Raw genomic sequence first — 114,531 nt, 5'->3', positions numbered from 1 at the left:
TTTCAGCGCCGCCAGTTCTGGCTGTCTGAGAATGCCCAGCGACAACAGGGACACCGCGATCAGCAGCAACAGGGTGATGACAAAACCGATGACCGTGGCACGACCGACGTTGGCCCGTTCTGCGGCTCGGGCGGAAAACACGTTGGCGCCCTCGATCCCGATGAACACCCACACGGTGACCAGCATGGTGCTTTTGACTTGATCAAGCGTGCTGCCCAGTGCCGACGAACCCCAGAAGTCGACCGAGAAGGTTTCTTTCTGAAAGGCCGCGATCACCAAACCGATAAACAGCAGCAACGGCACAATTTTGGCGATCGTCGTCAACGCGTTGGCCCGCGCCGCGGTGCGCATGCCCCTGAGGATCATCCAGTGCAACGACCACAGCACCACGGACGCTCCGGCAATGGCCGCTTTGTTATTGCCTTCACCAAACAGCGGGAAGAAGTAGCTCAGCGCCGCGAACAGAATCACCAGGTAACTGACGTTGCCGATCCAGGCGCTGATCCAGTAGCCCCAGGCGGAATTGAAGCCGAGGAATTCGCCGCCCAGGGCGCGGGCATAGGCAAACACGCCGTTGTCCAAGGCCGGCTGGCGGTTGGACAAGGTCTGGTAGACCAGGGCCAGGGACAACATGCCGACGCCGGTAATCAGCCAGCCAATCAGAATCGCCCCGGCTCCGGCACTGGCCGCCATGTTCTGCGGCAGACTGAAAATACCGCTGCCGATCATCGAACCGACCACCAGCGCGATCAGCAAACTCAGGGAAAGTCGTTTGGGCTCGACCTTTCGCAAGCTGCCCGCCAACGGATGGGGGACCGTCGGTGGGATGATCGGTTGAGTGCCTTGCAGTTGGGTAGCCATGTCAGCCTCCACGAGACGAGACGAAAGTCCTCTGCACTCACCGCGAATGCGCTGGTGCGAATGCTGGCTCTAAATGTCGGCGTGAATGGGCTGCCCGTCTTTGATTTAAGTCAGAGACAGGGGAAACAGTTTTGCCGGCGTCGGCGAGTTATTAACGAAGGCCCCTGGGGGGATGAATCGCCCCATCGCGGCGATCACCCCTGGATTCAATGTTCGGTTAAAAATCTGTCGATTTCTTCCACGGTGCTGCGTGCTGTGCGCGTGACGCCAATCAGTGTCGCGGAAGCGGCGCCGGTCCAGTCGCCATAGCCCACCAGCCACAAGCGCGGCTCTTGAATGGAATGCGTGCCTTCGACGGCCACGCGCCCATCGGCGGTGCACACGCCCAGTGATCCCAGATAGCCGAGGGCAGGGCGGAAACCGGTGCACCAGATCACCGCGTCGACCGGCGTTTGCGAGCCGTCCGCCCACTCCACGCCAGTGTCGGTAAAGCGCAGGAACGGCCGAACCGCGTGCAATACACCGCGCTCCCGGGCTTCGGCGACTGGCGGCACCATTACGATATCGCCCAAGCCACCGACCGGTTGTGCAATGACGGTGCCGGCGAGTTGGGCTTTCCAGCGTTCGGTGGCGCGTTCGAACAGCACTCGGCCATCGACGTCATCGGCGAGAAACTGTGGCGGCTGCGGCGTGACCCAGGTGGCGTCGGCCACTTGCGAGACTTCAGCGAGGATCTGGGCACCGGAGTTGCCGCCGCCCACCACCAGGACTTTTTTGCCGGCAAACGGCTTGGCGTCGACGTAGTGGGCCGAATGCACTTGTTGGCCGGTAAAGGTTTCACTGCCGGGGTAGTGAGGCAGGAAGGGATGGCGCCAGGTGCCCGTCGCGCTAACCACCGTGCGGGCCAGCCAGCTAAGGCTATCGGTCTTGACGAGCAGCCGATTATCCCTGCGTTCAATAGCGTTCACCCAATAGGGCCGCGCGGTAGGGAATTGGTAGCGTTGCTCATACTCGCGCAGGTAATCGAGGACGTTGTCGCGGCTTGGGTAGCCGTCCGTGACCGGCGGCATCATCCAGCCGGCGATGGAGCTCCAGGTCGAGGGTGAAAACAGGCGCAGGGAATGCCAACCGTGCCGCCAGGCGCCGCCCGGCCCGGCTTCGGCATCAATAATCACAAACGAACGCCCTGTTCGGCGCAGAAAGTAAGCCACGGCGAGTGCGGACTGGCCACCGCCGATAATTGCGACGTCCACTTCGGTGGGGGTAGAAGGCATGGCGAATCCTCAGGGCGCAAAGTCACGCCAAGATACCCGATGCAGATCGGCTATTTGTTGATGTTGCTCAAGCGTTTAATGCAGCGGCTGATTAAGGGCATGCTGCACAACGCACTCAACCGGTTATCGTCACCTATCATTTCGGTGCATTCGCGTTCGTTACGCTATCAATGGATCAACGGCGCACGCTCCGTTGTAAAAGGGGATCAAATGAATCGCGCAGTTGAGAGTGGTAAACACCGTATCGTTTCTCCCCACCTCGAAGACGTCGAAACGCTTGTCCGCGAGCTGGACGCTGATCTGCGCGTGGGTTTGTCCAGCGCGCAAGCCCAGGCCCGCCTGAGTCGTGACGGACCCAATGAGTTACGGACTCAACCGGTCAAGCCCGCCTGGCATTATCTTCTGCGGCAGTTTCAAGATCCGCTGGTGTACCTGCTGCTTGTCGCGGTGGGCATCACCCTGGCCATCTGGTTGCTGATGGACCGTCAGGAATGGCCGGTCGATGCGTTGGTGATCACGCTGATTGTGCTGGCTAATGCGTTGCTGGGGTTTTTCCAGGAAACCCGCTCACAGTGAGCTGTTGCGGCGTTGGCCAACCTGACCCAGACCTCTTCTTCCGTCATCCGCGACGGGGCCCTGACGCGAATCCCCAGTCAGCAACTGGTGGTCGGTGACCTGCTGGTGTTATCCGAGGGCGATTCGGTGGGCGCCGATGCTCGCCTCATCCAGGCCAATGAATTGCGTGTACTGGAAGCGTCACTGACCGGAGAGAGTGAAGCGGTGTCGAAAAATACCGCGTGTTCAAGCACCGAGGTGCCTTTGGCAGAGCGCGCCAATATGATTTTCAAGGGCACAGCCATCGCCCAGGGGACGGGAGTCGGCATGGTCACGGCGGTCGGTATGGCGACTGAAGTCGGGGCCATCGCTCATCTGCTGGATGTCACGCCCGAAGAGGTCACACCTCTGCAAAAGGAAGTGCGCGCCATAGGGCGGATGCTCGGCATTGCGGTTCTGGTGATCGCTACGGTGGTCGTCGTGGCCGTGCTGATGCTCACTGACATTCAGACGGTCGACGATGTGCTGCGGGTTTTGCTGCTGGGTGTGTCCCAGGCGGTGGCGGCGGTGCCAGAGGGGCTGCCTGCCGTTCTGTCACTGGTGCTCGCCTTCGGCATGCTGCGCATGGCGCGCAGCAAAGCCATCATCAAGCGACTGTCTTCAGTGGAGACCCTGGGGTCTGCATCGGTCATCTGTACCGACAAGACCGGCACGCTGACCCGTTCCGAAATGACCATCCAACAAACCATGACTGCGTCGGGTAAAGGAGTGGTCAGCGGTGTCGGCTACGCCCCGCAAGGGCAGATTCATCACCAGGACCTGCCCTTGAGTGAGGGGCCGGTGCACAGCGAAAACGTGCTGTTATTGCGCGGCGGCAGCCTGGCTGGCAATGCCGTGCTGGCGCAGCAGGAAGACGGCACCTGGGTGGTTCAAGGCGATCCGACCGAGGGTGCCTTTCTGGTGGCGGAGCGCAAGCTCGATGCGCCGGCACGCAGCGTGAACCGCTTCGAGCGTGTGGCTGAAATACCCTTTACCTCTGATCGAAAAATGATGTCGGCCCTGGTCATCGATCATGAGCACAACGACGAGCGACTGCTGATCAGCAAGGGCGCGCCCGATGTGCTCCTCCAGCATTGCACACAAGTCCAGGTCGGCATGGATGTCGTGCCACTCACCGACGACCTGCGTGCAAAAGCCGTGGCTGATGTGAATGAGTTGTCGGGCGTGGGATTGCGCACGCTTTCCGTGGCGTACCGTCCCTTGGCCGCTGGCGAGGAGGTCACGAGCGGTGAACCCCTTGAGGCCGGCCTTGTTTTCATCGGTACGGTCGGCATCAGTGACCCGCCGCGTGAAGAAGTCGCGCCGGCCATTGCCGAAGCCCATCGGGCAGGCATCCGCATCATTATGATCACCGGTGACCATCCGCGAACGGCCGCGCGCATCGCCGAGGATCTGGGCATCATCCAGGCTGGTGCCGGGGCGTTGACCGGGGCCGATCTGGATAAGCTGGACGATGCGGCCCTGGCCGAGGCGGTCCGGTCGACCTCGGTCTATGCCCGTGTGGCGCCCTCGCATAAGTTGCGGATTGTCGATGCGCTGCAAGCGCAGGGGCATGTGGTGGCGATGACCGGCGATGGTGTGAATGACGCTCCGGCACTGAAGTCAGCCGACATCGGCATTGCCATGGGCATCACCGGAACGGAGGTGACCAAGCAGGCGGGAAAAATGATCCTGGCCGATGATAACTTCGCGACCATCGTATTGGCCGTACGTGAAGGCCGCGGGATTCTGGACAATATCCGCAAGTTTCTTCGTTACTTGCTGTCTTCCAATATGGGCGAGGTGCTGACGGTGTTTCTCGCCGTTGTGGGGGCCAGCGTCATCGGCCTGGTGGATGAGAACGGCGGGATCATCCTGCCGCTGCTGGCCACGCAGATTCTGTGGATCAACCTGATCACGGATGCGGCACCGGCCATCGCCATGGGCCTTGATCCGCATAGCGAGGATGTCATGACACGCAGCCCGCGCAAGCCTTCGGACCGAATCATCGACACACGCATGTGGGTGGGGGTGTTCGAGGTGGGGCTGGTCATGGCATTGGCGAGTTTGTTAACGGTCGACTGGATGCTGCCGGGAGGGTTGATACCGGGGGATGCGTCGCTGGAGGAAGCACGCACGGGCGCTTTTACCGTCCTTGTTTTGGCGCAGCTGTTTAACGCGTTGAACGCGCGCTCTGAATCAACCAGTGCGTTTATCGGTCTGTTCGCCAATCGATGGCTCTGGGGCGCCATCGTCCTGGCCATGGTCTTGCAGATTGCAGTGGTGCACTGGGCGCCACTCAACAAGGCGTTCGGCACGAGTGCATTGACGCTCAGCCAGTGGGGTCTTTGTCTGGCAATGGCGAGCCTGGTCTTCTGGTTCAGCGAGCTGCGCAAGCTGTGCAGGCATTGGCACCGTGCAAGACGAGAAGACAGGACACAACTGCACTCAAGTTGATCAAGATCAAACGGCATTTGCTGATCGGCGTCATTGTTTTGATAAACATGGGCGAGAGATACGGTCATGACAGACAACAAACTCGTCAGCAGCGGGGTTCACGTGACCCAAGGCAGAGGGACGGCACTCGGGCAGTTGCGCTGGCCGGGTCCCCGTTCCTGGAAACGTGAGGCAACCTTCCTGGTGGCGATCCTGATGGGGCTGACGGCGGGATACTTTACGGTGTCTCACTTCGCCTCCCAGGCGGCGCAAGACTTGGCAGACAGGTGCACAGCGCGTTTTGAGATCGAGCTTGAGAATGCCGACATCGATTCCCTCACAAGAGCCCTGCCTCAGTCCTTGTGTGAATGTCTGGCGAATTCGCTCCTCGACAAAAACGGTATTGCGCGGATGGCGATGGTCAACTGGCGCCTGCTTGATCCGTTGGCCCTTGAGCCGGTGACGGAAAAGGATGAGGACAGTTGCATCAACGCGCTGTGGGTGCCCAGTGTTGAATTGGCCAAGCGCCTGAGCATTTGAAGAAGGGGCACCTCGCACGGGAGCCGCTTTCATCGACCTTGTTGCGCCTCACAAACCAAACGGAAAGGTCTCGTCCTCCGGTTCGATCGCCTGGCCTTTCGGCAGCGCCAGTGCGGTCACGGGGCGGGTCTGTTCGATCCAGATCATTGCGTCAAACTGGTCGGCCAGCGCCGCCTCGAAGTAATGGCTGCGACGCTCGGTTTCAGGACGATAAATCACGCCGATGGCCCGCTCCAGCAATGGCTTGCTCAGGACGCGACGCAGTTCTTTGCGGCGCGGGTCTCGCCAGTCGGTCAACGACGCTGGAATGCCGGCTTTGAAAAACTGATGCTCCCAGCTGTCCGGGTGCGAGGGCCTGATGTCCTTGATGAGCAGGTCGCCGTCCCAGTCATCGGCCGCCGCCACCTGGCCCCGGTCGGTGCTCATGCCAATCAGCACGACCTCGCGACCATAGGCACTGCGGCATAGATGACCGATATTGAACTGGCCCTTCCAGCCCATTTCGGTGGCGGCCGCATTGCCGATATGGGAGTTGTGCGCCCAGACCACGGCTTTGGCGTGGGGCCCCCGATGCTCAAGCAGGCGCTGCAGGGTGTCGAACATATGCCGGTCGCGCAGATTCCACGAGGCCGTCGAGCCTCGATAAATCGCGCGGTAGTATTGCTCCGCTGCCTGCACCACCCGGGCGTTTTGCGCCGCATTGAAGAACCCTTCATCATCCCGGACGAGCCCGGCCAGTTGTTTGGCCAGCATGGCGTTGAGTTGCTCGACCACCGGCTGTTCGCAGGGCATCAGGCCGCCGCGTTCGACGAAGTGACCGTACAGCGCCGGATCATCCTGCCACGGCGTCAGGCAGCCATAACGCCGCCGCGCTTCGTGTGCCAACTGCGGGTCGACCTGGTCCAGGTAGCGCAGCACTTCATGAATGGAGTTGCGCAAGCTGTAAATGTCGAGGCCCCGGAATTCGACACGACGTTCAGGGGCGAGTGAGTGATTGAATTGATGCAGCCAGTGGACGAATGACCTCACCTCGGCATTGCGCCACATCCAGGTCGGAAAACGGCTGAAAATGTGACGCTTCCACGCCGAACGGGCCAGGCCCCGGACGTAATGGTCGACATGGCCGGCGTCCGGCCAGTCGGCTTCCACCGCCACAATGTTGAACCCGTGGTGTTCAATCAGCCTTTGGGTGATCGCTGCCCGGGTTTCATAGAAGTCGCGGGTGCCATGGCTGGCCTCACCGATCATGACGACACGGGCATCGGCGTAGCGATCGAACATTTCACCAAAGGTCGATGAGTCCCGCGTCGGCAGGGGTTCTGCGTATTGACGCAGGAGCGGTGCGATGGTGGCCACGTCGATGTGTCGAGGAGAGCCATCCCTGTCCGGCGAGTCGTGGGAGGGGGTGTTCATGACGGTTATCCCCTTGAGTCAGGTCACTGCCACAGGCCTGGCGTGCGTCTTCCATCAGATGCTTTATCGTCTGGTGGGTATTCCAACATCTCGATTCAGACAAATGATTGAGTTTGATCAACAAAGGGGGCAATGCCTTGAGCGATGGTGTTTGAGACAGCGTTCCCGGCACCCGGGATATAAGGCGAAGCGATGGCCTTTAGTTCGAATCAGGCTGAACGGTTCGTTGTCATTGACCTGTAACGGGCGGCCTCTGGCTAAGCTCAATTCAGAGGGTCACTCCGACAGCCTTCAAGGTGTGACGGACGTGTATTGATCGTCGAATCGAGGGTGAGACCATGGAAGCCTGTGACATGAAGCGTACTCCCCGCCAATCACATCGTTTACTTGCCATGTGCATCGTGACGCTGATGGGCTGCACGAGTAGCAACGAGCAGACCTCGCAAGACGCGTCAGCCATGTCCGGTGTCGCCATGGTGGATCAGATCTGCTCCTTGTGTCATGGCTTGACGGGGGAGTCCGTCTCACCGATGTTTCCCAAGCTGGCCGGGCAGCAAAAAGAGTACCTGAAGCTGCAACTGGGCGACTTCAAGCGGCATCTGCGCAGCGATACATCCGGGGCTCAGTACATGCGCGGGTTTGATCATTTGACCGAGACCCAGATCACCGAACTGGCCGATTATTTTTCACATCAAAGTCCAATGAAGTCGGATGCCGACAGCGCCGATGCCCGGGGTGAATCCATCTTTGGCAACGGCATTCCCGAGTCAGGCGTCGCTCGGTGCGGTTCGTGTCACGGTGCTGGCGGGGAGGGCAATGGCCGGATTCCCCGGGTGGCAGGTCAACATGCGGAGTATGCGATTCGCCAGATCAAGGTGCTGCAGCAGACGGAGCAGCGCCCCCGTGACGACTCGATGAAGTCGTCGAATCATTCACTGTCTGAGGCGGACACCGAATCTGTCGCTCGTTACATGGCGACACTCGGCGCCCAGCCACAATGACCTTTGAGTCTCAATACAGCGGCCCGGAGAGATTGCACACTCCCCGGTGCCGTGACTCAGGCCAGCAGTATGTGATCGATAACCTCTTTTACACCGGGTACTGACCAGGCCGCCCGTTCTGCAACCTGACGCTGGCGCCATAAATGGACCCGGCCTTCGAGTATCACCACATCGCCCTGGACCTTGACGTGTATCCCCTCGGCTTCTACTTCGGCATTGCGCTTGAGTGCCGCTTCGATGCTGCGCTGAATATTGCCAGCGTCGACCCGGGGACGAAGGGCGAGCTGATTGTCGATGCCCAGCACGCCGGACAATTTGCGCACGGCCCGTTCCGCGGTTTCTTTTTGGTATTGCCAGTCCACTTGGCCTTCCAGGGTGACCCACCCATGTTGCACGACGACTTTGATGTCGCCTTCGGGCACGTCGGAACTCCAATTAATGATTTTCAATGCGCGACTGGCAATGGTGTCATCTGCCGTGCCGGCGCCTTTCTCGGGGCGGATCTGAATTTCTTCGGCGACCGCGCGTACCCCTTTGAGGTTTTTGACCGCGCGTTCTGCGTCGATTTTCTGGGCGTAGGTGGAAACGTGACCGGTGAGGGTCACCACACCATCGTCCACGGCCACGCCAATGTTCGCAGCATTGATTTCAGGCTGGAATTCCAGTTCATCCAGAATGGCATTACGCAGACTCAAGTCGTTCATGATGAAGTCCTCTGTGAAGGGCGTGAGACAGGACGGACCGTGAGCGCCCGATAAGTCTTTTCTACGCCTGAACGACGAAAAATCCTTGAGGTATATCAATAATGCGGCCGACAGGCCCGCGGTGTTCAAAACGCCAACTTCGGTCCCGGGCAGGCATTGGCGCTGGCGATGTCGTCATCGTCCAGCGCGTCCATATCCGCCGCCAGCCGCAGGTTGGCCAGCAGGCGCAACAGGGCGAAGAAGCCGATGAACCGAGCGCGGCTGCTCAAGTCATTGCTCCTTGAACGCACTGTTGACCCGGTCCAGCAGCGGCTTCAACAGATAGCTGAGCATGTTGCGTTCACCGGTCTTGATGGTGACTGATGCGGGCATGCCCGCGCGGATGTGATTGCTGCCGAGCATGGCCATGCCGGCGGGCGTCACTTCGATCTGCGCCAGGTAGTAGGGTTGTTTGTTGTCGTCGCTGACCAGGCGATCGGCGGAAATGGTCAGCACCTGGCCCGGAATGTTCGGTGTCTGCACGTGATTGAACGCGGGGAACGAGATGGTCACCGGCAGGCCTGGCGTCATCCGGTCGATGGCTTGCACCGGCACCATCGCGTCGATTTGCAACGGTTCGTGGGCCGGCACGATTTCCATGATCTTGAAACCGGGCGCGATCACGCCGCCGATGGTCGAGACGTTCAGGCCCTGGACCACACCGTCGATGGGCGAACGGATCACCGTGTGCCGGACCTGATAATCCAGGGCCTGCAACCGGTCGGTCAGGGCGCTATTTTCCTTCTGCACATCGGCCAGCAGCGACTGCACTTCCTTGCGGTAGTCGAACCCCCGCTGAAGGATGCGCAACTTGATTTCGGCGACCTGGCCCCGCGCCCTGGCAATGTTGTTGAGGTTGTCGGCCTGGGAGGCATTGAGATCAGAACCGGTGCGTTCCAGTTCGAGCATACGGTTGCGCGGCACATAGCCTTCGGCGGCCAGTTGCCGTATCCCGACCAGTTCCTGATTGAGAAACCCGAGCTGTGTCGAGCGGGCACTGTAGACGTGTTGCAACCCTTTGATCTGTGCTTCGGCGGAGTTTTGCGATTCGCGCAGGATGCCAATCTCGCCCTCAAGGGCGGCGCGGCGCGTGGTGAACAAATGCCGTTGCAGGAGGATCGCATTGTTCAGGTGCTCGCTGCCGGCGTAGCGCTGCAACATGGCGGGGTCGAAGATGACCTCGGGTACGCCGTCACGCTCGGCTTGCAAACGGTTTTCCATGGTTTTGGTGGCGATGAACTGAGCGTTGACCACCCCTTGTTCCGAGAGCGCCTGGGTGGCGTCGAGCCGCACCAGCTCCTGATCCTTGCTGACGCTGTCGCCTTCGCGCACCAGAATCGCTTCGACACTACCACCGGTAAGGTGCTGGATGGCTTTGCGGTTGCTGGTGACCTTGACCGTGGCGGTGGCGACGATGCCGGCGTCCAGCGGGGCCAGCCATGACCAAAGCAGAAATCCGCCAAAGCCGAGGATCACTAGCAGCACGCCCCAACGAGCCAGGCGGTGGTCGTTGATATCGATATTGGCCGCCGCGCGGACCAATTCCTGGCTACGAGGATCAAGACTCAAGGCGCCCATTTATTCTCTCCCGCGAACAGCTGACAGGGTGGGTGCGCCGACGGGCAGCACGCTGGTTTGACGCAGTGCAGCAAACACTTCGTCCCTGGGGCCGAACAATTGCGTGCTGCCTTCGCGCAGCATCAGGATTTTGTCGACGGTGCCGAGGATGCTCGGACGGTGGCTGATCAGCACCGTGGTGCATCCCCGGGACTTGAGGTCTTCCAGCACCTCGATCAGGGCTTTTTCCCCGGCGTCGTCAAGGTTGGCGTTCGGCTCATCGAGCACGATGATCGACGGTTCACCATAAAGTGCACGGGCCAGGCCGATACGCTGGCGCTGTCCACCGGACAGCGGGTTACCGTCTACATCCAGGGTCGTGTCATAACCGTGGGCAAAGCGCAAAATCATGTCGTGCACACCGGCCCGCTTGGCCGCCACGATCACGGCATCACTGTCGACTGCGCCGAAACGGGCGATGTTGTCGGCAATCGTGCCTTCGAACAACTCCACGTCCTGGGGCAGGTAACCGACCCAGGGGCCGAGCTCTTCCTTGTTCCACAGGTAGACGTCCACGCCGTCGAGCCGCACTTTGCCGCTTTGCGCCGGCCAGATGCCCACCAGCAGCCGTGCCAGGGTTGACTTGCCCGAGGCGGACGGGCCGATGATGCCTAGGGATTCACCCGGCGACAGGTTGAAGTGCGGTCCGCGAAGGATCGATTGGCTCATGCCCGGCGCCCCGGCGTGCAGGTGTTCAACCGAGAGCATGCCCAAGGGCCGTTGCAGCTTCATCGCATCGGCCCGGGGCGGAAAATCTTGCAGCAGTTGCTTGAGCCGCGACCAGGCGCGACGGCTGGTCAGCAATTGCTTCCAGGCGCCGATCAGTTGCTCCACGGGGGCCAGGGCGCGGCCGCTGAGGATCGAGCTGGCGATCATCATGCCGGGGGTGATCGAGCCTTCGATCGCCAGCAGGGCACCGGTGCCGAGAATCAGCGATTGCAGGGTGATCCGTACGAAACGCGCAAGGCCGCTGATGTAGGCAGCCCGATCGGAAGCCAGGGTTTGCATTTCGAGAATCCGCAGGTGGCTGCCAAACCAGCGCTGGGTGATGGCAGGCAACATGCCCATGGCTTCAATGACTTCGGCGTTGCGCAAATTGTTGTTGGCGAAAGTACCTGAGATTTGTGACGCCAGGTTCGCCTCGTTCAACGGCTTTTTGGTGGCGATTTCGGTGAGCCAGGTCAGGGACACCAGAATCAGCGAACCGCACAGGGTGACGATCCCGAGCAAGGGGTGGATCAGGTAGGCGACGAACAGGTAAATGGGCGTCCACGGCGCATCGAAGAACGCAAACAGCCCGTTGCCGGTAAGAAACTGGCGTACTTGCGCGAGGTCTTGCAGGGCTTGCGCCGGGTTACCGCCGGTGCGTTGCAGATTGCGCTCGAAAGCGGCGGTGAACACGCGACGGTTCAGGGCCATGTCCAGTCGATTGCCGACTCGGATCAGCACCCGCGTGCGCACCACTTCCAGTATGGCCATCAAGGTGTACAAACCGATCATCAGAAGGGTCAGCATCAGCAGCGTGGTGACATTGCTGCTGACCAGCGCCCGGTCATACACCTGCAGCATATAAATGGCCGGCGCCAGCATCAGCACGTTGATGACACCACTGAATCCCGCCAGCGAATAGAACGTATGGCGCAACCGAAAAAGCAACTCGGCAAACTCGGATCGCTGCTGGTTTTTCTTGTTCATCGGAAGGGTCCAATGCCGTGGTTTTATGTACCTCAGCGTAGGAGAACGACTGTTGGTCGGATGACGTCCCGATCCGGTTTTTACGCGTCAATATTTTATTGACGCTTTTGACAGTGTTTAAAAACAATGGGTTGGGCGCTGTACTGTCTGGCGCTTGTAATGAAGTTGGCTTGTTGGCGATCAAATTTCGTGCGACTTAAGTCTAGTTATCGTCCTCGAAGCCTGCGGCGCTTGCGACCAGTGCCCTGCATCCGCCGGGGTTAGCTGCTATTAATCAATAGTGTTCGAGTAATTGACCCTGTCAGGAGCGCGTCATGAACCCTTTCATCCGGATTGGCATTGTCGATGACCACCCTATGTTGCGTGAAGGCGTGGCCAATACGCTGAGGAAGAGGACGGACTTACAAGTCGTGGAGCAGGGGGGCAGCGCGGACGAAGCCCGGGACATCGCTCTGCGATTGAGACCGGACGTGATGCTGATGGACGTCAATATGCCGGGCGATGTGTTTGCTGCCGTGCGGTACATTTCGACCCAACTGCCGGACGTGAAGGTGCTGATGCTGACAGTTTCCGAATCCGAAGATGACGCTTATTCAGCGCTCGAAGCGGGTGCTCGTGGTTATGTGTTGAAAGGGATCAGCGGACCGGATCTGGTGCTGGCAATTCGCTCGATCTCCAGGGGTGAAACGTACATCACCCCTGAATTTGCCAAAAAGCTGCTGAGCAACTTCAGAAAGCATGAAGCCGAAGTCCGCAAGATAGACCTCACCCATCGGGAGGAGCAGATCATTCGTGAAGTCTCAATGGGCTTGACCAATAAGGAAGTCGCTTCAAAACTCTTGATCAGCGAAAAAACCGTCAAGTACTACATGACTTGCGTGATGCAAAAGCTGCATGCCCGCAACCGTGTCGAGGCTGTCACCGCCCTGCGCCGCTATTGGGAGCGCGAGGCTATGGATCGCCTGCGCATCGGGACAGTAAATTCTCACTTGGATGTATAGGGTGGCCCCTGACTAAAGCTTGAACTGTGCATTTACCGAAGTGCCGGCAGCGGATGAGTCGATGCTGAACAGTCCTCCCAGGGATTCAACGCGATAACGCAAACCGGCCAGCCCCAGTCGGATTCTGCCCGCTGTGTCGACCACCATGGCGTCAGCCGCCATGCCCGGTCCATTGTCCTTGACGCTGATGTGTAGCAACCCGTCCATGTAATCCGCGCTGATGGCCTGGCCGTGGCCATGGGCATGACGGTAGGCATTGTTGAGGGTTTCCTGCACGAACCGGTAAAGACACAATTTGAGTGGCAGTGAAGCCTCCTCGGGCAGCACCCCCAGGGTTAATTTGACCTTGGTGCCGGTGCGTTGCTCGTGTCGTTGAGCCACCAGTTGAAGCTCCTCCTGCAAGCTAAGGTCGTTGATTTCCGGAAGCGCCAGACCCCGTGATAATTCCCGCACCTCACGCAATGCATCGGTGGCTGCACCTCGGATGGTTTCCAGGGATTCCTGATCGACTGCCGTGCAGTTCTCGGCCAGGTCATCGAGCCGGATCAGTATCAAGGTCAACAGCTGTGCCGGCCCATCATGCAGGTCTGCACCGATGCGGCGCAGGGTCAGTTCGTTGATCCGCGAGAACTCCTCAGTCGCCGTGGTCATCTTGCGCTGGAGCGCGGCATTACTGATGCGCAACCGTGTTTGCTCCAGTAGCCGCAGCCTCAAGGCCACTTGCTGGCGCTGGATGATCGTGTCACCGCGCCTCACGAGGAAGAACAGTAGCGTCAGCATCGCCAGTGTCGCGGCGCCCACGACCATCCACACCTGCTGGCGGATGCGCCTGATCTCCTGTTCCAGGCTGTCGGCCTTTTCATAGAACTCGCCCACGGCAATGATTTTTCCGGTATTGAACTCGCGCAGCGGTGCATAAATTTCATAGAGCGGCACATTCATATTGCGCTCGAACTGGTTCTCTTCCTGTTTAAGGTCCTCGAGGTCGGTCACCACGTTGCCTTTGAGCGCATCGGCAATCTCTTCCATCGGGAACTTGCGATTAGTAATGGATTTATCTGTGCTGTAAACCACCGTGCCGTCGGGTCGCCAGATCTTGATCGAGACGATGTGCCGTTTCAGTGAGTGGGTCTCCATCAAGCGGTCCAAGGATTTGACGCTTTCGGTCGAGAGGACATTTTCGCGACTCAGCTCCTGCACATAGGGCTCCAGAAACGCTTCCATGTAGTGTGCGCCGGCCTCTGCGGCGCTTTGTACGGCGGCTCTCTCTATTCGTTCACTGACCAGTTCGCCGACGAAAAACATCGTCAGCCCCAGAATCAGTGCGGCGGCAATCACGAACTGCGTAGAGCGGCTTAGCTTGCGTGCCTGAACTATCAGTCGGCTGCGCATCGGATTACGGCGACGATCAGGTCCAGGTATCGTCCCGTCCGGGATCTCACTCGGTTCAGCGACAAACGTCTCGGTTTCCGGGTGGGCTTTTGAGTCATTTGCCATCGCTTCAATTCCCTGGTCATAGCTTGACGTTGATTGAACAGCCTGCGCGTCACCGGATATCCGCAGCGTGTCATGTTCAAGCTGCCTGTACGAACAGGCTCACTATAGATGGACAATCAGTACAGCACGCGACGGCTTGTTGTGTGGCCTGGAACGGCCTGCCAAACCAGGGGGATTCGTACTTCAGTGGCCGACCAAGGTCAGGTTTGCACCTGCGACTTAGGTCCCGATTCTTGATTGGACCTTCGCATCTATCGCTGTTCGTTCACCTCCCCGATGCTTTAGATGACGAATTAACGATTTGGAATCCAGCTGACAGGCTGCCCGAAAGGTTGGGATCAAGGCCAGGTCAGTCATGACGGATCTGAGGTTTGAAACCCAATTTGACAGGTGAAATATCATGGCCACGCGCTATATTTTGAAACCTTTTCGATTCAATCTTTCCGATCTGGACTTCATGCGGGATCAGATTGATTTTCGTCCGCTCTACGATGCGGATGGCAACGCGATTGTCGATTGGAGCGGGTCGAGTGCGATATACGATGCGCAACACCGGTTAATCTACGATCCAGGCAGCACACCCCTGAGCCAGGCCCAGATTGACAGTAACCTTGCGATGTATGGTCACTCCTACGCGTCGGTGACGGCCTCTCAAGGCCTGCGCGATCCGTCGGGGCTGAACAACAACCTGTACCTGGTCAATGCCACTTGGGGATCAGCCGATCAACCCTTCCTGCAACGCATGGCGGTGTCGTTCGATCATTACGTCAAGCCCATGGCGGGACTTGGCAGCGACCCCAACGCGTTCTACGCCAATACGTTTACAACCAGCCCCGACCCTGCGGCGGCGGACTACACCAAGCGAGGCGACAACCTCGCGACGCCGATCAATGAGGCGTCTCCTGCTCACGACGTTGTGGATTACACGCCGCGCATGATTAGCCGGTTAGTCACCACCGCAGACGTTACCTTCCAGACGGAGCCCGGTAGCACTCACCTCGTCAAGGACGTCAACGGTTTCACCCAAGTGACTGACTACGGCATGCTGGAAGCGCTCGGCCAGCAAGACGCCCAGCGCGGCTATGACTTGCAGTTCGATGCCAACGGCAATCCGGTCTGGCAGCTGGATGGCAATGGCAATCCGGTCACTGACCCGCTGACCGGCGCCAACGTACAAGCGTATTCGTCTGTGCCAAATGATGAGTTCTTCATCGGCGCACAGAACCCTGGTGTGTCACCGGTCAATGGCTGGTTTGTCCTGTTCGGCCAGTTTTTCGATCACGGCCTCGATTTCATCGGCAAGGGCGCAGACGGCACCAAAATCACGATCAACCTGTCCCCGGACGATCCGCTCTATGGCGTGATCAACCCCACCACCGGCCAGCCTGCCACCAAGATCGTGATTTCCCGCGCTGATGTGAGCGGCTTCACCGCCGACGGTACACCGCAATGGAACAACCACACATCGCCCTATATTGATCAGAGCCAGACCTATGGCTCCGACCAGGAAGTCACCGATCTGCTGCGAGCGTGGGTGTCCACCGATGGCGGTATCACCTTCCATGCCGGCGCCCAAATGCTGGACGGCAACACGTCGGTCGCCTGGAAGAATGCGTTTGGCGAAACGACGCACGCCACGCTGCCTACGCTGAACGAACTGCGTGCGCACCTGATGCTCACCCAACGTGCTGACTTGACCTGGGAAGACGTGCTCGATCTGCGCAATCGCGACGCGGCTGGCAACGTGGAAACCGGGGCCGAGGCCGGCAACTCTGGCCAGGCGCTGATTCTTGATATGAACCCGCGCTTCGACGAGGCGCACTTCAAGAACCCGTTGAACCCTGAGGCTGCGACTGATTTCCAGGCCAATATTGCGACCCTCCAGGCTGCGGCGCTGGCGTTGGGCGCCGGTTATGAGTTCGCCTATGTCGACGGTGCTGGCCCCAATGATGGTTACCTGGAACTGAAACTGCCGGCCGGCGCCATGGGCCCGGGATCACCGGCGGTGACGCTGACGGGAGCCAGCACATTGGCGCTGTGGGTGAATTTCAGCGACTTCAGCATCAAGACATCGATGCAGGCGGGACCCACCGTGATCGCACTCACTCCAGAAGTGCACGCCGCCGTCGGCGAGCTGTTGATGGCGGCGGTGGGCGATCACTACATTGCCGGTGACGGCCGAGTGAACGAGAACATCGGTCTGACTGCGGTACACCATGTGTGGCACGAAGAGCACAACTTCCAGGTGCGCAACATTCAGGAAGCCGTTGCGGTCGAGGACTTGCGTCAGGAGCGGCTCGATCAGGCGGGTACTTACAACCATGACCTGCTGCATGAGTGGCAAGTATCGGTGGCCACCCAGGCGACAGATGTCGTGGCGGCCGGGGTGAGCGTGGTCGGCAATCACTACGAAGATGCACAAGGCAATTACGTTTACGCCGGTGGTGCCATCGCCTGGGACGATAACAAACTGTTCAATGCAGCCAAAATCACGGTCGAGATGGAGTATCAGCATACGGCGGTGGACCAGTTTGCCCGAACCATCACACCCAACATCGCCGAGTTCGTGGGCTACAACAGCGGCGAACAAGCCGATGTGAGCCTGGACTTCTCGCAAGTGGCCTACCGCTTCGGCCACAGCACCCTGCGCGAATCAATCGACCTGATTGATCCGTCGGGAGGCATCACCAGCGGTGTGATGCGCGTTGCACTCGAGCGAGCTTTCCTCACCCCTGAGCTGTTTGCGCAAAAGGGCGCGGCCGCTATCGCCCTGGGCATGACCCACCAACAGGCGAACGAGGTTGACGAATATGTCACGCCAGCGCTGAACCAGGGTCTGCTCGGCCAGCCGCTGGACCTGGCTGCGATCAACATCGCCCGTGGCCGCGACGTCGGCATCCCCACACTCAATGAGTTCCGCGCGGCCATCGGCCTGAGCGAATACAGCAGTTGGGCCGACTTTGGCGCCAACATGATCCACCCGGACAACCTGGTGAATTTCATTGCGGCTTATTCGTTCGACGGCAACGTCGCACGCGCCGCCGCGCTGATCGGTCTGGAGAACGGCACGATCTCCGAAGGCAGCACCGAAGCCCAAGGGTATACGTACAACCAAGCACTGGATTTCCTCAACAACACCTTCAACAGCCCCGCTGACGCGGGTAGCTATGGCGTCGACGGCTTTCAACACATCGACACTTGGTTGGGCGGCCTGGCGGAGGTGCACGTCACCGGGGGCATTCTGGGTGAAACCTTCGACACGGTGTTTGTCGACCAGATCAGCCGACTGATGAACGGCGACCGCTTTTACTACCTCTATCGCCTGGACCAGTTGCAGATGGGCGAGGGCATCGTCAATGAACAGTTCAAGGACATCGTCGAGCGCAACACTGGCGCCGAGCACCTCAATGGCAGCGTTTTCGCCTATGCCGACAAGTACTACGACCTGGCGCAGAACGAGGTCGCCAATGCCAAGACCGAGCACAAATACGCCGATGCGATCAAGGCTTACGAGGATGCTCATCCTCTCTACGCCGCCGATGGCATTACGGTGATTGGTCACCAGTCGCTGGGCGTTTATTCAACCCGGGGCAATGCCACCACCAACAACGGCGACATCGTGACCGTCAATGGTGTGCAGTACATCCGTGACTTCCGTGTCGAAGACAGCGCCGCGACCTCTGGCACCACGGCGATCAACGGAGGGGGAAATCTCGACGGCACGCTGAACAGCGGTGCCGAGTCCCACGAGGTGATAGTGGCCAGCGACAGTAACGACCTGATTTACGCCTGGGGCGGTGACGATACGGTCTATGGCGAAGGCGGCAACGACATAATCTACGGCGGCAACGGTATCGACCGCCTGTACGGCGGTGACGGCAACGACCGCATCTACGGCGGCGATGGCGGCGATCTGCTGGACGGTGGCGCCGGTGACGACTACGTGAGCGGCGAACAATCCGCCACGGCAGCGGCGGGCATCGACCAGATCATTGGCGGCGAAGGCAACGACATCCTGCACAGCGGTGTCGGCATCGACAAGCTGTCGGGCGAATCGGGTGACGACTTCCTGTTCGGCGAAGGCGATACCGATGCCTTCACCCACGGTGGCGATGGCAACGACATCCTTGACGGCGGTGCCGGTGGTGATCTGCTGTGGGGTGACGGCGGTGACGACCTGATCATCGCCGGCGACGACCAGGATATTTCGGGCGGCCTCGATGGCGACGATATCTTGCGCCCGGGGGCCTTCTCCCAAGCCATGGGCGGTGGGCCGGACGAAGTACTGGGTGGCGACGGCAAGACCGACCTGGGCAACGATGGCAAGGGCATTGGATTCGACTTGATCGACTTCAGCGACCATGCCAAGGCCCCCCAAGGTCTCACGATCGATTTCTCGACCCAACAAAACCCGGCGGTGGCCATCGACTTGACCACTCCGTTCCCTGCGTGGGTCGGTATTGAAGGGGTCATTGCCAGCCAGAACAACGACACCATCCTGGGTGATGCGAGCGGCAACTGGCTGATCGGCGGCAGCGGCAATGACAAGCTGGTCGGCGGCATTGGCAACGACGTGATCGTCGGTGACGGCATCCGTCTGGACAGCCTGATCGGCACCTACGCCGGTGGTTACGACAATTATCAGGATGGCGCCAATTACCGTGCTGCCGGATTTATCGGCACCAACGGCCTGCTGGACGCGGTGGGGCCTGGCTACGACAAGCACTTCACCGAGATGCTGAAGTCGGCCACTTTCGAGAATCTGGAATTAGGCGGTAGCCAGGTCACCCGTTTGTGGCGCAATGGAGTTGCGAGTACCAATCCTGCCGATCTCGCCGATAGCGTCACGGTCGGTGACGGTGGCACGGCAGGCGTGTCGGACATGGCAATGTTTACGGGCAACCGGTCGGAATACACGATTCAGAGGATCAACTTTCTGACCCAGCATCAGGGGCTCATCACCGCCTTCAAGATCACCGACAGCGTGGCGGGCCGCGATGGCAGCGACATTGTGGTTGGCGTGGAGAAACTGGGCTTCGCCGACCGCACGGTCAACCTGAGCATCACCAATCATCTTCCGACCGGTAATGTGGTGCTGTCGGGCTATGCCACTTCGCCGACCACGCCAAGTCGTCCGGTGCCGGCCCAATACCGGCTGACCGCGAACACCTCGGCCATCCAGGACGCCGACGGCTTGCCTGGGCCAAGCGGGTTCTCCTATCAGTGGCAAGCGCTGGTGGGAGCGACCTGGTTGAGTATCACCGGGGCGAATGCGTCAACCTTTGCGCCCACCTCGGCACAGTTCGGCCAGCAACTGCGGGTGATCACCACGTACACCGATGACAGCGGCTCGGTGGAACAGCTGACGTCGGCCCCGTCGGAGGCAGTCGGGCGCTTGATCGAGGGCACCAACTTCTTCAACAACACGCTCAATGGCACCAACTTTCAGGACATCCTGATGGGCTACTCGGGCAATGACATCCTCAACGGTGGCTTGGGCTCCGACGTGCTGGACGGCGGCACGGGCAACGACACAATGCGTGGCAATACCGGCAATGATGTCTATATGCTCGATGCCAATGGCGATGTGGTTCAGGAGAATCTGAACGAGGGCACCGATACTGTCATGTCGTCGGTCAGCTACACCCTGGGCGCCAACGTTGAAAACCTGACCTTGCTGGGGGCGAACAACATCAACGGCACCGGTAACGCACTGGACAACGTTATCAATGGCAACAGCGGCAACAACCAGCTCACTGGCTTGACGGGTAATGACACAGTGTTCGGGGGCGCGGGCAACGATGCGCTTCTGGCCTCCTTGAACGATGGCAACGACCACTATGACGGCGGTGCGGATGTCGACACCTATGATTTGTCGGCCACGTCGGCGGCGGCCACGGTGGACTTGCTGGCCGGCACCTCAACCAGCGCCCAGACTGGCAGCGACAGTCTGACCGGCATCGAGAACGTCACCGGCAGTTCGGGCAACGATCACATTCAGGGCGACGGGGTCAGCAACCTGTTGCAAGGCCAGGGCGGCAATGACTGGATGGACGGTGGCAGCGGCGCCGATACGTTGATTGGCGGGCAAGGCACGGACAACCTGTTCGGTGGGCTTGGCAACGACACCTTCCAAGCGTCGGTCAATGACGGCAACGACAGTTACGACGGCGGTGGCGACACCGATACCTACGACCTGTCGGGGACCTCGGCCAACGCATCGGTCAACCTGCTCACCGGCCTTGCCAGCAGTTCGCAAACCGGCAATGACACCTTGACCGGTATCGAGAATGTGATCGGCGGCAGTGGCGCCAACACCCTGACCGGTGACGGTGGCGCTAACGTGCTGACAGGCCTGGGAGGCAATGACACGCTCGGCGGTGGTGGTGGCAACGATACTCTGGTCGGTGGCGCGAACCGGGACTCCCTGACTGGTGGAGCGGGCGATGACCTGTTTGTCTTCTCGGCCATTGGAGATTCAGGTACGTCAACCCTTACCCGAGATGCAATTACTGACTTTACCCAAGGGCAAGACCGCATCGATTTGTCCCTGATCGATGCCCGGACCTCCGGCGCGGGTTCCGCCGGTAATCAGGACTTCACCTTCCTCGGCGAGTGGAACGGCGCCGGCAATGAGTTCAACAACCAGGCGCAATTGAAGTACCACTTCGTTAATGTCGGCGGGGTCGATCACACCTATGTGGAGGGCAATGTGAACAGCGGCAATGGCGCCGACTTCCAGATTGATCTGGTCGGGCATGTGGCCCTTACTGCGAGCGATTTCGTCGGCGTGGTTTAGGTTGGCAGCGTAAAAAGGGCGCCCCTTTTCACTAAGGGGGCGCCCTTTGTTTTTTGCAGGAGGGACGCGCGCTAGACCACAGCGCCAAACAAGTGCCCCACCAGTGCCGTAACCGCCATGGCCAACGCGCCCCAAAAGGTCACCCGCCAGGCACCGGTGATGACCTTGGCGCCGCCGGCCCTGGCGGCAATGGCGCCCAGCGTCCCGAGAAACACCAATGACATGCCCGATATCCAGGGCACCACGCTGTGCTCCGGCGCGACAAACGTCACCGCCAGGGGCAGGGCGGCACCCACCACAAAGCTGGCGGCGGAAGCCAGGGCGGCCTGCAAGGGTTTGGCGGTAAGGGTGGCGCTGATACCCAGTTCGTCCCGGGCGTGCGAACCCAACGCATCATGGGCCATCAATTGATCGGCCACCTGATGCGCCAGTTCGGGTGATACGCCACGGTGCATGTAGATGTTGGCGAGCTCGATGTGTTCGGCTTTCGGGTCACTGGCCAGCTCGGCCCGTTCGCGGGACAAATCGGCACGCTCGGTATCCGCCTGGGAGTGTACGGAGATGTACTCGCCTGCCGCCATAGACATAGCGCCGGCCATCAGCCCCGCCATGCCCGTGACCAGCAACGTGGCGTGGCTGGCGTTGGCGGCGGCCACGCCGATCAGCAGGCTGGCGGTGGAGACAATCCCGTCGTTGGCCCCCAGGACGGCGGCGCGCAGCCAGCCGATACGATCACTGCGGTGGGACTCGGTGTGTCTGTGCATGAATTTCATGGTTGAGCGCGACTCACTGTCATTGGGCGGTTCACATCGGGCGGGTTTCAATCTGCGCCTGCAACTGGCCGCCGACAATGGATATTTCCTTGAATTGTTGCCCGTCGCGCAGCACGAACAGCGCGTCCATCCCGCGTTCCTGTGCCAGACGTGGCCCTTCGGTTTCACCCAGCACCATCAGCGCCGTGGCCCAGGCATCGGCGAGCATGCACGAAGCAGCCACCACGGTGACGGCGGCGAGCGGGTTGCACAGCGGCGCGCCGGTGGCCGGGTTCATGGTATGAGCATAGGCTTGACCGGCCACGTCGACCCACTGTCGGTAGTCCCCGGAGGTCGCGATCGCGGCGTCGCCAAGTTCCATCACACCCATGACTTCACGCACGCCCCGGTCAGGCTTTTCCACCGCTACGGTCCAGCACTGGCCATCGGGTTTGACGCCCCGGGCGCGCATCTCGCCATCGATGCCGACCAGGTAGCGGGTGATGCCAAAACCTTCCAGGCAACGGGCCAACTCATCGACGCCAAACCCCTTGGCGATGCCATTCAAATCAAGGTGCAGCGGCGCGCGTTTGCGCACCTGATTGCGTAACGGGTCGACCACCAACGCGGCGCTGGCTGACAGCCGGGTGCGCGGCGGCATCGTCGCGAGCGCCTGTTCTGTAACGGTCGGCTCTGCGGGGCCGAACCCCCAGGCATTCACCAGATCACCGACGGCAATGTCGAAGGCGCCGCCGGATTGCTGACTGACACGCAGTGCCGCTGACAGCACCGTTGCCAGTTCCTGGGGCACCGAAATCCATTGCTGCTCGGGGGCGGCATTGAGGCGGTTGAGGTCCGAGTCGGGTTTCCAGGTGGACATTTGCTGATCCACCCGGGCCACGGCGCACGCCAGGCGCTGACCCACTTCGTCGGTATCGATCCCGGCTCCGGCATAGAACAGGGCGGTGTAGCGGCTGCCCATGGTTTCGCCGTTCAGGCTGTAGCGCTGCAACTCAGTAGACGTCTTCACGGTAGCGTCCTTGTGCCTTGAGGGTCAGCACCGTCAGGTTGAGAGGTGCCAACACCTCATCGAGGGCGTGCATCACGCCTTTGGCCATTTCGCGACTGCCACACACCAGCACCTGGGCGCCTTTTTCAATCAGTCGACGCAGGGCCTGGGCATCGCCGATCAGCCGGTCTTGCACGTAGCAGCGGTCTTGAACCTGAGAAAAGGCGGCGCGCAATGCCGTCAGGCGCCGGTCGGCCAGGTACTGCTTGAGTTGCGGCTCGTAGAGGAAGTCCGAGGCCGGGTTGCGCCCGCCCCAATACAAGTGCATCGGGTGGTGGGCCGTGTTGTTGCGGATAAAACCGGCCAATGGACCGATACCGGTACCGGCACCGATCAGGATCACCGGGTGCGTGCCCGACGCCGGGCGGAATTGCGGGTTGGGCTGGATAAACGCTTCGATCGATGCTCCGATGTCCAGGCCATGAAGGAATTCCGAGCACACGCCACCGTTGTGTTTGCGCACGCAGATTTCCAGCACGCCGTCCTTCGAGCCGCTGGCCAGCGAGTAGAAACGGGGGATCGGACTGCCCGGAGGCACAATCCCGACCAGGTCACCGGCCAGGAAGTCCGGCAGCGCACCGGGTGCCTTGAAGCGCAAGACGTGGGTCGGTGCGTTCACCTGTTCGCCATAGACGATGCGCTCTGTCAGCAGCAATGGATGGGTCTGTGGCCGCTGCGGGGCATGGACCAGTGTCAGGTCATGTTTGAGCACGTCGCCCAGCGCGTGGCCCCAACGTGCAAATTCCTGAGAGGATTGGCGGTTGACGGTTTCCAGCCCCAGTAACGGCGAGCCACCGGCTTGCAACATCGCGTCCTGCACCTGATGGGCGAACTGACAGAACTGCGCAAACTGGCGGTCACCAAAGCCCAGCACGGCAAAGGGCAGGCCGGGCTTGAGGCCGGTTTTGGCCAGCCGCGCCATGAACTGCGAAGCCGAGGCTGGCGCGTCGCCGTCACCGTGGGTCGCGGTGAGGATGATCACGCGTTGGGCGCTGCGGTAGTCGTTGGCGTATTGATTCATCGCCGCGCTATGCACTCGGTGTCCGGCCAGGTGCAAGGCGTCATGCAAGGTCTTGGCAAAGCCCCAGGTGCTGTTGTTTTCACTGCCCACCAGAATCACGCTGTCGGCAGAGTGGGCAGGGCTGTTGTGGCGGATGTTCGGGCTCGCCTTGCGCCGGCGCAACCACAACAGAAGGCCGGTGACGCTCATCAACGGCACACAGAGGGCGCAGAGCCCAAGCGGCAGGCCCAGCCACCACAGGCCTTCACCGGTGTGCAGCTGATAGATCAATTCGTAGAGGTTGTGCATCGAGTCGTGGGCCTGGTAGGACAACAAGGCGCCGCTGGCCTGATCCACGTAGCCGTCGCCCTGGGCCGTGCGCAGGGAAAACACGTCCTTCGGGTTGCCGGGACTGGGGTAGACCAGCTCGCGCAGGTCATTCAGGTCGGTGGCCTGCAAGGCTTGCAGGCTCGCCACCGGCAAGGCCGGCCCGGCACTGACGTGGGCGGGGAAGGCGGGTTCATTCTGACTGCCGTCGGCGATAAAGCCGAAAGTGGTGGCGGACATATACAGCCCGCTCAAGGCCGACAGCAGCAGCCCGAGCAAAGCCAGTCGCCCGACTTCAGCATGCCAGCGCTGGTTGAACGTGCCGCGCAGTGGCCGCAGCAGGTTGCGCCAGCCACCCAGGCGTCGGGCCAGCAACAGCGCGCCGGACACTGACAGCATCAGCATGAACAACGCGCCGACACCCGACACCCCATGGCCCGGTGTGCCAAGGAACATCGAGCGGTGCAGCTCTTTCACCCAACGCGTGAACGCGGAGGGCGCATAAGGCGCGAGGCCTTCGCCAGTCAGTGGGTCGACCGTTTCAGCCCCGGCCTGACCGTTCTGGTTGTAGTAGACGATGACCGTCCCGGACGCTGTGCGCTGGATCTGCTCCACGCCCGGAAAGTGATTGGCCACACGCCCGGCCAATTGACCGACGGTGAGTTGCCCGGCCGCGGTGGGGGTGCTGTGCAAGCGTTCCAGCGCCGGGTCGACCGACAGGATCGCGCCGCTGATGGCCAACAGCATGACCAACAGGGCGGCGATCAGGCCGGACAGGGAATGGGACTGGCGAAGCATGTTCAGCCTCCAGAAAGGGCAGGTGCTACAAATCGTAAGTAAAGGACTCGACATAGGTGCTGCCGGTCGCCGGCTGGCCTGCGCCCTTGGACGTCAGGGGCACGCTGACATCGGCGCGGGCGTCACGTTTGTCCTCGACGGCACTGTCGATGCGGATCTGATACCCGGCATCGATCAGGGTGTCTGCCAGTTCGACGCTGACTTTGAGCGTGCGCCCACTGCCGACACTGGCGCCGCTGACGCCGTCAAACTCGCTCGGGTTCATCCCGCTGCCACGGGCCCAGTCGCCCAGGTGTTTGTAGTACTTGGCCTTCTTGCCGGCCACCCACAGGGTTTTCTGGTATTGGCCGTTGGCGTCGGTCACGTAGATCGCCAGGTAGGCATCATTGCCGCTGTAGTCCTTGAGCTGGGTGGTCAGGGTTACTTCCCGGGCCTGGGCCAACCCCGGCAGGGCAATGGCGCCGGCGAGACAGGTGGCTGCGATGATCTTTTTCATGAGGGTGTCCTTGTGATCGTTAGGTCGAGAGCCTGGACCTGCTTGCTGACAGCAACCTGAATCGCAGGAAAAACTCATCGACGGGTGAGGCGTCATTCGGTGAGCGGGCTGCCGAGATAATCCCTGGCATCGCCGTCGTCGCGGAAATGGATCTCGAGCATGCGCAGGCGCAGCGAGGCCGGTGAGTAGCTGGCTTCGATGGCGTTGCCCTTGCGGTCCAACCCCTTGAGTTCGTAACAACCGTCGTCGACCTTGATGCGTTGCACGCTCCAGCCGTATTGCCGCTCGACCTGCTGTCGCAAAGTCTCGCGGGGTTGCCAGTCGCTCACCGGGTCGCTGCAGTCGTCGTCGGCCATGGCGAAACCGCTAAGCAGCAGGCTCAACAGCGCGGCATGGGCAATAAAACCTGATTTCATGATCTGTCTCCTGCCGAGGTCGGCGTCTGTGGCATACCCTAAGGTGCATTCCTGACAACCAGCTGAATCTTCAGATTCACGTCAGGTAAGGCGATTAAGGTGCGGCACGACAACCACCACAGGAGGTGCCAGATGCGGGTTTTATTGGTCGAGGACGCCCCAGGGCTGGGGGAAGCGGTGCGCGAACAGATCGCCGATGACGGTCACGCCGTCGATTGGGTGCAGCGCCTGGACCATGCGCGCAACAGCGTGCGCACCACGCCTTACGACCTGATCCTGCTGGACTTGATGCTGCCGGACGGTCGCGGGCTGGATTTTTTGCGTCAGCAGCGCTCGGCGGGGGACGTGACCCCGGTGATTATCCTGACGGCCCAGGATCAGATTTCCGATCGCATCGCCGGCCTCAATGCCGGGGCCGACGATTACCTGGTCAAACCGTTCGACCTGTTTGAACTCTCGGCCCGTGTGGCGGCGGTGGCCCGCCGTTACAGCGGCAACCCCAATCCGCAGATCAGACTTGGTGATGTGCAGGTCGACATGAGCGCCCGCACCGTGCAGCGTGCCGGCACCACCGTGGACCTGACGGCCCGGGAATGGGCGCTGTTCGAAGCGTTCGTGCAGCGCCCCAGCGCGTTGTTGTCCAAGTCGCAGCTCGAAGAGCGGCTGTATGCCTTCGGTGCCGAAATCGAGAGCAATACCATCGAGGTGTACATCAGCCGTCTGCGTAAAAAACTGGGGCGCGATCTGATTGAAACCGTGCGCGGCATGGGCTACCGGTTGGCGGCCGCATGAAGTCTTCTTCGAGCCTGCAAAAACGCCTCGGCCTGGGGCTGACCCTGGGCATGACCTTACTGTGGCTGGGCGCGACTGTCGGCGCCTGGCTGGTGGTGCAACATGAGTTGAACGAAGCGTTCGACAGTGCGCTGGAAGAGACCGCGCAACGGATCTTGCCGCTGGCCGTGCTGGAAATCAGCAACCGGGAGGAACCCCGTGAAGCGCAGCACGTTGCGACGTTGAAAATGCACAACGAATATCTGACGTACCTGGTGCGCGATGCCAGCGGCAAAATCCTGATGCAGTCCCACGACGCCAACCCGAAGATCTTCAGTAAGCGGCCGACCGAGGGATTTTCCACTTCTGAAAAGTACCGCTTGTATGGCGCCAGTGCGTTACGCGAGACGCTGTTCATTGAGATCGCCGAGCCGCTGGGTCATCGCCGTGAAGCCGCGCGGGAGGCTTTGTTTGCCTTGTTGTTGCCGCTGTTGGCGCTGATTCCCGTCAGCCTGTTGGGCACCTGGTTGTTCGTGCGGATCAGCCTGCGCAGTGTGTTGGCGTATCGTCGGGCGGTCGAGGCGCGTGGGGTGGGGGATCTGTCGCCGATCAAGGTGGCCCGCCTGCCCGCAGAAATCGATCCGTTGGCCGAGGCGGTCAACCACCTGCTGGAGCGCTTGCGCAAGGCTCTGGAGGCCGAGCGCAGTTTTACCGCCAACAGCGCCCATGAACTGCGCACGCCACTGGCCGCGACCCTGGCGCAGATCCAGCGCTTGCACCACGAGGCGCCCGAAGGTCCGTTGCGGGTGCGGGCGGCGAAGATCGAAAACGCCTTGCGTGAGCTGGCGCGGCTTTCGGAAAAGCTCATGCAATTGGCCAAGGCCGAGGGCGGGGGGCTGTTGTCCGAAACGCCTCAGGACCTGATTCCGTTGCTGGCCCATGGCGTTGATGAGTGGAACCAGCGCAGCGGTCAGCGCATTGAATTGCATTTGCCAGGGCAGGCCAGCGTGTACTCGAACATCGACCCGGATGCCTTTGGCATCTTGTTGCGCAACCTGATCGAGAACGCGCTGAAGTACGGCGCCACCGATCAACCGATCGAAGTCAGCCTCACCGAGCAGGCCCAACTGCGGGTAGTCAATGGCGGCCCGGCGGTGCCGGACTCGGTGTTGCGGCACCTGACCGAGCGTTTTGTGCGTGGTCACAGTGAAATAAGCGGTTCTGGATTAGGGCTGGCGATCGCCAAAACCATTGTCCAAGGGGTCAACGCGAGTATGAAATTGGTCTCTCCTGCAACCGGTCGACAAGAGGGTTTTGAAGTGTGCGTCTGGTTACCGCTCGCGACGGTGATCGGAGACTGACAACGGCCGGGTCATTGTCGTAAATCCGCTTGCGTTAAAAAGTCCGACTGTTTCAGCAGTGAGGACAGTAAATGAGCGCGGGTCTCTCAGGCACTTATCGTAAGTAATGCAACAACTAATGGATCCAATGGAAGTATCTGGCGCTCATCTAATTTACGCGGGCCAGTTATCATGCGGCTTTCCGGGAAGTTGCCGATTTACCGTCGGGGTGAGTTGCTTTGACTGAAATAACCGTTTGTCGGTAGTCTGCTCAAAAAATGAACATTCTAGCCTCTTCGCCCTCTGATACTTCAGCATGTCACCATGACGTGCTAATGCTGTCGTAAAAAAGAAGTGGAAAAAAACCTCATGTGCAGTGAATGCAAATGGGGATTTTTTTATCTGAAATTCAGGAGGTAATAACTAAGCCGGTCATTGAATTGCCAGGTAATTCAATGGGCTAAGCAGTGTCAGGTCGACGATTTGGCATATCTTATAAAAAGTAAGATCGCACAGGGTTTGAAGAGCGAAATGCCCTGTTGAAGAACCGATCTGTACTATCGAATAAGGTGGGGAACTTACCGTGGCGATAAATACAATTATGAGCCTGTTGGAAAACAAAGAATGTATGGAATTTTTGCGGCTGGGCGTTATTTACGTTCATTTATTGTCGTGTTGCGTGGCTATTGGTCTGGTGTTGACCAGTGATATTGCAATGGTTAAAGATTTATTGAAACGGAAAACGTCCACTGGGCATGATCATGCTCACATGGAAAGTCTGCAGAAGTCGGTGGTGGTTGCGTTAATCGCGTTATGGGTAACCGGTATCGCTGTCATGGGAATTGATTACCTGGATAAAGGTATGAACTACTTCATGAACCCAAAACTTCAAGCCAAAGTCATTATTGTCATGTTGCTGACCTACAACGGCATGTTGTTGCATCGCCTGGTATTGCCCGCTTTGCAAAAGGCCGGCTCCTTGCTCGATCTCGGATTCAGCGCACGGATGCTGGCGCTGTTTTGCGGCTCGCTGTCGGCGGTGTCGTGGATGTACGCGGCCATGCTGGGCGTCGGTCGCCCGTTGGCCTGGAAATACTCGCTTTCCGAACTGTTGATGGCGTATCCGGTGCTGATCGCATTGGGTTTCCTGACCATGCTGGTGTTGACTCAGCGAGTCAAACAACAGGACTACGCCGTTTTCTCTGCGCGGACCGTTGCGAGCCAGTGCTAGGCCCGTTCAGCGCGTAAGTCTGGCGGGCTTGTTTTAAAGCCTGGCAGTGGCGACTTTCTTAGTGCAAGGCAATATAGGCCTGCACTGAGAAGGTCGCTTTTTTTTTGCCGCCATCTTGGCGCGTAACTGTAAGCGGGCACGGTGAATGGATGCTCGCTTATGGCTAGCGGTGCTTCGCGGCTTGCCTGTCCGTTCGATATCAGTAAAGCTTTGCCGCGCCCGGTCCCGGGCGGGTTGGCTACATGATCCAATGGTTAAGGAAAGCGTTGAATGACACTCAGGGTGATGGTGGTCGGTGGCTACGGAAATTTCGGCAGCATCGTTTGCAGGCATTTAATTGCGATGCCAGACGTGGAGCTGGTGGTCTCCGGTCGTAACTCACACAAGTTGCAGCGCCAGGTCAATGAACTGAAAACCCAGTCCGGCCGTGTCTGTGAAAGTTGGTGCGGTGATGCCATGGGCAGTGCGTTCGGCTCCGCGCTGCGCGCGATGGGCATCCAGTGGGTCGTGCACACCGGGGGCCCGTTTCAGGGGCAATCCTATGCCGTCGCGCAAAGCTGCATCGACGCGGGCGTGAACTACTGCGATCTGGCTGACTGCCGCACCTTCGTCAATGGCATTGATGTGCTCGACGCGAGCGCAAAACAGGCCGGCGTGGCCGTTCTCAGTGGGTGCAGTTCGGTGCCGACGCTGTCGTCGGCGCTCATCGACCACTATCGATATCGCTTCAAACGTATCGACTCGATCGCGCATGGCATTTCTTCCTCGGCCAAGATGCCCGGCCTCTCGACCGTCGAAGGGGTGCTGGCCTATGCGGGCAAACCAATCAAGCAGCTCAAGAACGGCCAGGTGCACGAAGTGTCGGGCTGGCAGGATTTGACCCTGCGCAAGATGCCGCAATTGGGGGCTCGTGTCCTGTCCAATGTCGATGTGCCGGACATGGATATCTTCGCGGCCCGTTACGGCGCCCATACCTTGAGTTTCAAGGCAGGTTCGGGCCTGAAACTCGGTGGCGTGGTCAACTACGTGCTCGCCGAGGCGTTGAGAATCGGGCTGGTGCGAGACTCTGCGGCGTGGGCGGCAAGGCTGCATCGTTGGGGGACGTGGTTTGAGCGATTCGGTGATGGCTTGAGTGCGATGTACATCGACGTCGAAGGGCAGGGCGTTGACGGGCAACCGCTGTCCATGACCGTGCAATTGACGGCGCACAATGACAAGGGCCCTGAAATCCCGAGCTGCGCGGCTGTCGCCCTGGTAGCAAAACGGGGCGCGGGTTACGTGCCGGCACCCGGCGCCCGTCCCTGCGTGGGCGAGATCAGCGTCGACGAGTACATGGCCGCGATCAACGACCCCGCCAATCTGCAGCTGTCCGTGCGCTTTTCTGACGAGCAGGGCTGAGCATGCTCTATCTGTGCCTGAAATACCTGCACGTCATTGCCGCGATTTTCCTGTTCGGGTTCGGTATGGGCTCCTACCTCTATCTGATCGCGGCCAGTCGCACAGCCAACCCGCAAGTGATCGCGCACGTCGCCAGAATGGTGGTGCGCTTCGACACCTGGATTACCACCCCGGCAGGCTTCATTCAGATCGTCTCCGGCTACCTGCTGATGAAAGTGTCCGGGCTGCCCATGAGCACTGAATGGATTCTGACCTCGTTGATCATTTTCCTGTGCGTGGGGTCGTTGTGGCTGCCGGTGTTGGTGCTGCAGAAGCGGCTGCACGGGATGGCGTTGAGCGCGGTGGAGACGGGCGAGGGGCTCGACGCGCAATACCGGTCGGTCTACCAGAAGTGGTTCTGGATGGGCGTGATGGGTTTTGCGGGGATGTTTGTGATCGTGATGATGATGGTCACGAAGATGACGCCGATGCAGTTGATCGAGGCGGTGGCCTAGCGCAACGGCCACGCCTCATATTTGATCTGGCGTTGTCGCCTAGTGGGTCTCAAGCCACTCCTGAAACCGGGTCGCGCCGACAATGGGATTGGCACCTGGTGTCAGCGACTGGTCATTGATCGGCGCACCGAAGTAAGGGACCGTGTCGTCCGCGACGGTCTGGCGCGGGTCCCGGGTGTGCTTCAAATAGTCGCTCGCGAACTCGATGAGGGGGCGGTTTTCAGGGCCGGCCACTTCGACCGTCTGATTGATCGGTGCTTTCAACGCGATGTCCGTCAGTGCCGCCGCCACATCGGCCGAGGCTACCGGTTGCAGCGCGGCGGACGTCAAGTGAATGGTGTCGCCTTCCTCGCGCCCGGAGTGAGCAATGGCATGGATAAATTCGAAGAACTGCGTGGCCCGCACAATGGTGTAGGGAATGCCCGACTTCTTGATGAGTTTTTCCTGGGCCATTTTCGCCCGGAAGTAACCGCTATCGAGCATCCGCTCGGTGCCGACCACCGACAGCGCAACATGGTGTTTGACGCCGTCGATTTTCTCCGCCGCGATCAGGTTGTGCCCGGCGGTTTCGAAGAAGTGCAACGCCGCGTGGTCCTCGAACGAAGGCGAGTTCGACACGTCGACCACCACATCCGCACCTTTCAACGCCTGCGTCAGCCCCTCGCCACTGATGACATTGACGCCGGTGCTTGGCGACGCCGCCAAGGCTTCATGCCCCAGATCCTGCAGGTTCTGGCAGAGCTTGCTGCCGATCAGCCCGGTGCCACCGATGACGACGATTTTCATGTCCTGTCTCCCGAAGCGGTGAGTGCTTGAATCATTAAACACCTGTGCAGGTGGCCGTATCGGGCGCTGGTGCACGTTGCCGACAGGAGGTCGGAAGTCTCAATGCCTGGTGGAATAAACGGTGGTTCTTTGCTTTAGTCCACCTGTCTGGCCAGCGTGTGCCACGACTGGAGCGCCCCATGAACACTCGATTCCCGTCGTTTTCCGTACTGGCTGCTGCGCTTGCCTTCGGCTTTTCTCCAGGTGCCGAAGCGGCCGAATACACGCAAGTGAATGAAACCGCCAGCACGATCTCCTTTACGTACAACCAGTTCAGCTCGCGGGTGTACGGCACGTTTGACACGTTCAAGGCCACACTCGACTTCGACACGGACAACCCCGAGGAGGGCCGTGCCGCGCTGACCATCCAGCTCGGCAGCATCGATGCCGGTAGCGAAGACGCCAACACCGAACTGCAAAGGCCCGCCTGGTTCGACACGCAGAAGTATCCCGAGGCGACGTTTGAATCGACCGCCGTGAACGCGCTGGGTGACCACCGCTATTCGATCACCGGCAAACTGACGCTGAGGGGCGTCACCCGTGAGGTGACTGTTCCGGTCCTCCTGAAAGAGGAGGAGGCCATCGGGATCTTCGATGGCCAGCTAACGCTCAAGCGTAGCGACTTCAAGGTCGGCGAGGGTGAATGGGGCGACACGGTTGTTTCCGACGACATCATTATCCGGTTTCGGATGGTTGCGCCGCAGCGGTAGCGGTCAGTGGGGTCTAACGGCAAGCATCCGCCACGGCCTTCTCGGCCCGTTCAATTTCCTGCTTGATGTCCGTGGTGATCCGCTGTTCCTTGAACTTCTGTTCGAGGAATTGCTGGCTCCCCTGGTTTTTCAGCTCCGCGTCGGTGGCGGCGTCCTGCGCCTGCAACTCGGCAGCGTGTGCGTCTATGACAGCTTCAACCTCGGCATCATTCTTCGCGGTATCCAGGGAGCTGACCAATTTGCCGACTTCGGCTTTCTCGGCTTCGGCGTAAGCATCGACAGACAGCCCGGCAGCCATCGCTCGTGCTCGAATTTCCACCTCTTCCTTGTGCTGTCGAGCTGCCTTGCACACTGCATCCCGGCGCGCGCGTTCGCCAGTGTTCCATTCTATAAACCCATACGTCGTCACTCCGATCATGGTCAGGGTAATGACGGCGCTGATAAGTTGGGCTCTCACATTGCGCAACCTCAACAGTCAAGTGGATCCGTATGAGTCACTATCGCCCGATTCCATTGGAGGCTTCAAAAGCGTAGCAGGACGAACGCGTTGTACGTTGCTGGCGCAATGTCATTTGGCTCGATGCCTAGGGATAGCTCACTTTGTGCTATTACTTTTCTGACGATTGTCACAGAGGCTTTAAGGGCGCATTGCCGTGAATGTGCGGGTACCCACGAGTCGTAATTGTTTGTTTGCCTAGGTGGCAGGATGCCACAATCGCTTTTTTTGTCGCAGCATCATGATCAGGCGGATCAAATGGGTGGCCCAGGATTTCGGCACGACCAGGATGCTTTCATCGCAGCGCAGGTGCGCAGTGATCGATTGCATCAGCTTTTCCACCAGTCATTCCCTGCGATTTTCGGCAGTTTTCTAGCCGCGATCATGCTGTGCGGGCTGTGCTGGGAGCGTTTTGATCACTCCGTCCTTTTCACCTGGATAGGGCTGCTGACAGCGTCGTCGTTGCTGCGCCTCCTGATGTTCGTGGCCTGGTTTCGCTGCCCGGACAGTGAGCGCACCCCGCAACGCTGGGAGAGGAAATACGGGTTCACGCTGGTGTTGTCCGCCGGTATCTGGGGGGCGGGTGCATTTGCGGTCATGCCGGCAAACGACCTGTTGGCCCAGGCACTGGTCATGCTTTTTGCCGTCGGCATGTCGGTCAGCGCGGTGTCGTGTTATTCGGCGTATCGATACATGACGCTGGCGTCGATTGGCCTTGTGTTGTTGCCGTGTACGCTCTGGCTGCTGTTTCAATCGTCAGCGATTCAGGTCGGCATGGCGCTGGCCGTGATTGTGTTCGCCTCATTCGTGGCCAGCGCGACACGCAAACTGGCCGAAGCCCTGGAAACCGCCTTCCTGCTAACCCGCGAAATGGAACGCGCCCATCGCATTGCCACTTACGCCGCACAGACCGATGAACTCACCGGCCTGAAAAATCGCCGCGCTTTTTTCGAGCATGCCCAGCAACTGTTCCATGACTGCCAACACAACCGGTTACCGTTGTGCGCGGTGATGCTGGACATGGATCACTTCAAGCACATCAATGACACCTACGGTCATCAGGTCGGGGATCAGGTGTTGCGGCAAATGGGCGTGATCATCAACCGGTCCTTCCGCGACACGGATGTCTTCGGCAGGCTCGGCGGTGAAGAGTTCGCGATCCTGCTCCCGGATACTTCCATTGAAGTCGCCCTTAACATCGCCGAGCAACTTATCCAGTCGATCGGTGGATTGATGACCGGACCGGTTCACCGTATATCGGCCAGCCTCGGTGTGGCAGCGATGGACATCGGCGACAACGATTTTCAAAGTTTGCTGAATAACGCGGATAAAGCGCTGTATCGAGCCAAGGCGCGTGGGCGTAATCAGGTAGCTGTTTCGGAGTAGGGAGGTAGAAAGGTTTTTCGGCCCTGCTTGAAAGCATTCACGCGATTGGCGGGTTGCGCAATTGTTGTAGCAGCCGGACGCTGGCTGCTACAGGCAGGTGGGCGTTTAAGCGAGCTTCACATTCATGGTGATGCGCGCCGTGAACACCTTCTTGCCTTCGGCATCATGAATATCCACCGGCACGATCTTGTCGCCCTCCGTCTGCCAATCCACCGCCTCGCCATCGGCCACCGCCGTCACATCGCTCTTGGCCTTGGCCAGGTACTCGACCGTCATCCCTTTCGGAATCCAGCGCGCACCGGCGGGAATGGACACGTCGGTCATCGTCCCTGCCGCCAGTTCGGCGGCGTTGCACATCGCAATCGCATGAACCGAGCCCAAGTGGTTGGTGATCTCCTTGCTGAACGGCACCTGCACCGTGGCATGACCCGGGCGCAACGCCGAGATCAGCGGCTTGATGGTGCTGAAGTAGGGGGCCACCTGGCAGGCCATTTTGCTGAATGCTTCCGGGCCGGCGCTGTTGAACATGCTGAGAAACTGACTCATTTTGAAGCCTCGCTGAGGGATGGTTTTACAGAATACTGTTCTGTAACAGAACAATATTCTGTGACGGAACAGTATTCTGTTGCGATTAAATCTGTCAACCTAGCGCAGCTTTCTCACCGGCAGCCGCCTGCCTTGTCATGAATTTTCTGGCCTGTATCCCGCATGGAAACCGCAGATCTACTCGAGCGCAGCTACCCCGGCAGAAGAGCCGAACTCAAGCGCGACATCTTCAGAAAAGCCTTGGCCCTGTTCAACGAACAAGGGCTCGAAGCCACGACCATCGAAATGATCCGCGCCGAATGCGATACCAGCGTCGGCGCGATCTACCATCATTTCGGCAACAAGGAAGGCCTGGTGGCCGCGTTGTTTTTTACGGCGCTGGATGACCAGGCACTGCTTCGCGACAGCTACCTCGCCGAGGCACAGACGACCGAAGAGGGCGTGCACGCGCTGGTCCACAGTTACGTCGATTGGGTCGACAGCCAACCCGACTGGGCGCGTTTCCAGTACCACGCGCGATTTGCCGTCACCAAAGGGCCGTTCAAGGAAGAACTGGCCACTCGCAACAAAATCCGTAACCAGACACTCGGCCAATGGCTGGCAGAGCCCGGCCGACGCGATGAATTGCGCGCGTTTCCGGCCGAATTGCTGCCGTCGCTGATCATCGGCCAGGCGGACAGTTACTGCCGGGCATGGTTGTCGGGGAGGGTGGTCGCCAGTCCGAAGGCCTACCGGGAATTGCTGGCAGAAGCGGCGTGGCGATCAATCTGTGACAATAGCCCCGCCGAAACCCAGTAAAGCGATCCCGGAGTCAGAATTTCAATGTCCGAACTCACCCACTTCGACGCCCCGTGCCCGGAGCACATCAACAGCCAGATCCTGCAGATGGTCGTCGACAACCTGACCGACATCAGCATGGTCGGCATCGCGCCGAGCAACCCGCTGTACAACGTGTATCAGTACGCGGTCGGTTACGAAGTGCATCTGTACCTGGAAGCCCTCGGCGGGTCCAAGGGCATTGCGGTCGAGTTGATCGTCGCCACCGACGATGAAGACCCTGAAAAGGTCATCGGCTTTCTGCTGTACCTGCCGGTCAAGGACGATCCCGAAGCCTGCGGCGTGGCCTACATGGCCGTTGACTCGGGTCATCGCCGCCGAGGCGTCGCGCGGACCATGTTGCAAGACATGATCAGCCGCTACCCCCACGCCGAACTGACCTGCACCGTGGCCAAGGTGCCGTGGTTCGAGTCGATGGGTTTTCAGGTGCTGGGCGTGCGCGGCACGCAGGTGCTGATGAACACCCGCGACCACAGCAGCGAAGGCTTGATGGGACTGTTGGATGTCACATTTATCTACAGTTCTCTAGAGGTTCGGCAGATACATAACTACTTGCTGCAAAAACACGGAAAGCGCGCGATGGTCGATGCCGAAAAGCAACGCGACCGGCATCTGGACCAAATGACCCACAACGCCAAGGTGTTTGTGCTGAATCGTTTGGGCCGGGACGCGGCGAACGAGCCCCGTCTGGACTAGACTCATAAGTCCTTTTGGGAGCGCGTGGTCGTCCTGCCATGATATTCTGCGCGCCAACTTGGTTTGACCTATTCAGTTGGCCCGTCCTTGAGACGTGCCGACAGGATCAATGTCGCTCAAGTAGCTGAAGCCAATAATGATAAAAAGTCAGTTCAGTAGGGACATATAAATTGAGGTCGATGCAGACAGTCGGCCTTGTGTGCCCACCCTTCGATTCTTGTGTACGAGCACCCACGACGTCCTGCCTGAATGTCGTGAACCAAGGGGCCGTGAGCGGGAATGGAAGGGCGGATGGCGTTTTATCATAGGTGCTACAGATGTTTAAGAAAATGAACACGGCCCTGCTGGGGCTGGCTTTGTCGATGGGGATCACGTCCGTTCACGCGGCAGAGGCAAAGAAAGTCGATGTACTGCTGATCGGCGGCGGCATCATGAGCGCGACCCTGGGTGTCTGGCTCAACGAGCTGGAACCTGGCACTTCGATGGAAATGATCGAGCGCCTCGACGGCGTCGCCCTGGAGAGCTCCAACGGCTGGAACAACGCCGGTACCGGTCACTCCGCCCTGGCCGAGTTGAACTACACCCCGGAAGACGACAAGGGCAACGTACAGATCCCGAAAGCCGTTGAAATCAACGAAGCGTTCCAGATCTCCCGTCAGTTCTGGGCCTGGCAGGTTCAGCAAGGCGTGCTGAAAAACCCGCGTTCGTTCATCAACTCCACGCCGCACATGAGCTTTGTGTGGGGCGATGACAACATCAAGTTCCTGAAGAAGCGCTACGAAGCCCTGCAAGCGAGCCCGCTGTTCGCCGGCATGCAGTACTCCGAAGACCCGGCTGTGATCAAGAAGTGGGTTCCGCTGATGATGGAAGGGCGCGACCCGAACCAGAAAATCGCGGCCACCTGGAGCCCGATCGGCACCGACGTCAACTTTGGCGAAATCACCCGCCAGTTCGTCGCGCACCTGCAAACCACACCGAAGTTCGACTTGAAACTGTCTAGCGAAGTGCAAGACATCACCAAGAACGACGACGGCACCTGGCGCGTCAGCTACAAAAACCTGAAAGACGGCACCCAGTCCGAAACCGACGCCAAGTTCGTGTTCATCGGCGCGGGCGGCGGTGCACTGCACCTGCTGCAGAAGTCCGGTATTCCTGAAGCCAAGGAATACGCAGGCTTCCCGGTAGGCGGCTCGTTCCTCGTCACCGAAAACCCGACCCTGGCCGAACAACACCTGGCCAAGGCCTACGGCAAAGCCTCCGTTGGCGCACCGCCAATGTCGGTTCCGCACCTGGACACCCGTGTCCTGGACGGCAAGCGCGTCATTCTGTTTGGCCCATTCGCGACCTTCAGCACCAAGTTCCTGAAGGAAGGCTCGTACCTGGACCTGCTGACCACCACCACCACGCACAACGTGTGGCCAATGACCAAAGTCGGCATCAAGGAATACCCGCTGGTCGAGTACCTCGCCGGCCAACTGATGCTGTCTGACGAAGACCGCCTCAACGCCCTGAAAGAATACTTCCCGAACGCCAAAGCCGAAGACTGGCGCCTGTGGCAAGCCGGCCAACGCGTGCAAATCATCAAGCGTGATGAAGCAGCGGGTGGCGTGCTGAAGCTGGGCACCGAGATCGTTGCATCGCAAGACGGCACCATTGCCGGCCTGCTGGGCGCATCGCCGGGCGCCTCGACGGCTGCACCGATCATGCTGACCGTGCTGCAGAAAGTGTTCAAGGACAAGGTCGCTTCGCCTGCCTGGCAGGAAAAGCTGCATCAGATCGTGCCGAGCTATGGCACTCAGCTGAACGGCAGCCCTGAGAAGGTTGCGCAGGAGTGGGCTTACACTGCCAAGGTGCTGCAACTGACTCCGCCACCGGCGATTGGTCAGGTAGCGGCTCCGGCTGCTGCTCCGGCTGATGCTGATAAGGCGAAAGCGCCGAAGGCTAATGCTGCCAGTGATATGGCTTTGTAAGTAGAAGCGTAATCAGAGAAAGCCCACTGACCGGAGACGGTCAGTGGGCTTTTTTGTGCTTCAAACTCAGCACTTGCTGGCCCGTAATATCCAAGACTGACACCGCCTCTGTGGCGAGGGAGCTTGCTCCCGGTGGGCTGCGGAGCAGACCCGTTCAGGCCATGCTCATTCAGAGCGGTACATCAATTCCAAGCGTTCTATCCACTCGTTTGTAGCGCCAAATCTTGCGTAATACTTCATTCTTTCCAGGTCACTCAATTGAGTGAGGAAGGGAATGAAGTAATTGTCGTTGTAGTACCCTTGAGCACCTTGCATCTCTCCACCCCACCAGGAAGGGTTGTACCCTTCAAACGCTATCCATGGGGGAGGAGGGGCAAAATTCTCGCGCAAAATAACATTCATGAAATCGATGCTGTTCGTAACCATTCGAACAGTTGTTGAGTTGAACTCCCTTGTGGAAGTAAAAAATACTAATTGCTCGTTTTTTTCATCGTTAACATAGTGCTTTGCAGGTAGCTCATTAAATGTTTTTTCAGATGTGTATTTAAAATTTGCTTCGACGAACGCCAGAAATTTATGAGTGTCTGCGTGCTCAATTAAAAATGAAGAATAAAAGGCTGGAATACCCAGTCCTTCTAAAGATGATGTTTTGGGGTAGTAGGGCAGCCGACTAATTTCGCTTGTTGAAGGATCAGCGAAAATGGTTCTTAGCTCTGAAATGGAATATCCAGCAATTTGCTCTTCTGGTTCTTGCTTCATGAAGGATTTGAAACGACTAAAAAAACTCATCACCAGACCTCAGTCTTGTACGTAATCAGTAAGCCAGGTTGCACCCAAATAACCCGCCGTACCGAAGATAATTCCACCAACAGCAGCACTGACAATTGCTCCTGGGCCCGTTTCTATACCAACAGCAGCACCTACCGCCAGGCCAATCCGTCCTCCCGCGATTGCGGCCCCCCAACCTCCAGCTTGCTTGACTACTTCGACCGAGATCGGTTTGACGCTATTTTGCTTGATTGACTCATCTGTAGCCAACTTCAAGTCATAGGCGGTAAAACCGATGGCAAAAACCCTTACAACTCTCGCTCCCTTAATCAACATGTTTGTTGCTTTGTAGGAACTTGGGGTAAAGACTGCTTTGGCCGGTACTTTTTCAGCCTGAACCAGTACTTCTTTGTCTATATTCTTAACCCAATCTGCGATTTGGTCTATCTGGACGACTTTCTTTGGGGCGACTTTTTTGTATTCGTCGAGTGACTTTAATATCTCTTCGGTGGATACAAGCTTTGCACCTGCTGCTTTTGCTTTTTCTATATCAATGTAAACGGTCTTGCCCTCGAATCGCGGCGACCCGTTTGGAAATTCAGAGCTGGTAGATAGATAGCTGGACGGATATTTTCTGCTGCTAAATACGTGCTCCGCTACCGTGGCGTTGGATTTCGGGTCTATAGGTATCATGCCAAATTTTTCCGGCCATACCTCGTGCTTGATTTGAAACGCGGGGAGGTTCTTTGCGACAAGGTGAGGATTATCTGGTGAGGAGTAGATTTTGCGAACTAGAAAGCCATCTTTACCTATTTCATCGACGACAACGAACAAGTGAATGTTGGCAGGCATTGAATAGCCAGGCACATTGCTAACCGACCCGGCCTGTTGATTTGTAGGGACTTTACAAGAAAACTCAGTCATGCATCGCCCCACTTTTCGAGCGCGGCAACACCTGTGGTGATTTCCAGCGTTTCCTGTTTTTTGGTTGTGATTCGTGGCGTATGTCCTGACTCGTCAGAAAAGCCGGTGTAAACCCGGCCTGCTTCATCTTTGATGTGATACGGCACATAGGCAAGAGGCTGGCCGTCGCTCCCGAGAATACGAAACTGCTCATTGAATGGCTGCAACCACAACGGCATAGGTAAGGGCGGGACGAAGTCCGCAGGCGAGTGGACGTTGCCAATGATCACCGTTCCGGAGCCACTCACCACGTTATTGCCGTGGGCACCAACACTGCCGACCGTTGCGGCGGGTTTACCGTTTATAAGAACGGTAGAAGCGACCTCTCCTACAATGGGGCTGCCGCACGTACTTTTGTCGTCTTGGCGAGCAGCAGCCAACCCGTCAAAGAATACGTCGGGAGATCCCGCGGCGATGGGGTTTACTCCGTGGCCGGGTAGCGGACAGCTTGTAGGATCCGTAACTCGGGCAGCAGGTTTTCCAGCCATTTTGAACGTCCTTGTAAAATATGAAGTGGAGGATTGTCACACAAAGAATCCGCTGACAACCATGGCCATCCTTTTTAGCCCATTCACGACCAATACTTCCCGAACGCCAAAGCCGAAGACTGGCACCTACAGAAAGTGTTCAAGGACAAGGTGGCTTCGCCTGCCTGGCAGGAAAAGCTGCATCAGATCGTGCCGAGCTATGGCACTCAGCTGAACGGCAGCCCTGAGAAGGTTGCGCAGGAGTGGGCTTACACCGCCAAGGTGCTGCAACTGACGCCGCCGCCAGCGATTGGTCAGGTAGCGGCTCCGGCTGCTGCTCCGGCTGATGCTGATAAGGCGAAAGCGCCGAAGGCTAATGCTGCCAGTGATATGGCTTTGTAAGTAGAAGCGTAATCAGAGAAAGCCCACTGATCGGAGACGGTCAGTGGGCTTTTTTGTGGGGAGTGGTTTTCGAGGGGGTAGATTCATCTGGGCTCACATCTCGGTGCTTCATCCAAAGCCTGTCTCAACGCATCAAAAATTTTGAACCGCCTTTGGACGCGCTCGCCTAATGATTAGCTTGTGAACGAATCGCAAAGGCAATGTGCCAATACCGGCATTTTCCGAGAGGTGGTCAACGTGGCTAAAGACGAGAAGAAAAGCAAAGGTGATGCTTCGAACGCCAGCAAGGATTTGAAAGACAAAAAGTCATCGAAGGCAAAGAAATCAGCTGCGGCCTCGGCTCTTTCGAAATCTTCCGAAAAGAAAGACAAGAAAAAAGATGCCGAACCGAAGAAATCTGCAAAAAAAGCTGATAGCAAGCCAGACAAGGCTAAGAAATCAGACAAGGCAGAAAAGCCGGCGAAAAAGAAAAAGTGACCTCTGCGATCTGCTAGGGCGTTACGCCCTAGCTTCCTCAGGCCAAATTGCGAGCAAGCCTGGCCCACCTCAATACCCGGTTATCGCAGTGCTTCGCGTCGATATTGTCCGGGCGATTTTCCGTGAACACGGCGGAACGCGACTCCAAAGGCAGCATCCGACAGATAACCCAGCGAAGCGGCAACGGTAGCGACGTTGTCCGTGCCATCGCGCAACCTCGACGCCGCCACTTGCATGCGCCATCGCGTGACATATTCGCCGGGCGACTGCCCCACGCGCGTCTTGAATAATGCAGTAAAGCCAGAGCGGGACATGCAAGCCATATCCGCCATTTCAGCCAGCCTCAAAGATTTTTCGGGTGCGCCATGAATGGCACGCAACACCTTGGCGATGACCGGATCTCGAAGTCCTCCCAGCCAATTCAAATCAGTAGCGTCGGCGGCGGTGATGCGATGGCGAAGCACGTGAATGAAGATCAGCCGCAGTAGATCGTTGCACATTGCATGCGCGCCAGCTTGATTCGATTGCCACTCACGATCCAGTTCATCCAGCAGCCAGCCAAACGACGATGCGCCTCCGGACCCGGCGCGGATGATGAGTGCAGGCGGCAATGCATCGAGCAACTCCATCGCCGCAGGACCGACAAGTGAAACGCTGCCGCCCAGCAACTCGACATCGTCACCCACGCCGAACATTGCCGACGCCCCCGCATGGGAAAACACATCGGAGGCATTTATCGCCTCCACATCCGGCCCGCTGGCCAGAACGAACGGCGTACGAGCAACGACAAAACAGTCGCCAGCCCTCAGATGACAAGGCGCCATGCCGTCCATGCGCAACCAGCACTCGCCTCGTCGCACGACATTGAATTTCAATTCGATGGGCCGGAACTGTAATGCCCAAGTGCCGCCTGCCTGCAATCGCACGGAGCAGGCGGCACGCAGTCCTGACAGCGCCAGGACTTCGGACAAGGGATCAGAAACTGAATTTTGGATGATCACGATAGAAAACCGGGTTTCTTGAGCTGTTTCGTCCAGCGAGCTTAGTGAAGAATCGAGCACTTCGATACCTGCGAGGGAGATTTCTCATGCCGACGCTTCAAAACCCTATTCACTCCGACTTCAATGCCGCCAGTACCGCCGCCGAGGTCATGGCAGGTGTTGACCTGACCGGCAAAATTGCGATCGTCACCGGCGGTTATTCGGGAATCGGACTGGTCACCACGAAATGCCTAACCGCGGCGGGCGCACACGTTATCGTTCCCGCCCGAGATCCGGTCCGGGCCCTGGCCGCCCTGGCAGAGGTCAAGCGGGTCGAAGTACTGGAGATGGACTTGATGCAACCCGCATCGGTTGAAGCCTTCAGCCGACGCATGCTCAACAGTGGCCGTCCGATCTCGCTGCTGATCAACTGCGCCGGGGTCATGGCCTCGCCACTGACGCGAGACGGCGATGGGCACGAAAGTCAGTTCGCTACGAACCATCTCGGTCATTACCGCCTGACTTGCGGGCTGTGGCCGGCACTGATTGCCGCGGGCGCGGCGCGCGTGGTTTCGGTCTCGTCACGAGGGCATCAGATCGCCGGGGTGGATTTTGACGACATCGATTTTTTGCGCCGGCCATACGACAAGTGGGTGGCGTACGGTCAGTCGAAAACCGCCAACGCACTGTTTGCGTTGGCGCTCGACAAACGCGGACGTCATCGCGGCGTGCGGGCATTCTCGCTGCACCCGGGGCAAGTCCTGACCAGCCTCGGACGCCATCTGAGCAGCGCCGAAATAGCCGCATTCGACGTGCTGGATGAGCACGGTCGGCAGCGCCTGAACCCGGAGATCGGACTCAAGACACTGGAACAGGGCGCTGCAACCGGCTTGTGGTGTGCGACCAGCGCCACGCTTGCAACCTTGGGCGGTGTTTACTGCGAAGATTGCAATATCGCCTCTATCAACGAATCGGAGACGGGACGCAAGGGCGTGGCCAGATGGGCAGTCGATCTTGAGTATGCCGAGCGTCTTTGGGCCGCATCGGAGCAATGGACAGAGATGACAGTTTCATAAATCTGATACTGTTTTTTATGTTGGATCTGAGTCTTTTTTTAGTGCGTCGGTGCTCTATAGAGTGCGCGTCCGACGCACTAGTGGACAGTGATCGGCCGCCTACTATTTCTGGCTCTCTGAAGACCGGACGACCTCGAGAGTCTTCAGGAACCACCATGAATACTCGTCCTGGTTTTCGCAGCAAGACACTCCCCGAATCGCAACGTGACATTCTCGGTATGATCGCGACCGATCATCATCTGGGCGACATACTCTGCGCCATCTGCCAGATGCACGACGCACAGGCCCCCGAAACCTTCTGTTCGATACTGCTCACTGATGCCGAGGGCAAACGCTTGCTGAGCGGCGCGGCGCCCAGCCTTCCGGTCGAATACAGTGACGCGATTCATGGAATGGCCATTGGTCCACAGGAAGGAACCTGCGGCACCGCTGCGTTCCGGCGCGAGCTTGTAGTCACCGAAGACATCGCCCGGGACCCCAACTGGGAGCGTTTCCGCAGCCTGGCGCTGGGGCATAACCTGCGTTCCTGCTGGTCGGTGCCTTTGCTCTCCCATCAGGGACGCGTGTTGGGTACATTTGCCCTGTACCAGAACCGCGTCCATGCGCCGGACGAGGCGCAGATTCAACGACTGGACCGCGCGGCCCAACTGGCAGTCATTGCGATTCGTCATGAGCGTGATGGCCAACGACTGGAGGAAAGCGAACAACGTTTTCGTTCATTGTTCACCTACAACCCCCACCCCGTGTTCTCCCTCGATCTGTTCGGCAATATCCAAAGTGTGAACGCAGCAGGCCTGAAGCTGAAACCGTACACCGCAACCGATTTCATTGGTCATCACTTTTCCCATCTGGTACTCGAAGAGGACCTGGAGCGGGTCAGTCAGCATTTTTCCGCAGCCCGCGCCGGAGAACCTCAGCGCTTCGAGGCACGGGTTCTCGACGAGAGTGACAATCTGCTGACCATGGACATCTCTAACCTGCCGATCATGGTCAACGGAGAAATCGTCGGGGTATTCGGCATTGCCCGGGACATCAGCGAGCAGAAGCATTACGAGCGCCAGTTGAGCTTCAACGCCAGCCATGACCGGCTGACCGGCTTGCTCAACCGTGTTTCGCTTGAAGAACGGCTTGTTCTGGATTGTCACATCAGTCGTCGGCGCAAGCGTCGTCTGGCGGTGATGTGCATTGATCTGGATGGATTCAAATCCATCAACGATTCGATCGGACACTACTTCGGCGATCAGGTGCTGATTGAGGTGGCGCAGCGTATGACCCAGCAGATTCGTCCCGGCGATACCATCGTGCGCATGGGCGGTGATGAATTTATCGTTCTGCTGCCGGACTTGCTTCGTGATGAGGACGTTGTACCGGTAGCCGAGCGATTGATGGCCAGCATTGCCAGGCCCTACTGCATCCAGGGCATTGACCTGCACCTGAGCGCAAGTGTCGGCATCACCCTGAACGATGGTCACATCGAGCAGCCGATGCAGCTGATTCAGCAGGCTGACATGGCCATGTACAAAGCCAAGCAGCAAGGGCGCAACAACTTTCAGTGGTACACCAGCGATCTAAATCAGCGCGTTTGCGAGCACGCGAGCCTGCGCAATGACCTGCAAAAGGCTATCGAGACCCAGTCGCTCAAGCTGCATTATCAACCGCAGATAGAAGCGCGCACGGGTCGGGTGGTCGGGATCGAAGCGTTGCTGCGCTGGGAGCATCCGGAAAAAGGATTTATCTCCCCCGCGGTGTTTGTGCCGGTGGCAGAGGACAGTGGTCAGATCATCCCGCTAAGCCTTTGGGTACTCGATACGGCCTGCGCGCAACTGCGCCAGCTAGGCGAGCAGGGCATTACGAGCATCTCAATGGCCGTGAATATTTCGCCGATGCATTTTCAGCGTGGCCAGTTCGTCCAGTGTGTCCAGGCCACCCTGGAGAAACATGGTCTGCGTGGTGAGCAGTTGGAGCTGGAGATCACCGAGTCGCTGCTGTTGCATAACGCGGAACAGGCAATCGACACGTTGCACCGGCTCAAGGCGCTGGGGGTGCGCATTGCGCTCGATGATTTCGGCACCGGTTTTTCCAGCCTCAGCTATCTCAAGCGTTTGCCCATCGACAAGATCAAGATTGACCGCTCGTTCATTCAGGAAATCGCTACCGACCCTCACGATGCAGCGATCACCCAAGGCATTATTTCCATGGCCCATCACCTCAGTCTGACGGTGGTCGCCGAGGGCGTGGAAACGGCGTCCCAGGTGGATTTCCTGAAGGGCAGTCGTTGCGATATTTTTCAGGGGTATTACTTCGCCAAACCGATGCCTTGTGCAGAAATCGAAGCTTTCCTGAGCCATCCCGCGTCCCATCCCTGACCGGCCATTATGTCGGGTCTCAGTCCTGAAAATCAGACGCTAAGGCAAATTTTCAGACTCCAGCGCAGAACTCCCTCTCCTCAGGCAAGGCGCTCCCCGCGCCTTTCTCACACACTCGGCTCTAACGCTATCGCGCTGCACAACAACAAGAGCCGCGAAAAAAATGACTACTTTCCAGCCTGCTACCGAAAGCCCGACCAGCCACATCGGCGCCCGTCAGACCCGTGTCGAGGACGCCGCATTGTTGCGCGGCCTCGGCTGCTATGCCGATGACGCTGCGATCCCTCCGGGAACGCTACACGCGGCGATCATCCGCTCACCCCACGCTCATGCACGTATCACCTCGGTGGACTTTTCCCGTGCGCTGCTGATGAAAGGCGTGCATGGCGTGCTGGTCGGCGAAGACGTCAAACGCTGGGCGCTGCCGTTCCCGGTGGGTGTGCGTCAGCCGATGGAGCACTGGTGCGTCGCCGTCGACAAGGTGCGTTACGTCGGGGAGCCGGTGGCCGTGGTGATCGCCGAGAGCCGCTATCTGGCCGAGGACGCCATCGAAGGGGTGCGCGTTGAATACGAGCCGCTGCCACCGATCATCGATCCTGAACTGGCCACTGCCGAACAGGCGCCGGTCCTGCACGAAGCAGTCGGCAGCAACGTGGTCAATGAGCGGCACTTTCGTTATGGCGAGCCGGAGCAGGCCTTCGAGCAGGCGCCGCACAAGGTCTCGCTCAAAGTGAAGTTTCCGCGCAGTTCCTGCACACCCATTGAATGCTATGTGGTGCTGGCTCAGTACGAGCGCGCCACCGGCATTTATGACGTGCTGGCCAATTTTCAGGGCCCTTATGCGTTGCACACGGTCATGGCCAGGGCACTGAACGTGCCCGGTAACCGCTTGCGTTTACGCACACCGAAAGATTCCGGCGGCAGCTTTGGCATCAAGCAAGGGGTTTTCCCTTACGTGGTGATGATGGGCCTGGCGTCACGCAAGGTCGGTGCACCGGTGAAGTGGGTCGAGGACCGTCTGGAACATCTTCAGGGGGCTTCTTCGGCGACCAATCGGGTGACCGAAATTGAAGCGGCGGTAGAAGCCGATGGCCGCATCACCGCGTTGCGTTATGACCAGATCGACGATTGTGGCGCCTACCTGAGAGCGCCCGAACCGGCGACTTTTTACCGCATGCACGGCAACCTGACGGGTGCCTACGCGATCCGCAATTTGCAAGTGCGCAACCGAGTGGTGCTGACCAACAAAACCCCTTCCGGCCTGAACCGTGGTTTCGGTGGCCCACAGGTGTATTTCGCCCTTGAACGGTTGCTGCAACACATCGCCGTGCAGTTGAAGCTTGATCCGTTGGATGTGATCCGCCGCAACCTGGTGCCGGCCGATGCCTTCCCTTATCGCGCGGCTGCCGGTGCGTTGCTCGATTCCGGCAACTACCAGGCTGGCATTGCCTTGGCGGCGGCTGATGGCGGTCTCGACGAGTTGCTCAAACGTCGTGATCAGGCGCGTGCCGAAGGCCGGATCTATGGCATTGGTTATGCCGCTGTCATCGAACCGTCGATTTCCAACATGGGTTACATCACCACTGCGATGACACCCGAAGAGCGGCGCAAGGCCGGTCCGAAAAACGGCGCTGTCGCCACCGCAACCATCAACGTCGGCCCGTTGGGTGACGTCAGTGTGCATGTGTCCTCGGCACCGCAAGGGCAGGGCCATCAAACCACCGTCGCTCAAGTCGTCGCCGAAGTGCTTGGGGTTGCGCTGGAATCCATCGTGGTCAACGTCGAGCTGGACACCCAGAAGGACGCCTGGTCGATTGCCTCGGGCAACTATTCCAGCCGCTTCGCCGGCGCTGTGGCCGGTGCCGTTTACAAAGCCGCGCTGAAGATCCGCGATCGCCTCGCCGCGATTGCCGCCGAGCAATTGCAGGCCAGTCCCGAAGATATTCGTTTCGCCGGCGGCAAGATATTCGTGGTCAATGGCGGGGCGGTAGCGCCATTTCATCGGATTGCCGGTGCGACCCACTGGTCGCCGGGCCTGCTGCCGGAAGGGGAAAACGGCGGTCTGCGTGAAACCGCCTTCTGGAGCCCGCCGCAATTGGAGGCACCGGACGACAAGGATCAGGTCAACAGCTCGCTGTGCTACGGCTTTGTCTTCGACATCTGCGGTCTGGAAATCGACCGCATGACCGGCGAGATCCACATCGATCGCTACGTCACCTGCCATGACGCCGGCCGCCTGCTCAACCCGGCACTGGTCGATGGCCAGATTCGTGGCGGCTTCACCCAAGGCCTCGGCGCGGCGCTGATGGAAGAGTTCGCCTATGGCGAGGACGGCAGCTTCCTCTCCGGGACCTTCGCTGATTATCTGGTGCCGACCGCACCGGAAGTGATCGAACCGATGATCCTGCACATGGAAACGCCATCGCCCTTCACCCCACTGGGCGCCAAGGGTGTGGGCGAGGGCAACAATATGAGCACGCCGGTGTGCGTCGCCAACGCGGTGGCCGACGCCCTCGGCCGCTCGGACATCCGTCTGCCACTGACGCCATCGAAAGTACGCACGCTGATCGGGATCGACGAGCCGCCACGGCCCGCCGGTATGGAGCCCGATGAAAACCTCGACGCAGTACCTGCCGGTGGACCGGCACTGCGGGCCAACGACTCTGTGGTGATTCCTGCTTCGCCGCAACAGGTCTTCGATACCTTGCTCGACCCGCAGACGCTGGCTGCGATCATTCCCGGTTGTCACGACCTCGTGCTTGAAGGCGAAAACCGTTACCGCGCAGACGTCACTGTCGGCGTCGGCATGATCCGCGCGCGCTTCGAGGCCAAGGTTGCCCTGAGTGATCTGGACCCGCCGCATTCATTGCGTCTGTCCGGTTCCGGCAGCAGCTCGATGGGGTCGGCCCAGGGGCAGGCCAAGGTGCGTTTCGTTGAACTGGAAAACGGCCACACACGCCTGGAATACCAATACCAGGTGGCGGTCAGCGGCAAAGTCGCCGCGGTCGGCGGCCGAATGCTGCAAGGGGCCTCGAAAGTGATCATCGGACAAATATTTACTCGCCTGTCACAACGGGTCAGCGGCCAAGCCATCTCCACCGGCTGGTGGGCGCGATTGCGGGCCTCGCTTGGCGCGCTGTTTGGCAAGGGAGGTGCGCAATGAAACCGGCTGCTTTCGATTACGTTCGGGCTGACAACCGTCGTCAGGTGGTTGAGTTGCTCGCCGAGTACGGCCAGGAAGCTCGCATCATCGCCGGTGGCCAATCGCTGATGGCGGTGCTGAACATGCGCCTGGCTCAGCCCAAGTTGCTGATCGATATCAATCATGTGGCTGACCTGGCCTATATCGAACTGCGCAAGGATTGTCTGGCGGTAGGTGCCGGGGTACGACAGGCGCAGTTGCTGGCGCGTTCGACCCTGATGGACGAGGTGCCTTTATTGGCGCTGGCAATGCCTTGGATCGGTCACTTCCAGACGCGTAATCGCGGCACAGTCTGCGGTTCGGTGGCTCATGCCGACCCGAGCGCCGAGTTGCCGCTGTGCCTGGTGACGCTGGGCGGCGAGATCGTTCTCGAGTCGAAAAAAGGCAAGCGCACCGTCAAGGCTGCCGACTTCTTCCAAGGCATTCTCACCACCGACAAGCGTGCAGACGAACTGGTCGTCGAGGTGCGTTTTCCGCTCAAACGTGAAGGCATCACCTATCGCTTCCGCGAAATCGCCATGCGCCACGGCGACTTCGCAATTGTCTCCCTGGCCGCGGCCATCGGCGCGGACCAGGTCGAACTCGGCATCGGCGGGGTCGCTGACCGTCCGCAACGTCGCAGTCTGCCTCGCGGTGCGGGGCTGCCGGACGCGCTCAATCAAACCGCCTGGTCGCTCGACGCACAAGACGATGTGCAGGCCAGCGCTGCCTATCGCCGCCAACTGATTCGCGAGCTGGGTCATCAGCTGATCGAAGGAGTCTGAATATGCGTGTAACTGCCGACCAAACCTTTCCGATTCGCCTGGAACTCAATGGCCGCGCCCGCGAAGCGCTGGCTGAACCGCGGACCCAACTCTGTGACTTCCTGCGCCACGACCTCGGTGCCACCGGTGTCCATGTCGGATGCGAACACGGTGTCTGCGGTGCCTGCACGGTGCTGGTGGACGGAGTCGCCATGCGTTCCTGCCTGATGCTCGCGGTACAGGGGCACGAGCGGCGAATCGAGACCGTCGAGTCCCTGGCTGACGACGACACTCTGAGCGACCTGCAACAAGCCTTTCGCCGTCATCACGCCTTGCAGTGCGGCTTTTGCACTGCGGGCATTCTCATGTCCTGCGTGGATTTTCTCGAGCGGGTACCCAACCCGGACGAGACCCAGGTACGCGACATGCTTTCGGGGCACCTATGTCGCTGCACGGGGTACACCGGCATCGTCCAGGCCGTGCTTGAAGTCGCTGCCCAGCGCCAAACGAACAAAGGGGTAAAACAATAATGTTCGATCTCGGACGCAGTTTCCTCGCTGCCGTTGAACGCCGACCGCATGCCGTGGCGGTCAGTGACGGTGCGTTGAAGAAAACCTATGAAGACTGGTTCGTCGATATCCAGAGCGCCGCCTGGGGCTTGCAATGCCTTGGGCTGCAACGCGGTGACCGACTGCTGGTAGTGATGCAAAACCGCTGGCAGATGGCAACCCTGCATTGGGCCTGTCAGTTTGCGGGCATCGTCATGACCCCGTTGAACTGGCGTTCGACTGCCGAGGAACTGGGCTACTGCATCGAAGACGCGCAAATCCGTGCAGTGGCTTACGACGACGCGACCGTGACCGCCGTGGCCGGTTGCAGCGCCGCCACAAGGCTGCCACGGATCGCCACCGGTCTGCGTGCCGCCAACACCGACATGAGTTTCGAGGAACTGTGTTCGCAGACCCCCTCCGGCATCATTTTGCGTGCCGACGCCGAAGACTTTTCACTGCTGCTGTACACCTCCGGAACCACCAGCAAGCCCAAGGGCGTGCCCCGTCGGCACCGTAGCGAACGCGCCGCGGCGGTTGCCCACGTAGCGCAAAACCTTTACCGCCAGGGCGAGTGCACGCTGGGCGTCATGCCGCTTTACCACACCATGGGCGTTCGTTCGTTGTTGTCCATGGCGCTGATCGACGGACATTTCGTCTGTGTGCCGAAGTTTGACGTGGAAGCCACGCTGCAAGCCATCGAGCGGGAAAAGGTCAGCAACCTGTACCTGGTGCCGACGCTCTACCACATGCTCATCGAACACCCGGCCTTTGCCCGAGAGCGTGTAGCCAGTGTGGAGAAAATCGGCTTTGCCGGTGCACCGATGAGCGACGGTTTGATGCGTCGCGTCGAGCAGGCGTTCCAGCCGCAATTGTTCGTCAATCATTACGGCAGCTCGGAGATCTACACCTTCACCATCGACCAGCAAGCCAGCCGCAAACCCGGTTCGTCAGGGCGCAGTGCAATGAACCAGCGCGTGCGCGTGGTGCCGATCGATGCCGAAACGGTGGACGTACAGGTCAACCCATTGGAGGAGGGCCAGATCATCGCCGACCTGGCGAGTGACGAGGCGTTCGAAGGCTACCTGAACCGCCCCGAAGCGACCGCCAAGGCGTTGCGTGATGGATGGTATTTCACGGGTGACATCGGCTACTTCGATCTGGAGGGCGATCTGTTCGTCACCGGTCGTGTCGATGACTTGATCATCACCGGCGGCGAAAACGTCAGCCCGGCAGAAATCGAAAACATGCTCTCTCTGCACCCAGCAGTGGAAGAAGTGGTGGTGGTCGGTCTGCCCGACGAGCAGTGGGGCAAGATCATTGCCGCGTTTATCAAGCTGCGCGCCGAGGTATCGGAAAGCGACCTCGATGCCCATTGCATTGCTTCGGGCCTGGCCAAATTCAAGCGGCCACGGCGTTATCAGTTCATCGATCAGATTCCCAAATCTCCAGTGGGCAAGGTGCTGCGGCGCGTGCTGCTGGCTCAATTTCAGGAACAGGCCTTGAAGGCCATCAGCTAATCATCCAGAGGACACTCTCATGCAACAGCAAGCGATCCAGCAATTTCTCGACACTCAGTTCGATGGCTTCCAGGTTGAAGTCGATGTGTCCCGCGAGCGCGCCGACATCATCCTCAACCGCGCACCGTTGAACGTCATTTCCATGGGGCAGCGTGATGAACTGCGCCAGGTCTTCGAAGCCCTCGATGCACACAAAGGCGTGCGCGTCATCGTGCTGCGCTCGGTGGGCGAACACTTCTCCAGCGGTGGCGACATCAAGGGCTTCCTCGAAGCGTCGCCAGAGCACGTTTCGAAACTGGCCTGGAACGTCGCGGCACCGGCACGTTGCGAAAAACCGGTGATCGTGGCCAACCGGGGTTACACCTTCGGCGTCGGTTTCGAACTGTCCCTGGCCTGCGATTTCCGCATTGCTTCGCAAACCACTCGCTACGCCTTGCCTGAGCAGAACCTCGGTCAGATCCCGGGCTCGGGTGGCTCTGCGCGCCTGCAGAAAATCATCGGCATCACCCGCACCAAACACATGGTAATGCGCGCCAAACGCATCACCGGCGACCAGGCCTACGCCTGGGGTATCGCAACCGAGGTCGTGCCGGATACCGAACTGGAAAGCACCGTCGACGCGTTGGTCGATGAACTGCGGCGCTTCTCGCCGTTGGCTCAGCGCACGGCGAAAAAACTGATCAACGACAACGAAGATGCGCCGCTGACCGTCGCGATCGAAATGGAAGGTCACTGCTATAGCCGTCTGCGTAGCTCCAAGGACTTCAAGGAAGGCGTTGAAGCGTTTCACAGCAAGCGTACGGCCGTGTTTATCGGCGAGTAAATCGTACTGGCGAGCGGGCCCGGGAGTATGTTGGTAACAGCGTACGCCTTACGGAGCAGGGCCTGCCGCCCCTTCAATGCAACTGAAAGGGCACATCAAGCTTTCACCGCTGACCTGCTGATTACTCGCAACCCGTGCACCGGGATGCAGAACGTTCGATCACCGTTTGTGTGAGGCAACCATGACTACGACAACAACAATAACTGCATCACCCTCCAGCGCCGCTAGCGATACACCACAGATTCCACCGGGCAAGGCCTTGCTCGCGGCATTTGCCTCGACATTCGGCTGGGCGCTGGATTTGTTTGACCTGTTCATTCTGCTTTATGTGGCACCGATTATCGGCCGCCTGTTCTTCCCCTCGGACACCCCGACATTGTCGCTGGCCGCGGTATATGCCTCGTTCGCCGTGGCGTTGCTGGTGCGTCCGCTGGGCTCGGCGATCTTCGGCGCGTATGCCGACAAACACGGCCGCAAGCGTGCGTTGATGGTGTCGATGGTCGGCGTCGGTATTTCAACGGCACTGTTTGGCGCGTTGCCGACCATTCATCAGGTCGGCATATTGGCCCCGATACTGTTTTTGGTCTTGCGGGTGATTCAGGGCATTTTCGTGGGCGGCATCGTTGCCTCCACTCACACCATCGGCACCGAATCCATCTCGCCGCGCTATCGCGGCTTGATGTCCGGGTTGATCGGTGGCGCTGGTGCCGGCATGGGCGCGCTGTTGGCGTCATTCACTTATCTGGTGTTGTCTGAGATCTTTCCCGGGGAGGAATTTGACGTCTGGGGCTGGCGCTTCATGTTCTTCTGCGGCCTGCTCAGCACATTTTTCGGACTGGTGATGTTCCGTTACCTGGATGAAAGCCCGGTCTGGCGGCAACTGCAACAAGCCCGCAAAACCAAGGGGCCGGCGGTAGTGGTCGTGTCGCCACTCAAGCGTCTGTTCGGTCGCGAGTACCGCGCCGTGATGCTGGTCAATCTGCTGATTACATTCGGCGGCGGTGCCACGTATTACCTGGCCTGCGGGTATCTGCCGACATTGCTCAATGTGGTCGCCAAAGTGCCTCATACGCAGACTTCGCAGCTACTCATGTATGGGTCGGTGGCAACCATTGTCGGAGCACTGGCCTTCGGTTACCTGAGTGACCTGATCGGTCGCAAGAAGACCTTCATGCTGCTGGGTGTGATCAACCTGGTGGGCCTGCCGATGATGTTCCTTGGGGTAGCCGACCCGGGTTCGCTGACCCGCACTGCGCTGTATTGCATGGGCATAGGCTTCATGGGCGGGGCGATCATCGCGCCGATTCTGATCTTTCTCAACGAACGCTTTGCCACCGAGCTGCGAGCCAGCGGCACCGGATTGTCCTGGAACATCGGTTTCGCCCTCGGCGGAACCATGCCGACCTTTGTGTCCCTGGTCAGCGGCAGCCCGGCGCAGATCCCCATGGTGCTGGCGATGTTCGCCGTCGGTCTGTCGGTGATCTACCTGATCGGCAGCGTGGTGATTCCAGAAACCCAAGGCAAATTCAAATAACGGCGGGGAGGTGCTCCAGGAATTCGCCGATCAGCTGCAAAGTCCGCTCGGGCGCTTCGGTCTGGGGAAAGTGCCGACAGTTATCCAGCAGCACACAGCGGCACGGTCCAGCGACCTGTCGCTGGATGACCACCAGTTGCTCGGGCGTGGCGTAGTGGTCGTCGCGACCCTGAATGACCAGCAGCGGCCTTTCGATACAAGCCAACTGCGCTTCGAGATCGTCCAGGGAAAAGTCGGGGTGTAGCCAGCTGTCGCTCCAGCCGTGGAAAGCGCCGTCGACATTGGTCCCATGATGGCGTGCCAGGCGCTCGCGCAATTCGCCCTGATGCCAGGCCTCGGTGGTATGGCGAATGCCATCGAGGCTCTCGACCTCGACAATCACGTGAGGCGCCAGTGCGATGCTGCCCAACACGCGTGGATCGTTGGTGGCGGCATAGGCAAGGACGATGGATGCGCCGTCACTGTGACCGAGCAAGACCACTTGCGGCAGTTGCAAGGCATCAAGCAATTGCCGCAGTTCCCGAGGGCCGTCGCTGCTCAGGTAGTTCAGCGGACGCGGCAGGGTTACCGGGCTCGATTGCCCATAACCCTGACGGCTGTAAGTGACTACACCGTAACCGCTGGCCTGGGCTAGGCGCTGGGGGAAGTCTTTCCATTGATCGGCGCTGCCGAGGCCTTCGTGCAACAGCACAAGCGTCGGTCGCGATGGGTCAGCCGCAGGAATTTGGCGATATTCCAGGCGCAGCGGCCCAAGTTGCAGAAATTGTTGTGGCGACATGTTGAATCAACGATTGAACAAGGTTGCTCGCAGGTTACCGTAAACGTAACCCTGCATGCAGCACCACGCTTTGCTTGAGGTACAGAAAACATGCGTCATCTCGATGTTCAGGTGATCGACCAGGCACTGCAATGGGCTCGCGAAGGGCAGGCCCAGTGGCTGTGCACAGTGCTCTCCACCTATGGCTCGGCGCCGCGTGCGCCGGGTGCGATGCTGGTGACCAATGGCACAGGCGAACACGTCGGCTCGCTGTCGGGTGGCTGCGTCGAGGAGGAGTTTCTCGAAAGCCTGACGCGCGGTGAATTACGCGAACCGGCGCAGATCGTCAGTTATGGCGACAGCGTCGAGCAACGCCACCGTCTACGATTGCCCTGTGGCGGCGTGCTGATCGTGCTGGTCGAGCACCGCGCTGCCAGTCTCGAATGGATCGCCCACCTGGAGAGTCTGCAAGCAGCGCTGCTGGGTCAGCGTCGTCTGCTGCGTCACGTCGACCTGAGCAGTGGTGCCTTGCGCCTGGACCCGGACATCGGACACGGCAGCGAGCGGGTGCAAGTCGTCGACGAAAAGGTGCGTATCAGCGTTGGCCCGGCGTTACGACTGATTCTGGCGGGGCTCTCGCCGGTCGCCGAATTTTGCGCCAGTTTTGCCCGCGCCATCGGCTGCGAAGTCATCGCCTGCGACCCCCGGGAAGAGATGCTGCATGTACATCTCGAAGGCGTGGAGATGCAACGCGTGTTGCCCTCGATGTTCATTGCCGCCCGAGGTTGCCACGCAGCGACCGCGGTGGTGGCGTTGACTCACGATCCGCGAATCGATGATCTGGCGCTGATGGAAGCGGTGCACACCCCGGCGTTTTACATCGGCGCCATGGGCTCTCAGGCAACGTCGGCCAAGCGTGCCGAGCGGCTGAAACGCATCGGTGGTCTGACGGATGAACAGATCGCCCGTTTACACATGCCCATCGGCCTCGATCTGGGCAGCAAGGCCCCGGCGGAAATCGCTCTGGCGGTGGTGGCCGATATCCTGCGCGTTTATCACGGGAAAGAGCGCCATGCCTTGTAAAACGGCTTTTCCGACGAACGTGGGGGCTGCGAAAGTCGAGGTAGACGCTCAGTCATTCGCGCGCGATAGTGGCCAGCCAAGTGTTGCTGAACCATGGACCGATCGACGGGCTTGAGAAATAGATAGACGCCCCGATGATATGCATTGAGGCCGATAACGATATCGCTTCAAGCGAGCGGAGGAATCTGATGTCGATTGCTCAACGGGTTTTCCACGGCAGGTTTGGCCGGGTCGCCTTGCTGAACATGGATCGTTCGCTGGTCACCCATACCCATTCCGAATGCCATGTGCTGGTCAAAGTGTCCGGCGAGGACACTTACTTCAACGTTAACGGTCGGCGGGTTCCGCTCAGCGATCGCACGGCGGTGCTGGTCAACGCCTGGGAGCCGCATTTCTACGATCCGCAGCCGGATGCCGGCGCCACCCTGATCCTGGCGCTCTACATCGAGCCCGCCTGGCTGGCCACTGCCCAGCAGTCGCTGGCGCTCAGCGGTCGGCCGGACTTTTTTGCCCAGTCGTGCATCGAGCTGTCGAGTCGTAATCGCACCTTGGCCGACATCCTGGTCGCCGAAGCGCATGGCTGCGGGATCGTGCCGAAAGAGCGCATGGAATTCATGCTGTTCGACTTCCTGATCGAGCTGATCGAGGACTTTTCCAGCTGGCGGCATTTGTCGCTACTGGGTGCGCCGAACTCAGGTGAGTTCCGGGACGCGCGCGTGCGCCGTGGCACCGCCTGGTTGCTTGAGCACCTCGATGATCCGACCCCGATCGACAACGCCGCGCGGGCTTGTGGACTGTCTCGGGCGCACTTCTTTGCGCTGTTCAAGAAAGATACCGGCATGACCCCGACCTTGCTGCTGAACGACGCGCGCATGCGCCGGGCTTTTACCTGGCTGGAGCGTGAGCGCAGTGGAACGTTGGGCCTGTTGTCGGAGAACCTCGGGTTCTCCGAGCAAGGTCATTTCACACGGTTTTTCCGCCAGCACATCGGAGCTTCTCCCAGCCAGTATCGGCGTGTAGTGGATTGTTATGCGACGGTTTAAATAGAGACGAAGGCGGGGGTGTTGGGCAATACTCCCGCCGATGAAGTTAGTCTTTCATCTTGAAGCTGACGGCTTTTATAGACTACGTAAGTTGTAACACTTGTTAATTGTCCAGAAAGTCATAAATCTGGCTCTTCGCATTTAAGGGTGTAGCTGATTTCTAAACCCTCCTGACTTCAGCAAGCACCTGGCTATGTAATTGGTTAAATTTCTAAAGCCCAAGGCGGTACCTCGTAAGTGCTCAAGTCGCCCGTTGATAGCTTCTGTTGGACCGTTGCTGGTTCCTGGCCGGTCGAAGTAGGCAAGGATGCTCTCAGCGTATTTTTTCAGCGTTTCCCCCAAGCCTTTCACCTCGATGAGCGCTTTGGGCAAGTCGCTGGCTGTAATGATATTTATGACCTCTTCCATGAGTTTTTTACCACGTTTTCGATCCGGCTCGTTGTAGGCGCTGACCACCCGTTGGTACATGCTCCAGGTGCAATCCACTTCGAGGTGGTGCTCATCTGCAAACAGCTGGAACAGTTGCTTTTTGTTGGCGTCAGACAGGTAGCTGATCCGAGTCAGTAGCGTTCGACGGCTTTTGTAGAGCGGGTCATTTTTACGCCCTCTGCGGCCCAGGATGTCGTGTTGCACACGCCGGCGGCATTCATCCAGCATGTTGCTTGCCCAGCGCACGACATGGAAAGGATCCAGCACGGTTTGGGCTTGAGGCAGGGCTTCTTGCGCTGCAGATTTAAACCCCGTAAAACCGTCCATGGCAATGCTTTCGATCTGGTCACGCCACGATTTGGGGCGACTCTGTAGCCATTGCTTAAAGGCTTGTTTGGAGCGGCCTTCCAGCACATCGAGCAAGCGGGCCGGCCCGTTTTTGTTACGCACGGGCGTAAGGTCAACCACGATGGTGACGTACTTGTCACCACAGCGTGTATGTCGCCAAACATGCTCATCCACGCCCAGCACGGTCACACCGTCAAAACGTGTCGAGTCATTAAAAAGCAGGCGCCGTCCTTCGTTGATAATGGCATTATTAGCGGTGTGCCATGCAACATCAAGCTGGCTCGCAACACGAGATACCGACAGATGATCCAGCACGATGGCAGCTAATGCCCAGCGTATCGCCCCATATGAAAGCTTTGAACGTGGAGGTGCTGCACTGTTTGTATCTTCATGCCAGAAACAGCCGCAAGCACAACGCCAGCGACGGATACGCAGCAGCAATCTGGTTGGTCGTTGTCCGTAAGGTGTGTGAGCAAGATGCCTATCGACAGTACCGCGTGAAACACCAGCAGCCCCGCACTTGGGGCATGGCTCGGGTGCTTTGGTTAAACGACATTCGATGACGGCGCGCTCTGCACAAAGATGTTGTCCAGTGGCAGTCAGGCCGAGGTTATTCAGTTGGCAAAAGCTGGAAAGATCAGGGCTAGAAAAGGTAAGATTGTTCACGTCGGGGGCTTAGTTTTTGTTGGTGTGAGAGCTTACATTTTCTAAGATCCTCGACTCCTTTTCCAGCCGGTCAGATTTTTTCTACACCCTTAAATGCGAAGAGCCATAAATCTCTTTCATGCGTTCTTCGCGCATCAACTCAAGTTCTTCCTTGGTTTCGGCCACCCACTGCAGGATGAAGTCCCAGCAATCGCAGCCGTGCGCGTCGGCTTCTGCTTCAAATGCTTCTTTCAGAAATTTAAGGCGATATTCTTCCGGCGAGAGCCCACAGTTTTCAGCGAGGCTGTAGTTCAGCTCGCTGAGTTCAAGTTGGATCCATAAGTTGGCGTCCAGAAACTTTTTCAGGGCGAGTTCGGCTCTAAGTTCTTTTGCGATCATGAATGCTCTCTTGTGGAATGCAATAAGTAGCTGGTTGTTCGAGGTCGGCCCAGCGATAAATCGGACTGTGTCAATTTCCTGCCATCATCCATCCTCGAACGCCATGACGTTCACTCAACTCTTTCACGACGCGAGCCGCGTCCTGCTTTTGTTTATACGGGCCGATGACGACAAAGTTGTTTTCTTTACGCGCTACCGGCAACTCCAACTGTTGAATGGCTTTTACTGCGCGATGGCGACTGGGTGTGTTCAATGCAATTTCGACCACCCAAACGCCGGATGAAGGCGTGCTTGAAGCTTCTTTTTTAGGGTGGAGAATATAGCCGCCGCATGTCAAGCACGGGCGTTCCGGCGTGATTAGCGAGCCTGGAATGGTACGAAAGACGTGCCATTGCGTATGAATGGTTTTTTTACGAGCGAAGAGTGCCAAGAGCAGGCCGGTGAAAGCAATCAGACCGCTTAGAATAATTGTCCATTTGTGTGCCTGTGTGGGCAATGAAGGCAGCGTAAGTACTGTAGTTTCATCTGGCTTTTCCATCAAAAACTGTACGGCCTCAGCCTCCGTTGAGTCGGGTATGCGGAATTCGTTTTTCGCAAGGTGCGCGAGCCCGTCGGAATCTTTTGCACTGAGCTCTGCCGCAACTTTATTTGCGGTGTCATCGAATAGTTGTTCGAACTTTGTCACTTTTTGCTGGATGTATGAATTGTCGACGTTATTTTGACAAGTTTGTCCTGTGGACGTGTAGGTCCATAGTAGTGCTGATAGTTGCCCAAAAACGCCAGTTACTAGGAAGCCCAAGCCAAGCTTTCGCACGACACCATCACCAAATCAAATGAATTGTTATTTGTCCCGTTTGTTCTGATAAAACAGGGTTCTATTTTTGATCCTGGGATGGTCTAGATTCTTGAGCGCGTCAGTGTGCCCAAGCGCCAAAACGAGTTGGCTGCTTTTTGTTGTTTTAAAGAACATCGGGCATGCACTTTATAGACTGTTGGTTGACGAAAAAGGCTCAGGTGATCAAAAAAAAGCCGTATCAGATGGATTTGATGAGGGCCAATTAAAACACTTATATTTAAGGTTAATATCGTGGCCAAAGTACCTGGCCAAAGATTCAAGCCAAGCCTGCGCGCTCGGTATAAATGAAAGGATTGTTAGCCGGCCCTTTACGGTAAGGACGGGGAGAAGCAACTGAATTTTTTGTCACCCTTTCAAACGATGCCGGTGTGCTGCACTACACTTCAGGTGCCATTCCTACCGCAGAGAGTTCTTGGAGAACGCTCCAGATGCTGTGCTTAGTCCTGAAGAGTTTGCGGAACTGAGCGCTCAGCTTGAAAGCTCTGCTCAACACGCCTGGCCGTGGAAGCATTACCGGTCCTGATGTGGGATGAGGGTCAATGCTATGGCCGCTGAAGGCAACGTCGGACAATTATTTGCTGTCGTCACTTTGCTTGCCGCCGCCGTGGTGGCAGTGCCGCTGCTCAAACGCATCGGGCTCGGCTCAGTGGTCGGTTACCTGGCGGCGGGGCTGATCATTGGCCCCTTCGGACTGCAACTGATCAATAACCCCCACACCATCATTGAGGTGGCCGAGCTGGGTGTGGCGATGTTTCTTTTTGTGATTGGACTGGAGATGAAACCCTCGCACCTATGGGATCTGCGTCGGCAGATCTTTGGGCTGGGCAGCCTGCAGGTGGTGGTCTGTGCTGTTCTGCTCACTTTTGTCGGCATGGCTTTTGGATTCCCTTGGCAGGTGTCATTTGTCTGCGCAGCGGGTTTTGTACTCACCTCCACGGCCCTGGTTATGCAAGTTCTCTCGGAACGCGGTGACATTACCGAGCCGAGAGGGCAGCACGTCAGCGCTCTGATTGACCAAGGTGTTCTGCAGACCACTGTGGGCGAGCACTTCGGTGCGATTAATGCGGCCAACATGCGTCGTGCCCATGCGCTGGTCGAGAGCGGCAAGGCCCGGGGCAAGATCGTTCTAGAAGGTTTCTGACTTCACTCCTCGGGCGGGCTCGCTTGCGGGCCTCTGAACCGCCTGCGGCATCACTGCCATTTTTTATGTCGCAGAGTTGACGATGAATCCGTCCAGTAACGTATTGGTTTCAGTTCGCTTCGGAACGAGGCTGTACTCCGAATTGCGGAACGATGTGAGTGCCCAGCTCCTCAATAACTTGCGCAGCAGGGCGCTTACTGTATTTGAGATTCAGGATAACGTGGTCCACCCCGATTTCCTGAAGCACCTCCAGCAAACCCCGGAGGTGGTCGCGTCCAAGCCTGAACCCCAAATGAATACGAGTGGGCGGCGTTGACGGGTTCTCAGCGAGGTCGATGTATAGCGACTGAGCGAAGGGCTTATAGACGGAACCACATTGCTTCATGACCTCCAGCCGCCAATCTTCCACGATCAGTCGCTGCATGTTCGGTTGGCGTGGATAGTTGATCCATCCGGTGCTTTCGCGCGCTATCCAATCCAGTGACTGGCGGCTATGCCCGGTTACGAGCATTGGAATCACTTGGGTTGTGGGTTTCGGAATGAGGTCTGCGCCCCGCAGCTCACCACCGCTCCAGCGGATGGGTTCAAAGCTGGTGCTGTGGGCTCTGCGAATCACCTCGTAGTACTCTCGAAAGATGTCTCCGCGCCTTTCGGCATCGACGCCAAAAGCCGAAAATTCCACAGGGCGATCGCCGGAAGCTACCCCCAGAATCAAGCGACCTGCGCTCAACTGATCGATGCTGGCTGACGCCTTGGCCGTGTGCAGTGGATGGTGTAAAGGGATGGCAATGGATGCGGTGCCAAGCGTTATCTCTGACGTATGAGCGGCTATATAGCCCAGGTAAACCCAAGGGTCGAAGACTTGGCCGACATCGCCGAAGCCAGGGTCGCGAAGAGGCACATCGCGAAACCAGAGCGCGCAAAAGCCCAGCTCCTCGGCTCGTTTGGCCAATGCGACCTGGTTGAGCATGCTCGGAGTGTCCCCATCGAAGGCCTCCAAAGGAAAGAACAATCCCAGGCTCAAATGACCCGGAGTGAAGGTTCGGCTGAACCCTCGATGCTCCTGATAAGGAATCGTGCTCGGCCGATACATACTAATCTTCCTCAATGGGGAGAACGTGAACAGCGCCCCTGTTTCCAGAGGTGCTGCGGCATCGGTCGCTTGGGAACGACAGGTGGGGTAGTGGGTGCAATCTTTGCCCGTTGCGCCGTACATGCTGGTCGGGTCGACCGGAGTGAGGGGCCAGTTGCTGGCGATACGCGCGGGCAGGTCCGGATTGGCATTGAGCGGGCGGTCAAAATAAATCAGATCGTTCCAACCCGATACATCGCCTGAGCAAAAGCATGGGGACCATCCAACAAGCGTAGGCGGCATTGCGGGGAACCGCCATGTTCGTCGTCCGTCTCGGTACCTGTCGCAGATGATTACACCGCAGTCTGGGCCTTGGGCGTCGTGATCGGCGCGCCGCGGGTTGCTATAGAGGACAGTCGTCAGGTCAGCCCGCTGAGCCTTTGGGTACTCGACCGACAATTGGGTCCGGCCCCAATCCTGAAATTCAGACGATAAGATAAATTTTCAGACTGCAACGCAGAACTCCATTTCCCTAGGCAAGGCACTCCCTGCGCCTTTCTCACACAATCCGCTCTATCGCTATCGCGTTGCATAACAGAAACAGGTGCGATGAGCGACTTTGGAACTTGCATTAACAATATTAACTTGATGCAGGAGGGGCGAGGCATCGTCGATTTCTCGTTTTCAGCAGGATGTTAAGAATAATAAAAAAACGCGCACCTGAAAATCTTGCGTTGCTTCTATTACTTTAAAATAACAAATGGAGCGCTATATAAATGAGTGGAAAAACAATAACTGCAAGTTCGGTGTTTCTTAGTATTACCCTGAGTGCCCAGGTGCATGCGGACTTCCTGAGTGATAGCAAAGCCACCTTGGGAATGAGAAACTTCTACTTCAATAACGACAACCGCGATGGCGTCGCCGCACCTTCCAAAACCGAAGAATGGGCGCAGGGTTTCATGTTGGACTTCAAATCGGGCTATACCGATGGCATGGTTGGCTTTGGTGTCGATGGCTTGGGGTTGCTGGGGGTTACCCTGGACAGCGGCAAAGGACGGCATGTCGGCAGCAGCATGATGCCTTCTGACAGTGACAACCGTGCCGTCGACGAGTGGAGCAGGCTGGGGCTGACCGGAAAAGTCAAAATGTCGAAAACTGAACTTCGCTACGGCACCTTGATTCCGAAACTCCCAATTCTGGTCGCCAACGATGGGCGCGTGCTTCCGCAAACCTTCGAGGGCGTTCAAATCACCTCGAGCGAGCTCAATAGCCTGACCTTGACTGGAGGTCGGATCGAACATGCAATAGGACGTGGTTCGAGCGATCAGACGGGGCTGGCCGTTACTGGTGGTACGCGTGAAAGCAATCAGTTTGACTTCGCCGGGGGCGATTGGAAAGTCACCAAGGATCTGACAGCTCAGTACTACTACGCCGGCCTCGATAACTACTATACGCAGCATTTTTTGGGATTGATTCACACCCTTGCCATCTCGGACAATCAGTCCCTAAAAACCGACCTGCGCTACTTCAAAACTGACTCGTCAGGTGCAAATAGCTCCGGTACGTCAGGCTACAGAGTTAGTGGCTACACCAAACACGGTGATGGAGAAATCGACAACCGTACCTGGAGTGCCGCGTTGATTTACACACTGGGTGGCCACGCGATTACTGCGGGGTACCAAAGTGTGTCGGATGGCAGCAACTTCACTCAACTCAGTCAGGGTAGCCTGGTAGACAAGGGCGCCGGTGGAGCAAGCCTGTATCTGTATACAGACCGCCTGATCCAAACCTTCACCCGCGCAGGCGAGCGCACAGCTTTCGGTCAGTATGCTTACGACTTCGCCGCTCTGGGTGTCCCTGGCCTAAAAGGCTCGGTCATGTACCTCTCTGGCGGTAACATTAAAACGACGTCAGGCACCAACCAAAAGGAATGGGAAAGAGACATTAGCCTGGACTACGTCCTTCAGTCGGGAGCGCTAAAAGGCGTCGGGTTCGGCTGGCGTAACGGCAAGTCCAACAGCGAAGCATCTCGTAACGTAGATCAGAATCGTATTTTTGTGAGTTATAGCATTCCGCTTCTCTAGATAGTGGTACGGGAACTTTGATTTAACCAACGTCCGAACCCGTTATGGCAGACAAACGATTGTAACGGGCGGGCCGGGATATCGGATGCTCATGATCGGCGCAGACCCGGAGTGCGACACGCCAGTCATGGTCAAGCTGGTCGTCGATGCCGAGGTAAGAGTGGTCCTTTTCTACCGGTCGGGTGCCATGCACCTCGGGCTGCATTTGATAGTGTCCATTCGAAGGCATACGATTGAGCTGGAAGGTGTCTACGTACAAGTTACAGATCCGCCACGGTGACACCACGCCGGAAGCGGTCAGCAGACCGGGAGGTGTTACTTGAAGCACACAACTGATATGCCCGCTAGCGTCATCACAAAACTCACCTACCTGGTCAAGCACGATGCGAAGCCCTATGTGCATACCGAGGCTCTGACCGGTGACAGTGAACCGCACTACTTTGCCGAGCAGGAGGAGCGCGAGGTCACGATACACAACGGTCGTCCGTTGGCAGGCAGCCTGTCTCTGGACAAGCAGGGGTTTGAGCTCCATCGGCGGGATACGGTGGTCGACGACCTCTACGACGATGCCTTGGTGGAAAGCGTCTACTATGACGAGGTCAAGGCCTTGATCAAGGAGCTGACGGGCGCGAGCCGGGTCGTCATCTTCGACCACACCAGGCGCAGCGACGCCGAGGGGCGGGATATTCGCGGCCCAGCCAGCCGTGTGCATAATGACTACACCGAGCGCTCGGGTCCTGAGCGTATTCGCGACGTGCTGGGCCTGGATCAGGCCGCCGCACTGGTGTCGGTGGCCCAGATTAACCTCTGGCGCCCGATGAGCGGGCCCGTCAAGCGCTCGCCGCTGGCCGTGCTGGACGCCTCGACGCTTGACTCCAATGACCTGCTGGCCACCGACTTGGTCTATCCGGATCGTATCGGTGAGATCTACCACCTGGCCTACAATCCGCAACAGCGCTGGTACTATTTTCCGGACATGCGCCGTGACGAAGTCTTGCTGATCAAGGGGTATGACTCACGTCACGACGGCCGTGCCCGCTTCACGCCCCATACCGCCTTCAAAGACCCCAATACGCCGCCGGGAGCCCCGCCGCGCGAGAGTATCGAAGTTCGCACCCTGGCCTTCTTTGATTAGGTTTTTGCCGCTTGGCGCGGGCCTCCCGCCGCGCGGTGTTTCCCCCCCCGTGCTTTACCAGGCGACCACCCGCTTCTCGTTGGTAGGGATGTATAGCGACTGGGTGAAGGGCTTGAACAGCTAACCACATTCGGCACGATCCGCAGTGCGCCAGTCCTCGACAATCAGCTGCTGAGTCTTTGGTGCGCGCGGATAGCTGATTCACCCGTGATATGGCTTAATTATAAAGATTCAACGATACCTGAAATTTAGGAAAACATAGCAGATCATGGTTGCTGTCAGGCCGACCAATATGTACTCGACGCGGGGTAGGAATATAACCAACCCACCTAGAGAAAACACGATCAAGGTGTTTTGTAGTATGTATTTTCTTATTTTAGGTACCGCTATGAAGTAGCCATATTGCTTGCCTAAGAAAAATAAAGCCATGCCGATGATTGACGTAATCTGGAAATCGCGCATCGCAATGTCATTCAAGATCGCATGTCTGATCAAATTTGCGAGGAGTGCTAGTCCCATAAATAGAAAAAGGTGCGAGTAGATTAAGGAGTGTCCACTCATACTACTTTCATTTTTGCTCAGTAGGTAAAAGCTATCAAAATAGATCCACCAGATACTGCAAATCATGATAAATCCGGTGATTGCCGCCATCACATTATAACGATCCCATTGAATGTCAGATAACCCTCCAGAAAGGCTAATTACCGACTCGCCCAATAAGATGAGGGTGAGTAAACCTAGTCGTTCAACCAAGTGTTCTGTATGTGCAGGCAATGGCTTTAGCTTACCCCAAGAAAACAAAGGGAGCAGAATGTCAAGAAAAATCCCAATGTAAGCGACAAGGTAACGCATAGGTGGGTCAAAAAGAATGGATGAAAGACTAACAACTGCGCTAACTAACAGGGCGAAGCCAAGCCTGGAGGAGAATTCGCTACGGTGATCGAATTTATTTATGGACGAAATGTACATAATACTGATGATGGCACGTATACCAAAATAGCAGGCAATAACAAGCGCATAGTTTACTTCCAATTCTTCCCCAATCCGTGCAGACAGCACAATGAGCAGCAACATTAAAAATAATGTTGCCAAGCGGTGAAGGTTACTGTCTGTATCAAACCTATTTGAGTAAATCGTGTGGCTGGACCAGATCCACCATAATGGAACAAAAAGCAGTAAAAATGTCCATAATTGCTCCTGTTCAAAATGGCCGTGATGAAGATGTCCAAGAGTATGCGTAACCTTGCCAATTGCAACAACAAAAATCAGGTCAAAAAACAACTCTAACCATGGGGCGTGTCGATTTTTTTCATAATACTTCAAAGATTTCATTCGCTGCTGGCTCCGTGTGTACCTCTTTAATGTAGAAGGAAACTAACGGATAAGCGAACGGGTGGACGGGCATAGGCGTCAACCTTGGGGGGCGGTCGCAAAAACTGAGTGCAACACCTGACCTAGTCCACCACCACGTCTGTTAGTACGGTCAATACGGAATCCAGCGTGCCATCGGGCCGATAGCAACATTGCGCACGGGCGGACCTTAGCGGGCAACTGGGCTGCTGTTCCGCCAACCATTCATTCAGCGCCTCGACCAGGACACGCGCCTCGACTATGGAATCTTCCGAGCTGTCAAAAATTAACATCGCCATTTTTTATGTCCTCGGTTCGCTGGGCTGATATTTTCGTGCCGCTGCTTTACGAGCGATGCTTATCGTTGGCAGCACCGTGGATTCCTCAATCTCCCGTATTGAAATATTATCGAATGCACACCTGGTGCGCGTGCGCAATGGGGCACGTTCGCCCTCGGCTACGGTGTGGGTGATGCCAAGCGATTTCACTATCTAGCGATTTCGTCAACTCACTAACGAAAGCTCAATCATCTGACTCATCTCGGTGAACTCTGGAGCCCCGTCATAGCGAAGCCCGTCAATGTAAAACGCTGGGGTGCCATTCACGCCGCTCCGTACGCCGCCATTAAAATCGGATTTTATTTTGGGTACGTAGGTACCGTCTTGCATGGCAAGATAGAGTTCTTCGTCGGAGAGGCCATGTTTTAGAGCGATGGCCCGAAACAGCGGCAGGCCCAATCGATCCTGATTTTCATACAATTCGTCGTGCGCCTCCCAGAAGAATCCTCGACTCCCGGCAAACTCAGCGGTGACAGCTGCAGCCATCGCATGCGGGTGAGCAGTGGTCAGTGGAAAATTACGGAACACGAACAGCAAATCATCGCGAAAATGCTGTTGCAGATTCTTGACTATCCAATACGCTTCAGCGCAATAGGGACATTGATAGTCGCCAAATTCCACCAGTGTGACCTTGGCATGCGCACTTCCCTGGCGATGGTCGCTGGCACTTACCGGGACTTTGAGAGTGGCCATGGGATCACCTGTTAATTTTAGGTTGGCGTGCTTTGTGATGAATTCGCCAGAGCATCCAGCGCATCCAGAATGCCGTCCGCCCCCGGATTGATTGCCATTGGTGAGATGTAGCTCCAGGCGATCACTCCCTCCTTGTCAATCACGAACAGCGCCCGCTTACAAACTCCCAGGTGGGAGTCGTACGCTCCATACTGTCGCGCCACAGCCCCTTTGGGCTCGAAATCGGCCAGCAGGCTGAAGTGAAAATTCCGATCTTTGGAAAAGGCCTGATGACACCAAGCGCTGTCAACCGAGATACCCAGTAGCGTCGCACCGTATTCTCTGAATGTGGGTAGCAACTGGTTGTACAAGGTCAGTTGGTCGCCACAAACCGAAGTCCAGTCTGCGGGATAAAACGCCAGTATCACGGGATTTCCCTTTAGCTCGCGTAGGGACAACTGCTGATCAGGGGTTGCGTACAGAGTGAAGTCGGGCGCGACAGTGCCGGCCGGCAGCGGCCCCTGAACCAGGTCGCCATTCGTTTCTTTCGCATCATCCAATTCTGAAGTGTGCATGGCTTGAGCCCTTATAGATGGGCGGTTGGGGTCTGCTCAGCGGGATACGACTTGCCCGGGGGGATAACTCCATCCACCGCCAAGTGATTTATAAATGGCGACGATGCCTCGATACACCTCGTTCGAGGCCTGAGCCTAAGTGTCTTCGGTTGCGAGACGTTCACTATCCGCATCAAGAAGCACGAGGAGATCCGCCGTGCCTTCGCGGTATTGGATTGAGGCCAGGTTGGCAGCGGAAAGGCTGGATTCGCTCTGACGCACCATTGACTATAGTCGTTGTTGGCGCTTGCCGTAATCGCTGAACGCGTTCTCCGTTTCCTCCAATGCCGGCAAGACCTCGCGCGCTCGTTCTTTTGCTGTCATTTTCGGCGGCTTTTTTATCCGATGGTTTTGGTGCGAACCGCAATCATGTCCTTGCTGATCGATTCGCCCCTGCGAATTCCGACATCGAAGCGTTGCTCGATCACGCTGGTGATTCCATAGCCTCATTTGCTGATGAGTTGGTGGTTTACGACTGGCGGTATTTTTGAGCACAAATTTATCAGACGTCGTTCGTCGGTATCCTGGGTCGCCCATAGCGTGTTTTGATGAGATCCGACTATCGTTATTGGATGGCGTAGTCTGCCGAGACTGCCATTCCCTCCAACGTAATCGTCTTCCTGAGCAATCTCAGCGTATTGCGGATCTCATGCCCCTATGTCTTGAGCATCGTTTACGGGGACGTAGATCCATCCGAATGAGTCCGTGTTATCCATCTTTGGAGACAACTCATCATGGCTACTCTCTGTGAAATATGTAATGCGAGACCCGCTGTAGCGCGAGTGACCGTATCGCAAAATGGCCAAGCCAGGACAATGTCCATTTGCGACCACGATTACCGTCAACTCTTACGCCATCAAAGCATGTTGAATCCATTCGACTCTCTACTGGGCGGGGGTGTGTCCCGCTTTTTCGACAGCATGGGCGGAGCAAAGGATCAAGCGGGTGATGACTTCAGGCTCTCTGCGCAAGTGCCTCGAGAATCTGTCGATGCAACCGATGCATTCAGTTCCCAGACGCTGGAAATCCTGCAACGCGCGGGTGAGAAAGCCCATGAGCTCAACCGTAGCGAGCTCGATACTGAGCATTTGTTGTATGTGCTTGCGGATACCGATGTGGGTACGGCGTTGCTTAAGGAGCTGAAGCTTTCTCCGGACGAGATCAAAGGCTACATCGATCAACATGCTCAGAGGGGCACAGCGGAGGCCCAGGCCCCGGTGGACCAGATGAGCATTTCGCCACGGTTAAAGAAAGTTTTCAATTTTGCGTTCCAGGCATCTCGTGATTTAGGACATTCGTACGTTGGCCCAGAGCATTTGTTGATCGGGCTTGCCTCTGTACCAGAAAGTATCGCCGGGACATTGCTTAAAAAATACGGCGTAACGCCTGAAGCCTTGCGGCAGAAGGTGGTCAAGGTGGTGGGTAAGGGGGCTGAGGATGGGCGAGTCGACACCCCGACGGGAACACCGACACTCGACAAGTTCGGTCGCGACCTGACGTCACTGGCTCGTGAGGGCAAACTGGATCCCGTACTGGGGCGCGCGCAGGAAATCGAAAATACCATCGAGGTGCTGGCGCGGCGCAGAAAGAACAATCCGGTTCTTATCGGCGAACCTGGCGTCGGTAAAACAGCCATCGTTGAAGGGCTTGCACAACGAATAGTAAAGGGCGATGTCCCTGAGATTCTGCGTGGCAGACGGCTGGTTGAAATCAATCTGAACTCAATGGTTGCGGGCTCTAAATATCGTGGTGAATTCGAGGAGCGAGCCAAGCAACTGCTTGATGAAGTCGCCGCAAAAAGCTCGGAGCTTATTCTGTTCATCGACGAGTTGCATACGATCGTTGGCGCGGGGCAGGGTGGTGAGGAGGGCGGCCTGGATATTGCCAACGTACTTAAACCCGCATTGGCACGCGGGGAGCTTAGTTTGATCGGTGCGACGACACTCAATGAGTATCAAAAGCACATCGAAAAAGACGCAGCGCTTGAACGACGTTTTCAGCCTGTGCTGATAGCCGAGCCCACCGTCGAACAGACCATCATTATCCTGCGTGGGCTGCGCGATAAGCTTGAGGCTCACCATCAGGTCACATTCGCCGATGAAGCATTTGTGGCGGCAGCAGAGCTGTCGGATCGTTACATCACCTCGCGCTTTTTGCCGGATAAAGCCATTGACCTGATCGATCAGGCAGCCGCCCGCGTTCGAATCAGTTCCTCCTCGAGGCCGGCTGGCATTCAGGAGCTGGAAGCGGAAATCACGCAACTTAAACGTGAACAGGATTATGCATCCTCCCGTAAACGTTTTGATGAATCCAAAGGCTTCGAAGAACGCATTGGTCAAAAACAAGCGCAACTGGGAGAGGAAACAGAAGCCTGGGAGCGCAAGACAGGTTCCGAAACCCTTGAGGTGACCCTGGAGTCAATTGCCGAGGTGCTGTCCCGTCTCACCGGTATTCCTGTGACCGAGCTTACGCAAGAAGAGCGTCAAAAATTGTTGAATATGGAAGAGACGTTGCGTGATCGGCTGGTCGGGCAGGAAGATGCTGTTCTCGCGGTCAGCGATGCCGTTCGTTTGTCTCGAGCCGGACTTGGCCAAGCCAACAGACCTATTGCCACGTTCCTCTTTCTTGGCCCTACGGGCGTTGGCAAAACTGAACTTGCCAAAGCGTTGGCGGAAACGGTGTTTGGTGACGAGCAATCGATCATTCGTATTGATATGTCGGAGTACATGGAGCGGCATGCGGTTGCTCGTTTGATCGGTGCGCCACCCGGTTATGTGGGATACGACGAGGGCGGTCAGTTGACAGAGCGTGTCCGCCGCAAGCCCTACAGTGTGATTCTGCTCGACGAGATCGAGAAGGCGCATCCCGATGTGAGCAACGTATTGCTTCAGGTATTCGACGATGGGCGTCTCACGGACGGCAAGGGACGTGTTGTGGACTTCAGCAATACGATCATCATTGCCACCAGTAACCTGGGCTCTCCCATCATCATGGAGAATCTCGAGCGCCCTGAAGATGAACGCCTTACGGAAAAAGCGTTACGTAATGAATTGATGGGAGTCTTGAAAGGGCATTTTCGTCCCGAATTCCTGAACCGTATTGATGACATCATCGTGTTTCATGCCCTTACCCGTGACAACATCCGATCGATTGTGAACATTCAGCTTGATCGGGTCATTCGAACCGCAGCTGCACAGAACATTACAGTGAAAGTTGATGGCTCACTCATTGATCATCTGGCGGACGTTGGTTATCAGCCAGAGTTTGGCGCGCGCGAGTTGAAACGTCAGATTCGCCAGACCGTCGAAACGCGGCTTGCGAAGGAAATGCTCGCTGGCAAGCTGAAAGCCGGCGACAGTGTCGAGTTGGGTTACGACAAAGAGCGTGGCGAAGTGGTCTTCAAAAAGGTCGAGGTGGATGCGTCAAAGACTTCCGAAAAGGGTAGTCCACCTGGCCAATCGGATGATCTGACACCTGCCGCGGAGACTGGGACTTAGCCTCATGCTTGGACGGGCCCGGCAGACTGAAGACGCAAGTGTGGAGGGTTATCGTGTCAAAGCCTGATTCTGAAAGGCGTGAGCGCAACTCGACGCTGAAAAATTTCAGACTTCAGTGGGCGCTGATGAGTGCTTACGAACGTTTCGAACAATTGGTTGTTCTTGCGCTCAGTCTCATCATCGCGTCTGTGATTATGATGGCGCTACTGCAGCTCTGTCGCAGGGTCGTGCCGTTGTTGATCAGTGGTGCGATTGATCCTCTGGACCACGATGTTTTCCAGGCCCTCTTTGGCTCAATCTTCACCGTGCTGATAGCCCTGGAGTTCAAGCATTCGATTGTGCGCCCCGCCTTAAGACGCAACAGCATCGTTCAGGTTCGCACAGTGCTGTTGATCGCCCTGCTGGCGCTCAGCCGGAAGTTCGTTATTCTCGATTCTGCCGCTACTCCTGCGCTCACCATTGCCGCACTAGGATTTGCCACCCTGGTACTCGGCATCGTCTGCTGGCTCTTACGAGAGCGTGATAAGGATGACTTACGAGAAAGTGATAAGGATGAATAGCTACAATTCTTGGTGAACGCTCCGGATCTGGTGCTTAGTCCTGAAGAATTTGCGGAACTGAGCGCTCAGCTTGAAAGCTCTGCTCAACACGCCTGGCCGTGGACGCATTACCGGTCCTGATGTGGGATGAGGGTCAATGCTATGGCCGTTGAAGGCAATGCAGAACAATTATTGGGCGTCGTCATTTTGCTTGCCGCCGCCGTGCTGGTAGTGCCGCTGTTCAAACGCATCGGGCTCGGCTCAGTGGTCGGTTACCTGGCGGCGGGCCTGATCATTGGCCCCTTCGGACTGCAACTTTTCAATGACCCCCACACCATCCTTGAGGTGGCCGAGTTGGGCGTGGTCATGTTTCTTTTTGTGATTGGCCTGGAGATGAAACCCTCTCACCTATGGGACCTGCGTAGGCAGATCTTTGGGTTGGGCAGCCTGCAGGTGGTGGTCAGTGCATGTCTGCTCACTTTTGTCGGCATGGCTTTCGGATTCTCTTGGCAGGTGTCATTTGTCTGCGCAGCGGGTTTTGTACTCACCTCCACGGCTCTGGTTATGCAAGTTCTCTCGGAACGCGGTGACATTACCGAGCCGAGAGGGCAGCACGTCGTGTCCATTTTGCTGTTTGAAGACCTGTTGATAGCCCCTTTGCTGGCGGTGGTGGCATTTCTGGCGCCCACGGAGTTGGCGAATGGACCCACGTCTCCACTTTGGCAACGCATAGGTATCGCAGCGCTGTCCTTGGGTGCATTGGTGGCCATCGGGTTGTGGCTGCTCAATCCCCTGTTTCGGGTATTGGCCCAAGTCAAAGCGCGCGAGGTAATGACTGCCGCTGCGCTGCTGGTTGTGTTGGGCGCAGCGTTGCTGATGGAACTCGGCGGTCTTTCAATGGCGATGGGGGCTTTCGCGGCCGGTGTGTTGCTGTCCGAATCCACTTTCCGCCACCAGTTGGAGGCCGACATCGAGCCGTTTCGCGGCCTGCTGCTGGGGCTGTTTTTCCTCGGCGTCGGCATGTCGCTGGATCTGCAATTGGTGGCCGAGGCCTGGAAGCTCATCATCTCCGGCGTGCTGGCGCTGATGGTGGTCAAGGCGCTGTGTATTTATGCGGTCGCGCGCCTCGCGAAAAGCGGTCATGACGACGCGCTGGATCGCGCCTTGCTGATGGCGCAGGGGGGCGAATTTGCTTTTGTGCTGTTTGCCCAAGCGCTCAAACTCAGGGTCATCAGTCCTGAAGTCAACGCCAATATGACGGCTATTGTGGTGCTCTCCATGGTCATAACGCCGGTGACTTTATTGTTGTACAAACGGTTTGCTCGCGCGCGGACCGTTTCCCTGGACGGTGTGGAAGCCGCACAGAATCTGCGCTGCAATGTACTCATCATCGGTTTTGGCCGTGTGGGGCAGATTGCCTGCCAAGCGCCGCTCGCTCAGGGAGCGAAAATTTCCATCATCGATATAAATCCAGAGGTCATCCGCGCCGTGACACCCTATGGTTTCAAGGTCTATTACGGCGATGGCGCCCGCCATGAAATATTGCACGCCGCTGGCGCCCATCACGCTCGCGCCATCATTGTTTGTGTGGACGATAAAAAAGCCGCGACTCGCATTGTCGAAAGTACGCGGCACTTCTGCCCGCAGGTGAAATTGGTGGTACGCGCTTTTGACCGCGAACATGCGCTGGAATTGGTCAAACACGACGCCGACTACATAGTGCGGGAAACCTTTGAGGCCGCCCTGCTGCTCGGCCGTCAGGCCGTGGTGACTCTGGGGGCGTCGGAGCACGAAGCCGACGCGGTGATCGACGAAGTGCGCAAACGCGATGCCGAACGTTTTGCCTTGGAAACATCGGGCGGGCTGTTTGCCGGGCGAGCGTTGGTGCTGGGAAATATTGAGCGCATCGAGCCGCCGAACCCTGAGGCGCGGGAGGCGCGGGAGGCTCGGTGAGCATCAGTCACAGTGTCGGCTCAACTGCGCTTCAGCGCAGAAAACTGACCACTCAACCACGTATAAAGCTGAGAAACCGCAGGGCTGATCTGCTTGCGATGCGGGCACACCAGACTCAACGGCGAAGCTTCGCCAGGATAATCCGGTAGCAGCACAAGCAGGCGCTCAGCGGCGATATCGGCACTGACATCCAGCCAGGATTTGTAGGCGATACCTTCACCTTCCAATGACCAGCGCCGCACGACATCGGCGTCATCGCTGAACAGTGGCCCCGAAACCTGCACGGTTTGTCCGCCCAGGTTCCACTTGTCGTAGACCCGGCCATTTTGCAGATAGAGCAGGCAGGCATGCTTGCTCAAGTCATCCGGTGTTTGGGGAGAACCGCAGCGTTGCACATACTCCGGCGAGGCAACCAACACCCGCTGGTTCCACGGTGCAAGCGGCAGTGCCACGTAGTTGGCGTCTTCATTCGGGCCGTATCGAATCGCCACGTCCACCGGGTCGCGAAACAGATTGGCCATCTGGTCCGACAGGAAAAAACGCAACGTCAATTCCGGATGCTGACGGCGGAACAGCGTCAACCACGGCAGCAGTATGTTGCGCCCCAGATCGGATGGCGCTGTCACTTGCAGTACGCCCCGCAGCGTGGCGTTCTCACCACGCAGGTTTTCCTCGCCTTGCTTCAGGGTCTCAAGCACTGAGTGGGCGGTGGGCAGATATTGCTCGCCCTCGGCAGTCAATCGCAGGCTGCGAGTGGTACGGGCGAACAGGCGCACGTCCAGTTCGCGTTCCAGACGTTTGATGGCGGCCGCGACCTGACCAGGCAGCAGGTCAGCCTCCAGCGCCGCTGCGGTGAAACTGCCCAGCGCGGCACTGCGGATAAATAAACCAAGATCATCGATGCGGATCATTTTCACTCCTGCAGTGAAAGTGTTGGCGCATTCTGCTTGTTTTTCTTTGTACATGGGAAGTCGAAGATGGCTACAAGTGAGCGCATCAACCCTTCAGACAGCGAGTGTCCATGAAAGCCATCACCTTTACCGAACATGCTTTGCCCATCGACAATCCACACGCATTGATCGACATCAGCCTCCCGGTGCCCAGGCCTGGCCCACGGGATCTGCTGGTCGAAGTTCGCGCGGTATCAGTGAATCCGGTCGATACCAAGGTGCGCGCCGGAACTTTCACAAAAGAACCGAAAATCCTCGGCTGGGATGCCACAGGCATTGTCCGCGAGGTCGGCTCTGAGGTGACGCTGTTTCAGCCGGGTGATGAAGTGTTCTATGCAGGCTCGATTGCCCGCACCGGCAGCTACAGCGAATTCCATTTGGTCGATGAGCGGATCGTCGGGCACAAGCCTCGTTCATTGAGTGCAGCCGATGCGGCCGCGTTGCCGTTGACCTCAATCACTGCCTGGGAATTGTTGTTTGACCGGCTCGGTGTCGTCGAGGGTTCGGGGGAGGGCAAGTGCCTGTTGATCACTGGAGCGGCTGGCGGCGTCGGTTCGATGCTGGTGCAACTGGCCCGACAGTTGACCCGCCTTACCGTCATCGGTACCGCCTCACGCCAGGAAACCGCTGATTGGGTGCGGCAGTTGGGCGCGCATCACGTGATTGATCACAGCCAGCCACTGCTCGCACAGTTGCAAGCGCTCGGCGTGGCGGAGATCGACTATGTCGCCAGCCTGACTCACACCGAACAGCACTTTGCACAACTGATTGACGTGCTCAAGCCGCAAGGGCGCCTGAGTGTGATTGACGATCCCGAAAGCCTCGACGTGATGCCGCTCAAGCGTAAGTCGCTGTCGTTGCATTGGGAGCTGATGTTCACCCGCTCGCTGTACGAAACCCCGGACATGATCAACCAGCATCACCTGCTCAATCGGGTCAGCGCTCTGATTGACCAAGGTGTTCTGCAAACCACTGTGGGCGAGCACTTCGGTGCGATCAATGCGGCAAACATGCGTCGTGCCCATGCGCTAGTCGAGAGCGGCAAGGCCCGGGGCAAGATCGTTCTCGAAGGTTTCTGATTTCACTTAAGGCGGGTCGCTTGCGGGCCCGCTGAACCGCCTGCGGCATCACTTGCCATTTTTTTAATGTTGGAGCGTTGACGATGAATTCGTCCAGTAACGTGTTGGTATCGATTGCCGTACTCAAGGCCAAGGCAGGCAAAGAGCTGGCATTGAAACAAGAACTGCTGGCGCTGGTAGAGCCGACCCGAGCAGAGCCGGGCAATCTCGACTATGTGTTGTTCGAGTTGCGTGATGAGCAGGGCACGTTCTACATGCGCGAGGCTTTCAGGGATCAGGCGGCGCTGGATGCGCATTTTTCGATGCCTTACTTTCAGCGCTTTGCCGCGACGGCAGATGACCTGCTGAAAGAGCCGTTGCAACTGATATTCCTTGAGCAGGTATCGGCTTGATCATTCAACCTGCTGAACCGCACCACCTCGGCCGGGCGTGGACGCGGCCGGCGTATCAATTTGCTCCAGGGCGCGGCTTTACTCCGAATTGCGGAACGAGGTGAGCGCCCAGCTCCTCAATGACTTGCGCAGCAGGGCGCTTTCCGTACTTGAGATTCAGGATAACGTGGTCCACCCCGATTTCCTCAAGCGCCTCCAGCAAAGCCCGGAGGTGGACGCGTCCAAGCCTGAACCCCAAATGAATGTGAGTGGGTGGCGTGGACGGGTTCTCACTGAGGTCGATGTAAAGCGACTGAGTGAAGGGCTTATAGATGGAACCACATTGCTTCATGACTTCCAGTCGCCAATCTTCCACGATCAGTCGCTGCATTTTCGGCGCGCGCGGATAGTTGATCCATCCGACGCTTTCGCGCGCGATCCAATCCAGTGACTGGCGGCTATGCCCGGTCACGAGCATTGGAATGACCTGGGTTGTGGGTTTCGGAATGAGGTCTGCGCCCAGCAGCTCACCACCGCTCCAGCGGATGGGTTCAAAGCTTGTGCTGTGGGCTCGGCGAATCACTTCGTAGTGCTCTCGAAAGATTTCTCCGCGCCTTTCGGGATCGACGTCAAAGGCCGAAAACTCCACTGGGCGATCGCCGGAGGCTACCCCAAGAATCAATCGACCTGCGCTCAACTGATCGACGCTGGCTGATGCCTTGGCCGTGTGCAGAGGATGGTGTAAAGGGATGGCGATGGATGCGGTGCCTAGCGCTATCTCCGACGTATGAGCGGCCATATAGCCCAGGTAAACCCATGGGTCGAAGACTTGGCCAACATCGCCGAAACCAGGGTCCCGAAGAGGCACGTCGCGAAACCAGAGCGCGGAGAAGCCCAGTGCCTCTGCTCGCTTGGCCAATTCGACCTGGTTGAGCATGCTCGGAGTGTCCCCATCGAAGGCCTCCAAAGGAAAGAACAATCCCAGGCTCAAATGACCCGGAGTGAAGGTTCGGCTGAACCCTCGATGCTCCTGATAAGGAACCGTGCTTGGCCGATACATAATCATCTTCCTCAATGGAAGAACGTGAACCGCGGGTCGACCGGATTGAGAGGCGAGTTGTTGGCGATATGCGCGTGCAGGTCCGGATTGGCAAGGAACGGGCGGTCAAAGGCAATCAGATCGCTCCAGCCCAATACTGATCACTCAGCAACGGACTTGGATTCATGCAAGAAGCGTAGGCGGTTTTGCAGAGAACCGCCATGTTCTGGGCGTGCGGAACTCGGATTTTGGCGCCAAGACTAAGATCAATCATCCACCACTGACCTTCCAGTGTTTGACGTTATCAGCAAACACCATCTGCTTCATCTCATGAGCAATACCATAAGCCAGCGATTCATGGGCGGCGATGACCTTTTCCTCCGCAGACAAGCAATGAAAAATATCGAGTTTGGTCGCTGCGTCAGCGGTTTCGAGCATGAAGATTTGCACGTAGCGCGCAAGGTCATTGTCGAGGCTGGACAGGTATTCTCGCAGTCGTTGATGGTCGACGGATTTTTGGCTGAAGTACCAGTTCATCGGATGAATCAGAAAGCGTGCGTGAGGGGATGTGATGCGCCGGCCTGCCGCCAGAAACATGATGATGCCCATCGATTCGATATTGCCGGCGTTGATTGCGCAAAGCGGTACGGGCAAGGACTTCAGGAACGTGTAGAGCGTGAAGCCAAAATTGGTGCTGCCCCCGCAAGTGGACAGGTTCAGGAGAAGGGAGGTGGCACCCTGGTCGATGGCTTCAAGGCAGCAATCCCTGAAGCGCTCGGTCGTTGCCTGGTCGATCTGGCAATGAAAATGCACGATGTGTTCAGTCATTGATTTACCTCCTGGGTGCGATGCGGGGGAGGGCTTCCAAGCGCTATTGAGTCTAGTAAACATCGCTTATTCAGGGCGAAAAACCGTCGTAAGGTGACACCGATGAATGGGACAGCCGTCAGTCGACTGGTCGCCGTTTCCAATGGAACCAAACGCCCGAATCCGCTCGTCGCGAGCCCCGTATTTCCGTTCAAACTTTCCGTTTTCTGCATCCTCCGAATTGTACGGGCCCATGCTCGTGCCAACGATGTAGAGGTGAACAAAATGGCCAATACAGGAAATAACAATCCAGGCAATTTTTCCAATGATCCTGACAAGGCTTCAGAAGCCGGAAAGAAAGGCGGAGAAGCGTCTGGCGGCAACTTTGCCAACGATCCACAACGCGCGTCTGAAGCGGGTCAAAAGGGAGGTCAAGCTTCTGGCGGACAGCCCTCGCGCGATAAAGACAGCATGTCCGGAGGTGGGCAGGGTACAAATCGCGGAGGGGAATTTGCCGACGATAAGGAAAACATGTCCAAGCCAGGCCAAAAAGGCGGCCAGGCTTCCGGCGGACAACAGTCCAACAAGGCTGATCAATCGTCCAGCGGCGGGCAAGGAAGCGGACGCGGTGGCAATTTCGCCGATGACCGTGACAAGTCGTCTGGAACGGGGCGCAATGATGATGGGATGAGCGGAGGTGGAGGACGTAAGTCCTGATGTCGTCTGACCCTATCAAGCCCCGAACTTTTCGGGGCTTGATATCGATGGCAATGCTCGTCTTATCTTGCTTGAGTCATGCTGATGGGGCTAGATCGCCTTCACCCTTGTCTCCTCGCCAGGATCAATTTATCCCACTGAGATTTCACAAGATGCACGCCAATGACGATGACTTCGTTGTTGTGGACTCGCGAAACTCGGCCAATCTAGCGCCTTTCTCGGGAGCACTCACAGGTAGCTGGTAATGAGCATGGGGTAGGGCAGTTGAAGGATTGAATGGAACATCTTCACTAAAGGACGCAGCACTTATGGAAACTCCCTTTTCTCAAGTCAGTGAGCGTTTGAACGGTCGCCGATTCACGGTAGCGGAAAACTCCCACGGGCTATCCGGTACAGGCACAGTATTTCTTTACCATGTCGAGGAGGATGCCATTTCGGGTACTTACCAAGGCGGGCGTATCCGTATCGGTAATCAGGTTGGGCGCGTGACAGGCCCCGATACTATTGAGCTTCTTTATCAGTGTTTGACCACGGATGGCGAGATTCTTGCCGGCTGGTCTCGTGGCACGGTCGGCGTGGATCGCGCAGGACGTACCACGCTGACCTTCGTATGGGGTTGGTTGTCGGGTGCGACTGGAGGAGGGGAGTCGAGTTACGTGGAGCTTGCCGCGCTTCAGTACGTTGCCCCAGTGGGGGAGACATTTACATAACGCGTGCGATGGCGAATATTGCGCGGTTTCTTTCGCCGCCTTAGACATCACTGTTACGTAAGGTCAAATCGCTCCAACGCATAATCCTTACCTGCCAAGGTCAGTTCAAAAATGGTGGCGCCAAACGTACCTCGGGTCACTTTTTGCGTCACCAGACGTTTAGCCTGGAGTTGCTTTAGGCCGGCTTCAACTTCTACCGTGCTGAGGGAGACAAGTTTGCAAACCGAGTTCAAGTTTGCAACTTTTCTGAAGTTCGCATGATAGGCTAAAACTTCCATCAACAGCGTTTGGTTATCGGTCAACCTTGGAAACTGAGGGTTGTTATTTTTGTAAACTTTTCGCTCTATCTCGTGTAACTCGCCGTCAGTTCCATCAGGGATGCGGACGTAGTAAATCGCTAGAGACAGCGTGCTGATGAAAATCGCGATAATCATCAGCAACGACCAATTCGGCATTGGCGTTTCCAGCAAAAGCCACTCGCCCAAACGTAGCAGCCAGCTCGTGGTATCGGCCAACAATGTCAGGTCGAAATAAGTTTCGAGCGACGTTATGGCCACCCAAGCGACAACGAAAATGCCAGCCAGGAAGGCCATAGCCTTGGGCGTGAACGAGGAATGCTTGCCTTGTGCTGCCATGCTACTCGTCTCGACCGCAGAAACTGATGCTTTCAGCATAGCAGTGGAAAAGCGGGCGTCTGGCACCTCACCTGCAAGGTCCAGCATTTGGCCTTATCAAACCAACGGACTCCCGCGCATCCCTCGCGCCGGATCATCCAGCAACCTGAATTGCTCCACCATAAAATCAATCAACATCCGCATCGACGGCAGCATCCCTTGCCTGCTCGCAAACACCGCATAAATCATCTCGGTCCGCGGTGCCCAATCAGGCAACACCACCACCAGCTGCCCGCGCTCGATAAAGTCGTGCACCAGCGACATCGGCATTTGCGCAATGCCGACGCTGTCTATCGCCGCGCAGCGCAGCATTGGATGAGGTCGTCCCACAGGTATTGTTATCGCCACTGCTCCCTGTAGGAGTGAGCCTGCTCGCGATGGCAGTGGATCAGCCAACATTTCTTTTGAATGTAAATCCGCTATCGCGAGCAGGCTCGCTCCCACATTGGATGGTGTCGTCCCACAGGTATTGTTATCGCCGCTGCTCCATGTAGGAGTGAGCCTGCTCGCGATGGCGGTGGGTCAGCCAACATTTCTGTTGAATGTAAATCCGCTATCGCGAGCAGGCTCGCTCCCACATTGGATGGGGTCGTCCCTCAGGTATTGTTATCGCCGCCGCTCCCTGTAGGAGTGAGCCTGCTCGCGATGGCAGTGGATCAGCCAACATTTCTGTTGAATGTAAATCCGCTATCGCGAGCAAGCGCGCTCCCACATTGGATGGTGTCGTCCCACAGGTATTGTTATCGCCGCTGCTCCCTGTAGGAGTGAGCCTGCTCGCGATGGCGGTGGGTCAGCCAACATTTCTGTTGAATGTAAATCCGCTATCGCGAGCAGGCTCGCTCCCACATTGGATGGTGCCGTCCCACAGGTATTGTTATCGCCGCTGCTCCCTGTAGGAGTGAGCCTGCTCGCGATGGCAGTGGATCAGCCAACATTTCTATTGAATGCAAATCCGCTATCGCGAGCAGGCTCGCTCCCACATTGGATGGGATCGTCCCACAGGTATTGTTATCGCCGCCGCTCCCTGTAGGAGTGAGCCTGCGCACGATGGCAGTGGATCAGCCAACATTTCTGTTGAATGTAGATCCGCTATCGCGAGCAGGCTCGCTCCCACATTGGATGGGGTCGTCCCACAGGTATTGTTATCGCCGCTGCCCCCTGTAGGAGTGAGCCTGCTCGCGATGGCGGTGGATCAGCCAACATTTCTGTTGAATGTAAATCCGCTATCGCGAGCAGGCTCGCTCCCACATTGGATGGTGTAGTCCCACAGGTATTGTTATCGCCGCTGCCCCCTGTAGGAGTGAGCCTGCTCGCGATGGCGGTGGATCAGCCAACATTTCTGTTGAATGTAAATCCGCTATCGCGAGCAGGCTCGCTCCCACATTGGATGGTGTAGTCCCACAGGTATTGTTATCGCCGCTGCCCCCTGTAGGAGTGAGCCTGCTCGCGATGGCGGTGGATCAGCCAACATTTCTGTTGAATGCAAATCCGCAATCGCGAGCAGGCTCGCTCCCACATTGGATGGGGTCGCCCCACAGGTATTGTTATCGCCGCCGCTCCCTGTAGGAGTGAGCCTGCTCGCGATGGCAGTGGATCAGCCAACATTTCTTTTGAATGTAAATCCGCCATCGCGAGCAAGCTCGTTCCCACAGGCCTCGCGCTGCTCGGCAGCGGCTACACGTCCAGCATCTGATCCGTATTTTCCTTCGCCATCTGCCTCTGTCATGCACCCACCCTCACGCTCACAATGACAGCACGGTCCGCAGTCGCGCAGTCACTGCACCGTAAACTCATAATGTAGGAGGCCCCATGGGCAAGATGGCAATTTTCCTCGGTGGATTTCTGGTGTTAACCATTTTGATTGGTGCCCTGGCCACGATCTCTCCCGTTTAGTCCTTTCCTCCCGGCAGCACAAAGCAAAACGCCTCCACATCGGGAGGTGTTTGCGATTTGTGTTCGGCAATCACTCCGCCCGCCAGCGCCGCGCCTGCACAATCAGCGCCGGGGCAAAGTGCAGCACGACCATCCGCACCAAATGATGCGTCAGGATGAACACCACGTTCAGCCCGCCACTGAACGCGACGATGGCAATGGTTTCAATGGCACCCGGCATGTACGCCAGCCACAACGACAGCGGATCGCTGCCCAGCAGCCGCCCGGCTACACCGGCAAACGCGGCGGCGATCAGCAACATCAGGCCGACGGCGAGCAGCCCGGCGCGGCCATGGCGTACCAGCTCGGCGAAGCTGATGTCCTTGAATTTCGAGCCAATCAGCACGCCGATCAGCACGGAGGCGGAGTCGACGCTCCACTGCGGCAGGTGGAATGTCTGGAGGTAGCCCAGCTTGATGCAGGCGGCGGTGAGCACGATGGCGGTGAGCATGAACGGCGCTGGCACGCCGACGCTCAACAGCACGCGGCCGAGCAGCAGGCACAAGGCGATCAGCGACAGCAGGGTCAGCGCCGTACTCACGTCCAGCGGGCTGCTCTGGGCCAGCGCCACGTCGACATGTCCGGGAATGCAAAAACTGACCAGCAAGGTGATCGACAACAGGCGGACCAGATGCACGACGATCACTTTGCTGGACGCGCGTTCAGACTCGATCAAGTCGAAGACGGCGGCGAGTGCGCCGGGGTACACGGATAACAGCGAGTCCTTGAGGTTCCAGCCCGAGACTCTGAACAACCAGAAACCGGCCACGGAACTCTGGACCATCAGGCACAGCAGCATGAAGCCGAGGCTGGGCAACATGGCCGCCACGGTGTGATTGTCCCACGAGGTAAACATCAGGCCGGTCGCAATCCCCAGCACGATTTGCACATAGCCAAGGCCGAAGGGCAGGGTGGGGGAAAATCGCAGATTGCTGGCGATCAACGCGCTCGCGAGTATCGAGCCCAACAACAGGCCGTGGGGGATACCGGCGTATTGCAACACGGTGCCGACGCCGGTGGCGATCAGCAAACACACCAGGGTTTTCATGAGTCTTCCTTGATTCTTGAAGTGCGCCAACGCTTCCATTTGGGCCGTGTACGTTTTCCCACTTAATGGCGTGAGGCGTCAAGTACGTGCGTCTCAGTGTTGTCAGTGTGAGTTACCGGGTATGGCGAGCGGCCGTCCGTGGGCCCGCCCCTGTCGATCAGAAGCGGGTTATCGCGAACCCTCCCGACTTCATTGCCTGGCCTGCGGCGAATGCGGGTTGTGGTCGGTGTGTTTCGGTCCAGCCAATGCCCACGCCACCACCCCAATCAGCGGCACAAACACGATCACCACGATCCACATGAGTTTGTTGGTCGATTTGCCTTCGGCTTTGCGCACTCGGTTGATTGCCCATAGCTCGACCAGCAACAGAACGGCTGTCAGCACGATCCAGATTGTTTCGATTTGCATGAGTCACCCTCCAGATAGTCCTTCTGTTAGGTGAGCCGTGGTGGGCAGGGTTCATTAAATTTTGGTGGAGGCTTGTGCTGGGTTGCTCGCGAGGGTGATCTGTCAGTCAAATCTGCTTTGACTGTCAGGGCCTCATCGCGAGCAGGCTCGCTCCTGTAGGGATTGCGGGGGTTCATTAGATCGAGTTGGCGAGTTTTCCGGTGGAGAGGCGGCGCTTGTAGGCGCTGTCGCGGTTGGCCAGCCAGTAGTAGAGCGGCGAGGTGATGAGCAGGCCGACCAGCCAGGACAGGTCAGCGCCGTTGATGTGTTCGGAGATTGGCCCGACGTACAGCGGCGTGTTCATGAACGGAATCTGCACCGCGATCCCGATCGCATACGCCAGCAACGCTTGCGGGTTGTAGCGTCCATAGATCCCGCCATCGACCTTGAAGATCGAATCGATGTCGTACTGACCTTTGTGAATCGCGTAGAAATCGATCAGGTTGATCGCGGTCCACGGCACCAGTACCACGAGCAGCACCAGCACCATATCGACGAAGTGCCCGATGAAGTTGGCGGAGGCGCCGACGGCGGCGAAGCAGCAGGCGGCAAGGATGATGACGGAGAGGACGGCGCGGCTTTTGGCGGTCGGGATCCAGCGGTAGGCGAAGGTTTGCACCAGGGTGATTACCGACAGCACAGCGCCGTAGAGGTTGAGGGCGTTGTGGCTGATGACGCTGAGCAAGAACAGCACGAGCATCAACGGGCCGATGGAGCCGGTGGCGAGTTTGACCGCGTCCATGGTGTCCATGCCCACGGGCGTGGCGAGGACGGCGACGGCGCCGAAGATGAACGAGAGGCTGGAACCGAGGACGGTGCCCAGGTACGTGGTCCAGAACGTAGCAGCCACCGGCACGCTCGCCGGCAGGTAGCGCGAGTAGTCGGAGACGTAGGGGGCAAAGGCGATTTGCCAGAGCGCGGCGAGGGAGACGGTGGCCAGCCAGCCGGAGATGTTGAAGCTGCCACGGGTGAGGAAATCGGCGGTCTGCACGTGGGTGAAGATGTAGCCGAAACCAAGCACGATGCCGGCGCCCAGCACCCAGGTGCCGATGCGGTTGAGTACGTGGATGAACCGGTAGCCGATGATGCCGATGATGCCGGAGCCGAGGGCGCCGATGATGATGCCGACCGGCACCGGCACGCTGTCCACCACGCCGTGCAGGGATTTGCCGGCAAGAACGATGTTGGAAGCGAAGAAGCCGATGTACATGATGCCGGCGATCAGCACCACCAGCAGGGCGCCGAGGGAGCCGAACTGGGCGCGGCTCTGGATCATTTGCGGAATGCCCATCTGCGGGCCTTGCGCCGAGTGCAGCGCCATCAGCACGCCGCCGACCAGGTGGCCAACGAGGATGGCGACGATGCCCCACACCAGGTTGAGGTGGAACATCTGCACGCCGAGGGCGCCGGTGACGATGGGCAGCGGGGCGATGTTGCCGCCGAACCAGAGGGTGAACAGGTCACGGGTCTTGCCGTGGCGATCTTCGGGCGGCACGTAGCCGATGGTGTGTTTTTCGATGAGCGGGGCGGCGGTTGTTGCGGTGGTAACCATGACGGACTCCAAGGCAATTTGAGTACGTGGACGTACTTCGGTGAGCGCCGCACGGGGGCGACGCTTTTCTTGTTGGAGTGATGATGTGCGGTGGGGGCGGATAGATAAATTAGTAAGATTGTGGGTATAGACGTTAAAAAAAGTAGGTCGTTTGGTCACCGCAAAACCCTGTGGGAGCTAGCCCGCCAGCGATAGCGATTTGACAGTCAACATTGATTTGGCTGTCAGATCGCTATCGCTGGCGGGCTAGCTCCCACAGGGATTTTTTGGGTGTTCGGAATCTTTGTTATTCAGTGATCGATAGCAGCATCCGTTGCAACATGGCGTCGCAGGCAATGAGTTGTTCGAGGCTGACGAATTCGTCGGGTTTATGGCCCTGGTCCATGCTGCCGGGGCCGCAGACGACGGTGGGAATGCCGGCGGCATCGAACAGGCCGCCCTCGGTGCCGAAGGCCACGGTGCCGAACGCTCGGGAGCCGCAGAAACTGGCGATCAACTCGGCCGCTTCGCTGTGTGCATCAGTCGCCAATCCCGGATACGCCGACAACTGGCTGAATCGAATCTCGCTCTGTTCACTCACGGCACGCATGCGCGGCAACACCTGTTGCTCGGCAAAGGCCTTCAACGCCTGTGCAACTTCACTCGGATCATACGAGGGCAACGCGCGGATTTCGAAGTCGAAGCGGCAATCGGCGGGGACGATGTTCAAGGCCTTGCCACCGCAAATCACCCCGGTTTGCACAGTGCTGAACGGCGGATCGAACCGCGCATCGTGATGCTCGGGGGCTTTGAGTCGGTTGCCGATCCGCCCCAGCTCACCAATCAGTTCGGCGGCGTATTCGATGGCATTGACCCCCAGCGGCGCGTAGGCGGAGTGGCACGCTTCACCGTGGACATCGCAGCGCATCGCCAGTTTGCCTTTATGCCCGAGCACCGGCTTGAGCTCGGTCGGCTCGCCGATAATGCACAGCATCGGTTTGACTGGGCGCTGTTCCAACTCCGCCAGCAACGAACGTACGCCGAGGCAGCCGACCTCTTCATCGTATGAAAGCGCGATGTGCACCGGCAGCCGCAACCGGGCGTTCACCAGCGACGGAACGAGGGCCAGTACACAAGCGATGTAGCCTTTCATGTCCGCCGTGCCGCGCCCGAACAGTTTGCCGTCGCGCTCGGTGAGTTCAAACGGCGCAACAGTCCACGGCTGGCCGTCGACGGGCACCACGTCGGAGTGCCCCGACAGCACGATGCCCGGCCGATCCGCCGGGCCAATGGTCGCGAACAGATTGGCCTTGCTGCGCTGCTCGTTGTAGATCAGCTCGCAAGGCACATCGAAACCCTCGAGGTAGTCGCGGATGAACTCGATCAGGTGCAGGTTGGATTCGCGGCTGGTGGTGTCGAACGCCACCAGGGTTTCCAGCAAATCACGGCTGCTGTTCATCGGTCGTCTCCGGCGACGCCGTAGCCGGGGGACTTGTCGGGAGCGAGGGCGCGGTCGATGTAGTCCTGAACTTGCGGGCGATAAGCGTCCCAAAGTTTTTCCAGCTGACCGATGGGATTTTCGTCCGCCCAATCGACCCGCAGGTTGATGATCGGCCAGGTCAGTTCGCCGACCACCACCATCGCCGCCGAATGCACCGGCCCGGCTTCGCCACCGGCGGCGATGGCCGCTTTCATGGCAGCGAGCAAGCGGTCGGCGAGTTGTCCTTCGCCGTGTTCGAACGCTTGGACCATGGCCTCAATGACCGAACGGTCGGCAAGCATGTTGCCGGCGGCGACGCATTGTTCACCGGACACGGCGTTGTGGTTGCCCAGGGTTTGCGCGCCGCTGAAATGCGCGGTCTGGCCGAGGTGGTCGATGGCGGTAATCTGGCGGTATTGGCTGTAGCCGTTGCGGGTCAGGACTTTGTCCAGCGCCTCGGCCGGCGCCAGGCCTTGTTCCATCAGCGCGAGCACTTCCGGGCCTAACGACGGCAAGGTGATGTTTTGTGTGGAGACGGCGCCGACACCCGGTAACAGCCAGGGGCAACGGGCGCCGACGGCGATGCTGGAGGAACTGATCGCAATGCCGAACTGACCGGTTTCGGGGCATCGTGCGGCGATGGAGAAGGTCATGGGTTTAGCGGCTCTTCGCATTTAAGGGTGTAGCTGATTTCTAAACCCTCCTGACTTCAGCAAGCACCTGGCTATGTAATTGGTTAAATTTCTAAAGCCCAAGGCGGTACCTCGTAAGTGCTCAAGTCGCCCGTTGATAGCTTCTGTTGGACCGTTGCTGGTTCCTGGCCGGTCGAAGTAGGCAAGGATGCTCTCAGCGTATTTTTTCAGCGTTTCCCCCAAGCCTTTCACCTCGATGAGCGCTTTGGGCAAGTCGCTGGCTGTAATGATATTTATGACCTCTTCCATGAGTTTTTTACCACGTTTTCGATCCGGCTCGTTGTAGGCGCTGACCACCCGTTGGTACATGCTCCAGGTGCAATCCACTTCGAGGTGGTGCTCATCTGCAAACAGCTGGAACAGTTGCTTTTTGTTGGCGTCAGACAGGTAGCTGATCCGAGTCAGTAGCGTTCGACGGCTTTTGTAGAGCGGGTCATTTTTACGCCCTCTGCGGCCCAGGATGTCGTGTTGCACACGCCGGCGGCATTCATCCAGCATGTTGCTTGCCCAGCGCACGACATGGAAAGGATCCAGCACGGTTTGGGCTTGAGGCAGGGCTTCTTGCGCTGCAGATTTAAACCCCGTAAAACCGTCCATGGCAATGCTTTCGATCTGGTCACGCCACGATTTGGGGCGACTCTGTAGCCATTGCTTAAAGGCTTGTTTGGAGCGGCCTTCCAGCACATCGAGCAAGCGGGCCGGCCCGTTTTTGTTACGCACGGGCGTAAGGTCAACCACGATGGTGACGTACTTGTCACCACAGCGTGTATGTCGCCAAACATGCTCATCCACGCCCAGCACGGTCACACCGTCAAAACGTGTCGAGTCATTAAAAAGCAGGCGCCGTCCTTCGTTGATAATGGCATTATTAGCGGTGTGCCATGCAACATCAAGCTGGCTCGCAACACGAGATACCGACAGATGATCCAGCACGATGGCAGCTAATGCCCAGCGTATCGCCCCATATGAAAGCTTTGAACGTGGAGGTGCTGCACTGTTTGTATCTTCATGCCAGAAACAGCCGCAAGCACAACGCCAGCGACGGATACGCAGCAGCAATCTGGTTGGTCGTTGTCCGTAAGGTGTGTGAGCAAGATGCCTATCGACAGTACCGCGTGAAACACCAGCAGCCCCGCACTTGGGGCATGGCTCGGGTGCTTTGGTTAAACGACATTCGATGACGGCGCGCTCTGCACAAAGATGTTGTCCAGTGGCAGTCAGGCCGAGGTTATTCAGTTGGCAAAAGCTGGAAAGATCAGGGCTAGAAAAGGTAAGATTGTTCACGTCGGGGGCTTAGTTTTTGTTGGTGTGAGAGCTTACATTTTCTAAGATCCTCGACTCCTTTTCCAGCCGGTCAGATTTTTTCTACACCCTTAAATGCGAAGAGCCGGTTTAGCTCCTTGGTTTGCCTTGGAGAAATAGGTGTTGTGCGGGCCTCTTCGCGAGCAGGCTCGCTCCCACAGTTGGATCTGTGTCGTACACAAATCCGCGGCCACTGAAGATTTCCCTGTGGGAGCGAGCCTGCTCGCGAAGGCCGCGACTCGGTCTAACGGCTTACTCAGGAATCACCGCAATCACATCAATCTCCATCAGCCACTGCGGCTGCCCCAGCGCCGACACCACCAGCCCGGTCGAAATCGGAAACACGCCTTTGAGCCACTTGCCCACTTCCTGATACACCGGCTCGCGATACCGCGGGTCAATCAGATAAGTCGTGGTTTTCACAATGTGGCTGAGGTCGCTGCCTGCCTCTTCCAGCAACTGCTTGACGTTGCGCATGGCCTGCTCGGCCTGCGCACGCGGGTCACCCAGACCCACCAGCCGGCCCTCGAAATCCGTCCCGACCTGGCCGCGAACATAAACGGTATTGCCTGCCCGGACCGCCTGGCACAGGTCATTGTCCAGGCTCTGGTTCGGGTAGGTTTCCTTGGTGTTGAACATGCGAATACGGGTATGGGTTGGCGTGGACATTTTTAGCTCCTGACAGAAAAAGGCTTAGGCACTGACCGTGGTTTTGAGGACGGCCGGGGCTTGTTCAGCCTCGCGTTGCGCCGCATCGTGGTAGTCGAGGTAAGAGCGCTGGATGGCGATGTGATCTGCCACGTACTTGGCGTCATGCCAGACACCCCAGATGAACGACGAGCCGCGACGGGACTGCCACGGCAGGCCGAGGAAATACACGCCAGCCTCGCTCGACACACCGCGCTGATGCTGGGGCTTGCCGTTGTCGTCGAAGGCATTGACCTTGAGCCAGCTGTAATCCGTGGCAAAGCCGGTGGCCCAGATGATCGAAGTCACGCCGGCCCTGGTCAGGTCGAGTTCAAGAATCGGGTGGGTCACGCATTCGGGATCCGGGAACACGTGGCGGGCTTGCGGTTCTTCCGGCAAGTCCAGGCCATTGCGTTCGATGTAGGCATCGGCGGCATTTAGCAGCGCCAGATAGTTCTCATCGCCACGGGCCAGGTTGTCGGCCAGGTTTGGCTGGAACGTCGCTACGCTACCGTTGAACGATTGAGTCAGACCCACCAGCGTCATGCCGCGATGGGCGAGTCCACGAAAGTCCACCGTGCGCCCGCCATGGGCACCGCTGACCGCGATGGTCACGTGCTCCCGTCCCGGTTTCATCGCCGCTTGATCCCACTCGCCCAGCACACCCAGCCACCAGCAGAAATCACGGTTGCGGTAAGCGCGAGGAGGGCGGTCGTGGGCGCCGACGGAGAGGTAAACCTTCTTCCCCGCACGCTGCAATTCATCGGCAATCTGCACGCCGGACGAACCCGCGCCGACCACCAGCACCGCGCCTTCAGGCAGTTGCGCCGGGTTGCGGTAGTCGGCCGAGTGGATCTGCATGAAAGGCTGATCTTTCGGCGCAATCGGCGGAATGACCGGCCGCTGGAAAGGCCCGGTGGCCGCCACCACGCGGTTGGCCTCGATCACACCTTCAGAGGTTTCAATGGTGAAGCCCGGGCGACCGACATTGCGCTCGACTTTCAGCACGTCGACGCCGGTGCGGATCGGCGCGTTGAATTTCCTGGCGTAGGCTTCGAAGTAATCGGCGACGCGTTCTTTCGGGGCAAATTCGTCGGGGCTGAGGTCGTCGAAATCAAGACCCGGGAACCGGTCATGCCACGCCGGACCATTGGCCACCAGCGAATCCCAGCGCCCGGTGCGCCAACGCTCGGCAATGCGGCTGCGCTCCAGCACCAGGTGCGGCACCCCGAGTTTGCTCAAGTGTTCACTCATGGCCACGCCAGCCTGACCGGCGCCAACAATCAGCGTATCTGTTTTTATTTTTTCGGTGGTCATCTCAATACCCTTCGAAGTTGGAGTGAGGTCGCGAACGACCCGCCATTTCTTGGGCTCAAGACTAGGGATGACCCTGGTATCGGTAAAATATTATTAAGCTGGCATTTGAGTATAAATAACTGAGGCAGAGCGCCTTCTGGCGCTCGGGTGGATACGCCGAAGAGGCGCCACGGGTTAACATGGCGCTTTATCAGCGCACCATACAACCGGTTGGGTAATGTAATGGAGTGGATCGAGCATTGATCGAACGACGCCAATTCAGCGGAGGCATGAAGGGCAAAAACCTTCGCTATCTCAATGAACACCCTGATGGGACCCGGCAAACGGTCCGCGCAGGCTTTCTGCTGCTCGAACATTTCTCGCTGCCGGCGTTCACCCAGGCGCTGGATACGGTCGTCACGGCCAATCTGCTACGACCCGACTCGTTCTCTTCTCGCACCTTTGGTTTGAACGATGGCGAGGTCGTCAGCGATCTGGGCCTGGTCATTCGGCCCGATGCCCGTATCGATTGCGCAGCGGTCAAAGCGCTGGACCTGCTGGTGATCTGCGGTGGCTACCGGACAGAACTCAAGGCCAGCGAAGGCTTGATCAGTCTGTTGCGCACGGCGTCGGACCAGGGCGTCAGCCTGGCCGGGCTGTGGAATGGTGCATGGTTTTTGGGGAAGGCCGGTCTGCTGGACGGTTACCGTTGCGCGATTCACCCGGAGCATCGCCCGGCGCTGGCGGATTTCTGCAAGGCCACGCAGGTCAGCAGCGAGCCCTACATCATTGATCGAGACCGGCTGACGGCTTCGAGCCCGTCCGGGGCCTTCCACATGGCGCTGGACTGGATCAAAGGCCTTTACGGCAAAGCGCTTGTCGAGGGGATCGAGGACATCCTGGCGTTCGAGGAGTCGCGCTACCGGCGCATCAAGCCTACGGAAAATGTCTGTGTGAGCGCGCCATTGCGCGAGGTGGTGAAGCTGATGGACGCCAACCTCGAAGAGCCGCTGGAGCTGGAGCAACTCGCGGTCTACGCGGGTCGTTCTCGTCGACAGCTCGAACGGTTGTTCAAGGAGCAACTGGGCACGACACCGCAACGGTATTACATGGAACTGCGAATTACCGAAGCGCGACGGCTGCTCCAGCATACGGAGCTGTCCCAGGTGGACGTGCTGGTGGCATGTGGCTTTGTGTCGCCGAGCCATTTCAGCAAGTGCTACAGCTCGTATTTCGGCTACCGGCCATCCAAGGAGAAGCGACTCGTCAAATAGGAGCCGCTCGCCCTGAGAAACCCCGACCGTTAATGCATCTTGCTGTGATCAGCCATGCCGAGTGCCCGGGCCTCGGCTTCCACTTTAATCGTCTCTTTGTCGCCCTTGGCGTTTTCCACGGTCAGGATCAGCGGGACTTTATCGCCTTCCTTCACCTGCGCCGTCAGGTCCATCAGCATCACGTGATAGCCGTGGGGATCAAAGCTCACCGGCTTGCCGGCCGGCAGCTCGACAGACTCGACCTGACGCATGCTCATCACATCATCTTTCATGCTGGATTGGTGAATCTGTACGGTTTTGGCGACAGGCGATTGCACGCTGAGCAGCTTGCTGTCGCTGTCGGCTTGCAGGGTCATGAAGGCGCCGGTCGATGGCTGGCCGGCAACGGTCGCGCGGACCCAGGCGTCGTCCACTCTGGTTTGCGCCGATACCTGCCAGGCCATGCCGATCAGGGCGCACCCCAGGACCAGTTGTTTGACGCGTCGCGAGAAAGCGGTGTTGGCGTGGATCGAATTCATCAGCAGACTTCCATGACGGTGAGCAGGTCTTCTGCGCACTCTTGAGCCGTAAGGGACGCGGACAGCCCCAGGCGCAAGTTGCCCCGGGAGTCGAAGACGTAGCTGGTCGCGGTGTGGGAAAGGGTGTAGGTCGAACCGCTCGGGATCTTTTCGAAGAACACGCCGAACTCCTTGGCGGTGGCGGCGGTTTCTTCCAGCGTGCCGTGCAGCGCCTCGAAGCTCGGGTCGAACGTCTTGACGTAGGCGTCGAGCATTTGCGGCGTGTCGCGTTCCGGGTCGAGGGTGATGAAGATCACCTGCAGCTTCTCGCCGTCTCGGCCCATCAGTTTCTTGGCCTGTGCCGCGCGGGCCAGGGTCGTGGGGCAGACCGCCGGGCATTGGGTGAAACCGAAGAACACCATCGGCATCAGGCCGCGATAACTGGTGAGCATCTTCGTTTCGCCCTGGGCGTCTTTGAGCTTGAAGGTACGCCCCATGATCTTGTCGCTGAGGTCCTTGCCGTACTTGAAAGACAGCCTGGAGCTGTCATCGCAGCCGGCGAGCAGGCCAAGACTCAACAAGCCCATACCGCGCAGGACCGTGCGGCGGGTAAACAACGTACTCATGGAAAAGCATTCCTGTGTTGCGACGGGAAATCTGTAGCGCCTGATGAGTCAGACGAAAAAAGCGCGTGGATATTAACAAACTGTGGCCGTGTTTCGCTCATTGTTGGACGAGGGGTGGTTTTGGTACAGGGGCAGAAGCGGCACAAGACTACGGATCAGAGCCGGAACCTGTAGGAGCCAGGCTTGCCGGCGAAGGCGTACTTGAGAGCGCCTTCGCCGGCAAGCCTGGCTCCTACAGGTACTGATTTACGTCCGGTCGAGCGTCGACACATTCCAGATACAAAAGTGCGCTTTCATGGCCCTGTCCCCCCTCACAATGAGAGCGTTGCCATGATCCGTAAACTGCAGCAAGCCGCCCGCTTCCTCAGCCAGAGCGCGCGTTTGATGGTCGGCGTCCCCGATTACGACAACTATGTCGCCCAGATGGCGCTCAAACACCCCGAAGAACCGGTGATGAGCCATTCGGCGTTTCTTCGCGAGCGTCAGGAAGCCCGCTACGGCGGCAAGCAATGCACCACGCGTTGCTGCTGATTACCCGGGCAAACGCCGCGATCAGCACAATATCTTCGCCATTGCGTAACCACTGCTAAGCTTCGACGTTGCAGCGTCCGAGCCTTTACGGGATCGGGCGTTGAGCGTGGCCATGGAGTACGACTTCAGTATCAATATCCACTTCTACAGGGGTGGCGAGCGATTGTCGGTAACCTGCACGGAGGCAGGCAATGGTAATCAAGCACGTAGGCCATTCAAGTGCCGAGGGCGTTCCCGAGCCACTCGATCACGAAGAGATAGAGCGGGTGCTGGCGCTGTTGCTGGCCAGTCCGGTGTTTGCCAAGTCCAGGCGCATGGGAAGCTTGCTGCGTTTCCTGGTCGATCACGATCTTCAGTTTTCCACTATCCCACTCACCGAGCATGCCATCGGCATCGCCGTGTTTCGCCGTGACCCGGCTGTTTACTGCACCGGAGACGATCCGGTGGTGCGCGTGCAGGTGGGCCGGTTGCGGCGCAAACTCGCGATCCATTACGCCACCCTGGGGCAGCAAGACCCGATACGCCTGAGCATTCCGGCCGGTTGTTATCGGCTGGCTTACCAGCGGATCAGACCCAAAACCATCTCGATGCGCCATCCTGTTTTGCAGATTCAGCCGTTTACCTGCATCACCCGTGACGGCGATGACTTCACCAAGGGCTTGTCTGAAGAATTGAGCTGCCGGCTTTTCGAGTCGTTCGAGCAGACGCAAAGCCATGGCAACCACGTGTTGATGAAAGTGTCACGCTCCAGTGTCAAGGCACTGGACGTTGTGCGTGCCGGGCGCGGTAACTATTCCCTTGAGGGCAGCGTGCGGGTGGAACCGAGCCGAGTCCGGGCATCGGTGCGCCTGATTGATGTCGCACAGGGGCGGATCCGCTGGTCCGAGCAGTTCGATCGCAATCAACCTTACGGCATCGCGACCCAGGAAGATCTGGCGGAGTCCATCTGTCGGTCGTTGACGGGCTATTTCGCCCGGGGAAGCGGTGATGTTTCTTGAGAGGAAGGGGCAACCGCGAGGTTGCCCCCGGTGCGACGATTACACGGTTTTCCATGCACCGCCTTCGTAGAGACGGGTTGCTGCGTTAGCGACAGTCAGGTCGATTTCGATGGCCTTGGACCGCGACGTGCTGAACATGGTGCTGGTCTGCACGTTCTGTTCGAACCACACGAGAATGGCCTCGACAGGGGTCAAAACGATATTGCCGGTGACCACCTGGTTGGTGGCGACGTAGATCGGCGTGCTGACCTGCGTGCCGTCGATGCCGACTGACAACTGGTTGATGCCGGGGTGGATCGGACCGTATTCGTTATCCAGGGTAATGGATATGTCTGGGCCGCCGGTTACCGCCTGGCCCAGCAAGCCTTCCGGGCTGAGTATCGATTGTTGCCCCAGGCCGATCGTGACGATGTTGGTCGACACCTTCACCGTCACGTCAGCCTGAAAAGTATTGGACCCGAACAGTTGGTATTGCGGGGTCCAGCTGAAGCCGTTGTTGCTCAGGTACTTGTCATAGGACTGCCAGACAACGTTATAGGCTTCGTTGCCGACTTTCTTGGCGAAGCACAGCTTGTAGCCTGACTGCTTGAGAAGGGTCAGGTCATCGGCTGCGATCTCGATCGTGACGGACTTTTGCGTGGCTGCCAGGGTTGACGTCAACACCTTGCAGTAGTCCGACGTTTTCAGAGCCGTGGGGGCAATGCTCTGGAACGACTTGAGGGCCTCTTGCACATCATTGTGAAGTTGCAGAGCTTGCTTGCTTACAGCGCTCGACTTACTCATGGCTTTCCTCTTCCTTGGTTGTGTTGGGCAATCAATGGGCAGCGGGCAGCGAATCCGACAAGTGATCGGGCAGCACCCTCTAAACACATTGACGGCTTCACAGTAGGCGCAGGATTCAGGGCGGCGAAGTGTCTTGGCGTTACAGCGGGGAGGGCGGTTAAACCAGCAAGGTAACAGCCTGCGTAACCGGGTTGTATCAAGGGAATCTGTGAGTTGAAACAGCGGAGCGGCCGTGCGACCGCCCCACCGTGGCTTCATGCAGTCGGGCTACTCACCTTCGCGTCGGCCCAGACGAAGTTCCAGCTGGTTCGTTTGCCCTTGGCAATCTCGATCAGCTTGTTCTCATATACGGTGTGATTGACCGTGCCGGTGTAAGTCAGCTTCCGGGCCGCGTTGGTCCCGGTGACTTCCCCGGGTTCGCCGCCAGATTCAGTCATGGCCTTTTTCATATCAGCTTCCGACGGGGCGCTGCTCTGGTTTTTTTCAACGGTTACGAAACTCATGGTGTCACCTCTTCCGTGATGGGGGGATCGGCGGACAGTCGGGTCAAGACGTTCTCGACCCGGCCAACACACCGAAGCCAATACTCTATTGGCCCGCCGGGCACCGCAGAAGTGACAACACGGTCGGTAAGGTAACACCGCGGATACAGCGAATCGCGCGATGTAACGGCGACGTATCAGCCAGTGGCATCATTTCGTTTTCCAGTGTCCACCGCCCGATTCGCAATCAGTCTTCGATTGGGCCAAGTGTTCCGCACCGTAGTAATACGTGGTGACCTGAGCGTTGTCGGGGATGTTCAGCGACTTGCTGTTCTTGTCCTTGCTGGTGGAGTGAGGGTTGGCCAGGGATTCCTGGGTCAGGGTCGCGATGCAGGAGGCCTGATAATGATCGTCGCACTGGTCGACTTTTTTCTTGGTGCTGGTGAGCATGTCCTTGCTCTCGTTGCTGCATGACCAATCGATGGCATTTACCGGCATGCCTTCGTACTCATAGCAACTATGGGACTCGACCACCGGAACGGATGGGCTTTGGGATCGGGTCAGGACGTCACAGCCTTCAGCGAATACCAGCGTGGGGCTCAGGCTGGCGAGCAGAAACAGCAGTCTACGGTTCATCGGGAATTCCTCTCCAATGGCGCTGCTCGTGATCAAAGATCGGCGCTTATGGAGTTTCGAAAACACGATGAGGCGTGGGGTTCAATTCGTTTTTGAGCCGCGACGGCATTTAATCCTTCAGCGCGCAGTTAAAAGGGCTGCCCTCTCGCTCACGAGAGGGCAGGTGTCCGTTTTTATGTGTGATGAATCTCCCGATCCTTGGTTTCCGGCATGAAGAATATGCCCAGGACGGCGGTCATCACGGCGATGACAATCGGGTACCAGAGGCCGTAGTAGATATCACCCGTGGCCGCGACCATGGCGAACGCCACCGTCGGCAGGAAGCCGCCGAACCAGCCGTTGCCGATGTGGTAGGGCAGCGACATCGAGGTGTAGCGGATGCGCGCCGGGAACAGTTCCACCAGCCAGGCGGCAATCGGACCGTAGACCATGGTCACGTAGATCACGAGGATGGTCAGAAGCAACAGCACCATCGGGTAGTTGGTCTTGGCCGGGTCGGCTTTCTCGGGGTAACCGGCTTCTTTGAGGGCGGTGCCGAGAGTGGCGGTGAACGCGTCGTTCTTGGCCTTGAAGTCGGCGGCCGGCATGCCGGTGCCCTCGAAACTCTGAAGCACTTTGTCGCCGATGCGCACCTGCGCGACCGTGCCCGGTTCAGCCTTTTCGTTCTTGTAGGGAATGGCCCGTTTCGCCAGCACGGTCTTGGCGAGGTCGCAGGAACTGGTGAATTTGGCCTTGCCCACCGGGTCGAACTGGAACGAGCACTGGTCGGGATCGGCGATCACCGTGACCGGGTTCTTCTCCTGCGCGACGAACACGTCGGGGTTTCCGTACTGAGTCAACGCATGGAAGATCGGGAAGTAGGTCAATGCTGCGAGGATGCAGCCGGCCATGATGATGCCTTTGCGGCCGATACGGTCGGACAGGCTGCCGAAGATGACGAAGAACGGCGTGCCAATCAGCAGCGAGCCGGCAATCAGCAGGTTGGCGGTCTGCGGCTCGATCTTCAGCGTCTGCAGCAGGAAGAACAGCGCATAGAACTGCCCGGTATACCAGACGACCGCCTGGCCGGCGGTGCCGCCGAGCAGGGCCATGATCACGATCTTGAGGTTGTCCCAGCGGGCGAAGGATTCGGTCAGCGGCGCCTTGGAAGACTTGCCCTCTGCCTTCATTTTCACGAATACCGGTGATTCGCTGAGCTGCAAGCGGATGTACACCGACACAATCAGCAGCAGGATCGACAGCAGAAACGGAATCCGCCAGCCCCAGGCCTCGAAAGCTTCGTTGCCCAGGATCGTCCGGCAAGCAAGGATCACCAGCAGCGAAAGGAACAGGCCCAGGGTCGCGGTGGTTTGAATCCATGAGGTGAAATAACCGCGTTTGCCTTTCGGCGCATGCTCCGCGACGTAGGTCGCCGCGCCACCGTACTCACCGCCCAGCGCCAGGCCTTGCAACAGGCGCAAGGTGATCAGGATGATCGGGGCCGCCACGCCAATGGTCGCGTAGCCGGGTAGAAAACCGACGACGGCGGTGGAGACACCCATGATCACAATGGTGATGAGGAACGTGTGCTTGCGTCCGATCATGTCACCCAGGCGCCCGAACACGATGGCACCGAAGGGACGCACCGCGAAACCCGCAGCGAACGCGAGCAGCGCGAAGATGAAGGACGTTGTCTCATTGACCCCGGCAAAAAAATGCTTGGCGATGATCGCGGCCAGGGAGCCGTAAAGGTAGAAGTCGTACCACTCGAACACGGTGCCCAGGGACGAGGCAAAAATGACCTTGCGCTCCTCCTTGGTTATACCGCGTTGGGGCGCGCTGCCCGTGGAGATGTTGTCGATTGCGGCCATGAGTCTTCTCCGTCGTTCTTGTTATAGGCCGGAGTACCTTGTAACCTCTTTGCCGCACCCAGGCCCTTGGGCTGATGTCGTCGGATTACGGATTGCACGAAGCATGCACACAGGTTGACCGCCTCGCATCGCTGCAAGGTTTCTTGAAGCATAATCGGCTTCACGCAGATATCCACTCGACGTCACTTCTCACCCCACGGAGTCACGCCTGACGCCTCGGTACGCAACCATTCGTTTAATCAATAATCACCATCAAGGAATGCAAGTTCTGTTTTTTTGTCATGAGAGGAGGATAGCGTCATACCAAAGTCGCCTCTGAAGGAACCTGCGCGATGAGAATCTCTACCTTGCTGGCCCTTGTCGCCGTATTGACCGGCAGTGTTGCCGCCACCGTGCCGGCCTACGCGGCAGATCCGTCCTGCCATTTCCTGCCGATGGGCGACAGCCCCGCGAGCTTGCAACCCACTCAGTCGGTGGGCGTGCTCTACAGCGAAAACACCCTCAACACGATCGAATACCTTGAGCAGTACCATTCGGTCGCGCTGAATGGTGCGAAGAACCCGGCGCTGGATTCGCGCATCAGCAGCGCCTTCGTCAACAGCTCCGATCCTAAGCGGGCGATCAACTGGCTGATGGGGTCGCTGCAAAAACAATTTGCTTCGGTGACCGTCTACGACAATCTCGACGCCCTGGTACAAGCCCATCCCGATGTGGTGGTGATGCTCGACACCTACAACCGTCTGGTGTCCAAGCGCAACAACCAGGTTGAAGCGCGATTCCTCGCCAAGTTCTACGACTCGAACCTGCAATACATCGGCAAGGCTGAAGGCTCACGTGAGCAGCAGATGCCTTCGGTGTGGGTGCATGGCAAAGCTGCCCCGGAAATTGCTGCGCAAATCGACCAGCAAAATGCGGTGCAGGTGAATGCGTTGAAGCAGTTTGATGCGTCGTTGAAGGCGTTGGTGACGTCTGGTAATGGGGCGCAAGTCGCCAGTTACTGATGCACATTCAACGTGATCAATAACTTACTTGTGAATGCCACACATTGAGATGTGACCGCTTCTGTACCTGTGGCAAGGGAGCTTGCTCCCGTTCGGCTGCGCAGCCGTCGTAAATCCAGTGCACGCGGTTTATCTGAATGATCCGGGTTGCGGATTTTGGGGCCGCTTCGCACCCCAGCGGGAGCAAGCTCCCTCGCCACAGGATATTGGTGAGTTCAACGCATCGAGGTCTCAACGCTCCTTTTTTGAGGATGGGCGGTCAGATGATTTTCAGGTTTATTCAAGTGCCGCGCATATCAGGTGGCGCACGACCTCGGCCTCCACAGCCCCTTCGTTGCCGCTTTCATCAAAAACCGCGCAACTCGCCGTGCTGTTTCCATCAATGCAGCGGTAAACCGCAATGATGCTGCCCGGTCCGACTCCCGTGTGACCACTCAAGGTCAGGCCACTTTCCACCATGCCCTGCATCAGACCGAGGCCGTATCCCGGAGCAACCCAGGGACGCCCAGCGATCGGTCCGCCCAGCGTGCGTACCGTTTGCATCTCCCGCAGCAGTGATTGCGGCAACAGATGCCCGTCCAATAGACGATCCAGACACAGGGCCGCTTCAACAAGCGGGCCGACCAGCAAACCGTGATAAACCCAGCCCGGGTCGTAAGTCGAAGCCGCTCCCATGTTGACGTACGCCAGATCGGCGCGGGTCGTCGCGAGGCGGATGCGCGATAAACCGAGCGGGGTAAACACGCGTTGCGTCAGCGCTTCTTCAAGTCTCAGCCCGGTGACGCGCGCAATGAGCCTGGCGATGAACAAGTAGCCGACGTTCGAGTATCGCCAGCCGTCTCCGGGTGCATAACGTAACCTGGTCGCATCAAGACGCTGCAGCATTTCAGCGGCTGACCAAGATGTTTCATTGCGCGCCACGGCGGTGTGGTAATCGGCGAGTTCACTGTAATCCGCCAATCCGGCTTCATGCCGCAGCAGTTGACGCAACGTGAACGGGCCTTCAGGCACTCCCTCATCCAGACCGATCAATCCATCACGCACCAGCGACAACGCTGCGGCGGCGAGAACTGTCTTGGTGAAACTCCACCAAGGCACGGTTACGTCGGGCTGCTCAGGCGTGAGGAGTGAACCGTTTGAGACAAGGGCGAAGGGCATGGGCTGACTGCTCTGGGGGAGACGCCGGGGAGTTTGCCAGAAAACAAAACCGCGATTGTGTTTACGCAACGGTTTGGCTAATCTCGCACAAACACGCAAACTCAGGCATAAACATGCAAGATCAGCATTCGGCCACCGAGCTTCCTTCCGTGCGCCGGCAAAAAATCCTCCTGATCCTCGAGCGCGACGGCAAGGTCATGGCCTCTGAATTGAGCCAGCATTTCGCCGTTTCGGAAGACACCATTCGCCGCGACCTGTCGGAGCTGCACAGCGCCGGCCTGGTGCAACGCGTGCACGGTGGCGCGCTGCCTCGGCCCAAGGATACGGGCAAGGATTTCCTTACTCGGGTAGGTGAAACCGACGAGGTGAAAGTGCACCTCGCGCAACTCGCCGCGCGACACGTCCGGGATGGTCAGATCGTGATGTTCGATTCGGGGAGTACCACGCTGCAGATCGCCCGGTCCTTGCCTTCGACTATTTCCATCACTGCCATCACCACATCGCCGTTAACCGCGATTACCCTCGCGGAATACCCAGGCATCAAGGTGATTCTGGCGGGTGGGCAACTTAACCTGGCGACGATGTCGGTCAGCGGTCACGAGACCGTGCGCTTGTTGCAAGGCATCAAGGCTGACGTGCTGTTTACCGGGGTTTGTGCGATTCATCCGGAGGTCGGCATCAGCTCGCTGCATTTTGATGAGGTGCCAGTGAAGCAGGCGCTGTTTGACAGTGCCTCTCAAGTGATCGCCGTCACCACGGCGGACAAATTGGGCGCGGTGGAACCGTACATCGTCGTGCCGTGCTCACGTTTGCACACCCTGATTACCGAGCGTCACGTGGCGTCAGGCGACATCGACGACTATCGCAAGCTGGGAATCGAAGTGGTGCAAGCGCACGCCTGAGCGGTCAGCCATGCCCCAGGGCAATCGCAAACGACACCACGATCAAGCACGCAAACGCAAAATTGATGTTCATGAAGCTTTCGCCCGAATGATCAGAAGTGGCGCCATCCTGAACTCGCCGCTTAAAAATAAGAAATTCGGCTTCATGATTTAAAAGATCGAAGCAATTGATAACGGTGTAGCCCACACCTGCAAACAGCAGCCTAAACCAGGTATTTGTTGAACCAGGCCACGGTCCTGTCCCACGCGAGCTTCGCAGCGGCTTCATCGTAGCGAGGCGTGGAATCGTTATGAAAACCGTGATTGCAGCCTGCGTAAATGAATGCCTCGTAAGTTTTGCCCGACGCTTTCAATGCTTTCTCATACGCCGGCCATCCTTCATTGATGCCCTTGTCCAGTTCGCCGTAATGCAACAGCAGCGGCGCCTTGATTTTCGGCACATCCTCAGCCTTTGGCTGACGGCCATAAAAGGGCACGGCCGCCGCCAGTTCCGGGTAGGCCACCGCCGCCGCATTGGAGACGCCACCGCCATAGCAGAACCCGGTGATGCCGACCTTCCCCGTGGTCTTGTCATTTTTCATCAACCAGTCAATGGCGGCGAAAAAGTCATTCATCAGCTTTTCCGGATCGACAGTCGCTTGTAACTCCTTGCCTTTTTCATCGTTGCCCGGATAGCCGCCCACCGAACTCAGGCCATCGGGTGCGAGGGCAATAAACCCCGCTTTGGCAACGCGCCGGGCGACGTCCTCGATGTAAGGGTTGAGCCCACGGTTTTCATGCACGACCAACACCGCCGGCACCTTGCCGGTGGCTTTGGCCGGGCGCACCAGATAGCCGCGGACATTGCCGTGGCCCTTGGGTGATGGATAGGAAATGTACTCGGGGAGGATGTCCGGGTCGGTGAATTCAACCTGCTCGGCGAGCGCGTAGTTCGGGCTCAGGGAGGCGAGGAGGGCGCTGGCTGTCAAACCGCCCAGGGTGAACAGCGCTGCTCGATCAAGAAACTCGCGCCGGTTGATCTTGCCGTGGGCGTAGTAGTCGTAGAGCTCCAGCAGTTCCGGGGCGAAGTCTTTGGCGGTGAGACGTTCCATGGGGGCACTTCCCGTTGGTTCAGGATCTGAATCAGTAAAGCAGCGTTTGGCGCACTGACTCAGTTTTCGAAACAGGACGCCAGAAAACTCATCACCGCCTGCACCGACGGGGTGTGCCGGATGTCGCTGTGGACCACCAGCCACACTTCACGCGCCAGCCCCGCGCCCACGGTCTCCATCGCTTGCAATCCGTAGTGCTCGCCAAGGAAGTACGGCAGTGCCGCAACGCCGGCGCCTGCCTGGGCAATGGTTGCCTGGATGTTGAGATCATTGCTGCGCAGCAGGATCGGCCGATCCCCCGCTTGTTGCTTGAGCCAGATCTGTTGCGGGGTTTGCTCCATGGTCTGGTCGTAAGCGATGAACGCCAGATCTTCCGGGGCGGTCTTGGACAAGTAATCTGCCGAGCCGTACAGGTTGAACTGCACCGTCGCCACCTTGCGCGCCACCAGGTCCGGCTCCTTGGGGCGGCTCAGGCGCACGGCAATATCGGCTTCGCGCCGCGACAACGAAGCGCTGTCCAGACTGCCGATCAACTGCACAGACAGTTGCGGATGCAGGGTGCGCAACGCCTTGATTCGCGGCGCTATCAACGCGCAGGCCAGGGCGGGCGGGGCACTGACGGTGACTTCGCCGGTAAAGCTTTCCTGCCCGGCGAGCGCCGAGCGTTGCACCGCGAAGGACTCGCTTTCCATGCGCTGCCCGAGCTGGGCAATTCGCTCGCCGTCCTCGGTGATGACATAGGAACGAGGGCGCCGGTCCACCAGCTTGAGGTTCAGCGAACTCTCCAGCGCGCTGATGCGTCGCGCCACGGTGGCGTGGTCGACCTTGAGCTTGCGCGCCGCCGCCGACAACGACTGCTCGTGAGCGAAGACGATGAAGTAGCGAAGATCCTCCCAATCGAACATGGGCGTTTTCTCACATGAAGGGTGAATAAATGGGGAATTTTGCCCCATCGCCAAGCCTGCAAGAATTCTTCTACACCTGACAAGCAGGTCTGAAGCGCGCCGTGTGCGGCGTGTTCATCGCACGACTTGACGAGGAAACAGCCATGTCCAAATCAACGCCTCTCGCGTATGCCGGCATCGTCGGCGCCACGTTTTTCTGGGGCACCAACTTCAATGCCGGTGCCTATATCATCAAGAGCATGGCACCGATCAGCGCGTCCATTGAGCGCTTTGCCATTTCTACCCTGTTGCTGTTGCTGATTTTCGGCCTGGCGGGCAAGTTGCGCCTCACCACGCTGAAAAACAATCTTGCCGCGTTTATCGGTCTGGGCCTGCTGGGCTTTACCGCGTTCAACCTCGCGACCTTCTTCGGCCTGCAAACCACCACGCCCATCAACGGCGCGCTGATCCTGGCGACCACGCCGCTGTGGACCATGATCTTCGCGGTGCTGCTGGAAGGCGAACGCATTGATCGCGGCCGCGCCATCGGGCTGGTGCTGGGATTGCTGGGCGTGGGACTGGTGATCACGCGCGGGGATATCCAGGTGCTGCTCGGGCTGAAAGTGGCGACCGGCGACGCGATCATTCTGGCCGGCAGCATCGCCTGGGCAGCCAACATGGTCGGCACCCGACGCTTCGTCAAAGACTCGACACCGCTGGAAACCACCAAGTTTTCGATGCTGTTCGGTGTCATTGGCCTGATCGTGTTGGGCTTCATCTATGAAAGCCCGATGGCCTCGATCAGTACGGCTTCGCTGTCTGTGCATGGAGCGGTTTTCTACTTGGCGGTCTGTGGTTCGTTGATTGCCTACTTGCTGTGGTTCAAAGGCATTCATGCGATCGGTGCGGCGCGCACGTCGATCTTCTTCAACCTGGCGCCTGTGTTCACCATGCTGGTGTCCTCGATACTCGGTGTGCTGCCCAATGTGTGGCAGTTGCTGGGGGCGGGCGGCGTGATTCTTGGGGTGGTGTTTGCTTCGGGGTTGGTGTTCGGTGCGGGGCAATCTTCGGCGGTGAAGGTCCGTACTGGCCTGGCAGATAAGGCCGCCTGATCCCCCCGCCAGCTGCTACAGATCGCGTTTTGGCTTACATGATTTTTCGAACTCGGCAGCTCAAATGCTTCGTCGATTATCGAGGTTTCGTCTGGTGTGGGAAGCACGCGCCACGTCAATAAACATCGCCGCAGATTTTTTGTTTAAAACCTCCAAAGGTTACGTCCTGAAAGCTACAAAACCTTGCGCCGTTGCCTACGGCTGCGCCAGAATCCGCCGGCTTGTGCGCCTTGGGGTCACTCGGTAACTTGATTCGTGTCACTGCCCATCAGTGATCGGGTTTAGCAGCCCGGGATATCTCGGCTGAACGTGCATCTGTTATGCAGGTATTTCATTGCCTGTACTTAATGGTAGCTGTACGTAGGGCGCCCTTGGGCGCGCCGGATTGCTGAGTGTCCCGGTCTGCTAACCTGCGTGCAGTTGCCACCCTCTTCGTTTAGCAGCAGGAGGGATGGCACACCATTAGGACACTCAGCAAATGATAAAGCCTTCACCAAATCCGCCTGACACCGATCCGGCCTCCCCATACGAACCCGATTCAAAGAAGCTCAATGAGGCCGCCGAGCGGGCTCTCGATTACCACTTTCCATCGAACGCCGACATCAAAGCCACCCCGCGAACACGCAGCACCCTGTTTTCCGTAGACCCTGAGACTACGGTCGAAACCCTGGCGGTTTATTTGGTCGAGATACTGGCGTCGGTTGACGTGATGGTCCATCAGTTGGTGGATCATTTAGAGGGGGAATCGCGCTACGCTTTGCTGGGCATTTCCAACAGCATCATGGTGGCGGAGATCACGGCGAATCGGGTGTTGGATAAGATCGATCTGCCTAAGTAGGTGCTGTCTTCTGTGAGTAAGTAGCGGACGTTGGGCTGTGCAGCGGTGCCTTTTTGGGGCCGTTGCGCGGTCTAGCGGGAGCAACCTCTCTCACCACAGGTTTCTCGGTGCTTGGTGTTTCTGCTAGCTGTCTGGCGTTTGGGCTTGTACGTGATGTGATTAGTCTGGACGCCGCGTTATCGTCCTTCGCAAGTAAGTTTTGCTCCTACAGGGGCGCGTTGTGAGAAAGCGGTTATGCTGCCAACCAGGAATGGGTAGTCGATGGAGTGGTTGGTGATTGGGGGGGGAAGTTGAAGCGTTCAAGCTATTAGCTAGGCATACTTAACTCGTTTCTCAGAAGAGTGCGTCGCGACTGCTTCTAATATAATTTCAATGGTGTTACGTCGAAAAGTTATAAACAACTGTCATTTCTTACAGGTGATATTGAACAGTTGTCGATTTAGGATGAAGCCTCTATGAATAGATGGAGCTATTGAAATGCCATACTCACAAGATTCGTTCACTAATATTACCGTCGACACCCCTATCGATGTTCAAACACCTACTAGCCATAAGGGCAGTTTTAAATCTGCTACTGCTACTAAAGTGGTTATGCACTGGAAGGGAGAGCTGAGGGAGTTTGAATATTGGGAGATTAAGCAAGTTAATGTCGGGGTTCTATTGGACGACTTTTTTAGGGAGGATGGAACCGTATGGACACGACCTGATCATGACCTGTTAGTACGATAACTCATATGACTATTTGATCACCACCAAGCTGCATCATCGCCGCGTATTGTTTGTTGCTGTTGACCCAGTCCAGAGCTGGCGGTGGTGCGGGTGGCTTGTTGCAGGTGTTGGTGGCCGGCGCCTGATCTTCATTAATTCGTCGTAAAAAAAGATCCGCTGATGCAATGCAACAGCGGGTCAATTGGCTTTCCGTTCAATCCGGCTTTTGTTGTACAGCCCCCCATTCAGTTTTGCTCTTCACAGGCCTGGGCCATTTTGAAGTAGGTAAAGGCCTCGACATTTCCGGAGGTGTCCAGATAAGTGAGTTTGGCGCTGACCACTTCGCAATCGGCGGAACGAGGCTCCTCAAGGGAAATGACTTTCGCCACGTGGATCGGCATGCCATAGCGATAAGGCTTGGCGGGTACATTGGGCGTGTCTGCAAACGCGTTATGGGTGAGTACTACCAGGGCAACAGCAGCACTGGCGAACAAAGTACGAGTATTCATGGTGTGTCTCCGGTTACTTCATATAGGTCGGCGGATACTGCAACGCCGACCCTTGCAGAAGACTTCTGACATCCATCACAATTTCAGGTGGACGCGCACCGTGTGGGGGAGTCAGGATCTGCAGAAGCAATATGAAAAAAGTTGCGGGTTTCATGTTGCACTTCAACTTGGCTACTCAGAGCCCGATCAAATCGCGATGAACTTCCAGCGCATTACGCTCGACCCAGTTGTGCGCCAGCAGGCCGTCCGGTCGAACTTCCCAGACCGCAGTGCCGAGCATTTCAAAGGGGCTGTTACACGTGCGGCCACCAATAAAGCCCTGGTTCTTTCCGGCCAGTTTCCAGCGGGAAGCAACGCGAGTGCCTTCGGCGTTCTGAAACGTCTCGATACTGCTGAATTCGAAGTCTTCGATCTTCGACAGAAAGACACCGATCCATTGAATAAAGGCATCGCGGCCGACGATATCCATCCCGCCAGACGTGATCACAAAGTCTTCGGCTACAAAGCGCGCTGCGGCTTGCGGGTTCTTGGCTTGCCAGACTTCGCGCCAGAAACTTTCAACAATATCTACTGCTTTATTGACTGCCATTTTCGAACGCCTCGTATTGGATTGAGTACGATGTTCGGCAATTGCTATCTAGAACACAAACGCATAAATTTAATGGCATCCAGTAGAAAGGCGAATCCATCATGCACGCCAGCGACCTTGAGATCGACCTGCTTCGGGCGTTTATCGCCGTGGCGGAGACCGGCAGTTTCACTGCTGCTGCCGAGGTGATCGCGCGGTCGCAATCGGCAGTGAGCCAGAAGATCATCCGGCTGGAGGAGGTGCTTGGTTTTCGTGTCTTCGAACGCACCAGCCGCGCCCTGACCCTGACCTCGGACGGCGAGCGACTGCTGGCAGGCGCACGCCGAATGATGGTGCATTTCGACACCTTCATGCGGGATATCAAGGCGCCGGCGACCGTCACCCTGCTGCGCCTGGGGATCTCGGAAAACCTCGTGCCGACCCAGCTGCCCAAGCTGCTGTCGCGCTTCACCCAGTTGTATCCAGACATTCAACTCGAACTCACCACAGGCTTGAGCGACGACCTGCTCACCGACTACGAAGCCGGGCTACTGGACGTGGTTATTTCCAAGCGAAAATTCAGCTCCGGCACTACGCGAGGCCGAGTCATCTGGCGTGAGCCGCTGGTGTGGATTGCCGCGAAGGATTACCAAATCGAATCGTCGAAACCGGTGCGGTTGGTGATGATGCGGCCGCCCTGTGCGTACCGCGCCATCATGATCGAAGCCCTGGCCACGGTCGGGCGGGAATGGGCATCCGCGTGCCTGGCCAGCAATTTGATGGGGGTGCAGGCGGCGGTTGCGGGCGGGTTGGGGATTACGGCGTTGGGAACGTCATTTTTGCAGGAAGGGATGCGCATACTGGAACCGTCGCAGAAGTTGCCGACTTTACCCAGCACCGAGGTGGCGGTGATTGGTGATGATGTTCGGACTCAGCATCTGGTGCAGCCGTTGGTGTCGTTGCTGACCGAGGGGTTGATGTCGGGCGGCCGTCTGACTTGATCCGCGCGTTTTCAAGCCCTGACCCGGGCGACTCGCCCGGGTCTGGGACCTTTTGACGTCTAGTGTCCGCCCACCACCATACTGCTGAACGGCGCCACATAAGCCTGCAACGTCACCAACCCACCGACCAAGATCGCCAGCACAATCGAGTGGAAGAACACATATCGCAGAATCTCCCCTTCATGCCCGTACCAGCGAGTCGCCGTGGACGCGACCACGATCGACTGGGCGTCGACCATTTTGCCCATGACCCCACCGGAACTGTTGGCTGCGGCCATCAGCACCGGGCTGATGCCCAGTTGCTCGGCGGTCACTCGTTGCAAGCCGCCGAACAGCACGTTGGAGGCGGTGTCGGAGCCGGTCAACGCCACGCCGAGCCAGCCCAGGAGGGTGCCGAACATGGGGTAGAAGATGCCGGTCGCGGCGAAGGCCAGGCCCATGGTGGCGTCGAGGCCCGAGTAGCGCGTGAGGAAACCGAGCGCAAGCATGGCCACGATGGTGATGAGTGAGTAACGCACCACCCACAGCGTTCGCAGGTATTGGCGGGCCAGTTGCGGGATGGAATAACCCATCAGCAGGCCGCCGACGATGGCCGCCAGGAGGATGCCGCTGCCGGTGCTGGTGAACCAGGTGAATTTGTAGACCGCTTCCTCGGTTTTTGCCGCGGGCACCACGGGCGGCACCTTTTCGATTTGCTGGTGAATGGTGGTGAAGGTCACGATCGGGGCGAAGATCGGGTTGGCTTCGCGCACCGGTTTGCCCTGAGGGTCGAGCTTGGCCGAATTGGTGGCCGGATCGATTGCCGGACGGGTATCGAACATGTTCTTGAAGCCCTGGGTGCCCCAGGCGAACACAAACACGGTGAGGATGATCCACGGCATCCAGGCGCGCATCACCGCCGGTTTGGCATCGCTGGCGAAGGTCCCGCTGGCCTCGGGTTTTTGCTGATGCTCCTCGTCGATCTTCGAGTTGTCGACGCGCCCGGACAGGGCCGCCGAGGTGTGGATCGTGGCCGGTTTCCAGACCTTGAGGAAACCGGTCAGGCAGGCCATGGATATCAGCGCGGCGATCACGTCCACCAGCATCGGCCCGTGGTAGTTGGACACCAGAAACTGCGGCACAGCGAAACTGACCCCGGCTACCAGAATGGCCGGCCAGATTTCCAGCATTTTGCGCCAGCCGGCAAAGGCCCAGATCAACCAGAACGGCACGAGCACCGAGAAGAACGGCAACTGCCGGCCGACCATCATCGACAGCTCCATTTCATCCAGGCCGGTGACCTTGGCCAAGGTGATGATGGGCGTGCCCAGTGCACCAAACGCCACGGGCGCGGTGTTGGCGATCAGCGCCAGGCCTGAGGCGGCCAGCGGCGAGAAGCCCAAGCCGATCAGAATCGCCCCGGTCACCGCCACCGGCGTGCCGAACCCGGCAGCCCCTTCAAAGAAGGCGCCGAAGCAGAAGGCGATCAGCAGCAGTTGCAGGCGTCGATCGTCGGTGATGCGCGCAAGGGAATCCTGCAGCACTTTGAACGAGCCGTTTTCGGTGGTCAGCCGGTGCAGGAAGATGATGTTGAGGACAATCCAGCCAATCGGCAGCAGGCCGTTGGCGGCGCCGTAGAGTGCCGCCGAGCCGGCCATGTCCGCGGGCATGCCGAAGGCAAAAATGGCAATCAACAGCGCCGAGCCAAGGGCCAGCAAGGCTGCCAGATGCGCCTTGATATGGAAAAACGCCAGGGATGCCAGCATCACCACCACCGGCACTGCCGCCATGATGGTTGAAAGCACCGGGTTACCAAAGGGATCGTAGATTTGCTGCCAGACCATGTTCCACCTCTGCTTTTTATTGTTGGTAGTGCAGGCCCCGGACGGGGTTGGTGGCATGGAGTATAGGTGGCATTACGCCGCTGTCCTGTGAGGTTTGTCGGCGTTAATACCTTGTATCAGTGTCCAGTCCTGACCCGGCCGATCTTCTACTACGCTCAGAAAGAATGACGGCGCGAGCCCCGATCCAGGGCTTGCGCGTCCAATGCTCTGGCCCGATCCATTCACCACGAGAGGGAGACAGCGATGACTGAACGCCATGAGGAACACAAGGAAACGCTATCCAACGGATGCAGGATCGACGTGAAAGCCGAGATATTGAGGGACGGCTCCCTGAAGATGTTCATCGGTGTTTACCGGCCGGATGGCTCGGTCATAAAAGAGGACAATGACCCGCGTCCGCATCTGTTGGACATGGAGGACGCTTTGGCCTGGGCAGTTGAAAAAGCCAAAGACATCGGTAACCGCCAGCACACGTTGTAAGAGCGGTGAACCACCGCTCTGACCATCGCCTTTATTGCGTACCAAACATGGCTGTCCAGTAAATCCCGGCGTCACTCTTAGGATCAACCGCATAGGCCGCGCCCAGTTCGCGGAACTGTGGGTTCATCAGGTTGGCGCAATGCCCGGGGCTGGCCAGCCAGCCATCGACGACCTTGCGCGGGGTGTCTTGCCCGGCAGCAATGTTCTCGCCGATTTCCTGATAGGTGTATCCCGCCAGTTCAGCGCGATCCCCCGGTGTGCGACCGTCCTGGTCCTTGTGGTCGAAGAAATTGTTATTCGCCATGGCCCGGGTATGCGCTTCGGCCGCGGCCGCCAACGTCGCATTCCAGGCCAGCGGCGTGGTCGCGGCAAACGGTTGGCCGCCGCACTGGCGCGGTTGGGCGCGGGCGGTATTGAGCAAGCCCAGCAACTTCTGGCCCTCAGCCGCGGCGTCACCCATGCGCGCGGTCAATTGCGGTCGCGCGAGCACAATGCGCCAGTCGCGACCCTGGTGGCTGACACCGACGTCGATGAATTGCGGGTTCAGCACGACCTGGCAGAAGCTCTCCTTGATCGCCGTCATGGCGGACTGTGCATCACGCGGTCCGGACAACATAATCGCTTGCACGTTGGTCATCGGGTACGACGCTTGAGCCATGGCCTGCTGCAAGTCGACAGCTCCGCTGGGTGACAGGTTCAGGCGCGAATCGCTCGTCAGCGGCGGCAACACCGATGACGCCTGACCGGCGCAACGCTGTACCTGGCTGCGGTAAACGTTGATCGACTCGACCAATTGCGTTTCTTCGCTGGCCACAGCAGTGGCGGCGAACACCAACCCCAGTGGCAACACGGCAAAACGCAGAGCGGATGACAGGACGCGCATGGAAATCTCCCTTGAATTGACTGCGCCCATGATGCGCGATTCCACCCCATGCCGCGCAATGCCTTTTTGCGCTTTGTTGTCCGGCGGTTGACATGATTTGGCTACTACACTGAAGCCAAGTCGCCAAACGGGCGCTTCCCTCGACGCCAAACAGAGTGTCTCCATCATGTCCTTCAAATGGTCCGTTGCGTTCCTCGTGGTTACCCTTGTCGCAGGCCAGGTTATTGCCGACGACCAGCAGCAAAAAAAAGAAGTGGCTGAAGACAAGGCTCAGGTGCTTGAGCAAAAAGCCGCGGACAAGAGCGCCGATGTACCGGTGCCTAAATCCGAGGCGATCACCCAATCCGAAGTCCAGGCCGTCGATCCCGCCGGCAAGTCTCCGCTGGACGATGCAATAACCTGCATGGCCCGCTCCATCTACTGGGAGGCCAAAGGCAAGGACACCGACGACATGGCCGCCGTCGCCAACGTGGTCATGAACCGCCTCGGCCACGCTGGTTTCCCCGACACCGTGTGCGCGGTGGTCAAGCAAGGTTCAGAGACCAAGAGCTGCCAGTTCTCGTGGTGGTGCGACGGGCGCCCGGACACCGTCCAGGAAGAGACGCAATATGCCCTGGCCAAGGAAATCGCGCGCAAGGCGCTGAACAAGCAGCTCCCGGATCGCACCGGTGGCGCGATGTATTTTCATGACCGCACGGTGAAACCGGACTGGGCCAAGGAGTACATCAAAACCGCTGAAATCGGGATGTTCCGGTTTTATAAACCGCATGATGGTTCGGCGAAGTAGGTCCAGGCCATATCCTTATTTGACCAACGACTGGTTCCATTTCGAAGGAGGCAGGGTTCTACTACGATGGCTTGAAACACGTCATGCCACGTAATCGGACAGCCGCCATGCACAACATCGGACTCATCGTTTACCCCGGTTTCCAGGTGCTGGGCCTGGCCATGTGCGCTTCCTTCGAGTTGGCCAATATGGCGGCCGACGAGCCGGTGTACAGCATTGCGCTGCTGTCGGAGCAGGGCGGCCCTGTAATGACGTCGGCCGGTTTTGGCGTGGAAACCCGCGCGTTTGACGAGCGTTCCTTCGATACGCTGCTGGTGATGGGGGACAACCTGATCCGGCCGACATCACCGGGCATGGTTAAGTTTTTGCGCAACGCCAGCCTGACCACCCGACGCCTGGGCTCGATCTGCACCGGCGCGATTGTGCTGGCGGAGGCGGGTTTACTGGATGGTCGGCGGGCCACGACTCACTGGTGTCATGCATCGGCCTTGCAGCGGGCGTACCCGAAAGTGAAGGTCGAAGAAGACCGCATCTTCATCAATGACGGCAATATCTGGACCGCCGCTGGCATGAGCGCTTGCGTGGACCTGGCACTGGCGCTGGTGGAAAAGGATCTGGGCGCCCAGGTCGCACGTGTGGTGGCCCGGCAATTGGTGGTTTATCACCGTCGTGCGGGAGGGCAGTCGCAGTTTTCGGTGATGCTCGAACTCGAGCCCAAGACCGATCGCATCCAGGCCGCGTTGACCTATGCCAAACACAACCTCAAATCAACGCTGTCGGTCGAAGAGCTGGCCAGCGCAGCCAATCTCAGCCCACGGCAGTTCAGCCGGGTTTTCCATGCCGAAACCGGTCAATCCCCGGCCAAAGCCATCGAAAACCTGCGGGTGGAAGCCGCCCGGCTGATGATGGAAACCGGTCGGCACTCCATCGATGTGGTGGCCAGCGACACCGGTTTTGGTGATCGCGAGCGTATGCGTCGGGCGTTTATCCGGGCGTTCGGGCAACCGCCGCAAGTGATCCAGCGCGCCAATCGGATCGTGTCCTGAAAGGTGGTGTATTCGACATTTAAGACAAAATATGACTGTCGTAATCTAGATCTCGTTGAAGCCGTTTCCCTCAGTGAGATCACCACCATGACCCTCGTCAAAGCTGCCGCCGTACAAATCAGCCCAGTGCTCTACAGCCGTGAAGGCACCGTCAATAAAGTCGTGCAGAAGATTCTTGAACTCGGTGACCAAGGCGTTCAGTTCGCCGTGTTCCCGGAAACCATCGTGCCGTACTACCCGTACTTTTCTTTCGTGCAGGCGCCGTTCGAAATGGGAACCGAGCACCTCAAGCTGCTGGATCAGGCCGTTACGGTCCCTTCGGATGCCACCGATGCCATCGGCGCCGCTGCCAAACAGGCCGGCATGGTCGTGTCCATCGGCGTCAACGAACGTGACGGCGGCACGCTGTACAACGCGCAGTTGCTGTTCGATGCCGATGGCACGCTGA

102 protein-coding genes and 3 pseudogenes (2 of these 105 only partly in view) are annotated in these 114,531 nt (G+C 58.1%); 50 read left to right on the top strand and 55 right to left on the bottom strand.

Going from position 1 to position 114,531, the window contains the following annotated elements; genetic code table 11:
- Both arcD and BLU63_RS30415 read right to left on the bottom strand, forming a co-directional pair.
- A protein-coding gene (arcD, locus tag BLU63_RS30420; protein WP_077749859.1) for an arginine-ornithine antiporter crosses the window boundary here: on the bottom strand, positions 1–861 show its 5' portion. Its footprint begins 633 nt before the window's first position; only the first 861 of its 1,494 coding nucleotides appear in the window; the start codon lies at positions 859–861; the stop codon falls past the left edge of the window.
- A gap of 206 nt (positions 862–1,067) precedes the next feature.
- Complete coding sequence (locus BLU63_RS30415; RefSeq protein ID WP_083377029.1) at positions 1,068–2,135, bottom strand: ArsO family NAD(P)H-dependent flavin-containing monooxygenase; 1,068 nt, start codon at positions 2,133–2,135, stop codon at positions 1,068–1,070.
- A gap of 210 nt (positions 2,136–2,345) precedes the next feature.
- On the opposite strand from BLU63_RS30415, the gene BLU63_RS33215 reads away from it, so the two are divergent.
- The 3 genes from BLU63_RS33215 to BLU63_RS30405 all read left to right on the top strand — a co-directional run bounded on the left by BLU63_RS33215 (position 2,346) and on the right by BLU63_RS30405 (position 5,705).
- Positions 2,346–2,711 carry a cation-transporting P-type ATPase gene (locus BLU63_RS33215; protein ID WP_197678980.1) on the top strand — a complete coding sequence of 122 codons (366 nt, stop codon included), beginning with the start codon at positions 2,346–2,348 and terminating at the stop codon, positions 2,709–2,711.
- 12 nt (positions 2,712–2,723) lie between these two features.
- On the top strand, positions 2,724–5,186 hold the full coding sequence (locus tag BLU63_RS30410) for a cation-translocating P-type ATPase (protein ID WP_197678979.1): 2,463 nt from the start codon (positions 2,724–2,726) through the stop codon (positions 5,184–5,186).
- Positions 5,187–5,252: 66 nt separating this feature from the next.
- Positions 5,253–5,705 carry a hypothetical protein gene (locus BLU63_RS30405; RefSeq protein WP_083377028.1) on the top strand — a complete coding sequence of 151 codons (453 nt, stop codon included), beginning with the start codon at positions 5,253–5,255 and terminating at the stop codon, positions 5,703–5,705.
- A 48-nt stretch (positions 5,706–5,753) separates the two neighbouring features.
- Here BLU63_RS30405 and BLU63_RS30400 read toward each other — a convergent pair whose 3' ends face one another.
- Positions 5,754–7,118, bottom strand: coding sequence for an erythromycin esterase family protein (locus tag BLU63_RS30400; protein ID WP_083377027.1), 1,365 nt, complete (start codon positions 7,116–7,118; stop codon positions 5,754–5,756).
- 353 nt (positions 7,119–7,471) lie between these two features.
- Between BLU63_RS30400 and BLU63_RS30395 the strand changes: the two genes are divergently transcribed.
- Positions 7,472–8,119, top strand: a complete 648-nt coding sequence (locus BLU63_RS30395) for a c-type cytochrome (protein ID WP_083377326.1) — start codon at positions 7,472–7,474, stop codon at positions 8,117–8,119.
- Positions 8,120–8,175: 56 nt separating this feature from the next.
- Here BLU63_RS30395 and BLU63_RS30390 read toward each other — a convergent pair whose 3' ends face one another.
- The 4 genes from BLU63_RS30390 to BLU63_RS30380 form a co-directional block, all read right to left on the bottom strand.
- Positions 8,176–8,823: a BON domain-containing protein gene (locus BLU63_RS30390; RefSeq protein WP_010459334.1), complete on the bottom strand. Its 648-nt coding sequence runs from the start codon at positions 8,821–8,823 to the stop codon at positions 8,176–8,178.
- A gap of 125 nt (positions 8,824–8,948) precedes the next feature.
- The gene (locus BLU63_RS32935; protein WP_154504316.1) at positions 8,949–9,092 is read right to left on the bottom strand and encodes a hypothetical protein; all 144 of its coding nucleotides are present in this window, start codon (positions 9,090–9,092) and stop codon (positions 8,949–8,951) included.
- 1 nt (position 9,093) lies between these two features.
- Positions 9,094–10,440 carry an HlyD family type I secretion periplasmic adaptor subunit gene (locus BLU63_RS30385; RefSeq protein ID WP_083377026.1) on the bottom strand — a complete coding sequence of 449 codons (1,347 nt, stop codon included), beginning with the start codon at positions 10,438–10,440 and terminating at the stop codon, positions 9,094–9,096.
- The gene (locus tag BLU63_RS30380) at positions 10,441–12,174 is read right to left on the bottom strand and encodes a type I secretion system permease/ATPase (RefSeq protein WP_083377025.1); all 1,734 of its coding nucleotides are present in this window, start codon (positions 12,172–12,174) and stop codon (positions 10,441–10,443) included.
- 314 nt (positions 12,175–12,488) lie between these two features.
- Here BLU63_RS30380 and BLU63_RS30375 point away from each other — a divergent pair, with 314 nt between their 5' ends.
- Positions 12,489–13,175 carry a response regulator gene (locus BLU63_RS30375; RefSeq protein ID WP_010459343.1) on the top strand — a complete coding sequence of 229 codons (687 nt, stop codon included), beginning with the start codon at positions 12,489–12,491 and terminating at the stop codon, positions 13,173–13,175.
- Positions 13,176–13,187: 12 nt separating this feature from the next.
- On the opposite strand, the gene BLU63_RS30370 is transcribed toward BLU63_RS30375, so the two are convergent.
- A complete protein-coding gene (locus tag BLU63_RS30370; RefSeq protein WP_083377024.1) occupies positions 13,188–14,672 on the bottom strand; it encodes a sensor histidine kinase in 1,485 nt (494 codons plus the stop codon).
- A 400-nt stretch (positions 14,673–15,072) separates the two neighbouring features.
- Between BLU63_RS30370 and BLU63_RS30365 the strand changes: the two genes are divergently transcribed.
- The gene (locus BLU63_RS30365) at positions 15,073–21,471 is read left to right on the top strand and encodes a peroxidase family protein (protein WP_167362286.1); all 6,399 of its coding nucleotides are present in this window, start codon (positions 15,073–15,075) and stop codon (positions 21,469–21,471) included.
- 71 nt (positions 21,472–21,542) lie between these two features.
- On the opposite strand, the gene BLU63_RS30360 is transcribed toward BLU63_RS30365, so the two are convergent.
- The 5 genes from BLU63_RS30360 to BLU63_RS30340 form a co-directional block, all read right to left on the bottom strand.
- Positions 21,543–22,244: a VIT1/CCC1 transporter family protein gene (locus tag BLU63_RS30360; RefSeq protein WP_010459348.1), complete on the bottom strand. Its 702-nt coding sequence runs from the start codon at positions 22,242–22,244 to the stop codon at positions 21,543–21,545.
- Positions 22,245–22,275: 31 nt separating this feature from the next.
- Positions 22,276–23,253, bottom strand: coding sequence for an FAD:protein FMN transferase (locus BLU63_RS30355; protein WP_231990925.1), 978 nt, complete (start codon positions 23,251–23,253; stop codon positions 22,276–22,278).
- On the bottom strand, positions 23,237–25,417 hold the full coding sequence (locus BLU63_RS30350) for a PepSY domain-containing protein (protein WP_083377023.1): 2,181 nt from the start codon (positions 25,415–25,417) through the stop codon (positions 23,237–23,239). The genes BLU63_RS30355 and BLU63_RS30350 overlap by 17 nt, the downstream gene beginning before the upstream one ends.
- Before the next feature lie 25 nt (positions 25,418–25,442).
- The gene (locus tag BLU63_RS30345; protein WP_010459354.1) at positions 25,443–25,913 is read right to left on the bottom strand and encodes a DUF2271 domain-containing protein; all 471 of its coding nucleotides are present in this window, start codon (positions 25,911–25,913) and stop codon (positions 25,443–25,445) included.
- Between the two features lie 92 nt (positions 25,914–26,005).
- The gene (locus tag BLU63_RS30340) at positions 26,006–26,329 is read right to left on the bottom strand and encodes a PepSY domain-containing protein (protein ID WP_083377022.1); all 324 of its coding nucleotides are present in this window, start codon (positions 26,327–26,329) and stop codon (positions 26,006–26,008) included.
- 132 nt (positions 26,330–26,461) lie between these two features.
- Here BLU63_RS30340 and BLU63_RS30335 point away from each other — a divergent pair, with 132 nt between their 5' ends.
- From BLU63_RS30335 to BLU63_RS30315, 5 genes are all read left to right on the top strand, one after another.
- Complete coding sequence (locus tag BLU63_RS30335; protein ID WP_010459359.1) at positions 26,462–27,121, top strand: response regulator transcription factor; 660 nt, start codon at positions 26,462–26,464, stop codon at positions 27,119–27,121.
- Positions 27,118–28,461, top strand: a complete 1,344-nt coding sequence (locus BLU63_RS30330; protein WP_083377021.1) for a sensor histidine kinase — start codon at positions 27,118–27,120, stop codon at positions 28,459–28,461. Before BLU63_RS30335 ends, BLU63_RS30330 begins: the two co-directional genes overlap by 4 nt.
- 562 nt (positions 28,462–29,023) lie before the next feature.
- On the top strand, positions 29,024–29,671 hold the full coding sequence (locus tag BLU63_RS30325; protein ID WP_042932140.1) for a hypothetical protein: 648 nt from the start codon (positions 29,024–29,026) through the stop codon (positions 29,669–29,671).
- A gap of 270 nt (positions 29,672–29,941) precedes the next feature.
- The gene (locus BLU63_RS30320; protein WP_083377020.1) at positions 29,942–31,069 is read left to right on the top strand and encodes a saccharopine dehydrogenase NADP-binding domain-containing protein; all 1,128 of its coding nucleotides are present in this window, start codon (positions 29,942–29,944) and stop codon (positions 31,067–31,069) included.
- Positions 31,070–31,071: 2 nt separating this feature from the next.
- Entirely contained in the window at positions 31,072–31,563 is a 492-nt protein-coding gene (locus BLU63_RS30315; RefSeq protein WP_010459366.1) for a DUF2269 family protein, read from the top strand.
- A gap of 39 nt (positions 31,564–31,602) precedes the next feature.
- Here BLU63_RS30315 and BLU63_RS30310 read toward each other — a convergent pair whose 3' ends face one another.
- On the bottom strand, positions 31,603–32,349 hold the full coding sequence (locus BLU63_RS30310; protein WP_010459367.1) for an SDR family oxidoreductase: 747 nt from the start codon (positions 32,347–32,349) through the stop codon (positions 31,603–31,605).
- Between the two features lie 179 nt (positions 32,350–32,528).
- Between BLU63_RS30310 and BLU63_RS30305 the strand changes: the two genes are divergently transcribed.
- Complete coding sequence (locus BLU63_RS30305) at positions 32,529–33,098, top strand: YceI family protein (RefSeq protein WP_083377019.1); 570 nt, start codon at positions 32,529–32,531, stop codon at positions 33,096–33,098.
- A 13-nt stretch (positions 33,099–33,111) separates the two neighbouring features.
- Here the strand turns inward: BLU63_RS30305 and BLU63_RS30300 are convergent, their stop codons facing one another.
- Positions 33,112–33,555: a hypothetical protein gene (locus BLU63_RS30300; protein WP_042932138.1), complete on the bottom strand. Its 444-nt coding sequence runs from the start codon at positions 33,553–33,555 to the stop codon at positions 33,112–33,114.
- Positions 33,556–33,852: 297 nt separating this feature from the next.
- Between BLU63_RS30300 and BLU63_RS30295 the strand changes: the two genes are divergently transcribed.
- Positions 33,853–34,980 carry a GGDEF domain-containing protein gene (locus tag BLU63_RS30295; protein WP_083377323.1) on the top strand — a complete coding sequence of 376 codons (1,128 nt, stop codon included), beginning with the start codon at positions 33,853–33,855 and terminating at the stop codon, positions 34,978–34,980.
- Positions 34,981–35,085: 105 nt separating this feature from the next.
- Here the strand turns inward: BLU63_RS30295 and BLU63_RS30290 are convergent, their stop codons facing one another.
- Complete coding sequence (locus BLU63_RS30290; protein WP_083377018.1) at positions 35,086–35,526, bottom strand: hotdog fold domain-containing protein; 441 nt, start codon at positions 35,524–35,526, stop codon at positions 35,086–35,088.
- A 162-nt stretch (positions 35,527–35,688) separates the two neighbouring features.
- On the opposite strand from BLU63_RS30290, the gene BLU63_RS30285 reads away from it, so the two are divergent.
- The 3 genes from BLU63_RS30285 to mqo all read left to right on the top strand — a co-directional run bounded on the left by BLU63_RS30285 (position 35,689) and on the right by mqo (position 39,029).
- Positions 35,689–36,324 (top strand): TetR/AcrR family transcriptional regulator, encoded by a 636-nt coding sequence (locus BLU63_RS30285; protein WP_083377017.1) that lies wholly within the window; start codon positions 35,689–35,691, stop codon positions 36,322–36,324.
- A gap of 24 nt (positions 36,325–36,348) precedes the next feature.
- Positions 36,349–37,059, top strand: a complete 711-nt coding sequence (locus BLU63_RS30280) for a GNAT family N-acetyltransferase (protein WP_083377016.1) — start codon at positions 36,349–36,351, stop codon at positions 37,057–37,059.
- A 317-nt stretch (positions 37,060–37,376) separates the two neighbouring features.
- A complete protein-coding gene (mqo, locus tag BLU63_RS30275; RefSeq protein ID WP_083377015.1) occupies positions 37,377–39,029 on the top strand; it encodes a malate dehydrogenase (quinone) in 1,653 nt (550 codons plus the stop codon).
- Positions 39,030–39,194: 165 nt separating this feature from the next.
- Here mqo and BLU63_RS30270 read toward each other — a convergent pair whose 3' ends face one another.
- From BLU63_RS30270 to BLU63_RS30260, 3 genes are read right to left on the bottom strand one after another with little or no spacing between them, the layout of a single operon-like run.
- A complete protein-coding gene (locus tag BLU63_RS30270; RefSeq protein ID WP_083377014.1) occupies positions 39,195–39,818 on the bottom strand; it encodes a hypothetical protein in 624 nt (207 codons plus the stop codon).
- Between the two features lie 9 nt (positions 39,819–39,827).
- Positions 39,828–40,721: a glycine zipper family protein gene (locus BLU63_RS30265; protein WP_224795517.1), complete on the bottom strand. Its 894-nt coding sequence runs from the start codon at positions 40,719–40,721 to the stop codon at positions 39,828–39,830.
- Complete coding sequence (locus BLU63_RS30260) at positions 40,718–41,248, bottom strand: PAAR domain-containing protein (protein ID WP_077750538.1); 531 nt, start codon at positions 41,246–41,248, stop codon at positions 40,718–40,720. The genes BLU63_RS30265 and BLU63_RS30260 overlap by 4 nt, the downstream gene beginning before the upstream one ends.
- A 126-nt stretch (positions 41,249–41,374) precedes the next feature.
- Here BLU63_RS30260 and BLU63_RS30255 point away from each other — a divergent pair.
- Positions 41,375–41,629 (top strand): annotated as a pseudogene (locus BLU63_RS30255) (malate:quinone oxidoreductase); the annotation flags it as partial.
- Positions 41,630–41,809: 180 nt separating this feature from the next.
- Positions 41,810–42,106: a hypothetical protein gene (locus tag BLU63_RS30250; RefSeq protein ID WP_176580846.1), complete on the top strand. Its 297-nt coding sequence runs from the start codon at positions 41,810–41,812 to the stop codon at positions 42,104–42,106.
- An 80-nt stretch (positions 42,107–42,186) separates the two neighbouring features.
- Here the strand turns inward: BLU63_RS30250 and BLU63_RS30245 are convergent, their stop codons facing one another.
- Complete coding sequence (locus tag BLU63_RS30245; protein ID WP_231990924.1) at positions 42,187–43,167, bottom strand: AraC family transcriptional regulator; 981 nt, start codon at positions 43,165–43,167, stop codon at positions 42,187–42,189.
- A 26-nt stretch (positions 43,168–43,193) separates the two neighbouring features.
- Here BLU63_RS30245 and BLU63_RS30240 point away from each other — a divergent pair, with 26 nt between their 5' ends.
- From BLU63_RS30240 to BLU63_RS30205, 8 genes are all read left to right on the top strand, one after another.
- Positions 43,194–44,162 carry an oxidoreductase gene (locus BLU63_RS30240; RefSeq protein ID WP_083377012.1) on the top strand — a complete coding sequence of 323 codons (969 nt, stop codon included), beginning with the start codon at positions 43,194–43,196 and terminating at the stop codon, positions 44,160–44,162.
- Positions 44,163–44,317: 155 nt separating this feature from the next.
- Positions 44,318–46,528 (top strand): putative bifunctional diguanylate cyclase/phosphodiesterase, encoded by a 2,211-nt coding sequence (locus BLU63_RS30235; protein WP_083377011.1) that lies wholly within the window; start codon positions 44,318–44,320, stop codon positions 46,526–46,528.
- 163 nt (positions 46,529–46,691) lie between these two features.
- Positions 46,692–49,691, top strand: a complete 3,000-nt coding sequence (locus BLU63_RS30230; protein WP_010459403.1) for a xanthine dehydrogenase family protein molybdopterin-binding subunit — start codon at positions 46,692–46,694, stop codon at positions 49,689–49,691.
- On the top strand, positions 49,688–50,494 hold the full coding sequence (locus BLU63_RS30225) for an FAD binding domain-containing protein (protein WP_083377010.1): 807 nt from the start codon (positions 49,688–49,690) through the stop codon (positions 50,492–50,494). Before BLU63_RS30230 ends, BLU63_RS30225 begins: the two co-directional genes overlap by 4 nt.
- A gap of 2 nt (positions 50,495–50,496) precedes the next feature.
- Positions 50,497–51,003 carry a (2Fe-2S)-binding protein gene (locus BLU63_RS30220; protein ID WP_083377009.1) on the top strand — a complete coding sequence of 169 codons (507 nt, stop codon included), beginning with the start codon at positions 50,497–50,499 and terminating at the stop codon, positions 51,001–51,003.
- Positions 51,003–52,541: an AMP-binding protein gene (locus BLU63_RS30215; protein ID WP_083377008.1), complete on the top strand. Its 1,539-nt coding sequence runs from the start codon at positions 51,003–51,005 to the stop codon at positions 52,539–52,541. The genes BLU63_RS30220 and BLU63_RS30215 overlap by 1 nt, the downstream gene beginning before the upstream one ends.
- A gap of 19 nt (positions 52,542–52,560) precedes the next feature.
- Positions 52,561–53,364, top strand: a complete 804-nt coding sequence (locus BLU63_RS30210) for an enoyl-CoA hydratase/isomerase family protein (protein ID WP_010459412.1) — start codon at positions 52,561–52,563, stop codon at positions 53,362–53,364.
- Between the two features lie 181 nt (positions 53,365–53,545).
- Entirely contained in the window at positions 53,546–54,898 is a 1,353-nt protein-coding gene (locus BLU63_RS30205) for an MFS transporter (protein WP_083377007.1), read from the top strand.
- Here BLU63_RS30205 and BLU63_RS30200 read toward each other — a convergent pair.
- Positions 54,891–55,676, bottom strand: coding sequence for an alpha/beta fold hydrolase (locus tag BLU63_RS30200; RefSeq protein WP_083377006.1), 786 nt, complete (start codon positions 55,674–55,676; stop codon positions 54,891–54,893). The genes BLU63_RS30205 and BLU63_RS30200 overlap by 8 nt on opposite strands.
- 90 nt (positions 55,677–55,766) lie before the next feature.
- Between BLU63_RS30200 and BLU63_RS30195 the strand changes: the two genes are divergently transcribed.
- Together BLU63_RS30195 and BLU63_RS30190 are read left to right on the top strand one after the other, a co-directional pair.
- A complete protein-coding gene (locus BLU63_RS30195; protein WP_083377005.1) occupies positions 55,767–56,738 on the top strand; it encodes an XdhC family protein in 972 nt (323 codons plus the stop codon).
- Between the two features lie 188 nt (positions 56,739–56,926).
- The gene (locus BLU63_RS30190; RefSeq protein WP_083377004.1) at positions 56,927–57,781 is read left to right on the top strand and encodes a helix-turn-helix transcriptional regulator; all 855 of its coding nucleotides are present in this window, start codon (positions 56,927–56,929) and stop codon (positions 57,779–57,781) included.
- A gap of 141 nt (positions 57,782–57,922) precedes the next feature.
- On the opposite strand, the gene BLU63_RS30185 is transcribed toward BLU63_RS30190, so the two are convergent.
- The 3 genes from BLU63_RS30185 to BLU63_RS30175 form a co-directional block, all read right to left on the bottom strand.
- Complete coding sequence (locus BLU63_RS30185) at positions 57,923–59,224, bottom strand: ISL3-like element IS1411 family transposase (protein WP_011920678.1); 1,302 nt, start codon at positions 59,222–59,224, stop codon at positions 57,923–57,925.
- Between the two features lie 81 nt (positions 59,225–59,305).
- Positions 59,306–59,602, bottom strand: coding sequence for a DUF6388 family protein (locus BLU63_RS30180; protein WP_083377003.1), 297 nt, complete (start codon positions 59,600–59,602; stop codon positions 59,306–59,308).
- A gap of 70 nt (positions 59,603–59,672) precedes the next feature.
- On the bottom strand, positions 59,673–60,416 hold the full coding sequence (locus BLU63_RS30175) for an SPOR domain-containing protein (protein ID WP_083377002.1): 744 nt from the start codon (positions 60,414–60,416) through the stop codon (positions 59,673–59,675).
- 571 nt (positions 60,417–60,987) lie between these two features.
- Here BLU63_RS30175 and BLU63_RS30170 point away from each other — a divergent pair.
- A complete protein-coding gene (locus BLU63_RS30170) occupies positions 60,988–61,599 on the top strand; it encodes a cation:proton antiporter domain-containing protein (protein WP_172962159.1) in 612 nt (203 codons plus the stop codon).
- 109 nt (positions 61,600–61,708) lie between these two features.
- On the opposite strand, the gene BLU63_RS30165 is transcribed toward BLU63_RS30170, so the two are convergent.
- A complete protein-coding gene (locus tag BLU63_RS30165; protein ID WP_010459427.1) occupies positions 61,709–62,692 on the bottom strand; it encodes an LLM class oxidoreductase in 984 nt (327 codons plus the stop codon).
- Positions 62,693–63,447: 755 nt separating this feature from the next.
- Here BLU63_RS30165 and BLU63_RS30160 point away from each other — a divergent pair.
- Together BLU63_RS30160 and BLU63_RS30150 are read left to right on the top strand one after the other, a co-directional pair.
- Entirely contained in the window at positions 63,448–64,755 is a 1,308-nt protein-coding gene (locus BLU63_RS30160; protein ID WP_083377001.1) for an OprD family porin, read from the top strand.
- Between the two features lie 319 nt (positions 64,756–65,074).
- Entirely contained in the window at positions 65,075–65,890 is an 816-nt protein-coding gene (locus BLU63_RS30150) for a CmcJ/NvfI family oxidoreductase (protein WP_083376999.1), read from the top strand.
- A gap of 231 nt (positions 65,891–66,121) precedes the next feature.
- Here BLU63_RS30150 and BLU63_RS30145 read toward each other — a convergent pair whose 3' ends face one another.
- The 4 genes and pseudogenes from BLU63_RS30145 to BLU63_RS33490 form a co-directional block, all read right to left on the bottom strand.
- A complete protein-coding gene (locus BLU63_RS30145) occupies positions 66,122–67,222 on the bottom strand; it encodes a low temperature requirement protein A (RefSeq protein ID WP_083376998.1) in 1,101 nt (366 codons plus the stop codon).
- Positions 67,223–67,743: 521 nt separating this feature from the next.
- Positions 67,744–68,271, bottom strand: coding sequence for a DsbA family protein (locus BLU63_RS30135; protein ID WP_010459441.1), 528 nt, complete (start codon positions 68,269–68,271; stop codon positions 67,744–67,746).
- 17 nt (positions 68,272–68,288) lie between these two features.
- A complete protein-coding gene (locus BLU63_RS30130) occupies positions 68,289–68,825 on the bottom strand; it encodes a redoxin domain-containing protein (protein WP_017338525.1) in 537 nt (178 codons plus the stop codon).
- A gap of 36 nt (positions 68,826–68,861) precedes the next feature.
- Positions 68,862–69,167: pseudogene (locus BLU63_RS33490) on the bottom strand (TolC family protein); the annotation flags it as partial.
- Between the two features lie 428 nt (positions 69,168–69,595).
- Between BLU63_RS33490 and BLU63_RS30120 the strand changes: the two are divergent.
- The 3 genes from BLU63_RS30120 to BLU63_RS30110 all read left to right on the top strand — a co-directional run bounded on the left by BLU63_RS30120 (position 69,596) and on the right by BLU63_RS30110 (position 74,853).
- Positions 69,596–72,361 (top strand): ATP-dependent Clp protease ATP-binding subunit, encoded by a 2,766-nt coding sequence (locus BLU63_RS30120; RefSeq protein WP_391564246.1) that lies wholly within the window; start codon positions 69,596–69,598, stop codon positions 72,359–72,361.
- A gap of 125 nt (positions 72,362–72,486) precedes the next feature.
- Positions 72,487–72,921 (top strand): phosphate-starvation-inducible PsiE family protein, encoded by a 435-nt coding sequence (locus BLU63_RS30115; RefSeq protein WP_049870760.1) that lies wholly within the window; start codon positions 72,487–72,489, stop codon positions 72,919–72,921.
- Positions 72,922–73,062: 141 nt separating this feature from the next.
- Complete coding sequence (locus tag BLU63_RS30110) at positions 73,063–74,853, top strand: monovalent cation:proton antiporter-2 (CPA2) family protein (protein ID WP_083376996.1); 1,791 nt, start codon at positions 73,063–73,065, stop codon at positions 74,851–74,853.
- 20 nt (positions 74,854–74,873) lie between these two features.
- On the opposite strand, the gene BLU63_RS30105 is transcribed toward BLU63_RS30110, so the two are convergent.
- Positions 74,874–75,764: a LysR family transcriptional regulator gene (locus BLU63_RS30105; protein WP_083376995.1), complete on the bottom strand. Its 891-nt coding sequence runs from the start codon at positions 75,762–75,764 to the stop codon at positions 74,874–74,876.
- Between the two features lie 110 nt (positions 75,765–75,874).
- On the opposite strand from BLU63_RS30105, the gene BLU63_RS30100 reads away from it, so the two are divergent.
- Both BLU63_RS30100 and BLU63_RS30095 read left to right on the top strand, forming a co-directional pair.
- Positions 75,875–76,882: a zinc-binding alcohol dehydrogenase family protein gene (locus tag BLU63_RS30100; RefSeq protein WP_083376994.1), complete on the top strand. Its 1,008-nt coding sequence runs from the start codon at positions 75,875–75,877 to the stop codon at positions 76,880–76,882.
- Between the two features lie 83 nt (positions 76,883–76,965).
- Complete coding sequence (locus BLU63_RS30095; protein ID WP_010459460.1) at positions 76,966–77,274, top strand: putative quinol monooxygenase; 309 nt, start codon at positions 76,966–76,968, stop codon at positions 77,272–77,274.
- A 55-nt stretch (positions 77,275–77,329) separates the two neighbouring features.
- Here BLU63_RS30095 and BLU63_RS30090 read toward each other — a convergent pair whose 3' ends face one another.
- Both BLU63_RS30090 and BLU63_RS30085 read right to left on the bottom strand, forming a co-directional pair.
- Positions 77,330–78,313 carry an LLM class oxidoreductase gene (locus BLU63_RS30090; protein WP_083377322.1) on the bottom strand — a complete coding sequence of 328 codons (984 nt, stop codon included), beginning with the start codon at positions 78,311–78,313 and terminating at the stop codon, positions 77,330–77,332.
- Between the two features lie 249 nt (positions 78,314–78,562).
- Positions 78,563–79,120, bottom strand: a complete 558-nt coding sequence (locus tag BLU63_RS30085; RefSeq protein WP_010459465.1) for an ATP-dependent Clp protease proteolytic subunit — start codon at positions 79,118–79,120, stop codon at positions 78,563–78,565.
- A 264-nt stretch (positions 79,121–79,384) separates the two neighbouring features.
- Between BLU63_RS30085 and BLU63_RS33480 the strand changes: the two are divergent.
- Positions 79,385–79,546, top strand: a pseudogene (locus tag BLU63_RS33480) (general stress protein); the annotation flags it as partial.
- 578 nt (positions 79,547–80,124) lie between these two features.
- Positions 80,125–80,526, top strand: a complete 402-nt coding sequence (locus BLU63_RS30075) for a hypothetical protein (RefSeq protein WP_083376993.1) — start codon at positions 80,125–80,127, stop codon at positions 80,524–80,526.
- A gap of 53 nt (positions 80,527–80,579) precedes the next feature.
- On the opposite strand, the gene BLU63_RS30070 is transcribed toward BLU63_RS30075, so the two are convergent.
- The 10 genes from BLU63_RS30070 to BLU63_RS30020 all read right to left on the bottom strand — a co-directional run bounded on the left by BLU63_RS30070 (position 80,580) and on the right by BLU63_RS30020 (position 91,636).
- Positions 80,580–81,161 carry a hypothetical protein gene (locus tag BLU63_RS30070; protein ID WP_083377320.1) on the bottom strand — a complete coding sequence of 194 codons (582 nt, stop codon included), beginning with the start codon at positions 81,159–81,161 and terminating at the stop codon, positions 80,580–80,582.
- A gap of 96 nt (positions 81,162–81,257) precedes the next feature.
- Positions 81,258–81,512, bottom strand: a complete 255-nt coding sequence (locus tag BLU63_RS30065; RefSeq protein ID WP_224795519.1) for a LysR substrate-binding domain-containing protein — start codon at positions 81,510–81,512, stop codon at positions 81,258–81,260.
- A gap of 1,651 nt (positions 81,513–83,163) precedes the next feature.
- Complete coding sequence (locus BLU63_RS30055) at positions 83,164–84,180, bottom strand: AbrB family transcriptional regulator (protein WP_083376992.1); 1,017 nt, start codon at positions 84,178–84,180, stop codon at positions 83,164–83,166.
- Between the two features lie 189 nt (positions 84,181–84,369).
- Positions 84,370–84,588, bottom strand: coding sequence for a PLD nuclease N-terminal domain-containing protein (locus BLU63_RS30050; protein ID WP_083376991.1), 219 nt, complete (start codon positions 84,586–84,588; stop codon positions 84,370–84,372).
- A gap of 175 nt (positions 84,589–84,763) precedes the next feature.
- A complete protein-coding gene (locus BLU63_RS30045; protein ID WP_083376990.1) occupies positions 84,764–86,179 on the bottom strand; it encodes a purine-cytosine permease family protein in 1,416 nt (471 codons plus the stop codon).
- Between the two features lie 286 nt (positions 86,180–86,465).
- Positions 86,466–87,617 carry an acetylornithine deacetylase gene (argE, locus tag BLU63_RS30040; protein WP_083376989.1) on the bottom strand — a complete coding sequence of 384 codons (1,152 nt, stop codon included), beginning with the start codon at positions 87,615–87,617 and terminating at the stop codon, positions 86,466–86,468.
- Positions 87,614–88,291 (bottom strand): DUF1028 domain-containing protein, encoded by a 678-nt coding sequence (locus tag BLU63_RS30035; protein ID WP_010459498.1) that lies wholly within the window; start codon positions 88,289–88,291, stop codon positions 87,614–87,616. Before BLU63_RS30035 ends, argE begins: the two co-directional genes overlap by 4 nt.
- A 21-nt stretch (positions 88,292–88,312) precedes the next feature.
- Positions 88,313–89,614 (bottom strand): ISL3-like element IS1411 family transposase, encoded by a 1,302-nt coding sequence (locus tag BLU63_RS30030; protein WP_011920678.1) that lies wholly within the window; start codon positions 89,612–89,614, stop codon positions 88,313–88,315.
- 270 nt (positions 89,615–89,884) lie between these two features.
- On the bottom strand, positions 89,885–90,301 hold the full coding sequence (locus tag BLU63_RS30025; protein ID WP_017338215.1) for a RidA family protein: 417 nt from the start codon (positions 90,299–90,301) through the stop codon (positions 89,885–89,887).
- A gap of 24 nt (positions 90,302–90,325) precedes the next feature.
- On the bottom strand, positions 90,326–91,636 hold the full coding sequence (locus BLU63_RS30020) for a flavin-containing monooxygenase (RefSeq protein WP_083376988.1): 1,311 nt from the start codon (positions 91,634–91,636) through the stop codon (positions 90,326–90,328).
- 269 nt (positions 91,637–91,905) lie between these two features.
- On the opposite strand from BLU63_RS30020, the gene BLU63_RS30015 reads away from it, so the two are divergent.
- On the top strand, positions 91,906–92,889 hold the full coding sequence (locus tag BLU63_RS30015) for a GlxA family transcriptional regulator (protein ID WP_077750153.1): 984 nt from the start codon (positions 91,906–91,908) through the stop codon (positions 92,887–92,889).
- 29 nt (positions 92,890–92,918) lie between these two features.
- Here the strand turns inward: BLU63_RS30015 and BLU63_RS30010 are convergent, their stop codons facing one another.
- Together BLU63_RS30010 and BLU63_RS30005 are read right to left on the bottom strand one after the other, a co-directional pair.
- Positions 92,919–93,407, bottom strand: a complete 489-nt coding sequence (locus BLU63_RS30010) for a copper chaperone PCu(A)C (RefSeq protein WP_083376987.1) — start codon at positions 93,405–93,407, stop codon at positions 92,919–92,921.
- On the bottom strand, positions 93,407–94,012 hold the full coding sequence (locus tag BLU63_RS30005; RefSeq protein ID WP_010459508.1) for an SCO family protein: 606 nt from the start codon (positions 94,010–94,012) through the stop codon (positions 93,407–93,409). Before BLU63_RS30005 ends, BLU63_RS30010 begins: the two co-directional genes overlap by 1 nt.
- A gap of 330 nt (positions 94,013–94,342) precedes the next feature.
- On the opposite strand from BLU63_RS30005, the gene BLU63_RS30000 reads away from it, so the two are divergent.
- Both BLU63_RS30000 and BLU63_RS29995 read left to right on the top strand, forming a co-directional pair.
- Positions 94,343–94,543 (top strand): YbdD/YjiX family protein, encoded by a 201-nt coding sequence (locus tag BLU63_RS30000; RefSeq protein ID WP_010459510.1) that lies wholly within the window; start codon positions 94,343–94,345, stop codon positions 94,541–94,543.
- A 191-nt stretch (positions 94,544–94,734) separates the two neighbouring features.
- Entirely contained in the window at positions 94,735–95,541 is an 807-nt protein-coding gene (locus tag BLU63_RS29995; protein WP_083376986.1) for a hypothetical protein, read from the top strand.
- 39 nt (positions 95,542–95,580) lie between these two features.
- On the opposite strand, the gene BLU63_RS29990 is transcribed toward BLU63_RS29995, so the two are convergent.
- The 4 genes from BLU63_RS29990 to BLU63_RS29975 form a co-directional block, all read right to left on the bottom strand.
- Entirely contained in the window at positions 95,581–96,324 is a 744-nt protein-coding gene (locus BLU63_RS29990; protein WP_083376985.1) for a hypothetical protein, read from the bottom strand.
- A 254-nt stretch (positions 96,325–96,578) separates the two neighbouring features.
- Positions 96,579–96,827, bottom strand: a complete 249-nt coding sequence (locus BLU63_RS29985) for a hypothetical protein (protein WP_083376984.1) — start codon at positions 96,825–96,827, stop codon at positions 96,579–96,581.
- A gap of 189 nt (positions 96,828–97,016) precedes the next feature.
- On the bottom strand, positions 97,017–97,442 hold the full coding sequence (locus BLU63_RS29980) for a hypothetical protein (protein ID WP_083376983.1): 426 nt from the start codon (positions 97,440–97,442) through the stop codon (positions 97,017–97,019).
- A gap of 173 nt (positions 97,443–97,615) precedes the next feature.
- Positions 97,616–99,292 carry an MFS transporter gene (locus BLU63_RS29975; RefSeq protein WP_083376982.1) on the bottom strand — a complete coding sequence of 559 codons (1,677 nt, stop codon included), beginning with the start codon at positions 99,290–99,292 and terminating at the stop codon, positions 97,616–97,618.
- Between the two features lie 332 nt (positions 99,293–99,624).
- Here BLU63_RS29975 and BLU63_RS29970 point away from each other — a divergent pair, with 332 nt between their 5' ends.
- On the top strand, positions 99,625–100,293 hold the full coding sequence (locus BLU63_RS29970) for an ATPase (protein ID WP_083376981.1): 669 nt from the start codon (positions 99,625–99,627) through the stop codon (positions 100,291–100,293).
- A gap of 276 nt (positions 100,294–100,569) precedes the next feature.
- Here the strand turns inward: BLU63_RS29970 and BLU63_RS29965 are convergent, their stop codons facing one another.
- A complete protein-coding gene (locus BLU63_RS29965; protein ID WP_083376980.1) occupies positions 100,570–101,451 on the bottom strand; it encodes a serine hydrolase domain-containing protein in 882 nt (293 codons plus the stop codon).
- Between the two features lie 113 nt (positions 101,452–101,564).
- Here BLU63_RS29965 and BLU63_RS29960 point away from each other — a divergent pair, with 113 nt between their 5' ends.
- Positions 101,565–102,353 (top strand): DeoR/GlpR family DNA-binding transcription regulator, encoded by a 789-nt coding sequence (locus BLU63_RS29960; RefSeq protein WP_010459523.1) that lies wholly within the window; start codon positions 101,565–101,567, stop codon positions 102,351–102,353.
- Between the two features lie 203 nt (positions 102,354–102,556).
- Here the strand turns inward: BLU63_RS29960 and yghX are convergent, their stop codons facing one another.
- Both yghX and BLU63_RS29950 read right to left on the bottom strand, forming a co-directional pair.
- Positions 102,557–103,444 (bottom strand): YghX family hydrolase, encoded by an 888-nt coding sequence (yghX, locus tag BLU63_RS29955; RefSeq protein WP_010459524.1) that lies wholly within the window; start codon positions 103,442–103,444, stop codon positions 102,557–102,559.
- Between the two features lie 59 nt (positions 103,445–103,503).
- Positions 103,504–104,349, bottom strand: a complete 846-nt coding sequence (locus BLU63_RS29950) for a LysR family transcriptional regulator (RefSeq protein WP_083376979.1) — start codon at positions 104,347–104,349, stop codon at positions 103,504–103,506.
- A 143-nt stretch (positions 104,350–104,492) separates the two neighbouring features.
- Between BLU63_RS29950 and BLU63_RS29945 the strand changes: the two genes are divergently transcribed.
- Positions 104,493–105,440: a DMT family transporter gene (locus BLU63_RS29945; RefSeq protein ID WP_083376978.1), complete on the top strand. Its 948-nt coding sequence runs from the start codon at positions 104,493–104,495 to the stop codon at positions 105,438–105,440.
- A 478-nt stretch (positions 105,441–105,918) separates the two neighbouring features.
- Complete coding sequence (locus BLU63_RS29940) at positions 105,919–106,278, top strand: DUF6124 family protein (protein ID WP_010459527.1); 360 nt, start codon at positions 105,919–105,921, stop codon at positions 106,276–106,278.
- A 953-nt stretch (positions 106,279–107,231) separates the two neighbouring features.
- Here BLU63_RS29940 and BLU63_RS29930 read toward each other — a convergent pair.
- Both BLU63_RS29930 and BLU63_RS29925 read right to left on the bottom strand, forming a co-directional pair.
- Positions 107,232–107,495, bottom strand: a complete 264-nt coding sequence (locus BLU63_RS29930) for a DUF2790 domain-containing protein (RefSeq protein WP_010459529.1) — start codon at positions 107,493–107,495, stop codon at positions 107,232–107,234.
- Positions 107,496–107,670: 175 nt separating this feature from the next.
- Entirely contained in the window at positions 107,671–108,084 is a 414-nt protein-coding gene (locus tag BLU63_RS29925) for an ester cyclase (RefSeq protein WP_077750132.1), read from the bottom strand.
- Between the two features lie 101 nt (positions 108,085–108,185).
- On the opposite strand from BLU63_RS29925, the gene BLU63_RS29920 reads away from it, so the two are divergent.
- Positions 108,186–109,064 carry a LysR substrate-binding domain-containing protein gene (locus BLU63_RS29920; RefSeq protein WP_083376976.1) on the top strand — a complete coding sequence of 293 codons (879 nt, stop codon included), beginning with the start codon at positions 108,186–108,188 and terminating at the stop codon, positions 109,062–109,064.
- Between the two features lie 59 nt (positions 109,065–109,123).
- Here BLU63_RS29920 and BLU63_RS29915 read toward each other — a convergent pair whose 3' ends face one another.
- Positions 109,124–110,887 (bottom strand): L-lactate permease, encoded by a 1,764-nt coding sequence (locus tag BLU63_RS29915; RefSeq protein WP_083376975.1) that lies wholly within the window; start codon positions 110,885–110,887, stop codon positions 109,124–109,126.
- 243 nt (positions 110,888–111,130) lie between these two features.
- On the opposite strand from BLU63_RS29915, the gene BLU63_RS29910 reads away from it, so the two are divergent.
- Positions 111,131–111,367 (top strand): hypothetical protein, encoded by a 237-nt coding sequence (locus tag BLU63_RS29910; protein ID WP_010459533.1) that lies wholly within the window; start codon positions 111,131–111,133, stop codon positions 111,365–111,367.
- A gap of 31 nt (positions 111,368–111,398) precedes the next feature.
- On the opposite strand, the gene BLU63_RS29905 is transcribed toward BLU63_RS29910, so the two are convergent.
- The gene (locus BLU63_RS29905) at positions 111,399–112,250 is read right to left on the bottom strand and encodes a CAP domain-containing protein (protein WP_010459535.1); all 852 of its coding nucleotides are present in this window, start codon (positions 112,248–112,250) and stop codon (positions 111,399–111,401) included.
- Positions 112,251–112,416: 166 nt separating this feature from the next.
- On the opposite strand from BLU63_RS29905, the gene BLU63_RS29900 reads away from it, so the two are divergent.
- The 3 genes from BLU63_RS29900 to BLU63_RS29890 form a co-directional block, all read left to right on the top strand.
- Complete coding sequence (locus BLU63_RS29900; RefSeq protein ID WP_077750136.1) at positions 112,417–113,037, top strand: cell wall hydrolase; 621 nt, start codon at positions 112,417–112,419, stop codon at positions 113,035–113,037.
- A gap of 107 nt (positions 113,038–113,144) precedes the next feature.
- Positions 113,145–114,083 carry a GlxA family transcriptional regulator gene (locus tag BLU63_RS29895; RefSeq protein WP_083377319.1) on the top strand — a complete coding sequence of 313 codons (939 nt, stop codon included), beginning with the start codon at positions 113,145–113,147 and terminating at the stop codon, positions 114,081–114,083.
- Positions 114,084–114,170: 87 nt separating this feature from the next.
- Positions 114,171–114,531, top strand: partial view of a nitrilase-related carbon-nitrogen hydrolase gene (locus BLU63_RS29890; protein ID WP_083376974.1) — the beginning only. The gene runs 614 nt beyond the window's last position; the window shows 361 of its 975 coding nt (coding positions 1–361); the start codon lies at positions 114,171–114,173; the stop codon falls past the right edge of the window.

Source organism: Pseudomonas mandelii (assembly GCF_900106065.1).
Taxonomy (GTDB): Bacteria; Pseudomonadota; Gammaproteobacteria; order Pseudomonadales; family Pseudomonadaceae; genus Aquipseudomonas; species Aquipseudomonas mandelii.
The sequence above is the reverse complement of the archived record's forward strand: the minus strand, read 5'-3'. Positions and strand labels throughout refer to the sequence as shown.

Excerpts from the sequence above, each read along its gene's own strand:
- BLU63_RS30415 (WP_083377029.1), bottom strand. The coding sequence starts at position 2,135 with ATGCCTTCTACCCCCACCGAAGTGGACGTCGCAATTATCGGCGGTGGC.
- BLU63_RS33215 (WP_197678980.1), top strand. The coding sequence starts at position 2,346 with ATGAATCGCGCAGTTGAGAGTGGTAAACACCGTATCGTTTCTCCCCAC.
- BLU63_RS30405 (WP_083377028.1), top strand. The coding sequence starts at position 5,253 with ATGACAGACAACAAACTCGTCAGCAGCGGGGTTCACGTGACCCAAGGC.
- BLU63_RS30400 (WP_083377027.1), bottom strand. The coding sequence starts at position 7,118 with ATGAACACCCCCTCCCACGACTCGCCGGACAGGGATGGCTCTCCTCGA.
- BLU63_RS30395 (WP_083377326.1), top strand. The coding sequence starts at position 7,472 with ATGAAGCGTACTCCCCGCCAATCACATCGTTTACTTGCCATGTGCATC.
- BLU63_RS30390 (WP_010459334.1), bottom strand. The coding sequence starts at position 8,823 with ATGAACGACTTGAGTCTGCGTAATGCCATTCTGGATGAACTGGAATTC.
- BLU63_RS30385 (WP_083377026.1), bottom strand. The coding sequence starts at position 10,440 with ATGGGCGCCTTGAGTCTTGATCCTCGTAGCCAGGAATTGGTCCGCGCG.
- BLU63_RS30380 (WP_083377025.1), bottom strand. The coding sequence starts at position 12,174 with ATGAACAAGAAAAACCAGCAGCGATCCGAGTTTGCCGAGTTGCTTTTT.
- BLU63_RS30375 (WP_010459343.1), top strand. The coding sequence starts at position 12,489 with ATGAACCCTTTCATCCGGATTGGCATTGTCGATGACCACCCTATGTTG.
- BLU63_RS30370 (WP_083377024.1), bottom strand. The coding sequence starts at position 14,672 with ATGGCAAATGACTCAAAAGCCCACCCGGAAACCGAGACGTTTGTCGCT.
- BLU63_RS30365 (WP_167362286.1), top strand. The coding sequence starts at position 15,073 with ATGGCCACGCGCTATATTTTGAAACCTTTTCGATTCAATCTTTCCGAT.
- BLU63_RS30360 (WP_010459348.1), bottom strand. The coding sequence starts at position 22,244 with ATGAAATTCATGCACAGACACACCGAGTCCCACCGCAGTGATCGTATC.
- BLU63_RS30350 (WP_083377023.1), bottom strand. The coding sequence starts at position 25,417 with ATGCTTCGCCAGTCCCATTCCCTGTCCGGCCTGATCGCCGCCCTGTTG.
- BLU63_RS30345 (WP_010459354.1), bottom strand. The coding sequence starts at position 25,913 with ATGAAAAAGATCATCGCAGCCACCTGTCTCGCCGGCGCCATTGCCCTG.
- BLU63_RS30340 (WP_083377022.1), bottom strand. The coding sequence starts at position 26,329 with ATGAAATCAGGTTTTATTGCCCATGCCGCGCTGTTGAGCCTGCTGCTT.
- BLU63_RS30335 (WP_010459359.1), top strand. The coding sequence starts at position 26,462 with ATGCGGGTTTTATTGGTCGAGGACGCCCCAGGGCTGGGGGAAGCGGTG.
- BLU63_RS30330 (WP_083377021.1), top strand. The coding sequence starts at position 27,118 with ATGAAGTCTTCTTCGAGCCTGCAAAAACGCCTCGGCCTGGGGCTGACC.
- BLU63_RS30320 (WP_083377020.1), top strand. The coding sequence starts at position 29,942 with ATGACACTCAGGGTGATGGTGGTCGGTGGCTACGGAAATTTCGGCAGC.
- BLU63_RS30315 (WP_010459366.1), top strand. The coding sequence starts at position 31,072 with ATGCTCTATCTGTGCCTGAAATACCTGCACGTCATTGCCGCGATTTTC.
- BLU63_RS30310 (WP_010459367.1), bottom strand. The coding sequence starts at position 32,349 with ATGAAAATCGTCGTCATCGGTGGCACCGGGCTGATCGGCAGCAAGCTC.
- BLU63_RS30305 (WP_083377019.1), top strand. The coding sequence starts at position 32,529 with ATGAACACTCGATTCCCGTCGTTTTCCGTACTGGCTGCTGCGCTTGCC.
- BLU63_RS30295 (WP_083377323.1), top strand. The coding sequence starts at position 33,853 with ATGGGTGGCCCAGGATTTCGGCACGACCAGGATGCTTTCATCGCAGCG.
- BLU63_RS30290 (WP_083377018.1), bottom strand. The coding sequence starts at position 35,526 with ATGAGTCAGTTTCTCAGCATGTTCAACAGCGCCGGCCCGGAAGCATTC.
- BLU63_RS30285 (WP_083377017.1), top strand. The coding sequence starts at position 35,689 with ATGGAAACCGCAGATCTACTCGAGCGCAGCTACCCCGGCAGAAGAGCC.
- BLU63_RS30280 (WP_083377016.1), top strand. The coding sequence starts at position 36,349 with ATGTCCGAACTCACCCACTTCGACGCCCCGTGCCCGGAGCACATCAAC.
- mqo (WP_083377015.1), top strand. The coding sequence starts at position 37,377 with ATGTTTAAGAAAATGAACACGGCCCTGCTGGGGCTGGCTTTGTCGATG.
- BLU63_RS30270 (WP_083377014.1), bottom strand. The coding sequence starts at position 39,818 with ATGAGTTTTTTTAGTCGTTTCAAATCCTTCATGAAGCAAGAACCAGAA.
- BLU63_RS30265 (WP_224795517.1), bottom strand. The coding sequence starts at position 40,721 with ATGACTGAGTTTTCTTGTAAAGTCCCTACAAATCAACAGGCCGGGTCG.
- BLU63_RS30260 (WP_077750538.1), bottom strand. The coding sequence starts at position 41,248 with ATGGCTGGAAAACCTGCTGCCCGAGTTACGGATCCTACAAGCTGTCCG.
- BLU63_RS30240 (WP_083377012.1), top strand. The coding sequence starts at position 43,194 with ATGCCGACGCTTCAAAACCCTATTCACTCCGACTTCAATGCCGCCAGT.
- BLU63_RS30235 (WP_083377011.1), top strand. The coding sequence starts at position 44,318 with ATGAATACTCGTCCTGGTTTTCGCAGCAAGACACTCCCCGAATCGCAA.
- BLU63_RS30230 (WP_010459403.1), top strand. The coding sequence starts at position 46,692 with ATGACTACTTTCCAGCCTGCTACCGAAAGCCCGACCAGCCACATCGGC.
- BLU63_RS30225 (WP_083377010.1), top strand. The coding sequence starts at position 49,688 with ATGAAACCGGCTGCTTTCGATTACGTTCGGGCTGACAACCGTCGTCAG.
- BLU63_RS30220 (WP_083377009.1), top strand. The coding sequence starts at position 50,497 with ATGCGTGTAACTGCCGACCAAACCTTTCCGATTCGCCTGGAACTCAAT.
- BLU63_RS30215 (WP_083377008.1), top strand. The coding sequence starts at position 51,003 with ATGTTCGATCTCGGACGCAGTTTCCTCGCTGCCGTTGAACGCCGACCG.
- BLU63_RS30210 (WP_010459412.1), top strand. The coding sequence starts at position 52,561 with ATGCAACAGCAAGCGATCCAGCAATTTCTCGACACTCAGTTCGATGGC.
- BLU63_RS30205 (WP_083377007.1), top strand. The coding sequence starts at position 53,546 with ATGACTACGACAACAACAATAACTGCATCACCCTCCAGCGCCGCTAGC.
- BLU63_RS30200 (WP_083377006.1), bottom strand. The coding sequence starts at position 55,676 with ATGTCGCCACAACAATTTCTGCAACTTGGGCCGCTGCGCCTGGAATAT.
- BLU63_RS30195 (WP_083377005.1), top strand. The coding sequence starts at position 55,767 with ATGCGTCATCTCGATGTTCAGGTGATCGACCAGGCACTGCAATGGGCT.
- BLU63_RS30190 (WP_083377004.1), top strand. The coding sequence starts at position 56,927 with ATGTCGATTGCTCAACGGGTTTTCCACGGCAGGTTTGGCCGGGTCGCC.
- BLU63_RS30180 (WP_083377003.1), bottom strand. The coding sequence starts at position 59,602 with ATGATCGCAAAAGAACTTAGAGCCGAACTCGCCCTGAAAAAGTTTCTG.
- BLU63_RS30170 (WP_172962159.1), top strand. The coding sequence starts at position 60,988 with ATGAGGGTCAATGCTATGGCCGCTGAAGGCAACGTCGGACAATTATTT.
- BLU63_RS30165 (WP_010459427.1), bottom strand. The coding sequence starts at position 62,692 with ATGTATCGGCCGAGCACGATTCCTTATCAGGAGCATCGAGGGTTCAGC.
- BLU63_RS30160 (WP_083377001.1), top strand. The coding sequence starts at position 63,448 with ATGAGTGGAAAAACAATAACTGCAAGTTCGGTGTTTCTTAGTATTACC.
- BLU63_RS30145 (WP_083376998.1), bottom strand. The coding sequence starts at position 67,222 with ATGAAATCTTTGAAGTATTATGAAAAAAATCGACACGCCCCATGGTTA.
- BLU63_RS30135 (WP_010459441.1), bottom strand. The coding sequence starts at position 68,271 with ATGGCCACTCTCAAAGTCCCGGTAAGTGCCAGCGACCATCGCCAGGGA.
- BLU63_RS30130 (WP_017338525.1), bottom strand. The coding sequence starts at position 68,825 with ATGCACACTTCAGAATTGGATGATGCGAAAGAAACGAATGGCGACCTG.
- BLU63_RS30115 (WP_049870760.1), top strand. The coding sequence starts at position 72,487 with ATGAGTGCTTACGAACGTTTCGAACAATTGGTTGTTCTTGCGCTCAGT.
- BLU63_RS30110 (WP_083376996.1), top strand. The coding sequence starts at position 73,063 with ATGGCCGTTGAAGGCAATGCAGAACAATTATTGGGCGTCGTCATTTTG.
- BLU63_RS30105 (WP_083376995.1), bottom strand. The coding sequence starts at position 75,764 with ATGATCCGCATCGATGATCTTGGTTTATTTATCCGCAGTGCCGCGCTG.
- BLU63_RS30100 (WP_083376994.1), top strand. The coding sequence starts at position 75,875 with ATGAAAGCCATCACCTTTACCGAACATGCTTTGCCCATCGACAATCCA.
- BLU63_RS30095 (WP_010459460.1), top strand. The coding sequence starts at position 76,966 with ATGAATTCGTCCAGTAACGTGTTGGTATCGATTGCCGTACTCAAGGCC.
- BLU63_RS30090 (WP_083377322.1), bottom strand. The coding sequence starts at position 78,313 with ATGTATCGGCCAAGCACGGTTCCTTATCAGGAGCATCGAGGGTTCAGC.
- BLU63_RS30085 (WP_010459465.1), bottom strand. The coding sequence starts at position 79,120 with ATGACTGAACACATCGTGCATTTTCATTGCCAGATCGACCAGGCAACG.
- BLU63_RS30075 (WP_083376993.1), top strand. The coding sequence starts at position 80,125 with ATGGAAACTCCCTTTTCTCAAGTCAGTGAGCGTTTGAACGGTCGCCGA.
- BLU63_RS30070 (WP_083377320.1), bottom strand. The coding sequence starts at position 81,161 with ATGGCAGCACAAGGCAAGCATTCCTCGTTCACGCCCAAGGCTATGGCC.
- BLU63_RS30065 (WP_224795519.1), bottom strand. The coding sequence starts at position 81,512 with ATGCTGCGCTGCGCGGCGATAGACAGCGTCGGCATTGCGCAAATGCCG.
- BLU63_RS30055 (WP_083376992.1), bottom strand. The coding sequence starts at position 84,180 with ATGAAAACCCTGGTGTGTTTGCTGATCGCCACCGGCGTCGGCACCGTG.
- BLU63_RS30050 (WP_083376991.1), bottom strand. The coding sequence starts at position 84,588 with ATGCAAATCGAAACAATCTGGATCGTGCTGACAGCCGTTCTGTTGCTG.
- BLU63_RS30045 (WP_083376990.1), bottom strand. The coding sequence starts at position 86,179 with ATGGTTACCACCGCAACAACCGCCGCCCCGCTCATCGAAAAACACACC.
- argE (WP_083376989.1), bottom strand. The coding sequence starts at position 87,617 with ATGAACAGCAGCCGTGATTTGCTGGAAACCCTGGTGGCGTTCGACACC.
- BLU63_RS30035 (WP_010459498.1), bottom strand. The coding sequence starts at position 88,291 with ATGACCTTCTCCATCGCCGCACGATGCCCCGAAACCGGTCAGTTCGGC.
- BLU63_RS30025 (WP_017338215.1), bottom strand. The coding sequence starts at position 90,301 with ATGTCCACGCCAACCCATACCCGTATTCGCATGTTCAACACCAAGGAA.
- BLU63_RS30020 (WP_083376988.1), bottom strand. The coding sequence starts at position 91,636 with ATGACCACCGAAAAAATAAAAACAGATACGCTGATTGTTGGCGCCGGT.
- BLU63_RS30015 (WP_077750153.1), top strand. The coding sequence starts at position 91,906 with ATGAAGGGCAAAAACCTTCGCTATCTCAATGAACACCCTGATGGGACC.
- BLU63_RS30010 (WP_083376987.1), bottom strand. The coding sequence starts at position 93,407 with ATGAATTCGATCCACGCCAACACCGCTTTCTCGCGACGCGTCAAACAA.
- BLU63_RS30005 (WP_010459508.1), bottom strand. The coding sequence starts at position 94,012 with ATGAGTACGTTGTTTACCCGCCGCACGGTCCTGCGCGGTATGGGCTTG.
- BLU63_RS30000 (WP_010459510.1), top strand. The coding sequence starts at position 94,343 with ATGATCCGTAAACTGCAGCAAGCCGCCCGCTTCCTCAGCCAGAGCGCG.
- BLU63_RS29995 (WP_083376986.1), top strand. The coding sequence starts at position 94,735 with ATGGTAATCAAGCACGTAGGCCATTCAAGTGCCGAGGGCGTTCCCGAG.
- BLU63_RS29990 (WP_083376985.1), bottom strand. The coding sequence starts at position 96,324 with ATGAGTAAGTCGAGCGCTGTAAGCAAGCAAGCTCTGCAACTTCACAAT.
- BLU63_RS29985 (WP_083376984.1), bottom strand. The coding sequence starts at position 96,827 with ATGAGTTTCGTAACCGTTGAAAAAAACCAGAGCAGCGCCCCGTCGGAA.
- BLU63_RS29980 (WP_083376983.1), bottom strand. The coding sequence starts at position 97,442 with ATGAACCGTAGACTGCTGTTTCTGCTCGCCAGCCTGAGCCCCACGCTG.
- BLU63_RS29975 (WP_083376982.1), bottom strand. The coding sequence starts at position 99,292 with ATGGCCGCAATCGACAACATCTCCACGGGCAGCGCGCCCCAACGCGGT.
- BLU63_RS29970 (WP_083376981.1), top strand. The coding sequence starts at position 99,625 with ATGAGAATCTCTACCTTGCTGGCCCTTGTCGCCGTATTGACCGGCAGT.
- BLU63_RS29965 (WP_083376980.1), bottom strand. The coding sequence starts at position 101,451 with ATGCCCTTCGCCCTTGTCTCAAACGGTTCACTCCTCACGCCTGAGCAG.
- BLU63_RS29960 (WP_010459523.1), top strand. The coding sequence starts at position 101,565 with ATGCAAGATCAGCATTCGGCCACCGAGCTTCCTTCCGTGCGCCGGCAA.
- yghX (WP_010459524.1), bottom strand. The coding sequence starts at position 103,444 with ATGGAACGTCTCACCGCCAAAGACTTCGCCCCGGAACTGCTGGAGCTC.
- BLU63_RS29950 (WP_083376979.1), bottom strand. The coding sequence starts at position 104,349 with ATGTTCGATTGGGAGGATCTTCGCTACTTCATCGTCTTCGCTCACGAG.
- BLU63_RS29945 (WP_083376978.1), top strand. The coding sequence starts at position 104,493 with ATGTCCAAATCAACGCCTCTCGCGTATGCCGGCATCGTCGGCGCCACG.
- BLU63_RS29940 (WP_010459527.1), top strand. The coding sequence starts at position 105,919 with ATGATAAAGCCTTCACCAAATCCGCCTGACACCGATCCGGCCTCCCCA.
- BLU63_RS29930 (WP_010459529.1), bottom strand. The coding sequence starts at position 107,495 with ATGAATACTCGTACTTTGTTCGCCAGTGCTGCTGTTGCCCTGGTAGTA.
- BLU63_RS29925 (WP_077750132.1), bottom strand. The coding sequence starts at position 108,084 with ATGGCAGTCAATAAAGCAGTAGATATTGTTGAAAGTTTCTGGCGCGAA.
- BLU63_RS29920 (WP_083376976.1), top strand. The coding sequence starts at position 108,186 with ATGCACGCCAGCGACCTTGAGATCGACCTGCTTCGGGCGTTTATCGCC.
- BLU63_RS29915 (WP_083376975.1), bottom strand. The coding sequence starts at position 110,887 with ATGGTCTGGCAGCAAATCTACGATCCCTTTGGTAACCCGGTGCTTTCA.
- BLU63_RS29910 (WP_010459533.1), top strand. The coding sequence starts at position 111,131 with ATGACTGAACGCCATGAGGAACACAAGGAAACGCTATCCAACGGATGC.
- BLU63_RS29905 (WP_010459535.1), bottom strand. The coding sequence starts at position 112,250 with ATGCGCGTCCTGTCATCCGCTCTGCGTTTTGCCGTGTTGCCACTGGGG.
- BLU63_RS29900 (WP_077750136.1), top strand. The coding sequence starts at position 112,417 with ATGTCCTTCAAATGGTCCGTTGCGTTCCTCGTGGTTACCCTTGTCGCA.
- BLU63_RS29895 (WP_083377319.1), top strand. The coding sequence starts at position 113,145 with ATGCACAACATCGGACTCATCGTTTACCCCGGTTTCCAGGTGCTGGGC.